At 35.9% G+C, this 81,892-nt stretch carries 81 protein-coding genes, 1 pseudogene and 1 riboswitch (1 of these 83 only partly in view); of the genes and pseudogenes, 19 read left to right on the forward strand and 63 right to left on the reverse strand.

Features of this window, described 5'->3' with window-relative positions:
- From NST76_RS21900 to NST76_RS21915, 4 genes are all read right to left on the reverse strand, one after another.
- A protein-coding gene (locus NST76_RS21900) for an ankyrin repeat domain-containing protein (RefSeq protein WP_101966862.1) crosses the window boundary here: on the reverse strand, positions 1–206 show its beginning. Its footprint begins 874 nt before the window's first position; 206 of the gene's 1,080 nt are visible here — the first part of the coding sequence; it begins with the start codon at positions 204–206; the stop codon falls past the left edge of the window.
- Between the two features lie 241 nt (positions 207–447).
- Positions 448–1,929 (reverse strand): malate:quinone oxidoreductase, encoded by a 1,482-nt coding sequence (locus NST76_RS21905; RefSeq protein WP_036127138.1) that lies wholly within the window; start codon positions 1,927–1,929, stop codon positions 448–450.
- Positions 1,930–2,312: 383 nt separating this feature from the next.
- Positions 2,313–2,456, reverse strand: a complete 144-nt coding sequence (locus NST76_RS21910; protein WP_271911930.1) for a hypothetical protein — start codon at positions 2,454–2,456, stop codon at positions 2,313–2,315.
- A gap of 790 nt (positions 2,457–3,246) precedes the next feature.
- Positions 3,247–3,396, reverse strand: a complete 150-nt coding sequence (locus tag NST76_RS21915; RefSeq protein ID WP_230593948.1) for a hypothetical protein — start codon at positions 3,394–3,396, stop codon at positions 3,247–3,249.
- 157 nt (positions 3,397–3,553) lie between these two features.
- On the opposite strand from NST76_RS21915, the gene NST76_RS21920 reads away from it, so the two are divergent.
- Positions 3,554–4,045, forward strand: coding sequence for a hypothetical protein (locus NST76_RS21920; RefSeq protein ID WP_036127141.1), 492 nt, complete (start codon positions 3,554–3,556; stop codon positions 4,043–4,045).
- A gap of 66 nt (positions 4,046–4,111) precedes the next feature.
- On the opposite strand, the gene NST76_RS21925 is transcribed toward NST76_RS21920, so the two are convergent.
- A complete protein-coding gene (locus NST76_RS21925; protein ID WP_036127166.1) occupies positions 4,112–4,387 on the reverse strand; it encodes a hypothetical protein in 276 nt (91 codons plus the stop codon).
- 197 nt (positions 4,388–4,584) lie between these two features.
- A complete protein-coding gene (locus tag NST76_RS21930; protein ID WP_058844097.1) occupies positions 4,585–4,797 on the reverse strand; it encodes a hypothetical protein in 213 nt (70 codons plus the stop codon).
- Between the two features lie 240 nt (positions 4,798–5,037).
- Here NST76_RS21930 and NST76_RS21935 point away from each other — a divergent pair, with 240 nt between their 5' ends.
- From NST76_RS21935 to gnd, 4 genes are read left to right on the forward strand one after another with little or no spacing between them, the layout of a single operon-like run.
- Entirely contained in the window at positions 5,038–5,769 is a 732-nt protein-coding gene (locus NST76_RS21935; RefSeq protein ID WP_036127145.1) for a GntR family transcriptional regulator, read from the forward strand.
- Entirely contained in the window at positions 5,762–7,303 is a 1,542-nt protein-coding gene (gene gntK / locus NST76_RS21940; protein ID WP_036127147.1) for a gluconokinase, read from the forward strand. The genes NST76_RS21935 and gntK overlap by 8 nt, the downstream gene beginning before the upstream one ends.
- Before the next feature lie 15 nt (positions 7,304–7,318).
- Positions 7,319–8,665: a GntP family permease gene (locus NST76_RS21945; protein ID WP_036127149.1), complete on the forward strand. Its 1,347-nt coding sequence runs from the start codon at positions 7,319–7,321 to the stop codon at positions 8,663–8,665.
- Positions 8,666–8,690: 25 nt separating this feature from the next.
- A complete protein-coding gene (gene gnd / locus NST76_RS21950) occupies positions 8,691–10,091 on the forward strand; it encodes a decarboxylating NADP(+)-dependent phosphogluconate dehydrogenase (protein ID WP_342544449.1) in 1,401 nt (466 codons plus the stop codon).
- A 58-nt stretch (positions 10,092–10,149) separates the two neighbouring features.
- On the opposite strand, the gene NST76_RS21955 is transcribed toward gnd, so the two are convergent.
- Entirely contained in the window at positions 10,150–11,694 is a 1,545-nt protein-coding gene (locus NST76_RS21955) for a histidine kinase N-terminal 7TM domain-containing protein (RefSeq protein ID WP_330493800.1), read from the reverse strand.
- Between the two features lie 106 nt (positions 11,695–11,800).
- On the opposite strand from NST76_RS21955, the gene NST76_RS21960 reads away from it, so the two are divergent.
- Positions 11,801–12,133: a BRCT domain-containing protein gene (locus NST76_RS21960; protein WP_058844094.1), complete on the forward strand. Its 333-nt coding sequence runs from the start codon at positions 11,801–11,803 to the stop codon at positions 12,131–12,133.
- Between the two features lie 78 nt (positions 12,134–12,211).
- Here the strand turns inward: NST76_RS21960 and NST76_RS21965 are convergent, their stop codons facing one another.
- Together NST76_RS21965 and NST76_RS21970 are read right to left on the reverse strand one after the other, a co-directional pair.
- A complete protein-coding gene (locus NST76_RS21965) occupies positions 12,212–12,865 on the reverse strand; it encodes a peptidylprolyl isomerase (protein ID WP_089933336.1) in 654 nt (217 codons plus the stop codon).
- A 226-nt stretch (positions 12,866–13,091) separates the two neighbouring features.
- Positions 13,092–14,966: a leucine-rich repeat domain-containing protein gene (locus tag NST76_RS21970; protein WP_058844093.1), complete on the reverse strand. Its 1,875-nt coding sequence runs from the start codon at positions 14,964–14,966 to the stop codon at positions 13,092–13,094.
- 281 nt (positions 14,967–15,247) lie between these two features.
- Between NST76_RS21970 and NST76_RS21975 the strand changes: the two genes are divergently transcribed.
- From NST76_RS21975 to NST76_RS21990, 4 genes are all read left to right on the forward strand, one after another.
- Positions 15,248–16,213 carry a tRNA-dihydrouridine synthase gene (locus NST76_RS21975; RefSeq protein ID WP_058844092.1) on the forward strand — a complete coding sequence of 322 codons (966 nt, stop codon included), beginning with the start codon at positions 15,248–15,250 and terminating at the stop codon, positions 16,211–16,213.
- Positions 16,214–16,393: 180 nt separating this feature from the next.
- Positions 16,394–16,756: a DUF2085 domain-containing protein gene (locus NST76_RS21980; protein ID WP_058844091.1), complete on the forward strand. Its 363-nt coding sequence runs from the start codon at positions 16,394–16,396 to the stop codon at positions 16,754–16,756.
- Between the two features lie 21 nt (positions 16,757–16,777).
- Positions 16,778–17,059, forward strand: a complete 282-nt coding sequence (locus tag NST76_RS21985) for a DUF983 domain-containing protein (RefSeq protein ID WP_058844090.1) — start codon at positions 16,778–16,780, stop codon at positions 17,057–17,059.
- A gap of 294 nt (positions 17,060–17,353) precedes the next feature.
- Positions 17,354–17,677 (forward strand): zinc-ribbon domain-containing protein, encoded by a 324-nt coding sequence (locus tag NST76_RS21990; protein WP_058844089.1) that lies wholly within the window; start codon positions 17,354–17,356, stop codon positions 17,675–17,677.
- A 175-nt stretch (positions 17,678–17,852) separates the two neighbouring features.
- Here the strand turns inward: NST76_RS21990 and NST76_RS21995 are convergent, their stop codons facing one another.
- From NST76_RS21995 to NST76_RS22010, 4 genes are all read right to left on the reverse strand, one after another.
- Positions 17,853–18,059: a TM2 domain-containing protein gene (locus tag NST76_RS21995; RefSeq protein ID WP_058844088.1), complete on the reverse strand. Its 207-nt coding sequence runs from the start codon at positions 18,057–18,059 to the stop codon at positions 17,853–17,855.
- A gap of 278 nt (positions 18,060–18,337) precedes the next feature.
- A complete protein-coding gene (locus NST76_RS22000; protein WP_058844087.1) occupies positions 18,338–22,141 on the reverse strand; it encodes a chitobiase/beta-hexosaminidase C-terminal domain-containing protein in 3,804 nt (1,267 codons plus the stop codon).
- 76 nt (positions 22,142–22,217) lie between these two features.
- On the reverse strand, positions 22,218–24,050 hold the full coding sequence (locus NST76_RS22005; protein ID WP_342544450.1) for an S-layer homology domain-containing protein: 1,833 nt from the start codon (positions 24,048–24,050) through the stop codon (positions 22,218–22,220).
- A 573-nt stretch (positions 24,051–24,623) separates the two neighbouring features.
- Complete coding sequence (locus tag NST76_RS22010; protein ID WP_342544453.1) at positions 24,624–25,439, reverse strand: MBL fold metallo-hydrolase; 816 nt, start codon at positions 25,437–25,439, stop codon at positions 24,624–24,626.
- Positions 25,440–25,790: 351 nt separating this feature from the next.
- Between NST76_RS22010 and NST76_RS22015 the strand changes: the two genes are divergently transcribed.
- Positions 25,791–26,981 (forward strand): MFS transporter, encoded by a 1,191-nt coding sequence (locus NST76_RS22015; RefSeq protein WP_036119412.1) that lies wholly within the window; start codon positions 25,791–25,793, stop codon positions 26,979–26,981.
- 156 nt (positions 26,982–27,137) lie between these two features.
- Here the strand turns inward: NST76_RS22015 and NST76_RS22020 are convergent, their stop codons facing one another.
- The 6 genes from NST76_RS22020 to NST76_RS22045 form a co-directional block, all read right to left on the reverse strand.
- Positions 27,138–27,677: a VUT family protein gene (locus NST76_RS22020; protein ID WP_101966857.1), complete on the reverse strand. Its 540-nt coding sequence runs from the start codon at positions 27,675–27,677 to the stop codon at positions 27,138–27,140.
- Between the two features lie 41 nt (positions 27,678–27,718).
- Positions 27,719–28,447: a 7-carboxy-7-deazaguanine synthase QueE gene (gene queE, locus NST76_RS22025; protein ID WP_342535197.1), complete on the reverse strand. Its 729-nt coding sequence runs from the start codon at positions 28,445–28,447 to the stop codon at positions 27,719–27,721.
- On the reverse strand, positions 28,440–28,913 hold the full coding sequence (gene queD / locus NST76_RS22030) for a 6-carboxytetrahydropterin synthase QueD (protein WP_342535198.1): 474 nt from the start codon (positions 28,911–28,913) through the stop codon (positions 28,440–28,442). The genes queE and queD overlap by 8 nt, the downstream gene beginning before the upstream one ends.
- Before the next feature lie 3 nt (positions 28,914–28,916).
- Entirely contained in the window at positions 28,917–29,576 is a 660-nt protein-coding gene (queC, locus tag NST76_RS22035; protein WP_342544455.1) for a 7-cyano-7-deazaguanine synthase QueC, read from the reverse strand.
- 119 nt (positions 29,577–29,695) lie between these two features.
- A complete protein-coding gene (gene queF, locus NST76_RS22040) occupies positions 29,696–30,196 on the reverse strand; it encodes a preQ(1) synthase (RefSeq protein WP_004233404.1) in 501 nt (166 codons plus the stop codon).
- A 127-nt stretch (positions 30,197–30,323) separates the two neighbouring features.
- Positions 30,324–30,370: riboswitch (PreQ1 riboswitch) on the reverse strand.
- A gap of 208 nt (positions 30,371–30,578) precedes the next feature.
- Complete coding sequence (locus tag NST76_RS22045; protein WP_342544456.1) at positions 30,579–31,490, reverse strand: restriction endonuclease; 912 nt, start codon at positions 31,488–31,490, stop codon at positions 30,579–30,581.
- A 90-nt stretch (positions 31,491–31,580) separates the two neighbouring features.
- Here NST76_RS22045 and NST76_RS22050 point away from each other — a divergent pair, with 90 nt between their 5' ends.
- Positions 31,581–31,808 (forward strand): hypothetical protein, encoded by a 228-nt coding sequence (locus tag NST76_RS22050; protein WP_205446271.1) that lies wholly within the window; start codon positions 31,581–31,583, stop codon positions 31,806–31,808.
- A gap of 134 nt (positions 31,809–31,942) precedes the next feature.
- Here NST76_RS22050 and NST76_RS22055 read toward each other — a convergent pair whose 3' ends face one another.
- The 10 genes from NST76_RS22055 to NST76_RS22100 all read right to left on the reverse strand — a co-directional run bounded on the left by NST76_RS22055 (position 31,943) and on the right by NST76_RS22100 (position 41,327).
- Entirely contained in the window at positions 31,943–32,548 is a 606-nt protein-coding gene (locus NST76_RS22055; protein ID WP_342544457.1) for a hypothetical protein, read from the reverse strand.
- 104 nt (positions 32,549–32,652) lie between these two features.
- Complete coding sequence (locus NST76_RS22060; protein ID WP_205446273.1) at positions 32,653–32,922, reverse strand: Mor transcription activator family protein; 270 nt, start codon at positions 32,920–32,922, stop codon at positions 32,653–32,655.
- A 134-nt stretch (positions 32,923–33,056) separates the two neighbouring features.
- Positions 33,057–34,697, reverse strand: coding sequence for a recombinase family protein (locus tag NST76_RS22065; protein WP_342544459.1), 1,641 nt, complete (start codon positions 34,695–34,697; stop codon positions 33,057–33,059).
- Positions 34,698–35,062: 365 nt separating this feature from the next.
- Positions 35,063–35,908 carry a tyrosine-type recombinase/integrase gene (locus NST76_RS22070; protein WP_342544462.1) on the reverse strand — a complete coding sequence of 282 codons (846 nt, stop codon included), beginning with the start codon at positions 35,906–35,908 and terminating at the stop codon, positions 35,063–35,065.
- 43 nt (positions 35,909–35,951) lie between these two features.
- Positions 35,952–37,781, reverse strand: a complete 1,830-nt coding sequence (locus tag NST76_RS22075; RefSeq protein WP_342544463.1) for a DUF927 domain-containing protein — start codon at positions 37,779–37,781, stop codon at positions 35,952–35,954.
- Between the two features lie 76 nt (positions 37,782–37,857).
- Entirely contained in the window at positions 37,858–38,379 is a 522-nt protein-coding gene (locus tag NST76_RS22080; protein ID WP_342544466.1) for a hypothetical protein, read from the reverse strand.
- A 1,255-nt stretch (positions 38,380–39,634) separates the two neighbouring features.
- The gene (locus NST76_RS22085; protein WP_342544467.1) at positions 39,635–39,907 is read right to left on the reverse strand and encodes a hypothetical protein; all 273 of its coding nucleotides are present in this window, start codon (positions 39,905–39,907) and stop codon (positions 39,635–39,637) included.
- A complete protein-coding gene (locus NST76_RS22090; RefSeq protein ID WP_342544468.1) occupies positions 39,904–40,206 on the reverse strand; it encodes a hypothetical protein in 303 nt (100 codons plus the stop codon). The genes NST76_RS22085 and NST76_RS22090 overlap by 4 nt, the downstream gene beginning before the upstream one ends.
- A gap of 82 nt (positions 40,207–40,288) precedes the next feature.
- Complete coding sequence (locus tag NST76_RS22095) at positions 40,289–40,744, reverse strand: JAB domain-containing protein (RefSeq protein ID WP_342544469.1); 456 nt, start codon at positions 40,742–40,744, stop codon at positions 40,289–40,291.
- A gap of 61 nt (positions 40,745–40,805) precedes the next feature.
- Positions 40,806–41,327: a DUF1643 domain-containing protein gene (locus NST76_RS22100; protein WP_342544470.1), complete on the reverse strand. Its 522-nt coding sequence runs from the start codon at positions 41,325–41,327 to the stop codon at positions 40,806–40,808.
- Between the two features lie 421 nt (positions 41,328–41,748).
- Here NST76_RS22100 and NST76_RS22105 point away from each other — a divergent pair, with 421 nt between their 5' ends.
- Positions 41,749–42,525, forward strand: coding sequence for an MspI family type II restriction endonuclease (locus NST76_RS22105; protein WP_342544471.1), 777 nt, complete (start codon positions 41,749–41,751; stop codon positions 42,523–42,525).
- Between the two features lie 47 nt (positions 42,526–42,572).
- Here the strand turns inward: NST76_RS22105 and NST76_RS22110 are convergent, their stop codons facing one another.
- Entirely contained in the window at positions 42,573–43,964 is a 1,392-nt protein-coding gene (locus NST76_RS22110) for a DNA cytosine methyltransferase (protein ID WP_342544472.1), read from the reverse strand.
- 231 nt (positions 43,965–44,195) lie between these two features.
- On the opposite strand from NST76_RS22110, the gene mauJ reads away from it, so the two are divergent.
- Positions 44,196–44,966 carry a methylamine utilization protein MauJ gene (gene mauJ, locus NST76_RS22115; protein ID WP_342544474.1) on the forward strand — a complete coding sequence of 257 codons (771 nt, stop codon included), beginning with the start codon at positions 44,196–44,198 and terminating at the stop codon, positions 44,964–44,966.
- A 103-nt stretch (positions 44,967–45,069) separates the two neighbouring features.
- Here mauJ and rlmH read toward each other — a convergent pair whose 3' ends face one another.
- The 9 genes from rlmH to NST76_RS22160 form a co-directional block, all read right to left on the reverse strand.
- Complete coding sequence (rlmH, locus tag NST76_RS22120) at positions 45,070–45,549, reverse strand: 23S rRNA (pseudouridine(1915)-N(3))-methyltransferase RlmH (RefSeq protein ID WP_036119387.1); 480 nt, start codon at positions 45,547–45,549, stop codon at positions 45,070–45,072.
- 90 nt (positions 45,550–45,639) lie between these two features.
- Positions 45,640–45,804: a CxxH/CxxC protein gene (locus NST76_RS22125; protein WP_082673719.1), complete on the reverse strand. Its 165-nt coding sequence runs from the start codon at positions 45,802–45,804 to the stop codon at positions 45,640–45,642.
- A 244-nt stretch (positions 45,805–46,048) separates the two neighbouring features.
- Complete coding sequence (locus tag NST76_RS22130; protein WP_036119381.1) at positions 46,049–47,347, reverse strand: trypsin-like peptidase domain-containing protein; 1,299 nt, start codon at positions 47,345–47,347, stop codon at positions 46,049–46,051.
- Between the two features lie 166 nt (positions 47,348–47,513).
- Complete coding sequence (locus NST76_RS22135) at positions 47,514–48,302, reverse strand: MBL fold metallo-hydrolase (RefSeq protein WP_036119378.1); 789 nt, start codon at positions 48,300–48,302, stop codon at positions 47,514–47,516.
- Positions 48,302–49,123 (reverse strand): two-component system regulatory protein YycI, encoded by an 822-nt coding sequence (gene yycI / locus NST76_RS22140; protein ID WP_036119375.1) that lies wholly within the window; start codon positions 49,121–49,123, stop codon positions 48,302–48,304. The genes NST76_RS22135 and yycI overlap by 1 nt, the downstream gene beginning before the upstream one ends.
- On the reverse strand, positions 49,110–50,435 hold the full coding sequence (gene yycH, locus NST76_RS22145; RefSeq protein ID WP_342535218.1) for a two-component system activity regulator YycH: 1,326 nt from the start codon (positions 50,433–50,435) through the stop codon (positions 49,110–49,112). The genes yycI and yycH overlap by 14 nt, the downstream gene beginning before the upstream one ends.
- Positions 50,432–52,297, reverse strand: coding sequence for a cell wall metabolism sensor histidine kinase WalK (walK, locus tag NST76_RS22150; protein WP_058844079.1), 1,866 nt, complete (start codon positions 52,295–52,297; stop codon positions 50,432–50,434). Before walK ends, yycH begins: the two co-directional genes overlap by 4 nt.
- A 5-nt stretch (positions 52,298–52,302) precedes the next feature.
- Entirely contained in the window at positions 52,303–53,016 is a 714-nt protein-coding gene (gene yycF, locus NST76_RS22155; RefSeq protein ID WP_036077923.1) for a response regulator YycF, read from the reverse strand.
- Between the two features lie 214 nt (positions 53,017–53,230).
- Positions 53,231–54,694: a M23 family metallopeptidase gene (locus NST76_RS22160; RefSeq protein ID WP_058844077.1), complete on the reverse strand. Its 1,464-nt coding sequence runs from the start codon at positions 54,692–54,694 to the stop codon at positions 53,231–53,233.
- Positions 54,695–55,097: 403 nt separating this feature from the next.
- On the opposite strand from NST76_RS22160, the gene NST76_RS22165 reads away from it, so the two are divergent.
- Entirely contained in the window at positions 55,098–55,961 is an 864-nt protein-coding gene (locus NST76_RS22165; RefSeq protein ID WP_051891596.1) for a YitT family protein, read from the forward strand.
- Between the two features lie 49 nt (positions 55,962–56,010).
- Here the strand turns inward: NST76_RS22165 and NST76_RS22170 are convergent, their stop codons facing one another.
- From NST76_RS22170 to rpsR (NST76_RS22195), 6 genes and pseudogenes are all read right to left on the reverse strand, one after another.
- On the reverse strand, positions 56,011–57,300 hold the full coding sequence (locus tag NST76_RS22170) for an adenylosuccinate synthase (RefSeq protein WP_036119360.1): 1,290 nt from the start codon (positions 57,298–57,300) through the stop codon (positions 56,011–56,013).
- 236 nt (positions 57,301–57,536) lie between these two features.
- On the reverse strand, positions 57,537–58,898 hold the full coding sequence (gene dnaB / locus NST76_RS22175; RefSeq protein ID WP_036119357.1) for a replicative DNA helicase: 1,362 nt from the start codon (positions 58,896–58,898) through the stop codon (positions 57,537–57,539).
- Positions 58,899–58,911: 13 nt separating this feature from the next.
- A complete protein-coding gene (gene rplI, locus NST76_RS22180; protein WP_036119355.1) occupies positions 58,912–59,358 on the reverse strand; it encodes a 50S ribosomal protein L9 in 447 nt (148 codons plus the stop codon).
- Positions 59,358–61,328, reverse strand: a complete 1,971-nt coding sequence (locus NST76_RS22185; protein WP_036119352.1) for a DHH family phosphoesterase — start codon at positions 61,326–61,328, stop codon at positions 59,358–59,360. The genes rplI and NST76_RS22185 overlap by 1 nt, the downstream gene beginning before the upstream one ends.
- A 13-nt stretch (positions 61,329–61,341) precedes the next feature.
- Complete coding sequence (locus tag NST76_RS22190; RefSeq protein WP_342544475.1) at positions 61,342–62,283, reverse strand: YybS family protein; 942 nt, start codon at positions 62,281–62,283, stop codon at positions 61,342–61,344.
- A gap of 317 nt (positions 62,284–62,600) precedes the next feature.
- Positions 62,601–62,807: pseudogene (rpsR, locus tag NST76_RS22195) on the reverse strand (30S ribosomal protein S18).
- Positions 62,808–63,175: 368 nt separating this feature from the next.
- Between rpsR (NST76_RS22195) and NST76_RS22200 the strand changes: the two are divergent.
- Positions 63,176–63,874: a hypothetical protein gene (locus NST76_RS22200; RefSeq protein WP_342544476.1), complete on the forward strand. Its 699-nt coding sequence runs from the start codon at positions 63,176–63,178 to the stop codon at positions 63,872–63,874.
- A gap of 9 nt (positions 63,875–63,883) precedes the next feature.
- Complete coding sequence (locus tag NST76_RS22205) at positions 63,884–64,081, forward strand: hypothetical protein (protein WP_036119346.1); 198 nt, start codon at positions 63,884–63,886, stop codon at positions 64,079–64,081.
- 610 nt (positions 64,082–64,691) lie between these two features.
- On the opposite strand, the gene rpsR (NST76_RS22210) is transcribed toward NST76_RS22205, so the two are convergent.
- Genes rpsR (NST76_RS22210) through rpsF form a run of 3 tightly spaced genes read right to left on the reverse strand, consistent with a single transcriptional unit; the run spans position 64,692 to position 65,871 of the window.
- Positions 64,692–64,928, reverse strand: a complete 237-nt coding sequence (rpsR, locus tag NST76_RS22210; protein ID WP_004233359.1) for a 30S ribosomal protein S18 — start codon at positions 64,926–64,928, stop codon at positions 64,692–64,694.
- Between the two features lie 39 nt (positions 64,929–64,967).
- A complete protein-coding gene (ssb, locus tag NST76_RS22215; protein WP_058844074.1) occupies positions 64,968–65,540 on the reverse strand; it encodes a single-stranded DNA-binding protein in 573 nt (190 codons plus the stop codon).
- A gap of 43 nt (positions 65,541–65,583) precedes the next feature.
- Positions 65,584–65,871: a 30S ribosomal protein S6 gene (gene rpsF / locus NST76_RS22220; protein WP_036119511.1), complete on the reverse strand. Its 288-nt coding sequence runs from the start codon at positions 65,869–65,871 to the stop codon at positions 65,584–65,586.
- A gap of 166 nt (positions 65,872–66,037) precedes the next feature.
- On the opposite strand from rpsF, the gene NST76_RS22225 reads away from it, so the two are divergent.
- Positions 66,038–66,613 carry a DUF3267 domain-containing protein gene (locus tag NST76_RS22225; protein ID WP_271911976.1) on the forward strand — a complete coding sequence of 192 codons (576 nt, stop codon included), beginning with the start codon at positions 66,038–66,040 and terminating at the stop codon, positions 66,611–66,613.
- A gap of 55 nt (positions 66,614–66,668) precedes the next feature.
- Here NST76_RS22225 and NST76_RS22230 read toward each other — a convergent pair whose 3' ends face one another.
- From NST76_RS22230 to NST76_RS22245, 4 genes are all read right to left on the reverse strand, one after another.
- Complete coding sequence (locus NST76_RS22230; protein ID WP_036119516.1) at positions 66,669–67,709, reverse strand: acyl-CoA dehydrogenase; 1,041 nt, start codon at positions 67,707–67,709, stop codon at positions 66,669–66,671.
- Between the two features lie 84 nt (positions 67,710–67,793).
- Complete coding sequence (ychF, locus tag NST76_RS22235) at positions 67,794–68,894, reverse strand: redox-regulated ATPase YchF (RefSeq protein WP_036119519.1); 1,101 nt, start codon at positions 68,892–68,894, stop codon at positions 67,794–67,796.
- A gap of 99 nt (positions 68,895–68,993) precedes the next feature.
- Positions 68,994–69,194: a DUF951 domain-containing protein gene (locus NST76_RS22240; protein WP_036119522.1), complete on the reverse strand. Its 201-nt coding sequence runs from the start codon at positions 69,192–69,194 to the stop codon at positions 68,994–68,996.
- Complete coding sequence (locus NST76_RS22245; RefSeq protein WP_036119525.1) at positions 69,194–70,066, reverse strand: mechanosensitive ion channel family protein; 873 nt, start codon at positions 70,064–70,066, stop codon at positions 69,194–69,196. Before NST76_RS22245 ends, NST76_RS22240 begins: the two co-directional genes overlap by 1 nt.
- A 91-nt stretch (positions 70,067–70,157) precedes the next feature.
- Here NST76_RS22245 and yyaC point away from each other — a divergent pair, with 91 nt between their 5' ends.
- Positions 70,158–70,790 (forward strand): spore protease YyaC, encoded by a 633-nt coding sequence (gene yyaC, locus NST76_RS22250; protein ID WP_338652191.1) that lies wholly within the window; start codon positions 70,158–70,160, stop codon positions 70,788–70,790.
- Here the strand turns inward: yyaC and NST76_RS22255 are convergent.
- From NST76_RS22255 to rpmH, 11 genes are all read right to left on the reverse strand, one after another.
- Positions 70,707–71,423, reverse strand: coding sequence for a DUF554 domain-containing protein (locus tag NST76_RS22255; RefSeq protein WP_036119532.1), 717 nt, complete (start codon positions 71,421–71,423; stop codon positions 70,707–70,709). The genes yyaC and NST76_RS22255 overlap by 84 nt on opposite strands.
- A 77-nt stretch (positions 71,424–71,500) precedes the next feature.
- On the reverse strand, positions 71,501–72,349 hold the full coding sequence (locus NST76_RS22260; protein WP_036119535.1) for a ParB/RepB/Spo0J family partition protein: 849 nt from the start codon (positions 72,347–72,349) through the stop codon (positions 71,501–71,503).
- Positions 72,342–73,103, reverse strand: a complete 762-nt coding sequence (locus NST76_RS22265; RefSeq protein WP_036119537.1) for an AAA family ATPase — start codon at positions 73,101–73,103, stop codon at positions 72,342–72,344. Before NST76_RS22265 ends, NST76_RS22260 begins: the two co-directional genes overlap by 8 nt.
- 220 nt (positions 73,104–73,323) lie before the next feature.
- Positions 73,324–74,226 (reverse strand): nucleoid occlusion protein, encoded by a 903-nt coding sequence (gene noc, locus NST76_RS22270; protein ID WP_036119540.1) that lies wholly within the window; start codon positions 74,224–74,226, stop codon positions 73,324–73,326.
- A 179-nt stretch (positions 74,227–74,405) separates the two neighbouring features.
- Positions 74,406–75,122: a 16S rRNA (guanine(527)-N(7))-methyltransferase RsmG gene (rsmG, locus tag NST76_RS22275; protein ID WP_036119543.1), complete on the reverse strand. Its 717-nt coding sequence runs from the start codon at positions 75,120–75,122 to the stop codon at positions 74,406–74,408.
- Between the two features lie 111 nt (positions 75,123–75,233).
- Positions 75,234–77,126: a tRNA uridine-5-carboxymethylaminomethyl(34) synthesis enzyme MnmG gene (gene mnmG, locus NST76_RS22280; RefSeq protein WP_036119546.1), complete on the reverse strand. Its 1,893-nt coding sequence runs from the start codon at positions 77,124–77,126 to the stop codon at positions 75,234–75,236.
- Positions 77,127–77,153: 27 nt separating this feature from the next.
- The gene (gene mnmE / locus NST76_RS22285) at positions 77,154–78,539 is read right to left on the reverse strand and encodes a tRNA uridine-5-carboxymethylaminomethyl(34) synthesis GTPase MnmE (RefSeq protein ID WP_036119549.1); all 1,386 of its coding nucleotides are present in this window, start codon (positions 78,537–78,539) and stop codon (positions 77,154–77,156) included.
- Between the two features lie 250 nt (positions 78,540–78,789).
- The gene (gene jag / locus NST76_RS22290; RefSeq protein ID WP_342544479.1) at positions 78,790–79,593 is read right to left on the reverse strand and encodes an RNA-binding cell elongation regulator Jag/EloR; all 804 of its coding nucleotides are present in this window, start codon (positions 79,591–79,593) and stop codon (positions 78,790–78,792) included.
- A complete protein-coding gene (gene yidC / locus NST76_RS22295; RefSeq protein ID WP_025115704.1) occupies positions 79,590–80,360 on the reverse strand; it encodes a membrane protein insertase YidC in 771 nt (256 codons plus the stop codon). Before yidC ends, jag begins: the two co-directional genes overlap by 4 nt.
- Positions 80,361–80,728: 368 nt before the next feature.
- The gene (rnpA, locus tag NST76_RS22300) at positions 80,729–81,073 is read right to left on the reverse strand and encodes a ribonuclease P protein component (RefSeq protein WP_036119559.1); all 345 of its coding nucleotides are present in this window, start codon (positions 81,071–81,073) and stop codon (positions 80,729–80,731) included.
- 100 nt (positions 81,074–81,173) lie between these two features.
- Positions 81,174–81,308 carry a 50S ribosomal protein L34 gene (gene rpmH / locus NST76_RS22305; protein WP_004233310.1) on the reverse strand — a complete coding sequence of 45 codons (135 nt, stop codon included), beginning with the start codon at positions 81,306–81,308 and terminating at the stop codon, positions 81,174–81,176.
- Positions 81,309–81,892: the final 584 nt, after the last annotated feature.

Here is an 81,892-nt window from a genome sequence, read left to right on the forward strand (position 1 = left end):
ACTAATAGTTTTACTACATCAAATTGCTGTGCAATTAATGCTAAATCCAATGGGCTTAATGATGTATGCTTACTTAAATGGATTTCCTCTTCAATATTCCAGCCTTTATCCTTGGCTTCTTGCAACGCAGTTAAATCTCCAGCATAGATATGCATTGCAAGCTCCGGGATTTCCCTAAATGTTCCAATGTCTTGTAGCTTAATCATCTTTAGATTGGCCTCCTTCATACATTTATAAAGAGTATAGAAAACAACTACTTACAAAACAACAGGAAATAGGACTACAGTTTAATCAATAACAACTGATATTTATATTCATTTTCAAGGTTCATTTATTAAAAAAGCAACTAGGTTAGACATTTCCCAGGAAAAGATATTTGCAAAATAAAAGGAGCCCTCAATCCTGAATAGATTGAGGGCCTGTCTTAAACGCTTATATGAATTGCCTTTATTTTAAACAAAGAGCTTTATCTGTTGTTGCATTAATTTCTTTTAGAAGCTCTGGGTTTTCTGCTAATGATAAACCATAAGATGGAATCATTTCTTTAATTTTTGTTTCCCACTCTTTAATATGTTGAGGGAAACATTTATTAAGAACTTCAAGCATAACATGCACAGCCGTAGACGCACCTGGTGAAGCTCCAAGTAAAGCTGCAATCGATCCATCAGCAGCACTTACAACTTCTGTACCAAATTGGAGTGTTCCTTTGCCGCCAGCTTCTGTATCTTTAATAACTTGTACACGTTGACCAGCTACGATAATATCCCAGTCATCGCTCTTCGCATTTGGAATGAAATCACGTAACTCTTCCATACGTTGTTCTTTTGAAAGCATAAGCTGTTGGATTAAATATTTTGTTAATCCCATCTCTTTCACGCCTGCCGCTAATAATGTTGTAATATTATGCGGTTTTACAGAAGCAAATAAATCCATATTGGAACCCGTTTTTAAAAACTTAGGTGAGAAACCTGCGAATGGTCCAAATAGTAATGATTTCTTATTATCAATATAACGTGTATCAAGATGCGGAACTGACATTGGTGGAGCACCAACTTTTGCTTTTCCGTAAACTTTTGCATGATGTTGTTCAGCCACTTCTGGATTATTACATGCTAAGAATAGACCGCTAATTGGGAACCCACCAATATGTTTCCCTTCAGGAATACCTGATTTTTGTAATAATTCTAGGCTTCCTCCACCAGCTCCAAGGAAGACAAATTTTGCTGAATGATATTCCATTTTACAGCCGTCTAAATCATGCACACGTACTTCCCATGAACCATCACTAGCTTGTTTTAAACTTTCAACACTATGGTTGTAGTTAACATCCACATCTTTGGATTTTAAGTGGTCAATTAACATACGTGTTAAAGCACCAAAGTTAACATCCGTACCCGTGTCAATTTTTGTTGCAGCAATGTCTTCACCCGCTGGACGATTCTCCATAATAAGTGGAATCCATTTTTTTAGTGTTTCAGGGTCATTAGAAAATTCCATTCCTTCAAATAAAGGATTTTTTATCATCGTTTCATGACGTTTCTTTAGAAACTCAACATTTTCTTTCCCTTGTACTAAACTCATATGTGGTAAAGGCATAATGAAGTCTTGTGGATTATTGATCAGCTTATTGTTTACAAGATACGACCAAAATTGTCTTGAAACTTGGAACTGTTCATTAACATTAATCGCTTTTTTGATATCGATTGATCCGTCTTTTTTCTCTGAAGTGTAGTTCAGCTCACATAATGCAGCATGTCCAGTTCCCGCATTGTTCAATTCGTGAGAACTTTCTTCGCCTGCTTTCTCAAGCTTTTCAAACACTGTAATTTTCCAATCTGGTGCTAATTCTTTGAGCAATGTTCCCAAAGTTGCACTCATGATTCCGGCACCAATTAAGATAACATCTGATTTAATTTGTCTGTTACTCATTTTTACCTTCCTTATATGTTAAGATTTGCAGAAAGGATGTTAGCACTCCCGCTTTAGAAGTACTGTAAGCCATGGAGCAACCTTGGAGCACACCATTTCTGTATCAATTATTACCTTATTGCAGTTTATCACAATTAGTTCAAGAATAAAATATCAACTATTTATATGAGAGTTATCAGCTTTTTTCGAGCCTTTCCATTCATAACTCAAGCAAAAAAACCACTTTTTATTCTAGTTAAAACTTGGTTTTTTTAAGCTTTATGGAATAATCGCCCCAAAAATGGTTGACATTTTCATAAAAAATAGATTCTTTTTATTATTATATCTCTATAATAACATAGCGATAGGCAGCCCGTCTTGTTTTTGAACTAGCTCCCTATTCTTCAAGATACACTGTCGATTGGGCTTTCAATATGCCAACCATCACTATGAAAACCACTCATTTGCAGTAACACATAATCGACTAATGCTTCATATAATGTCATCATCTGTTGTGCATTGTCCTCCTGCATTGCATGGACAAACATGTTTTTAAAAGCCACATCTAGAAATGCTAGCTTACTATATTTTTGAAAATAGATTGGATCTTCAAGATAGGGCATAGATTTGACAAGAAGGAACTATTTCTACATTCAAAAACTGACAGTACTCCATAAACAAATTTGCTAATTCGTTATGATAGGTAAAGTTAAAGTCTTTTCTCTCTTGCTCATAACAGTCCTTTAAATTATCCAGTGCATTCCATACTCCATATTTTTTTATTTCTATTACTGTTTTATTCATTACTTTATATTTTTTTGAGCCACTCTTCTGCTTCAAATTTTTAGTTTTTTTATTATTCTAGTATAATTAAATACTATTCTACTTGTTTTAAATTGCAACATCGACATGGTTCTCCGTCTATTAAAATCTCTTGGTAATACTTTCGAATTTGAGCTGGTGGATTCGCAAAGTATTCAATTAAAAAGCCATTCACTACTCGATTGCTTCTTTCTTTTCACTCCACATAATCTGCCAAAATAATATGTATATCGATATTAGAGCGTTTTGAGGGTTACCCTGAAACATAACTCCCACAAACTAGTGCTCCTACGACATCCCCTCGATCTTTCCAATCTTTCAAGAATGTTTCAAGTGCTAATGTCCATTTGTCCATTGATCATGGACTTCCTTTTTGCTATGTCATTTTTTATTCTACACTATTCAAACAACAGAAAATCCATAATGACGTTTTCTGTTTTAATTAATTGGTTGCATGTGGGGCAAAAATTATCCTAATGAAAAAACCGCACTCTTTTAGGTACGGTTCTCAACATGCTAGAATAAATCAGCTAAAAATGTTTGTATTGATGTAGGTAATAGCTGAAAGAATAATCCCTCATATTTAATATCGAGTACACCAGCAATAACAATGACAGCAAAAATTAAAAACAGAAAGATTTTCTTATTTTTAGAAATCCACTTCAATAGATTCCACTCCTCTAGCTTTATAGTAAACATTTTCAGTATAGATGGGTTCATAAAAAATAGTAATCCCTAGTTACTGCCTGTCACCTAAATTTCCTATACTACATACATTAAAATGATACGGTACAATTTAGAATTATGTAAGAAGGGAATGACTATGGTCAATTTTAAATCTTTTCGTGGTGTCGTCACACAAATCAGTGATTTTCCAGTAGGGCAAAACGGGGATAAGGAAGGTTGTTATAAAATGATGACCTTAGAAGATGGAGCTGGCGGGGTCGTCAACTTTGTTATTTCTCCTTCTACTTATTTTGTTCATCATGAAATCGTTACGACAGGGGAATGGGTCACAGGCTATTATGATGGGGATGCACCTGTACCAATGATTTATCCACCCCAATATCGTGCTTTAATTATTGTTAAAGATAGCAACTATCAAAATGTAAAGGTAGATTTTTTTAATCATCAATTGCTAAGTAGTGATGGCCTATTGCAATTAAACCTTTCTCCTACTACTGTTATCTCGCTTAAAAATGGGCAGCCCTTTTCTAAAAGCCCTGCCAATCGAAACCTCATTGTCTTTTATGGACCTACCACTCGGAGCATTCCTGCCCAAACCACACCATACGAAATCATTGTTTGGTGTTAACCTCATCATTGAAATAAGCAACGGCTTAAACCTCATTACGAGAATTTAAGCCGCTTTCCTCTGTGATTACCTATTCATATCATCTTTCATTTCATGTAATTGCTGTTTAATCTGCTCTAGGCTTTCTTTATTTTGCTGCACAATATCTAAATGTTCACCATATTGCTCTGCATTGAAACGTGCATTTTCGGCATGCTTTATTTGATTGAAAGCATGCTCTAACGCTATTTCCTCTGGATGTAATTTAGCATGCTTCAACAAACGATCTGCCTTTAGCACTGAGTTACTAAACAATGTACTAGGATGATCTTGCTTCCAACTTGTATCGGAATGTTTAGCCAATGTATACATCTTCCCTTCTTAAAAAATTTCATTGTTCTAGATGTAGTATTATGAATTGATTCGAAAATATGTATGGTAAATAATCTGTGCCATCCGAGATCCTCCCAACACAATATTTCCCAGGCGATATTTAAAGAACTAAGGCATCCGCTGCCTTAGTTCTTTTCCCAATGTCATGAATAGTTGTCAAATATCAATTAGTGCCATGCAGTCCGTTCACTGACAGGTTGCTTGATGCCTGTTTTCCCTTGTGTTTCAGCAAAATTATTGACCTGTGCTGAAGACGCATCAAGCTCAAATTCAGCTCCAAACTCTTCCTGATGGAGTTTTTGACGCTGTTTATTTGATTTGTTTGCACTACTCGTTCCAGTTGCTTTTGCATTGTTACGATTTGTTTTCATATTTGACATAACCATCCTCCATCGAGTATTTGAAAAGCTCTAACATCGACTAAATGTTTTATGAACTTTTCATTCTCAAGTTTGTCCATAGAGCAAGAAAACAATGTGCATTAAATTTTTTATTTAGCTAAGTATAGTGTTGAGGCTTTTTTCCATTTCTAATTGTTAGTAAGTCGCTTGCAATCTTATTTTCTTTCTGACTATAATACTTGTATACAAGTATACTCAAAAATCAAAAAGGGTGATTTTATGAGCCAATCTAAGGACTATTTATACCCACAAAAATGGCTTTCTAAAGCTTCAACAGGCGATCGTGTAGCCTATGAACTTAGAATGCGCATTATTTCAGGCTTAATTGAAAGCGGTACCATTCTTTCTGAAAACAAACTAGCAGCTGATTTTGAAGTAAGTCGTTCACCTATTCGTGAAGCCTTAAGAATACTAGCGTCTGAAAATATCATTCGATTAGAGAAAATGGGCGCTGTTGTCATTGGTTTATCAGAAAAAGAAATTGAAGAAATTTATGATGTTCGTCTGTTGATTGAAACATTCGTGTTTGAACGTCTCATAAAAATGGATACAACTAGCTTAGCAATAGAACTGAGCAAAACATTAGAAATGATGAAGGTTGCCATTAAATATAACGATGCCGACGAATTTTCTTATCAGGATGTTATGTTCCACGAGGCGATTATTCGTTCCATCGATCATTCTTATATGACGATGATTTGGAATAATTTAAAGCCAGTAATGGAAGGCCTTATTTTGTTATCTATGCGCATGCGCTTCCAAGAAAAATATGAGGATTTCACTCGTATTGTGAAAAACCATGAGCTGTATATTGATGCGATCAGAGCAAAAGATCGAGAGCTCATGATTAAATCCTTACATGAAAATTTTGATGATGTTCAAGGCAAGGTAGAAGATCTATGGCGGTCACAGCAAATGCTATCTAAAGGGGTTGAGCCACAAAATGACTAACTATATGTTAGGTGTTGATATAGGGACTACTAGCACCAAAGCCGTATTATTTAGTGAACAAGGCAAGGTTATTCAACAAGAGAATATTGGGTATCCATTATATACACCTGATATTTCAACAGCTGAGCAAAATCCAGAAGAGATTTTTCAAGCTGTGCTGCAAGCCATTACCCACATTATGAAAGTCCATTCTGACAAATCATTATTATTTGTTTCCTTTAGTAGTGCTATGCATAGTGTTATTGCTGTAGACGAGGATGATCAACCCTTAACACCTGTCATCACTTGGGCGGATAATCGTAGTGAGGCATGGGCACATAAAATTAAAGATGAATGGAATGGACATGAGGTTTATAAAAGAACGGGTACACCTATTCATCCAATGTCTCCATTAAGCAAAATTACTTGGCTTGTAAACGAGCATCCTGAAATCGCTCGAAAAACAAAGAAATACATTGGCATAAAAGAATATATTTTTAAGAAGTTTTTCGATCAATACGTTGTGGATTATTCTTTAGCTTCGTGTATGGGTATGATGAATCTCCATACATTAGATTGGGACGAAGAAGCTTTAGCCATTGCAGGTATTACGAAAGCACAATTATCGACTCTTGTACCTACAACGCAATCGTTTTCTAACTGTAATGTCCGTTTAGCTAAACAAATTGGTATTGATCCTCAAACACCGTTTATCATTGGTGCAAGTGATGGAGTACTGTCCAATTTAGGTGTTAACGCAATTAGAGAAGGTGAAATTGCTGTCACAATTGGGACAAGTGGTGCTATCCGTACCATTATCGATAAGCCCAAAACAGATGTGAAAGGTAGAATTTTCTGCTATGCCTTAACAGAAAATCATTGGGTTATCGGCGGACCCGTAAACAATGGTGGTATGGTATTACGCTGGATTCGTGATGAGTTTGCTTCTTCTGAGATCGAAACAGCCAAAAGACTAGGTATTGATCCATATGAAGTGTTAACAAAAATTGCAGAACGTGTAAGACCTGGTGCTGATGGACTGCTATTCCATCCTTATTTATCAGGTGAACGTGCACCTTTATGGAATCCAGATGTACGTGGTTCATTTTTCGGTTTAACAATGTCACATAAAAAAGAACATATGATACGAGCTGCTCTCGAAGGGGTTATCTACAATTTATATACGGTCTATTTAGCATTACTCGAGTGTATGGAAAGCCCTGTCACACGTATCCAAGCAACAGGTGGTTTTTCACGCTCTGAGATTTGGAGACAAATGATGGCTGATATTTTTGAATCGGAAGTAGTAGTACCTGAAAGCTATGAAAGTTCCTGTCTCGGTGCATGTATTTTAGGCTTATATGCGATTGGAAAAATCGATTCCTTTGATGTTGTCGCTGATATGGTTGGTGACACTTATAAACATACCCCAATCGAAGAGGCAGCCAAAGAATATAGACAATTGCTCCCCATTTTCATTCGTTTATCTAGAGTGTTAGCAGATGATTATGCGTCAATTGCTCATTATCAAAGGAGCTTAATTAAGCCCGACTAAAGAGGAGGAGAATACATGCCATTAGTTATTGTAGGTATTGGTATTATTGCGCTATTAATTTTAATCATGGGCTTTAAATTAAATACATTTATCTCATTAATCATTGTTTCATTTGGTGTGGCATTGGCTCTCGACATGCCTTTAGATGTCATCGTGAAAACGATTGAAGCAGGATTAGGTGGTACGCTAGGTCACTTAGCATTAATATTTGGACTTGGAGCTATGCTTGGCAAGTTAATTGCGGATTCAGGCGGTGCCCAGCGCATTGCCATGACCCTTGTAAACAAATTCGGTGAAAAGAACATCCAATGGGCCGTTGTAGCCGCATCCTTTATTATCGGTATCGCTCTTTTCTTTGAAGTAGGGCTTGTGCTATTAATCCCTATTGTCTTCGCCATTTCAAGACAATTAAAAGTTTCTATTTTATATTTAGGAATTCCTATGACAGCAGCCTTATCCGTCACACATGGATTTTTGCCACCACATCCAGGACCAACCGTCATCGCTGGTGAATTCGGGGCAAATATTGGTGAGGTCTTGCTTTATGGCTTTATCATCGCCATTCCAACCGTTATTTTGGCAGGGCCATTATTTACAAAATTGGCGAAAAGATTAGTGCCTGAATCATTCAACAAAACTGGGAATATTGCTTCTTTAGGTGAACAAAAAACATTTGAATTAGAGGATACCCCTAGCTTTGGCATAAGTGTCTTCACTGCACTATTACCTGTGATTTTAATGTCCCTTGCCACTATTATTACACTGCTACAAAAAACAATGGGCTTTGAAGATAATGGCCTCTTAGCAGGTATCCGCTTCATCGGTGAAGCTGGTACGTCCATGCTAATCTCCTTATTAGTAGCTGTTTATACAATGGGAATAGCCAGAAAAATTCCGATTAAGCAGGTAATGGAATCCTGTACAACAGCCATTTCACATATCGGTATGATGCTTTTAATCATTGGGGGCGGTGGCGCCTTTAAACAGGTATTAATCGATGGGGGTGTTGGGGATTACGTTGCCGAGCTATTCCATGGAACTACCTTATCACCGATTTTACTGGCGTGGATAATTGCCGCTATTTTACGTATTTCATTAGGATCTGCTACAGTGGCTGCTTTAACAACAGCAGGGCTAGTCATTCCAATGCTAGGTCAAAGTGACGTGAATCTCGCTTTGGTTGTGCTGGCAACAGGTGCAGGAAGCTTAATTGCTTCACATGTCAATGATGCTGGTTTCTGGATGTTTAAAGAATATTTTGGGTTAAGCATGAAGGAAACGTTTGCTACATGGACGTTGCTAGAAACAATTGTATCTGTAGCTGGTTTAGGATTTATTTTATTACTTAGTTTATTCGTTTAAGAAATGTAAAAAAGGAGCGAGCACAATGTTAAATACAATAGGCGTTATTGGTTTAGGTGTTATGGGCAGTAATATTGCTTTAAACATGGCTAATAAGGGCGAGCAAGTGGCCGTTTATAATTACACACGAGATTTAACCGACAAACTGCTACAAAAGGTCGAAGGACAAGCGCTTACTCCTTACTATGATATTGAAGAGTTCGTACAATCTTTAGAAAAACCAAGAAAGATATTTTTGATGGTGACAGCTGGGAAGGCTATTGATTCCGTTATTCAATCGGTAGTGCCATTCCTTGAAAAAGGCGATGTTATTATGGACGGTGGTAACTCTCACTATCAAGATACAGAGCGTCGATATGATGAATTAAAAGCACAAGAAATCGGTTATTTAGGAATTGGGATTTCAGGCGGTGAAGTGGGTGCATTGACAGGGCCATCTATCATGCCTGGTGGTGATCAGGAGGTCTATGACAAAGTAGCACCTATACTTACAAAAATCGCAGCACAAGTGGATGGTACACCATGCTGTACGTATATAGGTCCTAAAGGTGCAGGCCACTTTGTTAAAATGGTGCATAACGGGATCGAGTATGCAGATATGCAGCTAATTGCTGAGGCCTATACGTTTTTAAGAAAAAATGTAGGATTATCTGTTGAGGAAATTGCTGATACTTTTGAAACATGGAATCAAGGCGAATTAAAAAGCTATTTGATTGAAATTACAGCTGAAATTTTAAGAAAAAAGGATGAAGTAACAGGTTTACCACTAATCGATATGATTCTTGATAAAGCAGGTCAAAAAGGTACTGGAAAATGGACTAGTATGCAATCCATTGATAACGGTATCCCTACATCGATTATTACAGAAGCCTTATTCGCTCGCTATATTTCATCATTAAAAGAGGAGCGGGTTCGAGCTGAAGCTATACTGTCAGGGCCGAACTACAATCCACAAAATCAAGATAAAGATGTGTGGATAGAAAACGTACGTCAAGCCTTATATATGGGTAAAATCTGTGCATATGCACAAGGCTTCACACAATATAAAATGACATCTGAGCTTTACAACTGGAACTTGCCATTAAAGGATATTGCCTTAATTTTCCGCAGTGGCTGTATTATTCGTGCAGAATTTTTAAATGTGATTAGTGAAGCCTACCAACAGCAACCTACACTTGATAATTTACTAATTGACTCTTACTTTGCAGAAAAGACAAAGGACTATCAAAACGGCTTAAGAAAAATAGTTTGTGAAGGCATTCAAGCAGGTAATGCGTTCCCATGTCTAAGTGCTTCTCTCACATATTACGATAGTTATCGAACAGGCTCATCTAATGCGAACATGTTACAAGCACAACGTGATTATTTTGGCGCCCATACGTATGAACGTACTGATGCAGAAGGTGTTTTCCATACAAATTGGTAATTAAAAAGCTAAAATATACATCATTCCTTCCATGAATGATCGTATATTTTAGCCTTTTTTATTCTAAATAAACATGTACTCGATTACGCCCTGCTTGCTTTGCTCCATACAGTGCCTTATCCGCTTTATTTAAAAGCTGATACAATGTCTCTTCTTCATTTGTTCCTTCAGCTACTCCACAGCTAATGGTAGCATAAATAGCCCCCTCAATAGTCATAAGAGGTTGTGTTTCTACACAGTGACAGAGCTGCTTAGCTAATGCTTCCCCCTTAGACAATGAATAGCCCTTGAGTGCAAGAACAAATTCCTCACCACCATATCTTGCAAAAAGCTCGCCTTTTTTCAATTGACTCTGACAAACCTGTACAACATGAACAAGTAGCTGATCGCCGACAGCATGACCATACGTATCATTGACACTTTTAAAATAATCAATGTCCATTAATACTACTGTAAATGCTGTTGATGATGCTCTTATCTCGCTGAAGGCTTGATTACATTGTTGAAAAAATGCTCGACGATTATAGATTTGTGTCAGTTCATCATAATAAGCCTGTTGTTCTAACATCCGTTGTAGCTTCTTTAACTCTGTAATATCGGTAAAAATGAGTAAATGCCCATTACCATGATTAACATGCCGTAGCGCTGATATGCGTACCTGGTAAGTATGACTCATAAGATCAAGCTCTATTTCTTGCGTATTCATCGTCGTCTCTAATGTAAATGGCATCGTTTGCCCAGTTACTTCAAGCCATAGCTTCCTAAAATCCACACCAAACATAGACCGAGTTAGTTGAGGGAACACCTTGCTACATGCTTGATTAAACTCTATTAATCGAAACGACTCATCTAACACAATGACCCCATCATTAATACTTTGGAATATAGCATCTTTGGCAACAGGCATTACACTAAATAAACGGGAGGAATTAATAGACCATAAATACAACAGAGAAGAAATCCATAAGACCATTGGAACAGGATCAACCCCTTGAGGTGTTAGACCCAATAAGTATATAAAAGCAGTGATCATAGGAATTAACTGACCACACATTAAGGCAATCAGTTGTTGGCGATAAGTTTTACTTGTTTCTTTCCAATACTTTACTATTAGTAAAAAGGATACAAACATACAGCCAAACGTAAATATACCATGAATGATGTACCATATACCGATTTCCTGATAAACATAAGGAGCCCCTAACACGGGATCAACTTCAAATATCTTATAATGAAAATGGTGCATATCATTTGTAGCAACCATTATTAAACTAATAAAAGGGATAGCTAGAAGGGCCATTATCTTTTTCCTTGACAAATGAAAGCCCAAATATTGCATGATAAACAATAAACCGAGCGGTGTTGAAAAAGCCATACCTACATATTGAATGGCTGTCCAAAACTTTATTGCGTCCAGTGTTGTAGCTATTAAACCAAAAGCAGAGGCAAAACAATATACCGTAATTAACGCCGTATACCCTATAAACAATTGTGCAATTTTTGCGTAATTGTAGCGTTGTAGAAATACGTATAAACATAAATACAAATTTAGAAAACCCGATGTACAGCTAAGAGTAATAAAAGCAGTCAATTGCGAATTCATGTGTATGTACCTCTTTAAATTTTTTATTTTTAATGTAGCATACATGCAAAATTTTGTGGATTTATTTATTATCTAAAATGAAAAGAGAATGTTAAGGAGTACCCATATGACGAATAAGAACAACCTAGAAATCATTTTCCACCCTGATTCAGCCGAAAGCCTAACACACCCCTTTTATAAAAAACAAATCGTTTTTACAGGGGCTCTTTCTACAATGACCCGTTCAGAGGCTGCCAAACAAGTAAAAGCCTGTGGAGGGTCCTTGCAGGGAGCTGTTACACAGCAAACGGATTTCGTCATTCTTGGAGATAAACGTCGTGGCATCAGTAGCAAACAGCATAAGGCTGAACAGCTAGTTACTCAAGGGCACGACATCCAAATACTGATAGAGGACGATTTTTTATGGCTTATTTCAATACCAAAGGAAATTGACAAGTAAAAAGAGTATGTAAGATTTCACCTCTTACATACTCTTTTATGTCTATATTATTGTTTTTATCAATAAATTCTAGATTAACTATTTATTGACCTTAGGCGCTGGATAATCAAAGCCTTTTGTATCCACTTCTACCTTTTTCATTTGCTGATCTTCTAGCGGCTTATCTGTGGCATCTCGCTCAACCGCAACAATGGCATCGACTGTTTCCATACCCTCGATCACTTTCCCAAAAGCAGCATAATCCCCATCAAGATGTGATGCTTCCTTTACCATAATGAAAAATTGTGAACCTGCAGAATTAGGATCTTGCGAACGAGCCATCGAAATAACACCACGTTCATGCTTCATATTATTGTCAAATCCATTTGATGAAAACTCACCATCAATTGAATAATCAGGTCCACCAGTACCATTCCCTAAAGGATCTCCACCTTGAATCATAAAATCAGGAATTACACGTTGGAAAATAAGACCATCATAAAATCCTTCTTTCACTAAGGAAATAAAATTAGCGACTGTATTCGGGGCGACAGTAGGTTCTAATTCAATGACAATTTTTTCATCATTGCTCATCGTAATCGTCACAATTGGATTTTCCTTCACTTCCGCCGCATAATCCACTGTGTCTCCTTCAGATTTTGCTTTGTCTTTAGCGGTACCACAGCCTGTTAAAACAAAAGTGATTGCTAGTAATGATAACACTAAATAAACACCTTTATTACGTGCGAACATATTTTTCAGCTCCTCTACTTAACCATCTATTCATTATAAAACTATCCGATTGCTTAAGACAAATAAATCCAATACTCCTATCGTTTCTTCCTTATCGACCCGATATTTAGTTTGTAATACTATACTCATCTCGAGCCTTATTCTATTAAAAACAAGTACCAGCCTCCTTTATGACTGGTACCTAATTTGATTACTAAGTGAGTTCATGTTAAAAATACACCTGACTTTAATAAATGAGAATTCCTTTGTCTAAAACAGATTGATTTTGAACCTGATTTCCTAAAATATATAGCCTTTTTAGGTTAGGCATATTCACTAAAGGCTCTACATCTGAAATAGCGTTATTTTCTAAATGAAGCACCTCGATTTGTTGCCAATTTTTCATGAAATGTAACGATTGAAGTGAACTATCCTGTAATGTGAACGAACGTAAAGCTGAAAGACCAGCAAAGTAAGGCATGATCTTATCAACCTCATCTATCCAATCACTATTACCTATTTGAATCGATACATCATTCAAAGTTAAATGTTCCAGCACGTTGTTTGTTAATGGTTGTTGACTATTAAATTGAAAATTGCATTCAGAACAATTTAATGTCTTTACGTGCTGTAAATTGAATAAGTCACCTGTTTCTTCATAAAAAATGGTCTCGTTAAAATGAATTGTTTGCAAACTAGGTAGGTCATTTAAGGAACGAACGCCCGTGAAAACCCCATACTCCTTGACTGTAAGCTTTTCTAGCTGTGGGTATTTCAGAAATGCTGCACCATTCAATTGCGATTCCGATCCACTTATATAAACAGTCAAATCTTTTAAAGTGGGTGCCTCTAACTTTTGTATAAAAGAACCCTTTAGCTCCGCCTTCTTCAAATTGGGTGCTGTAATCGGCGATGTATCGCCATAATAACCAGCTAATGATAACTCAGTGAGTGATGTCAGACTGTTCACAATATCAAGCAATTCAAATTGACCTGGAGAAGATAAACGTAGCTTTGTCAAAGATGATTTATTTCTAAGCTTTTCTAAATTGGCAATGTTCATATTTTCGAGATCAAGCGATTGTAGGTTAGGCATATTTTGTAAAAAATCAAGCGTTTTTAAATTTCTTACCGATGTAAGCTTCAATTCTTGTAATTGATTCAGTGAATAGAAGGAGCTAAAATCGGTCGCTTCACTATTGTCTATCGCTAACGACTCTAAATCAGTTAATGTAGACAACCACTTCAAATCATTGGAAAATTTTAAAGACAATGATTTTAGTGACAATTTATTAAGAAGCTCAAAATCCTTAACTTCTTCAGTCACATAAGATATTTCAAGTGATTGGAGATTCGGAAACTCTAATAATAAAGCAAGTTCCTCATTACTTCGAATTTGGATAGAGAGCTCTACAATATTAGACTTATCGCTAAAATATTCCGCAATTTTACTAAATGATTCATTAAAGCTACCTGTATAGCTTTTTAAGTTTTTCAGATGTCGAAAGCTTACCTTTTCACTTTGTGCTATTTCATAATCATTCATGAGCTTCAATACAGTTAGTCCAGTAAAGGCTTCAAAGTCCTTTTGTTCGATTTCTTGCGTATTTAATAACTTATCCATCATGATATAGGTAGAAATTTCAGCTTCCTTATTTGTAAATGGATCGTCTAGACTGTAATCAAAATGCCATTGATCATCAGAATAGTAGGGGGCCAAATATCGAATACTTGCAATCTCTTCTTTAGTTGGCATTGCTCCACCCTTATCAAAAATGTCCCTTAAAAAGAATAGAAGCACTTCACTTTCAGGCATTGTTCGAACAGCTATTTCTTCACGGTTTCCATGCTCTGTTTGATTACTACTAAAAAGAAAATACCCAAGAATGGCACACAAGAAGACAAACGGTACAATAAGAAGTGCCTTTAAATTCGTTTTGGGACGTGTAGCTGTATTAGGAGCAGCTGTACCATAATAATGATTAATCGTTTGATCTACATAATAGACTTTATTTTCTTTCAGCATTATTTCAGTTTCACAAAAAGGACATTTAAATGATTGCCCTTCTTTATATTCAATTTTCCCATTACAATTCGGACAATTTAGTTGAATTAATTCCACTGGCAGTCCCTCCCCAGCTCTATTTTTCATTAAGCTTAGTTGTCTGAAAAATAAATGTCAATATTTCTATGAAATACTAATTATATCTTTTACCATGTTCAAGACCCTAAACGGCAGCGAGGATCTATCAAGGTTTTTCCCCTTTTCCTTCTCATCAAATTTCCCACTTTCAAATAAGATACCGTTTCTTGTATCAAGCTAAGCCCCTAGCTATGTAGAAGGACAGTAAATATGGTATCTTTTTGCAAAGGTATTATTTTCGAAAGTGAGGATTTTCATCAATGCATCAACATAATTTTTGGCTTGATTTACCACGGCCATTTTTCATTTTAGCACCAATGGAGGATGTGACAGATGTTGTATTTCGTCATGTCATTAGTGAAGCGGGGAGGCCTGATGTATTTTTTACAGAATTCACCAATACAACAAGCTATTGTCAACCTGGCGGCTTCGAAAATGTACGTAACCGCTTAGCCTTCACTGAAGATGAGCAGCCAATTGTGGCCCATATTTGGGGAGACACCCCTGAGCATTTTCGTCAAATGAGCATCGGTATGAAAGAGCTAGGCTTTAAAGGTATCGATATTAATATGGGGTGCCCGGCCGATAATGTGGCTGAGAGAGGTAAAGGAGCCGGCTTAATTCTTCACCCTGAACTAGCCTCAGAAATAATTCAAGCAGCAAAAGCAGGTGGCTTACCTGTTAGTGTAAAAACAAGACTTGGCTTTACAGATGTAGCAGAGTGGCGTGCGTGGCTCAGTCATATTTTTAAACAGGATATAGCTAATCTTTCTATCCATCTTCGGACACGAGAAGAGATGAGCAAGGTCGCAGCACACTGGGAACTAATTGCAGACATCAAAAAGCTACGCGATGAAATTGCTCCTAAAACGTTGCTGACAATCAATGGAGATATCCCTGACCGTTTAACAGGTCTAAAACTAGTGGAGCAATACGGCATCGATGGAGTCATGATTGGCCGAGGCGTATTTTCAAACCCATTTGCTTTTGAAAAAGAGCCGTCAGAGCATAACGCCAAAGAATACCTTAACTTACTATACTTGCACCTCAACCTTCATGATCACTACTCTAAGGAATTCGAAATGCGTTCATTTAAAGCATTGCAACGTTTCTTTAAAATATATGTGCGCGGCTTTAAAGGCGCTAGTCAATTACGAGTTCAATTACTAAATGCAAATTCCACCGATGAAGTACGTGATCTTCTAGCAGCCTACACTGCTGAGTAAATCTTCAGATAAGATACGACATACGCTAAAGGAGACTGGCTATAAGCCAATCTCCTTTTTACTTTACTTGTAATACATATTAAACCTTAAAAGGGAGTGAAAACTAAATTATAAGGTATATTCCATAATTTCTATTTATGTTATATACTAAACGCTATAATAATAAAGGGGTTTACAAATTTGGTAAATAATATTAATTTCATACTGCGGGTATTTTTCTTTTGCCATCAAAGACCGGACCGTTCTTTCCATTATAAGGGGCGGAAACTCCCTCTATGTGCAAGATGTACTGGTATGGCAGTAGGTTACCTCTTATCCATCATATTAGTCATACTCTTAGGCATATTTGATTTATGGATAATAGCCTTATTAATTTTACCAATGGCTATTGATGGTACAGGTCAATTATTTGGTAAATGGACAAGTAATAATAATAGACGGTTCCTTACTGGATTAATTGGTGGAATCGGCATTATTTATATTTTCTACACTATTGGTTACCAATTTTTTTTATTTGGTCAATATGTTGGAAGAAGACTATAACAAAATATCGGAGGTACAATTATGTATTGTAGAAACTGTGGTGAACATATTTCCGAATACGCAGAAATTTGTGTCCACTGTGGTGTCCGCGTAAAAAATGCAAGTGGAGAAGACACACCAAACTGGGCTGTTAATATAATTACACTTTGCTGTGTGCCACTTGTTGGGTTAATTATGTACTTTGTTTGGAAAAACGAAAAACCAGTTGCGGCTAAATCAGCCTTAATGTTCTTCTTTATTAACATAGGAATTACCATATTATTCTATATTATAATGTTCATTATTGGATTATCGAGTTATTAAATCAGGTATACATATGACAAAATTCTGTCTCTTATTAGGCTTTAATCAAGCAATGTGTATTAGCAGTAATATTATACTTAAAGGAAAAATTAGTATAAGCTACAGATTCTAATAACGTTGCAATTAGAGGAGTTGTAAGTTTTTCCTAGTTGTTTAAGCCAATGATAATGGGAAATATGTCAAAAGAGCTTATCTACTTTAATTATTACGCCTATTAATGTCATTAAACGAAGAAAAAACAGCAAGGCAAGTTGATTAATAAATAAGAAATTTTAGTATGTAAGGGGTTCTAATATGTTTTGTCCTAATTGTGGTTCTAGCGTTGACGAAAATGCCGAAATATGTCTACATTGTGGTGTCAACGTATTAAAATTTAACAACCAAGTAAATGTAGCAAAAAATGATAACCCAAATATTTGGGTTAATGTCCTCAGCTTATGCTGCTTCCCTCTACTTGGCATTATCCTCTATTTTATATGGAAAGACACACAACCAAAAGCAGCAAAGTCTGCTTTAATCTTTGCATTATGTGGGCTAGCTCTTTCAGTTATTATGATGATTATTGCATTTGTAATAGGCGTTGTAGCAGAAATGATGAATGATAGCTATTATTATTAAATAATTCTGCCACAGTGGTCTGGTATGGTAATCTGCTTATTCCACCATAAACAATAAAGAAGGGTAGACATTTATATGTCTCCCTTCTTTTTATCGTATGGCTATAAATAAAAGCAACAAGCTTAAAAGTATGTATGTATGAGCCAGCCGTTTTTTATTTCAATCATTTTAACTATTAAGATTTTATAAGATGACCATCTTTATCAGTAAATTTACCAACGATAATCATAATCAAATCGATTAATGTCCAAATACCCAATCCACCTAATGTGAAAAACATTAAAATACCTGTACCAATTTTACCAACATAAAAACGATGAGCCCCTAGACTTCCTAAAAAGAAACAAAGTAATACTGTTGCTACAAAATTTCTGTCTGACATATAAGCACCTCCAATCAATTCATAAATACTATATTAAACCCTATTAAATGATTATATTACAAATAAAGTATTTTTCAACATTTTTTCCTTTTAATTATAAAAATAAGGATATTTATTTGTTGATATACATATCAAAATTTTCTAAAACGTATGGACTAGCTTTACAATAAAAAAATAGGCATATTCATATAATCTGAATATGCCTAACTATTAAAAATGTATTACTTGCTTCAGAAGATGATGATGCCAATAAAATTTGTGTTTAGCATCCTTAGTTTTTATTTAAACTTAATTTTCTCTTCCGAAGCTCCTTTAGTATATGTTATGTTCGCTCCTACAGGTAAATTTCGAATTTCTTTTACATTTTCCCCTTCAATAATAATTTCACCCATTTTCGTTCCTTTAAAGTCAATAATCGCATTTCCTTTTTTGGGACTAATCGTTACCGTTTTGTCCGCAAATCCTTCACCATGGAATTCAGCATATTGACTAAATACCGCAATCCCATTTTTAATATTTGTATTTTTCCCTAACGTTAACGAAACACTTGGGCGATTCACTATTAATTTACCTGTTTTGTAGTTATTAAAGCTATATACATTTTCAGGTAATATTGGTGTTGGTATTTCTTCTTTCCCTGCCTTCAAATCAATTTGAACTAATACTGGGTCATGATCCGATGCTCGACCTTGTGCCTCTGTAAAGTTCGCATTAATATGAATCAAGTCAATTTCGGTAACATCAGCAAGATTATTCGAAACTAAAATATGATCCAACACTTGATTATTCCCTTGGAAGAAGTACGTAAAACGGTCTTTTTCTGGGGCTTTATCTACCATATTCGTTAAAACATCACCTTTTAACGTTTCAAGTGCTGGTGTGAATTCAAAGTCATTCATGTCCCCTGCTACAATGATATTTAAATTCGGATTCATTGCAAGACCTTTATCGATAAAGTCATTGATGGCTTGAGCTAGCTGAAGACGTTTCGTTACTGATTCTAACACTGGCGGCTGTGTTGGCCCCCAAAGTGAACCATCCCCACCTTTAGAATTTAAGTGAGCTCCAATAATGACTACACGCTCTTCCTGGAATTCAAATTCTGCTGCAATTGGTTTACGTGTATCTACAAATTTTGATGGATCAACAAAGCCAGGATTTAAGGCAAGACCTCCATCTGCTGTCCACGTATTCGCTTGGTCACCTACTCCCTTTATACCTGTCACTAATGAAACACGCGTCGGGTTATATAAGTAACCTACACGAATATTACCACCAGGTGCACCACCTACTGTATTGTTAATTGGCATGACATCAATCCAATCATAGGCAGGACCACCCGCAGCTTTAATTGCATGAATTAATCGCATGTAGCTTTCCGATGCATCAGCATTTCCTGAATCAATTTGCCCATCATTATCTTGTACTTCGACTAATGTAATGATATCTGGTGACTTCATGTTTTTCACAAATGTCGCTGCAATTCTGTCCACTTTTTCATTAGATGTATTGGCAGGATTATTCGAAAAGTTTTCGATATTATAAGAAGCGACATTTAACTTGTCCACAACTGGTTCAAGATGTGTGACTTCTTGCTGAAGGTTTGCTTTTATCACATCAGGAAAGACTTTATTCGTGTTCAGTCGATAGCCATCTGTAAAATTTTCTACAAATCCGATAAGCGCTTCATTAAAACGGTCACCTGAATCATAATTTTTCCCTGAAACCCCTTCAAGCATAATTTTTTCAGGGTTATAATCGTCGGCAGCAATATTTAAACCACCATTCACATTAAATGTATTATTTGTTGTACTCGGTACAACAATTGGTGAATCATTATTATAAATCGGTCCAATTACTCTCGCATCCGGGAATGATACCCGCATATACTCGATGGATTCCCAAAAGTCGATGCCATCTTCTTGTGGGTCAAAAATGGCAAAGCCATCATTATCGATAATTTTATTAGGTGGGAAAAGGTCCTCCCCTATCACAAGAGCTTCTGGAATTACTGCCGTACCCGTTTTTGTCATAGTTGTTGCTGAAATTTGCGTATCTGTCAATCGAGAGTTTCCACCTGCTTCTATTACATTTCCTGCTACTTTAATAACTTCCCCTACTTTTACATTATGTGCCGACTTATTTACCTTGATTGCTGTTGATTTTACGCCATCGAACGTCGGCCCATTTTCTTGCATAATAAAGCTAGTTGAATTGATAACGAATGTAACAATTCCCTCTACATCATTTACTGTTAAATCGACATATGGTGATTTATGGCTTGCCCCTTGAATATCGCTAATTTTTGCATTTTTAGTATCAATAATTTCATAAACAAATGTAGCAATCGCACTGTTCGTTAAACCTTCTTTCACCGCAATCGCTTTAATCGTCATTGGTTTATTAACAAGAATTTCTCCTGTATACTTTGTACTGGCTGTAGTTGGTGTTGAGCCATCCACTGTGTAATAAATGGTTGCACCTTCTGTCATTGTAGAAAGTGAGACTTTCGTGCCCGCTGTTACGCCCCCAACGTGAGATGCTTTGATATCCTGAACCTTTGTTACATCTTCAATAATGCGTATCGGAAGCAGTTGGTGGTTTGTATATTGACCAATAATTCCTGTAATTTCCCCATACGTTTTTCCACTCACTAAACCTGAGTCACGTGTTTTATCGTAAATAGCAAATGTACCTACATCATCTGTTCCGGTAAAGTTTTGACCTGAACCAGTAATGGCAACATTTTTAATCGTTACTAATTTCGATTCATTATCCTCTGCAACCTCAATACTTTTAATAATGTGTGGCTCTGGTATTGTAGAAGGAACGGGCTTGCCAACAAGCGAAATATTCGTTAATTGCTTTAGTCCGCTATATTCAGCTACTTGACCTTGCACCGTCACCCGATCACCGATATTAGCAGTAAGACTATCTACAGGATAAATGGCTATCGCCGCACCATCTTCATCTTGAATGTGCGCTGTAGCAGTTTCTAATTTTGCTGTTACAATACCTGATACGATGACAGTTTGTCCGATTTCTTTATGACGAGCTTCCGTAATTGAAATAGTGGATGGCGCATCTTTAACTGTAAAATTTAAGGATGTAATTACGCTATCGTTTAAGCCAGTTGCTGTAGCAAATGCTTTGATCGTCATTGCTTCATTGACAACAATGCCAGCTGCCGCATCATAAACCATACTAGCTGTAGACGGTTCAGAACCATCTATCGTGTAATAGATTGTTGCATTTGGCGTATCTGTAGACAATGTTACTTTTGTTCCTGCATAGACTTCGCCTGTTGCTGGAACAGCTTTAATATTCGCTACTTGTGTTGGCTCATAATTTAATACTAATTGGAAGCTTTTCGAGCTTAACGTTTTTAATTGATAAGTTCCGTTAAAAATTGAAGCAATCCCTGTCACGGTAATCACATCATTGTTATTGAACCCATCTGCTTCAAATTGAGAGAACTGATAGCCTGTACGGTTATCATGGCGAATTAACAGCTCGTTATATGCTGCATCGACTGCTTTAAATTCAAATGTACCAGACGTACCAGATGGCTTTAAATCTTTAATCTTCATATTTTCAAGTGTAATTAATTCACCTTGCATACTGTCATCAATCGGTAGATTCACTGTTTGTGGCGCTGGTGCTGTCCCAGTTGAAATTCGTTCAATTATCGGTGAATTAAATTGAACCTCTCCGCTATATAAACTCGTTTTCCCTGTGATTTTGACAATATCTCCAACAGCTAAGCTCCCTGCTTCTGGAGAACTGGAGAAAACATATACTCCTGCTGAATCATCCTGTACATAGAAGGCCTTACTTCCCCAGCTACCAGGTGTTGTCGTAACCGTCCCTTGAATTTGGACTGTGCGGTCCGTTCCAACCGCTGCACGAGCTTCAGCAATTGTTAATTCAGAAGTTGGATCCAATTGACTGACCGATTCCCCCACTCCAATAGCTTCTGTCGTTTCCGCCTTTGCAATTGTTAAGTAAGGCAAAATCATAGAAATTACAAGTAAAAATGATAAAGCTATCTTGGAAACGACATTACATTCATATTTCTTCATTCGTTTAGCTCCTTATGATTTTTTATCTATACAATCAACTTTTTCCCTATCTTACAAAGGAATTTACTAGAAGTTATTATTCAATTATTGTGTTCCCTTCAACGGTTAACCCATCTAAACTGATATTCACATTTGGTGCAGCAATGATTAAATCCCCTGCAATAGTACCAGTACTACCAGATGGCATTAAAGAGTACCTCCCTGAAGCTGTAGGTGCTGTTAGCGTTACATTCCCATTCAAGGTTTGACCATTCAAATCAATCATTACTAAATCTGTTAGCGTTACATCTGCAGTCATTGGAGCTGTTAACCTAATCAAGTCTCCTGCTTTAGCTTTATTTAATGCTTGTTTTAATTCCTCCGCATTCTTTACATTAAATTCACTCACTTTTTCTGGTGGAATAACCGGATCGGGTGCCACATTTCCTCCACCTGTATTTGGAACCCCTGTACTTGGCGAAGAACCTCCAATAATGGCTTTAATTTGGGAAGCAACCGAGGCATAGTTTGTTATAATTTTTGTTACCGTTGAACCTGCTGGAATCGACAAGTCATTTATTAGTAAACCTGAACCGATTGTAATTCGAGCATCAGCGTTTAGAACCGTTAAATATTTCACTAAACCAATAGCATTCAATTCTAACTCCACTGCCGTAGGAAGCAACAATCGTTCAAACTTTACATTCCCAGTCATATTCAGTTTTGCCGTAGATTCAATTGTTACCTTCGTTGCTGATCCATCAATATTTATAGCAGCAATGGGAGCTGCTATGATAATTTCAGGAATCACCGTGTCCGTCACAATCGAAATATTTTGACGCTTGACTTGTACTTTTTCTGTGTGCGAATTTTTGATTTTCAATACAAGTGTACTTTGACCATCTATTGCATCAGCTATAATTAAATCGCCAGTAATTGTAGTACCATCAAATTCCATTTTCCTCTTAACATTTGAGGTAATGGTTACATTTCCTGTAACTGATACATTTTTAACAGTCACACCATCTGCGTTAATTGTTATCGAATCGAGCGTTGCATTTGTATTGAATACAACGCCCATCTCTGCTGAACCTGCCTTATTTAAAACAACGTTATTTACTTTTGTTATAATCCCATTTTCAATAGTTGCTGTAATTTTTGCTCCTGTTAGTGCGGTTTTATTTTTAGTTGTAAAAATTGACTTTACTGAATCACCAAATAAATAAGTTTTACCATTAATAGCAATTTCATTCGCTGTATATTTTTCAACTTTAAACGTTACACTTTGAGAAGGTTGAGTAGTCGGATTACTAACAGCTTCTGAACGAGTAATAAATGCAGCCAGTTGTCCTCGTGTTACATTGGAAGAACCATCAAATAATGTAGCTGTCTTACCAGCCGTTACGTTGTTTTCATATAAAGCAGCAATCGCTTCTTTATAATCTGCACGCACATCAGTGAACGGTAATGAATTCGTATTTGAAGCTTTTAAATTAAAAGCGTTCGCTAAAATTTTTGCTACATGGTTACGTTGAATAAATTCATCCTGACGGAATGTTCCATCCTCATAACCATTAATAATCCCCTTTTCCTTTAATGCAGCAATTGCACCAAAATATACATGATTAGTAGGAATATCTTTAAAGTTTGGATTGCTAACATTCGATGTATCCAGTCCTAATACACCCGCAATAATTTTAGCAGCTTGTCCACGTGTTACGTTTTGCTCAGATTTAAATGTCCCATCTTGGAACCCATTAATAATGCCACGATCATTTAAATTTTTAATCTCGTCATAAAATGGATGCGTTCGTTGTACATCCTTGAAACTACTAGCTTCAGATGCAATCGGTGCTACTACTACCGCTGAAGCCGTTAATGCCATTGCTGTTATTGCTTTTAAATACTTCGATTTTCCCCATTTACGCATACTTAGAGTAATACCTCCCCATTCCTATTTAATAAGGATGATTTTGAATCCAATCAATACAATTAATTGTAATTATTAAACATTGCCAAAATATTGTTTAACATAGTAATTTTAACAGAAAAATAATAAATATATTGTTATTTAATATTAATATTCTAAATTTTTTGTAAAATGTTTATATTAAACTTTTACAATATTATTTAGAATAGTAGTTTTATAATAAAACCTCATTTTCTGTAATTACATTTTCACATGAACTAAAGCGCAATTGTGCCCCTCACCTCTATTAGACATTGAAAGGCCCGACACAAAAGTAAAACCTCTACAACTTTTGTACGAGAGGGCTGAAATATACGAGGAGTTGGCACATTTGCCTGAACGTAGATAATACTCAGAAAAAAAGACAATGCGTATCCATCTCGCACTGACCTAAAAATAAGAGACAAATAAAAACACCTTTCGTTGAAAAACGGGTATTAAATACAAAACATTCAACGTGGAGGTGTTTTTTCTATGGGTACTAAACCAATCTCCTTTTTGTTTTACTTGTAATACATCTCAAAAGATTATTGACTACAGATTCTCTTCTGAACATTCTTTATTGACCATCTTTTTATTGTCAATATGAATGCTTTTCATTCCTTCAAAAAACGAATACTCTTCCCTTAAACATTTCTCTAACGCTTCGTTATCCTGCGGAAGCTGTGCTAAGTAATGTTTAGAAAAATGAATCCTTTTTTGGATTTCTTGTTGGTTCTGTGTTGTCGTTCCGTGTCCTGGTATATGGGTTGTTATTTGATGATGCAGTAAAATATCTTCAGCTTTACGAATAGTATTGACATAGTCTTTATAACTGCTAAAAATGAAAGGAAACTCAATATCTGACAAGTAATCTCCCGAAAGAAATAGCCCATACGGCTCTATCACTGTAAATAAACCATCATCCGTATGACCAGGTACTTGATAAAATGTCATAGTTATCGAATCTAACTCTAATGTTTGCCCATCCTCTGAAACGACAATATCTACTGTTGGATATACAGGGGAATAGCTCCTCTGTATATAATAACTTTGATCAAGTTGTTTGATTTTTTGAATGCTTTTTGCTTTGTTCGGGTTTTTATCAAATTGTTTAGATGCAATTACCTTTGCTCCTGGAAAGGCTCCTGAACCAATAATATGGTCAAAATCGCTATGAGTGTAAATAATATATAGTTGCTTATCACCTTTCATGTTGTTTATGTAAGCCTGAATTTCCTCAATTTCGCTAGGTAACCAATTAGGATCTGTTATAATTATCGCTTCATTCGTTTGAATGATAGCCAAAGTAGTCATATACAATGCACTTTGAAAAACAGTAATATTATCTTTTTGGAATTGAATCATCATGAACCTTCCTTTTCCCCTTTTAAAAGGGAGCATCTTTAAGTGAGTATTTTAGATTTTGAACAGGAATTTCTTATTTATAGAGTTCGAGCAAAATCAGTAAATTCCTTCTTTAAGGAAAAATGGAAGGTACTAGGAATTATTCTTTATGTACATATTTAATACAAAAGCATCTTTATTGATATCCTTTAGGATTAGCAACAGAATGTGATTTCTCTGTAGTTTTGTCGATTTTGGGAATCCATTCATTCCGATTTAATCTAGAAAGATTTTTTCTCGCTAAAATATTTTATGATATGATGTTTAGGTTGTTTATCTACTACACATTTATATTCATCTTAGAAAGAGGTATCTATGCACAACTCACAATTATCCAAGCGACATTGGTTACTCATTTTAACACTTACGTTATTGACATTTGTACTAGGGACAAGCGAATTTGTTATAGTCGGAATCTTAACTGATATTTCCTCAAGCCTTCAAATGACTAATGCAAAAGCAGGCACACTCGTTTCTGCATTTGCCATTACATTTGCTATTGCCACACCACTAGTGATGTCAGCAACAAGTCATTTTCCAAAGCGTAAATGGATGTTGTTTTTGATCCTTTCTTTCATCGTCCTCAATGCTTTTTGCGTCATTTCAACGAGCTACATCATGCTGCTTGTACTTCGTATTATGACAGCGATTGTAACAGGCGTATTAATCTCTCTAGCCATGATTGTTGCAAGCGAAACCATGCCGATAAACAAACGCGGACTTGCTATATCATTCGTTTTTGGTGGTTTCACACTAGCAAATGTCGTTGGAGTACCAATTGGTATTGTAATCGCAGACTGGTATGGTTGGAATGCCACTTTCATGTTAACAACCTTTCTAGGTGGTTTGGCGTTTTTGGCATCCTTTTTTGTCTTACCTAATCAACTCAGCCAAGTACGTAGTTCGATACGGGATCAGTTTTCTTTAATGATCAAGCCGCGTATTTTAATGGCCTTTTTCATTCCTGCTCTAGGATTTGGGGCAACTTACGCTGTCTTTACGTACCTTGTTCCTATTTTGAAGGGAATGGGAGCACCAAATAATTCTATTAGTCTAATCTTATTTGGTTATGGGTTTATTTCGATTTTCAGCAATATCCTCGCCAGTAAAATTGCCAGTCATAATGCTATCGGTCGCCTTCGCTTTGTTTTTCTTGTGCAGGCTATTGTTCTGACAAGTTTATTTTGGACTACAAATCATTTTATTTTAGGGCTGGTCAATATTGGCTTAATGTCATTAATGGCTATCCTCTTAACAACATCTACTCAGCTTTATTTAATAGACCTCGCTGAAATTTACCAACCCAGTGCGAAAGGATTGGCTGCTTCACTTATGCCTGTAGCAAGTAACGTAGGTATCGCTTTTGGTTCTGCATTAGGTGGAATTGTTTATCATCAGGGAAATTTAATGAATGTTACATGGGTCGGTGGGATTGTTGCCGTCTGTGCAAGTTTGCTAACTTTTCTTAGTCACCATTTAGATCAAAAACTAGAGAAATCAGCATAAAAATGATAGAAACAATTGAAAATGCAATAAGACCTTTAAAATTAAACTAGGCAGATTCGCATTATAAAGCGAATCTGCCTGTTTTACTTATAGCTCTGTCTCGTCAAAATGAACGGCATCTCTTGTGGAATATGCCTAATCAATGTTTTCAACGAGTTATCCTGTAGTTAGATGTTTTTCTTTCATTGTACCAACTTGATTTAAAATCATTGCGCCAAACATTTGAATAATTGTCTTCACAACAATTTGTCCGAAAATGGCGGCTGGTACGGCTTCCCAAGGTAATATATTAGCTCCAAGTGGACTCAAGCCGATTACTACGAAAATTGCAGAATCCAAAAATCCTCCAACAAGCCCACTGTAGAACACACGCCAAGCCATTGGTAATTTTAATCGAGTATAGATTTCTGTATCAGCTGTTTCAGCGACAACAAATGATAGTGCTGACGCTACCACAATCAAAAGTGTATCCCCCAGTAGGAATGACACTACTGCTGATAAAATTAAAGCTGTAATAATAAATAAATACGTCTTTGCTCTACCATATTTATTTTGTACAAGGTCCCGAAAAATAAAGGTTGCCCCAATTAAAAACGTCCCCATTGGAACAATAAACATACCAAAGTGCAATGGTGCAAATGCTGCCGTTACTACATTAGCGATGACAATAGATAATAAATAAAACAATATTCTCATACTACTACTCCTCAATTTAAAAACATTTTTGTAATGGCACACTATACGCCTCTTTTATTTCCCCAAACAAGGGCATGTAACTGTGGTAGTACTTTAACATCTCTTAATTCTTCATCCTTCATCACTCTATCAATCAATGCATGATATTTATCCAATAAATGCATAATTAATTGTGAATTGTCAGTTGTCATGAGATCATCATTACCGACTTGAAGATAAAAAGGAATCATTGGATATCGATGGTGAATTTGTTTAGCATAATCGTAATCCTCTTGATTAAAAACGACTATTTTGAGAGATATATGGTGATTACTGTTTTGATTTTTAAGCTTTTCGAAGATATATGAGAGCACCGAATAGTCTGTGGTCATTCCAGAACTAGGTGGCTTTGGAGAAATGGTCAGTTCATCAATCTCATGCATCCATTTTTGCCACCTACTTCCCTGTGTTTCCACCCCAATTTTTATGTTGTTTTCTTTTAAAATGGCAATGAGCTCAGCTAAATGTGGATTGAGTGCAGGATTGCCGCCTGAAATCGTGACAAATGAGAAGCCATTGCCTCCAAGACGTTTCAACTCAGTCCAAATCTCTTCCGCTGTCATTTGGACAATCAGATGCTTTCCACTGCCATCCCAAGTAAACGATGAATCACACCAAGAACAGGAATAATCACAACCTGCAGTTCTCACAAACATTGTCTTCTGGCCAACTACCATCCCTTCACCTTGAATCGTCGGTCCAAAAATCTCGATAACAGGTACCTTACTCACCTTCCATCCACTCCCGTCTCGCTTCTGCATAGCTTGTCGGAGTTTCATATAACCTAATAAACTCTACACATGCACCGTTATAGCTTGGTTCATCAAGCAAGGCCTCTGCCAACTTTTCATAAATCCAAACTACCATGTTTTCTGCTGTCGTATTCATGGGTGGAAGCGTTTCATTTAAATAACGATGATCCAAATGAATTTCTATTTTTTGTTTCCATATTTTTTTTATATCGCCAAAATCAATCATCAAACCGCGTTCATCTGTGTAGCCACTCAATCCCAATACTACACGATAGGTATGACCATGTAGGTTTTTACATTTCCCTTCATAATGATGTAAATGATGAGCAGCATCAAAGGTAAATTCTTTGCTTACAAGAACACGCTTTGCATGATAGTTCAATTGATTTCTTTGAATATCGACATCTATTTTTTGGAGCCTCTCGACGATTCTAAAATCTGACATACCTTAAGACTCCTTCCTATAACGCAAATACTCATCAAGCCCTTTGTTTCGCAGTTTACATGCTGGGCATTTACCGCAACCATCAGCTATGACACCGTTATAGCAAGTCAACGTTCGTTCTCGAACAAAGTTCAATGCCCCAAAACGATCAGCAAGCTCCCAAGTGTGCGCCTTATCCAGCCACATTAACGGTGTATCAATTACAAAGGAATCATCCATCGATAAATTTAACGTTACATTCAAGGATTTAATAAAAACGTCTCGGCAATCTGGATATCCGCTAAAATCTGTTTCACAAACACCCGTCACGATATGCTTAGCTCCTACTTGACTCGCTAAAACACCAGCAAATGAAAGAAAGAGAAGATTACGACCAGGCACAAAAGTCGATGGCAGCTCACCATTATCTCCGTCTTCTACTGTAATATCTTGTCGTGTCAAAGCATTCGGAGCAAGTTGGTTTAGGAGTGACATATCAAGAATATGATGCTTGATTCCAAGTTCACTCGCTATCTCTTTTGCACATTCAATTTCAAGACGATGCCTTTGACCATAATCAAAAGTGACTGCCTCAACCTCTTTAAAACGTTCCCTTGCCCAAAACAAACAAGTTGTACTGTCCTGACCTCCACTAAATACAACAATTGCTTTTTCCTGCTTCATCTATAAAACTCCCTTATATCGAAAAAACAGCACTCTAAGAAAAAGTGCTGCTTTCTTCTTAGTTTTTTTAAGAGGGTAGCTAAAAACCTCTTTCTTGATGGAACTATTTAAATCTCCATTTATCGATTATCAATTTTTTCTGGATTAAGATCGTGGTTCATTAAACGATAATTGGCGATTTCCTCGTATTTCGTTCCTGGCTTCCCATAGTTACACCATGGATCGATCGAAATACCCCCACGTGGCGTAAACTTCCCCCAAACCTCAATATATCGTGGATCAAGCAATGCAATTAAGTCATTCATAATGATATTAACGCAATCTTCATGGAAATCACCGTGATTTCTAAAACTGAATAAATACAACTTTAGTGATTTACTTTCAACAATTTTTTTATCTGGGATATACGAGATGTACATCGTGGCAAAATCAGGCTGATTTGTAAGCGGGCATAAACTAGTGAACTCTGGACAATTAAATTTAACGAAATAATCTCGATTGGCATGTAGATTATCCACTGCCTCTAATACCTCTGGTGCATAATCATAGGAATACTTTGTACCTTGATTACCTAACAGGGTTAAATCCTTTAATCCTTCTTCATGACTTCGGCCAGACATAAAAAAACCTCCTTGTAAAATGTTTCCCAACACTTTTCAAGAGAGGCATCACCAAGCATTCTATTTAAAACATACGTAAACACATAAAAAAAAGCCACGTCCAATATGGACATGGCATTATTGTCATGTTTCCATAGTTTTTTATAGAGGGTATCAGCTATGAACCTCTCCCGTTCTAGTCCGGGCATTCTTTTCTTCAATATCGTACAAAAAATAATACAGAACGTCAAATGGATTTTTTTAAATTTTACCATATGCAATGTGGTTTGAAAGCATTACTAAAGAATTGATTCAAAGGATTTAGAATCGGATTTTTATATTTTCTTTAGAACCGTCGCACTTACTTATGGTACGGTTCTCCGTGATGTGGATAAGTGAGGTCTTATTCCTCAAAGAAATCCAAATCAACTTTTTTTGTAACAAAAACTTCCTCGTTACTCACTCCTACATTATATTTAAACATCAGGTCCGTTAATTGCTCTCCATCAATAAGGATCACTCTTTTATCAATAGAGTTAGCATATTGAATGGAACCTTTAGAAAATTTTGCAGTAGTAATAAAAATACCTTTTGAGGCTTGCTTTCCTACAAGGCTACCCACAAAAGTTTGAATATCTGGACGAGATACTGTAGCATCCTTTTTCCATCTTTTAGCTTGAAGATAAATCATATCTAACCCTAAAACATCTTCTTTTATAATACCATCTATACCTTCATCATTCGTTTTTCCAATAGCTCTTCCAGCGTCTTTAACAGACCCTCCATATCCCATAGCTACCATTAAATCTACAATTAATCTTTCAAAAAAGCTTGGTGAGCAACTAAGTATTTTTTCTAACAATAAATCTTGAAGCTCATTTTTCAGAATAGTATAGTTTTCTCCGATTAGTTCCAATGGTGTCTTATCTTCTATATTTTCAGGTATTGTATCTGGGCTATTATCTGAACCCTTATTAATAAACTCATTAAAACTCGGATATCTAGTTAAGAATTTTCTATCTATTCTAGTTATACTGGAATCATTAAGAACTTTTAATCCCTCATCTGTAATTTGAAAAACTGCTCGTTTTACACCTTTTATTAATCCTGCTTTTTTCAAATAAGTTCTTGCCCAACCTAATCGATTAACTAATAATGTTTGCTTACCACTAGGCAGTATTTCAGCAACATCTTCCTCAGTCAATTTAAAATGGGTGGCTAATATAATATATAAATCTTGTAAATTATACTCTTTTCTATCTTCTAATTGTTTTAAAAACGGATACATAAAATCCTGATAGCCTGGAACCGCCATAAAAATACCTCCCATACTTAACTATTCTAAGTATAACAAAATATGTTAATATTTTTATAGAAGGAATAATAATTAGGGGGGTAAGTCTCTATGACAATAAGTGAATTAGGTAGTGAACTTAAAAGGATGTACCATTCAGCACCCGAAAACGAAAAAGTTACATTCATTCATCTTTTTGGAATAAAATACGGTTCCACTTTACTTAAGAATAAATATAGTGCTGGAGAAATTATAAAAGCTTCTGGGTTAAATGATTCATATAAAACGGAAGTACAAAAGGGGATTAAATTGTCTAAGTATGTCTCATATACTGAGTAATTAAATTGCTACTAAAATAGAAAGGGAGTGGAAGGCTCATCTATAGACAAGTCTTCTGCTCCTTATTTTAATTCTCCATTTATTTATCTTTAGGAGTTGAAGGAGCAAGTGTAGTTCGCTCCCTTCATTTTTAATTATAGTATCTCTAACCCTGTAATATAGAACTCACCATCAATTAATTCTATTGTATATTTGCTATTTTGTTGCACATCTTTAATTCCCTTTTCAGGATTGTCTATTGTGTAATGCTCCTCTAAACTTACTTCGTACCTATGCTCTACAACTTGCTCCATCGAAATAATGGAGTAATCAATCAATTGAATATCTATACCCTGTTTATTTATAGACTCCATATAACTAACTTGCTCTTGATAGAATGGAGAAGATGAATGTATATAGTTTATAAGCTGTAACACCTGCTCTGTTGTATAAACCTCTAGGTAGGCGGAAATTAAATAACTTATCTGCTCTCTTGCTGATTCTGTTGTGTTAAATGCACCTAAAACAGGTACTGTATCTAAATCAGCTTGAACACTTTGTGTGTCATCTAATTTACTTTCATTATCATTAACATCATCATTATGGCGTTTCATTTCCTCGACAGGCTCTCCGTAAAAAGTAATATTATCATCTTCCTCAACAAGATGAGTACCGTAGGTTGCATCTGTTTCTGATTCCTTTTCATTTCCACAAGCAACAAGCATTAAAGTTAACATAACTAAAGTGACAATTTTCTTCATAAAAAGCTCTCCTATTTATTAGATATATACACTGTCCAGCATTAAAATTACAATACCCAACTATAAACGTAATGGTAATAAATTACTTAAAAGTTATGCTATCCTTATTTACAAATTGTCTTATTTTTTATTATCTTCCTAACCCAACTATAAGAATAATCATATTTTCTTGCTAATTCTTTAGCATTTGTGCCATCGTATTCCTTTACTATTTGTTCATATAAATACTGTTCAGATAATAATCTTTTCGGAAAGGTTACATATTGACCAGCAAAATAGCTATGTACCAACAAGGTATTTTGATGCCCAATCAATTCTATAAACTCCTTATATGCCCCATTAAAACATGAACTATCCAACCTACTCGTATCCATTGTTATCTCCTTTCTCTTTTTTGTTGTTATAAATATGACATTTTTAAATGTGACAAGCACTTTGACTATCTAATGGCTTTTCACAATAAAAATCCACTTTGTTTTTACCTATAGTTCCATTAAAACGAATAACTCTAAATCGCCACTAAAACAGAAAAAGGAGTAGAAGAAATGTCCTCGGACATTTCTCCCACTCCTAGTTGTAACTCTTCCAATACTTCATCATTTAGCTTGATTTGGATGCTTTCAATTTCCCGACTTTCATCAATAGTGATTTGATGAATCAATAAATGCAATAATCTTTTTCTTTGCTCCCTTGTCAATGCTTGTGTAAAAGCTTGATGGAAATTCCTCATGATCGCATGGATTTTTTCATAGGTGACTTCACTCGATACTGTCGATTGCAGTTGTGCTTGAAGTGGCTCCATTTGTGCTTTCAGATTGGTCATGGTTTCTTCTATACTTCGTGAATTTCGTTGGAACACCTCTTTGGAAATCACTTCATCTGTAAAAGCATCTAACAATTTGACTGACTTTTTCTTATAGCGCTCTAACTCCTGTAGGTATTGCTCATATTCTCGCTGTAAAGGGGCAACTAACGATTGTTGCTTTGTATTAATGTTATCCACTAATTTTTTCGTCAAATGCTCGCTTTTCATTAATGCTTCCAGTTTATTCAACACATAATCATCCGCATATTCAGTACGTACTGCATTGGAACGACAAGCAACTGTTCCTTTATTCTTCCATGCACCACAAACATAATACTCTAGGACACGTTTCTCACCAGATTTTGTTCGATTTGTTGTACGTCCTATCACCATTCCTGCACCACACTGTGGACAGCGCATAATACCTGTGAGGGGAAACACACCCTCATGAATTCGATTGGGTTTACAGGAACGCTCTTTGTAAACCTTTTGCGCTATTTTCCATGTTTCCTCGGAAATAATGGATGGATGCTCACCTTTCACAATGATTGGATTCGGATTGATATTGTTACGACGCTTTTCATTCCAATCTCTTCGAACATTATAGCGAATATAGCCAGCATATACGGGATTTGTTACGATAGTTTTAATTGCATTCAATGAAAAGGTCTTATTCTTTTTTGTTCGATATCCATCCTGATTTATTTTATTGGCGATAGCCTTATAACCATGACCTGTTGTATACATTTTAAAAATTAAGCTTATAATCTTTGCCTCTTGCTCATTAATTTGTAAACCTGTCTGTTTTCGCTTTTTGTTCTCACTATCTTTTTCTACCACATCGTAGCCCATTACCTGACCACCATTCCATTGTCCATCCTTGGCACGAGCAATCATTCCCATTTTGACATTTTCGGCTATGTTGTTACGTTCATACTCAGCAATAGCAGCCATCATTTGAAAATGCAATTTTCCTGTAGGTGTTTCTGTTTCATACTTCTCTGTATAAGAACGAAATGCTATGTTTTTGCTATTGAGTTGTTCGACAATGTTCATCAAGTCTAAACTTTTACGAGCGAGACGATTCATCTTCCAAACAAGCACTATATCAAATTTCTTCTGTTCTGCATCAGCTAGTAATCTCTTAATAGCTGGTCGTCCTGTAATGTTTTTCCCACTAATCCCCCGATCTACATATTCATCATAGACACCATAGCCCTCCTTCTCACAAAACTCTTTGAGCACACGTATTTGTTCATCAATACTATATCCTTCCTCAGCCTGCTCTGTCGTTGAAACACGAGCATAAATTGCTACTTTTTTAGGACTCACTTGTTGGCTCATCTTCTTTTTCATCTCCTTGATTAGTCATATAGTTTTGGCACATTTCTGCAATAATGAGTAGTACTTCATTAGTTGATTCCATCATCATGCACTCCTTGTGAACAATTTTCTGAAGTAGTTTTTTCGGTAATTCTCATTGATAATATATATTTATAATCATTTTTCAATCCGAACTAAAAATTCCCAGTTTCCCAAAAATATTTTCAAGAGTGTACTTCCAAAAAACAAGACAAACTCAACTAAAAATATCTATCTCTCACACCAAAAAAAGTGGGAAATCGGGAAAAAAGATAATTGTACAAATCAACACTCTAAGAAATGAATATCGAATGCACTCTTCAAAATAAAAGGGGATTCGGGACGTTTCAAGTCAACAGATGTATCGCATCACTCATCACCTCTTCGTCTAAGTGAATGTATGTTTTGGTTACAACACGATAATCTTTATGACCTAAAAGCTCTGCAACAGTTGGTACGTTCACGCCTTTTTTAACAAGGTTAGTAGCAAAACTATGTCTGAATGTATGGCATGTAATCCTTTGACTCCACGCTAACTTTTTCACTGTAAGAGCCATTATTTTATTCACATAAGTTGCCGAAATAGGAAATAAAAGAGTATCCAATTGCTTTTGTTTCGTATCTAAGGAACTAATATGAACCATTAAGCGTTTTTTCAGTTCTTCATGTAAAGGTAACTTGCGTACATGTTTCCCCTTACCATTACGAATAATTAGCTGATTACGCTGGAAATCTATATCCGAGATTATTAGCCCTAGGCACTCATTAATTCGTATGCCAGTGTACATCAGTGTGTAAAGTATGCTCTTTACAAGTGGATGGGTTACAGCATCTATAAAGACCGCTAACTCTTCCTCTGAAAGAACCTCAACTCTTCTTTCAATGATGCTCTCTTTGGCTACAGATTCAAAAGGGTTTGTAGAGACATGTTTTTCTTGTACTAGGTATGCAAAAAAACTTCGTAGTGCGTATATTTTCACATTTATTGTAGCTCCTGTATTTCGTTTTACTTCTTTTAAGTGTTGAAGATACTTACAACTAACGGTATTGTCTACCTTTTGAAAAGTACTAATACCGAATTCATGCTTTAAAAAGGCTATAAACTGCTTACATGTATTCAAATAACTTCGTATAGTTTCGTTACTTTTTCTTTGATGCAAAAGATACAATTGATATTGTTGTATTAATTCCATTACATTCTTTTCTCCTAAACACCTTATTTTGTAAAACATCACATCATTCATCTTCAAGCATTTCCTCAATCTCTTTTTGAGTATCTCTTTTTCTATCCAATAAAGAGCCTAATTTGCTATTTTTACTGATAGGTTTAGGCTTAGGTGAAGGTATAGCCTGATCATTACTTAAAGAACTTAATAATTCTTTATCTAGTCTCAACACCGCACAAATTTGTGTTTCATCATTTATCTTGCGTTTTCGAGTATGCTTATTTTTTTCAGCATCAAGGTATCCACTAGTTTTTAGTTGTTTCATAACCGTATCAAAACTAGAGAATCCCTGCGCCTTAAGTTCGGTTTCTAAAGTTGATTTAAGAATTCCTACTTCAAGGTACGTATCTTTGGTTTTAATTGTTCCATAGTATTCAAGACCTTGGTGGCTCTGCCCATCCCGTTCAAACCTCACTTGATGGCGAACTACAAATTGCTTAATGACATCTATTGCTTTTGCATCTAATGTTCGAGTACCAGCCGTTTCTGAATCATTTTCGAGTACAAATTGAAATAATGCTTCTAAATTTACATCCAATTGATATTGTTTAAAACATTCATTAAATAATTCTGCTGTCAACAGAATAATGGCATACTTTTCTGCTAGTCTTCCTGAGAACTCATCTTTCACTATGAAATTCTCTTCAAACTCCTTTTTCCATTTTGTATACTTTTGTAGAATGTCTTCTTTTTGTTGAGCATGTGCTAAGAGAAATTGCACAAAAAATACACCTGAATGCCCATAATGTTCACTAACGCCTACTTTTAATGCTTGTGCATGGTCTGCTGATTCTGTCCATGTTTTATTTACAAATTCAGGTAAGCGAACAGTAATACCATTATTTTTTGCTGACTTTTCGGTTAACTTATGTTCAGCAGTAGAAATAATCGTAGTATTCCAAGTTGCTTGTTCCTTCATTTCCGATTCTTTTGTTAAACGTGATTTGTCCTGTCCTTCAGCTAACTGATAAATAATAGTGGTAAAATCACCCTGCGTTTTTGAGCTAGCTTCATCCAGTGTAATTGGAACACCAAAGTTATCTGCAACTAGCTTTAGTTGTGCATTCCCCGTACTATTCCAATTTCTAATCAATCCATTATGGTCTGGTTTCCCAAATGAAGAGACCGCAATACGTGTAGCAGTGGTTTTCCCTGTAGACGACTCCCCAGCAATATGCACCATTAAGACTTCCATTGGAGACCACATAGCTAATAAAGCATTCACAGGTGCTGAAAAACCAAGTATCATTGCAAATTCCAATGGTGTTTTTCCTTGTACCTCTGCCTTCATTAAATCTATCCATCCCCCTAATGTTCCAAAAGGTTTTATATCTAAAAACCCATTGTATTGAGAAGTCTGTTTACTTGCTGTAATGAAGTGGTAATGCTTAAAAGCAAGATTACCTGCTTCATCTTTTTCCCAACCAATAGTGTTATGAGAATAAGCAATAGGTGCACGCATATCTTCTTCTAGCTTAGATAAAAAACTAATAATAAGACCTACTTTTTTGATAGGGACATCTACGCCAAATTCCGTTAACGCTTGAAGTTTTTTATCTGCAAACATACTTCTAGGAATAGTAATCTTACGATATTGCTGCAGATAATGGTAAATTAATTCCAGTTCCACTTGATTGGTTCCCTTATCAACAATAATTCGATTTAACCAAATCAGACGGCAAACATATTCGCTGAATACTTCTCCATCTTCACCCTTTTTGAGGACATACAGACAGTTATTCTTCACAATAAAATTACGAATAGTTAATTCTTCTCTAAATTGTTTTAAAATTGAATTCTCCTTATTAATCAAAGTTGCCTTCAGATTTGTAGATACCATTTTAATTAACTCCTTATAAGTAAGCTTCTGTGTTAGATGAGCTAAAACTGCTGAAACAGTCTTAGCTCCCTTATGTTTATTGAGTTATTACAACATATGTTTCACCTTGATAAGTTCTTTGTTCTGCGACCCCAATACTCATAGACGAACGGTTCTCAAAATTCAATTTCCATAATTGTGTTAATTGATTTACACATTCTGAACTGTATATGATGGATTGGTTATGCCCTTTTAATACATGAGTAAAGTTGTCTTCACTATCACAAAACATAAGAATGAATGTTTTTAATTCTTTATCAATAGCAAATCTAATAGATCTTGGATTCCCTAACATCGTGAGAACATTTTTAGATAACGTCACTCGTTTACCACTCTCACTATTCACAATATTTAATGCTCTTGAATTACTCTCTAATGGAATAAACTTCGCATTTTCCAGGAAATCGCCACATTCTATTTCATAATCAAATTCATCTTCATAATCAAACTCATCTTCAAACATCTCGTTACTTTGATTGTCTGGTAATTCTTTTTCTAAATCCTCACTCAAAGTCTGTTTCTTTTCTTTTAGTTTTCTAGGCAAAGGTTTTTTATTCATGTTTAAATCCACTCCATTCATTGACTTGAATTTCCTAGCATTGTATCCAACTGACTATATCCTTGGGATACAACTTAAAATGGTCGACACTATCACAAAATGCTAAAATTATCTTTATTTAGACAAACGCTACACCTCTCATTCAGAAAAGCTAGTAAACACAGATATTTATTTGAGAGAAAGATGCATGAAATAAGTTAAGCTAGTATAGCCAACAAACTCACAACTATCTTGTCTGTGTTAGTAGATTATATGTTTTTCATAAATTTCTTATACGTAAATAGTAAAATCAGTTGAAAAAACATAGAAAACCTCGATAAAATATACATGAATTACACCTAGGAAATTATTTAAATATATCATTTTTACAGATTTTTAGATTTGTAAATCCTCGTTAAGGGCGGATTCTCGTACCTTTAAACACTTCAATCATTTTTCTTAAGGAAAATCGAAGTTTCCCGATAAAAGGATGTTTTTCGGCAAGTCTTTCGTATGTTTAACGCTTTTTTTTCAAAAAATCGTAAAAAAAATGAATAACAATATTTTGTGTCTATTTTGTGAACTTTAAAATAAAAAAGTAATGCTCATCATGAACATTACTTTTTTTCTCACATATGAATAATCAAAAAATCTCTACTGCTTTATAAATACCTCCACAACAATAACTGAAAAAATACCTACACATGTACCAAACACAAAATAATACAAATTACTTCCCCTCTCTCTGTTTATTACTTAGCATCACTAAAATGGAAATACCAAAAAATACGCCTTTTTTAAATAATTCGATTGTATATGAATTCTTATTTTTACCATCAGTCATCCGCTCTCCTCCATTCAATCAAATTCTAATTCATAAAAATAGGGGCTAGTGCACAACACACCTAGCCTCTTCTCTACAACACCCCTAACAATTTTCACTTGCATCAAAATGAGCATTATATTTACTTATGAACAATGGGTTATTCATCCTCTATAAAGTTAAAATTAGGAATTGATTTGTCATTGCCCAACCATACTTCACACGGTGTTTCATCCCATAATTCTAACAACATCATGGTGTAGTAGTTCCCATCAATATCCGTATAGTTGGCACTATGTCAAAGAATCGGTGCTTCTACAAAGGCAATTATATGGTCAAGCATCTACACGCCAATGATTAAACCTGCTTCAACATTGAAATATCTATTTCCATGTTGATGGTTTAAAATAGCTTCCTCATGCGTTTTAGATTTTCTATTTCACTAATAATTATTTATACTCTAGTACCGTACATTGCATAATCATAAAAATCTCTCATCAATTGACGGTCGAGGTGATTCGGGATGCTATCGATAATAGAAACGATACGTTGACTTTGAAATACATACTCTTTCTCTATGATTTCGTTTACTATTTTCTCCATTAGAATTTCATAAAATACATCATTGCTAATTGTTTTTCCAAGTTCATTATCTACTCCCACCTCCCTGTAATAGATTTTGTTATCTATACTAACTTCCACATATCTCTTATCAAATACGCTCATAGCTCTATTCCTTCTAAAAAGTTTGTCATCAGCTTATCATTGACCAACCACACTTCATACGGTGTTTCATCTCCTGTTTCTACTAGCATCAATGTGTAATAGTTCCCTTCAACATCTGTATAGTTAGCACTATCACAAAAAATCGGTGCTTCTACAAAGGCTATCATGTAAGGTGGGACAAGTTCCGCATCAATTTCCTCATGTGTAAAACTCATTGTTTCATAGCCTACTTCTTGAAGTGAAATTTCCTTACCTAGTTTTCGCTCCAATACTTCTGTCAATCGTTGGATTGCTTCCATTTTCAATAACCTCCTTAGTTTATGAACATAAAAAGCCCTAACATCCATTTCAGATGTTAGAGCCTATTTATCGTTTAAAGCTTTATTCCTTTTCAAAATAACCACTCTCCTTCATTGAAACATAGCTATCATCACCCAACACAATATGGTCAAGCATCTCCACTCCAACGATTAAGCTTGCTTCTACCAAACGATTTGTGACCTCAATATCTTCTTGGCTTGGTGTTGGGTCACCTGATGGATGAGGATGACAGCAAATGATGGAAGCTGCATTGCTTAAAATAGCTGTTTTCAGCACCTCTCTTGGATGTACAATCGAAGCATTTAGACTGCCAATGTGAACCACGCTAATGTTAGTTGGCTGATTTTTAACATCTAAACACATGACTACAAAATACTCTCGATCTACTTCGCCTAAAAATTCCTTGAACAGCTCGTAACAGTCCCGTGGGCTACGAATGCGCCCATTTTTGTACAATATATTTGCTTCCTTCACTAATTTGACAGACACAATGTCTACTCGTTTTGATGGTTGCATATTATTCCTCCTAAAATGTATTCAAGGAAATAATATATGTTCATATTTTTAGTTGAAACATTTAATCAACTTGATCTACAGGTGACACTTCATAAGGGACTAACTTCCAGCCGTTTTTCACTGCTGGATAAAGTGGATGAAAACCCTTTCTTCCTTTAGGACATTCGATTTGAAGAATCGTTGCTTTCTTATCAAGCAAAATAGCCACAATCATATACAATCGTTTTAGTGCTTCTTTGTTTGTTTCAATACCTGTACCAACTGCAATTATGACATCATCTACTTTTGTAACTTCTTCATGAACAAATTTTAAGTTTTTAGTGGCTGATTCATTTGTATCCTTGTTTTCAAGAGATGGATACAAATTCATAATGATAACTGAGCCATAATCTAATTTTGCAAGGTTATTCATGACGTACATTGTTGTTTGGTCTTGAATAACTACATCTGTCTGTCCTGCATTTTTCATCAAGATAAGTGCTTTTCTCTTATTCTTGTCCCACTCTTTCCTCACAACGTACTTATTTTTCATTTCATCATCATATGTGACTTCTGTTCTTAGAATATTTTTTGTTATTTTCAATGATCTGTTCTCCTTTTAATATACAGAGCTAAACCAGCGGATTAAATTGTACTAGTTTGTCTCAATTTAAATAATTAGCAGAAATTTTTATATGGTACAGGTTTACTAATTTTCTAGATACTATTTTATTCGCTTTGGTGATTGCATAATAACACCTCCTAGAATTTATTCAAAATAATAATATATATCTATACTCTCTATTGCTACACACTAGATGCTGCTTATCACCACTAAGAATAGAAGGTGTTAATTTTAAAATAAGTGATAATCATAAAATTATTAAAATTATTACATAAATATGCAAAAATATATTTGATAATAGGTCTAATTATTCTAAAAATGCTTTTACATTCCATTTTTTTGTAGTTATATTTTCTATGAGATATAATGTACTATATATATTTTTTAGGAGGTATTAATATTGTCTGAACTATTAGAAGAATTATATAGAAAATATGATATAGAATATCTAAGTGGAGGTGCAAAAACTGATAAGCTTGGAGATGTCTATGAAGAGTTCATTTGTCGAGTTTTCTATGATAAACCGACTGTACAAAAATTTTTATCTAATAATGGAATTGAGAGAAATATCATTCAATCTCTATTCTTAAAATTTAACATCGAATTAAATGAACTAGAAGATATTAGCACAACAAATATAGTTCCGAAAAGACCATCTGGAGGCAATTCAAAAACAGATGTAATTTTAAAACTATCTTTAAGTAATGGTAATATTCGCAAAATACCATTAAGCATTAAACAAACATCTGTAGCTAAAGTAGCTTTTGCTGAGTATGATGTACATACTATCTGTTCTGAGGTTGGTATAACAGATACACGTCTTATTGAATTAATGTTAAAGCATCAAAGCGATGCAAGTGCTAAATATTTTACTTCCGATGAAAAAGAAGAGTTAACAAACTTACTTTCCACTTATGCTGAGAGACTTATTCGTTGGATTGTTACAATGACACCTGAAGAAAGCTTAATAGGGGATGCTTATCCTATAGGGGTTATTAAATTCACTGTTAGCTCAAATGCGGAGCTATTAAATTATAGTATTTATAATATTGATGAATATATACAATATATTAGATACAAGCCAAATGGTAAGCAAAAAACTAGTGGCTTTGGAACTGGACTGTCTTGGACATACGCAACTGGTTCTAAAGGTAGAAAGATACAATTTAAAGGTTAAATTATAATCAAAAGAAGCCTATGTATTTAGGCTTCTTTTAACTCTAATTAAAATCTAAAAGACAATTGCTTCACATTTGGAATTGTTTCTTTTTCTGCCAAAATTTCAGCCTTTGGTCTTTCAATCATACTATTCAAAGTATTTACTATCTCGATTCCTAAAACATAGCCCAATATTGGAGGAATTGCATCTCCAATTTGCTCATATCTATCTTGTTCAGGATCACTGTGAAACTTTACATATGGACCTCTAAATTGGTACCAGTCAGGGAAGCTCTGTAACCTTGCTGCTTCTCTGGGTGTAATAGATCTATTTAACACAGGATGAACCATTTCGTCTAAACAGTGCGAAGTTACTGTAAAAGAAGGTGCATCTAATCTCAATCTTCTATTTCTTGCAGCATATAATTTGTTTGGAAAAACTTCATTTCTTAAATCTTCTTGTCCATTCGAAATTAAACGCTCTGCTGCCTTTTTCATCCCTTCACCAGGTAAAATATTTTCTAGACGCTTTAAAACTTTAGGTGTATGCCCTGGACCTATATGCGAATTGACTATATATTCACTATCATTAAGATGTTCAGGATACTCGAATATATCTCCAGAAATAAAACGTAAGTAATTCCTTCTTTTATCAGTAATATTTGAGTTCAAAACAGTTGTAATATCGTGTATAAACTCTTCTTGTCCTTCTTTAGTTTCAATTTGAGGTAAATCCATAATAGCATCTTCAACTGTAACAAAAGGGTATTCCCTTTCAGGACCATGAGTTTTTACAGGATAATTAAATAGCCCTTGATATCTACTATTAATTCCTACTAAAAATACACGTTCTCTATCTTGAGGAACACCGTATTCAATAGCTTTTAATAAAACTGTGTTGGGATCTCTGCTAGCCAAATTGAAAGAAACCCCATCTTCATTTCTACTCTCTAATTCATCACAAATTAGATTATACATTTCTCCTTTGATCCCATTTAAAGGTTTAGATAGTAATCCTTTAACATTCTCAAATAACAGCATCTTGGCATTTACATGTTTTGCAATTCTTTCTAAGTTAAGGAATAGGTTGTTTCTCTCATCATCTTCTTTTCTATCACCTGCTAAAGAAAAACTTTCACATGGTGCTCCACCTGTCACTAAATCTACACTTGTAACTCCAAATCTTTCTACCAAGATTTTATCAATTAATTCATTAGTAACTTTTGTTATATCACCATGAATAATTAATGTTTTATCACTTATATTAAATATTTCCTCTTGAGATTGACTATTTTTTAAATATGAATCTAAATTCATTACTTCTGCATCATGACTAGCCTTGTATGTTTCTACAGTCCAGTCGCTCATTTCTATAGCAATTAGTGGCTTAATCCCCACTGCTTTAAGCCCAGTACATAAACCTCCTGGACCTGAAAATAAATCGATAGATGTAAACACGTTCATCCTCCTTATACATATTTTATTCTAACTTATTTTAATCTCTTTCTAAATAGATTTGCTAAAAAACTAATTTACTTATGCTATGCTCCTCTTCACCATGGATTCTTATAATTTTATATCAATCCTCTATAGAACAATGAAATTAAAAATAACCAATATTGTAATTTTATGAGATAATTAATAAACTACTGTTCATACTATATTAAAAAGAGGATGAAAAAAATGAGGATGAGGAAAATATGGGAAGTAGATTTTAATATTATCGGTCCTTTAACACTGGAACGAGAAGTGCAATTTAAGCAAGAAAAAGGGTTCGATCATCAACAACAATTCTATAGCGATATAAATTTAAAGCCTACTAGTTCTGGATTTAAGGCAACAATTACTGCATATGCTGATAGTTTAGAAACAGCTGAGACAGTTGCATACGTCTACTTTGGAAGAATGAGGGATGTACTTTCTTTAAATAATGATATTCCTATCCAACTAAATACAAATGAAGGTTGGTTCAATAATAGGAAAAATTTCACAAGTAGGCGTAGATTAACAAAGTCGGACGTTATCATTGCTTTCAAAATGGCTAGACATTTTGAAATTGAGCATCCAAAACTATTAAGATCTATAGGGTGGTATTCAAAAGGTAAATTATCCCATAATACATTTGATCAATTTACAGCCTTTTGGAATGTTATCGAAATTATTTCTAAAGAATATCATACAACTACAAGTAGAACATCTAGGGGAATTAAAAATCAAATTTACCAATGTTTTATTGATAATTTTGGTGAAATTCGGAGTTGGGATTTACCAGAGGACTGGATAGACGACATGTATGATAAACGAAACGTTATATACCATGGAGGTCAAGATATTACTTTAGATACTATTAAAGATACCTCGAAATTGATACCATTATTAGAAAAAACTTCAAAAGAATTAATTGATAAAATTATCAGTGCAAACTATCACGAAAATGATTTCGAGTATTTAGTTTTCTAGTTTTTTAATTTTAAAAGTTTAGAATGATTAGATTATTTGCTTCCATAAACAAACGCCAGTCTATACTAGGACTGGCGCTTTTCTATTATTCAAAAAACCGCACTTACTTATGATACGGTTCACCCTTCATAATCCTAAAACTCCGATAAACCTGCTCGACTAGTACGAGCTTCATGAGCTGGTGAGGGAGCGTCATTTTACCGAAAGATTGTTGTTCATCTGAACGTTTTAGCACGTCATCATGTAGGCCGAGGGAGCCGCCGATGACGAAGGTGATTTTGCTTTTGCCGTAGGTCATGAGAGATTCGATATCGGCTGCCATTTGTTCGGAGGTTTTCATTTTGCCGTTGATGGCTAGGGCGATGACGTAGGCATCTGGGCTTATTTTGGCTAGTATGCGTTCGCCTTCCTTTTTCTTGACGATGTCCATTTCGGCTTCACTTAGTTGTTCAGGTGCCTTTTCGTCTGGTACTTCAATCAAATCCATTTTTGCATAGCCGCCAAGTCGCTTTACGTACTCATCGATGCCCATTTTTAAGTACTTTTCTTTTAGTTTGCCGACTGATACAATCGTTATATTCACACGTTATCCACCTTTACAATTCATTTACAAACAAATTATCCACAAAAGTTATCAACATATCCACAAGTCACTTCTATATATTGTGTAAAGTTATTTACTTGATACAATATATTCTGCTGGCTGTTCACAGTAGCTACACTTTGTGGATAACTTTTTATCCTCTTTGATTTTATCCATAATTGGGAACACTTTTTGCTCTGCTACAAACATGTCTAAAGCGTGTTCTATATGGCTTTCACAGCTGTATTTTTCCATTTTTTTACGTCTCCTTATTTTCCGAAATTTCCACAAACTTATTCACAAATCAGTCTATGTTATCCACAACCTATTGTAACAAAGGAATGGCATGTATGGAAGAAGTGCCTTCTTCTCACGTTTACTTGTACAGAAATAGTATTCACAATTTTCTAGTTATCCACAATATTTCATAAAAGCCTTTCTTCATCCTCGCAAAAAAAACGATGGAGAATTGTTAGATCTCCATCGCTCTTCATATTCTTTACAATGTATTACCGTTTGTTAATGTTAGTGATAGCTCGACTAATTTACCTTGACGGTAAACTTTTAATGTTAGTTTATCACCAATTTTTTTCTCATTATATAAATGCTTGCGTAAATCAATAGTTGTTTCGATCTTTTGACCATCCATTTCCACAATAACATCATATTGTTGAACACCTGCTTTTGATGCAGCTGAGTTATTCATGACATCTGTTACAACAACACCTGTTGTCACCTCTGCAGGTAATTTTAATGTTTGTTGCTGATAGAATGATGGGACATCTGTTAGATCTGCTAGTGACACTCCCATTGTTGGACGTTTCATTTCACCATTTTTCTCTAATTCCTCGATAATTGGAATAGCTGAATTAATGGGAATAGAGAATCCTAAACCTTCCACGGAGGATTGAGCGATTTTCATGGAGTTAATCCCTACTAATTCTCCAGCTAAGTTGACAAGGGCTCCACCACTATTTCCTGGGTTAATCGCAGCATCTGTTTGTAATACTTCTTGTTGCCAATCTTCCGTACCATCACCATTTAAGTCTACTGGTACAGAACGGTCTTTCCCAGAAACTACACCTGTTGTAACTGAGCCGTAGAAATCTAAGCCAAGGGGATTCCCAATTGCAATAACTGTTTCGCCTTGTTTTAATACATCAGAATTACCGAATGTCGCAACTGTTTTTACATTTTTAGCGCTAATAGAAATAACAGCAAGGTCTGTCCAAACATCATGACCTACTAATTGAGCTGGTTCTTTCGTTCCGTCTGGCATTGTGACCTCTAACTGTTTTGCACCTTCAATCACATGGTTGTTTGTGACGATAAAGGCTTTATCTCCTTCAATTTTATAAACAACACCTGAACCGCTTCCTGCTTCTTTTGTCGTTGTTGATGGTGGACTCCAAAAACCTCCACTCGTTATTTCTTGAATATTCGTAATACCCACAACGGCTGCTGAAGCTTTATCTACTGCGGATGTCACATCGGTTGTTATCTCTGTCGCAACTTGGTTAATCGTTGTGTTATTTTTTCCTGTACCACTTGATGTTGTCCCAGGCATTTGATTGACTAGTCCAGGTAACATAAGCCATACAAGTAAAGCACCTATAATCACACCGATAAGACCACTAAAGAAATAGCCTCCCTTTCCTCCGCCACCGCCTTTCTTTTTATGCCGCTTGGCTTGCATTTCTTGCTCCTCACGCTCTAATCTTTCTTGAAGAGGTGATTTCGGTACTTCATCATTTTTTAAGAAATCACTGTTTTTATCATCATCTTGGAAATAACTCAAGTTCCTCATCCTTTCCTTTAGTGCTATTTGTTAATTGTTACCCTAATCTTACAATTCAAACATTAAAATCAGATGAAAAACAAATAAAATGGGCATAAAAATAGCTGCCCAAAGCATTTTTTTAAATGCCTTGAACAGCTCCAAGTTTTGCCTAAATAGCTTATGATTAAACCGTGACTAATTTTGTTGGTTCTTCTGCATCTGTATCAAAGAGATGAACATGCTCACCGACAAGGATGCCACAAGATTGCAAAGTTTGAGAGACACTCATGCGTGCCAACTCTTTCATATTATTATCTTTACTTAAATGCGAAAGATAAATATTGGTCGTCTTATCAAATACAACTTCACTCATTGCGATAGCTGCATCCTCATTAGACACATGTCCTACATCACTTAATATACGACGTTTAATGGACCAAGGATAACGTCCCATTTGAAGCATGTTGACATCATGATTACTTTCAAAAACAAAGGAATCTGCTCCACGGATAATCCCTTTCATACGATCACTGACATAGCCGGTATCTGTAATAATGACCAGCTTGCGATCATTCTCATGGAAAGTGTAGAACATTGGATCTGCTGCATCATGTGAAACGGCAAAGGACTCAACAGCTAAAGAACCAAAATACTTCACTGTATCCATTTCAAATTCAAAACGCTGTTCTACAGGAATATCACCAACTAGCCCATCCATTGCCTGCCATGTTTTGGCGTTTGCATAAATTGGTACACTATATTTTCGTGCCAGTACACCAATTCCCTTAATATGATCACTATGCTCATGTGTAACAAAAATGCCACTAAGCTGCTTCATATTACGGTCGATTTTTGTAAAGAGCTGCTCCATCTTTTTCCCACTAAGTCCCGCATCGACAATAAAAGCATGGTCGTCATTCTCTACATAAATCGAATTTCCTGTACTGCCACTTGCTAAAACACTAAATCGCATTATTCAACTCCCCAGTCTTCTTCTCCGCTCTCCTGCTTGTCCTCCTGGATTTCAATGACTTTACCTTCTACTGCATTGACAAAGTACTCCTCTTTTCCTCCATCAGGTAATTTCACTTGAACCTCCCACGTTGGCACCAGTACCTGTGTACGCGTTAATTTAACGAGCGTGGAGTAACCTAACTTCATTTGTGTAATGCGCGAGTCTGGTTTGAGCGGTCCTTTTGCATACAATGTTTGAATAATTTGAAGTGGTGGAATAACCGTTTCCTGCTGCTCCATTTCTTCAATATTATCAATCATTGTTTGTTCATACATTATTACTTCGTCATTTGTATTCCATTTTATTTTTAATGAACCATTATAATAGAACATTCGATTATTCGTCTTTTGGAAAAAAACAGCGACGCGTTCTTCTCGATCTATTTTCCATAAAGCATACGATGCTCCTTCATTGACATTGGCTAGAACAAAATCTGTAAAGCTTGCATCATCATTCACATTACGTAATTTAACAGGCTTCATGAAAATAGCACGAGCCTTTGTATTGTCATCCGTAGGGGTGACCTGTTGATTAGTATCTTTAAATTCAGCCTTTGTGAATTTATGTACTTGGGCTGTAATATAAGAGGCCGATTCAATATTATTTGGTAATGAGCCATACGTAATATTATCATCTTTTAAACGAGCTTCGATCGTTTTTTCACCAGGTACTTCAATATCTTTTGCTTCATTATAGCGATTTACATAAAGTGTATATAAGAAGATGTTGAGAATTAAAAAAACGAATATAAAAATAGATTTTGTTCTATTCCAATCCATTTTTAACACCTCCTAAAACTTCAGGCGTCAGTTTAATCCATGTACCATTACGAATAACAAACCAACAAGGTTCAAATGTAAAGATATTCAGTTCTTGATTTTGCGTTAAATAATAGCCCAATACAAGTTCCTCAATATCTGATAAGGCAATGTTATTAGCATTTTTTAATCTCTCAGCAATCTCTGTACCAGAAGGTAGTTCTTTAATTTCCTTCTCTGCTTCAATATCCATATCTAATGAAAAGTATGGACGCTTATAATGGAAAATCCGGCTATCTCCCCAAATTGTCGTCATTCGAGTAATGACATGATTGCTATAGACAGGTAAACCTTGTAAGTATAATTGATAATCCATTTGATTTTTATTGATGCTCGTTGAAGCATAACGAAAATCTGCTGTAAATCCTCCATGTTCATTGATAAATTCAAAGCTATCTTTAAGAAGCTTCGATGGCTCAATTCGTATACTGCTTTCTGCCGCTGGATAAACATAGTTTAATGATTTGAGATTTGTGTCTAATGTCATTAAGGACATACCATCTGTATATTTTTCAGAGGATGCACTTTCAACATTACGCTGGACAATATTTGGTTCTGGGAATAACACATTTTTAAATAATTCTGGTGTGATTTCTTCAATATAGTACGTAAATTTTACAGATTCCATTTTATTACTAGCTACATAAAGAGATGTCTGGCCTTCGCGCTCAACTTCTTTAAAAGCTTCATATTTTTTCGCAGGCTCTATGACTTCTTTGATAAACTGATTTACGTTTGGCACACTGACATGTGAACGGAATAATGATTGGTTATTGCTGCTAATATAATAAAGCATTAGATCCTTGCTATTATAATTACTCCAATCGATAATCATACGATTGAACGTTGTTTCGGGTAATTCCTTGTCCGTAAACTGAAAAATCGTGTTAAAGGCTGAAAACGGAATTTCACCAGTAAAGAAGATGGTCATCCGATTATCTGCACTAATAATTTGATTCACATAGTTTGGAGATAGATTATTGTTAACAGGTACTAGGTCAAGAATATTCCAGCCTTTAAAAGCCTTCATCATATCCTTCATTGCAGCATTAGATACTGTACCTGTAAATTCTTCATCGGAACGGAAAATAGCCTTGTACGGACGAATAATATCCTCCATATCCTTTTGTGGCTTAATGAGAATTTCCTCTCCTGTTGTTTTTTCAATAAATTTATAATCAGGTGTGTAGGTCCAAATCAAAAAAGTTAAGACCACACTTAACATGACAAGTAGAAATAATACAACAGATTTAACTGGCTCTATATATTTCATTCCCACTCACCTGCCTCACCAAATTCATCTGCATCATATGGTAATGTGAAGAAAATCGTTGTACCGTGTCCTTCCTCACTTTCAGCCCAAATCTTCCCACCGTGAGCTTCAATCATTTCCCGCGCAATAGCTAATCCTAAACCTGTTCCTCCCATAGAACGAGCACGTGCACGATCCACACGATAGAAACGATCGAAAATACGCCCTACATTTTCTTTAGGAATACCCATGCCATCATCAGAAATCATGACCTTCAGCATGTCCTCTTGTCCAGTAAAGCCAAAGCGAATATTACCGCCATCTGGTGAATATTTAATGGCATTCGAAATGATATTATCGATGACTTGTGTCACCTTATCCGTATCAATTTCTACATAGAAGGATGTTTCAGGGAATAATCGTTCAAACTGGACTTTATCCGATTTAGACATTTCAAATCGGTCGATAATACGGTTAAAGAATGAATTGAATAACACAATATCTTTATTCAACTCATAATCCGAACTATCCATTCTTGATAATTGTAATAAATCATTCACTAGACGAATCATTCGCTCTGTTTCGGTTTGTGTCACATTTAAAAATGTCGGAGCAATATTTTCATCTTTCCATGCCCCATCTGCTAGTGCCTCTAAATAACTATTCATCGTTGTTAACGGCGTTCTTAACTCATGTGATACATTCGATACAAATTCTCGACGATCCATTTCAATCTTTTCCTGCTCTGTTATATCGTGTAGTACAGTAATTAGACCGTTAATAAAACCAGTCTCTTTTTGAATAACAGAGAAATTAGCACGAAGTATATAAGGTGCATCGGCTGTACTAAAGTTTAAATTGATCGCATCATTCATATGAATTAAGTCTTCAAAGCCATATTCCTGATCAATTCCCAATACAGAGGCGATAGGACGCCCTAATGTAATATCTCTTGAAATATGCAGTAATTCTAGTGCAGGGTCATTAATCAGAATTATACGTCCTTTGCGATCGGTCGCGATAACGCCATCTGTCATATTAGTCAGAACCGAATCTAGCTTTCGACGTTCGGCTTCTGTTGTCGATTGTGCTTCTTGTAAACGATTGGTTAAATGATTAAAGGTAATGGCTAGCTGTCCTATTTCATCCGTACCGTATACTCGTACTTTCCGAGAATAGTTCCCCTTTGCCATCGCCTGAGCCTGCTTTCGCATATCAGCAATTGGCTGTGTAATCGTTCGTGCAACAAGAATACCTAAGAAGATGGTAATAACTAAGGACATAGCCGTACCACCAAGGAAAATTCGGTTAATGTCATTCATTTGTTCAAAAACGGATTCAATATTAGCTTCAATATAGAGAACACCGATAATTTCATCGTCTGGTCCTGCACCAGCTCTAATCGGATTCGCTAATACCCACACTCGATTTCTCGTTTTATTGTCTAGTTTAATGATGTCAAAGAGTGTTTCAGCAGATATGGCTCGACGCACTAGATCCGTATTAGAACGTTGTCCGATTAAATTTTGATTTTCAAGCTCCGATGTGGCAAGAATTCTTTGTCTATCATCAATAACACGAATTTCTAAAATATCTCCATTCGAAACATCCTTTAAACCAGTAGAAAACTCCATCACAATGGATTTTAGACTTTCTTCTAATTTAGGCATGCTTTCATCGCGTTCCTTTAATATTTCTTCACGAATACTATATTGCATCAAGTCGACACGCTGAAAAATGGAATCTTGGAAGTTGCTCTTCAAATTTCGTTCTAATTCACGAGCGAAATAGATACCGATAATTTGTAAGGCAAGCAATATTAATAAAATATAAATCAGCACTAGTTTGACATGAATGGATTTAAAGAAGCTCACTTTCTGCATTCCTATTACTCCTGTTCAGGATTTCGTAAATAATAACCTACACCACGTCGTGTGACGATCCAAGCGGGATGACTAGGATTATCCTCAATTTTTTCCCGTAAACGACGAATTGTTACGTCAACTGTTCGTACATCACCAAAGTAATCATAGCCCCATACTGTTTGTAGTAGGTGCTCTCGTGTCATGACCTGACCAATATGTTTTCCTAAATAATGAAGTAATTCAAATTCACGATGTGTCAGTTCAATTGCTTCATCACGCTTCATTACTAAATAAGCATCTGGTTGGATAACAAGAGATCCCACAACAATCTCATTAGACTCTTCCTCAGCCTCTTCTGCTGCAGGAGCAACAACTTGTAGACGGCGCATATTAGCCTTCACACGTGCAATCAGCTCTCTTGTACTAAATGGCTTTGTGACATAATCATCTGCGCCCATCTCTAATCCTAATACTTTATCAATCTCAGAGCCCTTAGCAGTTAGCATAATAATAGGGAAATCGTATTTTTTACGTACTTCTCTACACACTTCCATTCCATCGCGCTTTGGTAGCATGATATCTAAAAGCATTAAATCTGGTTGCTCTTCCTCTACTTTTTTTAATGCCTCATCACCATCATAAGCACAAATAACTTTATAGCCTTCTTTTATCAAATTAAATTGCAAAATATCTGCGATTGGTTTTTCATCGTCAACAACTAAAATGGTTTTGTTCATTCATTCTCTCCCTTTCGCTTTTTATCTATTCTTAAACAATGTGTATTTGTAAATTCACTACTCTTAACTCTATCATGCTTTCGAGTTCTATGCATTAATCGATATTCAATCCATCTTATACTGTGACAGAAAATGATATATTCCAACAATTATTTCTCGGGAAATAATTGAAAAAAGACAGCCCACCATTTGGACTGCCTTCTATTCCACATGTTTATCGACCTACATAAGATAACGGATTCTCTAATGAACCGTTCTTTTCAACTTCAAAGTGTAAATGTGTACCTGTCGAATTTCCAGTAGAACCCATTATTCCAATTACAGAACCCTTTTCCACTACTTGGCCCACTTCAACATTAATTGAAGATAGGTGCCCATAAAGTGTCGTATAGCCATTATTGTGATTGATAACAATGCGATTACCATAGCTGCCTGAAGTACCAGCTGCAACAACTACGCCATTATCAGCAGCTAAAATATTGTAGTTACTTGGACGAGCGATATCTATACCTCGATGGAAGGCTCCCCAACGTTCACCCATGCCACTTGAAATATAGCCTCCTACTGCTGGCCATGCAAATTCACCAGTTCCTCGTGAAGAAATTACCTTTGTACCAACTACTTCAATTTGATCTACTGGTTGTTGAATAACCTTTTCTGCTAATGCAACTTTTGAAGTTTGTGCTCCATTTTCAGACGTTAATGCATAGGTTGTTTCTTTTTTTCCATTAGCGCCTTCTTGTTTAATTACTTTTTCGCCTTTATACATTGTAGGGTCTTCTTTGACCACTTTTTTAAATGGAATTTCATCTGCAACTTTCTTTTCCTTTTTCACTTCAAGTGTTACAAACGGTTTTGCCACTGTAACATTTAGTGCTTGTCCAATTTGTAAAACTGTATCCACTGTAATGTCAGGATTCAATGCTAATAGTTCGCTTGTTGTTAAATTGTGTTTTTTAGCAACCGACCCTAACACATCACCTGATTGAATGTTATATGTCTCTTGCTCAAGATAGCCTGTCATTAAATATTTTACCGCTTGCTCAGGCGATACAATTTCAGTCGGTGTAACTTTTTGCGACAATCCCGAAACTCCCTGTTTAAACGAAATATCTAATAGACGAGATTCACCATTTTGTAATTCAGGTAAATTGTTAATAGCTTGCTGGGTTTCAGCAAGTTTATCTAATTCTTGCTGAGAAACATATTGTAGCTTTAACAATTGGACAGTCTTTTCATAAGCCTCTGTATTCTCTAATGATACAACCGGTTTATGATCAACTAATAATGTAAAAGCATCGGATTTTGCTACTAAAGATTGCTCAAGTTTGGATAACGTTTCCGCATCTTTTGTTTCATTCGCAAATACTTGCTCCGGGATTATTTTAACAGCTGAACTAGCATCAATCGATAATCCTTTGAATTGCTGACTCGCTACTTTTTCCTTTGAGGCAATAATTTCTTGAATAGCTTTCTCATCAGATACTGCACCAATATATTCATTTCCCACATAAACGTGGAAAATTTTATTTAAGTTTTCTTTATTATATTCCTTAGCAAAACCCATATTAATCGTTAGGCTGGTCATTAAAACTGCAACGATTGAAGCCTTTTTAAAAGAAGAAAAATTGTAGGTGAATCTATTGTTTTCTTCTTTTCTTTTCCAAAACGAATTCATCAATAAAGCCCCTTCCAACTTTACCCTATAGTAGGATGATTTACCCACAAGGATTTTTTGCACCCTTATAATTTACCATAAAGAAAATGGCGTTTGAATGATTTCACCCTTTTGTAATGTAAATGTATTATTTATCTACTAATTGTTACATAGAATAAATTTTATATAGTTAGTAATTACTGTATTTTTATTCATATATTAGGTTATAAAAAACACCTGCCTATAGAAGGATAAAATAAACTATATTGAGCCATTGGTATATTAATCTCTAAATTTTTTCAAGTGAATTTCGACTTAATACTTTTTACTTTTTTAATATTCCGATAAACTATAAAAGAAAATACATTATTTGATTGGAGCGATTAAATTGAGTGATTCACAAACCTCTGAGATCTCAACAAAAATGTTGAGAATGCAGAAAAATAATATGCGTAAAATTTTTCTTAGGATTATTATGGTTCCGCTAGGTGCAATAATAATGGCATTGGGCTTGGAGCTATTTTTAGTACCTAACCACATCATGGATGGAGGCATCGTAGGCGTTTCCATTATCACATCTCATTTATTAAATTTACCCCTTGGTATTTTCATCTTCATTTTAAACTTACCTTTTATTTTTTTAGGCTATAAACAAATTGGGAAAACCTTTGCTATTTCTACAGGGCTCGGTATTACTGTACTCTCGTTAGCAACACTTGCCTTACATAACATACATCCATTTACGGAAGACACACTATTGGCTACAGTTTTTGGTGGAATGATTTTAGGCGTTGGTGTCGGTATTGTCATTCGTTATGGTGGTTCATTGGATGGAACTGAAATATTAGCCATCTTATTTAATAGCAAGACACCGTTTTCAGTCGGGGAAATCATTATGATCTTCAACGTCATTATTTTTGCAGTGGCAGGTTTTGTTTTTAATTGGGAGCAGGCCATGTACTCCATCATTGCATACTATATTGCCTATAAAATGATTGATATTGTTATTCAAGGATTAGAAGAATCAAAATCGGTTTATATCATAAGTGATGAAATTGATGAAATTGGACAAACGATTATGGATCGACTTGGTCGTGGTGTTACCTTCCTTCATGGGGAGGGGGCTTATACGGGAAACGATAAGAAAGTTATCTTTACCGTTATTACTCGTTTAGAAGAAGCGAAGTTAAAATCAATTGTTGCAGAAATTGATGACAATGCATTTTTAGCCATCGGTAATATCGCCGAGGTAAAAGGCGGTCGCTTTAAGAAAAGGGATATTCACTAAAAATGGGCGTACCTCATATGGCACGCCCATTTCAATTTATTTTACTTTATTAGGCTTCCCAAACATCCACTAAAACATTTGTTTGCTCACGAGCAGGTCCCACTGAGAAAGTAGCAATTTGAATGCCAGTTAACTCACTGATGCGCTCTACATAGCGTCGTGCGTTTTCAGGTAGCTCTTCTAAAGTGCGGCAGCTCGTTACATCCTCTGACCAGCCTGGAAGCTCTTCATAGATCGGCTCACATTGTTCAATAATATGAAGATTTGCTGGATACTCCGTAATTGTTTCACCTTTATAGTTATATGCTGTACAGATTTTTACTGTTTCTAAACCAGATAAAACGTCAATAGAGTTAAGTGCAAGATGTGTAATTCCACTTACACGACGTGAATGACGAACAACGACTGTATCGAACCAACCTACACGACGTGGACGACCTGTTGTTGTACCGTATTCGCGACCAACCTCACGAATTTGTTGACCCACTTCATCAAATAATTCTGTTGGGAAAGGACCATCTCCTACACGAGATGTATAGGCCTTCGATACGCCAATAACACTTGTCACACGTGATGGACCAACACCTGCTCCAATCGCTACACCACCTGCAACTGGATTTGAAGACGTTACATATGGATACGTACCTTGATCGACATCAAGTAAAATTCCTTGTGCACCTTCAAACAACACTTTGCCGCCTTCATCAAGGACATCATTTAAGATTTTAGATGTATCTGCGACATATTTTGCGATTTCTTGTCCATAGCCATAGTATTCCTCGAAAATTTCTTCGAATGTTACGCCTTCAACTTCATAGAATTTCTCAAATAATTTATTTTTAATGGCTAAATTATGACGTAGTTTTTCTTCAAAGATTTCCTTATCAAGTAAATCAGCCATACGGATTCCAATACGCGCTACTTTATCTTGATAGCAAGGTCCAATCCCTTTACAAGTTGTGCCGATTTTATTATCGCCACGACTTTCTTCATCTGCAATATCTTGCTTAATATGATAAGGCAAAATAACATGTGCACGATTAGAAATACGTAGATTATCTGTATTAATGCCGCGCTCCTGTAAACCTTTAAGCTCTGTTACTAATGACTTTGGATTGACAACTAATCCATTACCAATTACTGAAGTTTTTTCTTTATAGAAGATCCCTGATGGAATTAAATGTAGTTTGTATGTTTCACCATCAATTTTAATGGTATGTCCTGCATTATCTCCACCTGCAAAGCGAGCGATTGCATCGGCTTTTTGCGAAAGGAAATCTGTAATTTTACCTTTCCCTTCGTCTCCCCACTGTGTTCCTACAACTACTACTGATGTCATAATCAGCACCTCCGTTAGATACCTTTGTATCTCAATTTTCAAGCCTCAATCATTGTAACAATGATAGAAACGCCCCGTCAATAAAAAACAGTGAAAAAACACGAACATAAAATCAAAAAATCTGATTCAACGTTCGTGTTTAATAACAGAATGATATGAATATTATCGAACATTCAGATTAATTTAATCTATGGGTAATATTGCATTACTTAAGAGGCAACTTATCTGAATAACGACTAATCACGTGGCGGTGGTGGTGGCATTTGAGACCAATCCACATTAATGAACTTATTGAATTCCTTTTTAAAGGCCAGTGTAACGGTTCCTGTTGGACCATTACGCTGTTTTGCAATAATAATTTCGATCATATTTTTACTCTCAGATTCTTTATCGTAATAGTCATCACGATATAAAAAGGCAACAATATCAGCATCTTGCTCAATACTTCCCGATTCACGTAAGTCACTCATCATTGGTCGTTTATCCTGTCGCTGCTCAACCCCACGAGATAGCTGTGATAGTGCAATAACAGGAACCTTTAATTCACGGGCTAGTCCCTTTAAGGAACGTGAAATCTCCGATACTTCTTGCTGACGGTTTTCTCCCGGTTTGCCACTACCTTGAATTAACTGTAAATAATCGATTAAGATCATTCCGAGTCCATTTTCCTGTGCTAAACGTCGACATTTCGCACGAATTTCATTGATTCGTACACCTGGTGTATCATCAATAAAAATTCCCGAATTCGATAAACTACCCATTGCCATAGTTAGTTTACCCCAATCATCCGTAGTTAAAGCACCTGTACGTAAAACTTGTGCATCAATATTGCCTTCTGCGCAAAGCATACGCATGACAAGTTGCTCTGCACCCATCTCTAAAGAAAATATTGCCACATTCTCACGCGCTTGTACGGCGACACTTTGCGCCACATTCAACGCAAAGGCCGTTTTCCCTACAGAAGGACGTGCTGCTACAATAATTAAATCATTGCGCTGGAAGCCCGCCGTAATATTGTCTAAATCACGGAAGCCTGTCGGTATACCCGTTACATCTCCCTTTTGTGATTGAAGTTTCTCAATATTATCGAATGTTTCCACTAGCACATCTTTAACATGCTTAAAGTCACCAGCATTCTTTCGATTGGCAACCTCCATCATTTTCTTCTCTGCTTCGCCTAATAATGCCTCTACCTCGTCCTCACGTGTGTAGCCGTCCTCAACGATTTTCGTAGCTACACGAATCAATCGACGTAATAGCGCCTTTTCCTCAACGATTTTGGCGTAATGTGCGACATTAGCAGCTGTAGGGACAGCATTGGCGAGCTCTAGTAAATAAGATAGCCCGCCAACATCTTCAATCTCTTTTTTAGCTGATAACTCTTCTGTAACTGTTACAACATCTATCGCTTTTCCTTGATCACTCAAGCGTAGCATCGTTTCGAAAATTTTCTTATGGGCATTTAAATAAAAATCATCCACCAATAAAATTTCTGATGCTGTTATTAACGCCTGTGGTTCAAGAAATATTGCACCGATAACCGATTGCTCCGCCTCCCGGTTATGCGGTGGAACGCGGTCCATCATCGGTTCACTCATGGATCGTCGCTCCTTATTCTTCCGTTACATGTACTTTTAACGTTGCTGATACTTCATGGTGCAATTTTACAGGAACATTTGTAAAGCCAAGAGCACGAATGCCATCAGGTAAAGTCATTTTACGTTTATCAATTTTAATGCCATGTACTTTTTGTAATGCATCAGCAATTTGCTTTGTTGATACTGAGCCGAATAAGCGGCCACCTTCACCTGATTTTGCTTTTACCTCAACTGTTAACGCTTCTAATTTCTCTTTTAATGCTTGTGCTTCAGCTAATTCAGCTGCTGCATTTTTAGCTTCTAATTTTTTTTGTCCATCTAATTGACTCAGTGCTTGAGCATTTGCTTCAGCAGCATAGCCATTTTTAATCAGGAAATTTTGTGCATAGCCATCAGCTACATTTTTAATTTCACCTTTTTTCCCTTTTCCTTTAACGTCTTTTAAAAATACTACTTTCATTAGTCAGAACTCCCTTCAAAGACCTCATTTATGGCCTCTTCTAAATGTTTTTTCACACCATCAATGGATTTAGCCTCTATTTGACAGGCAGCATTCGTTAAATGTCCACCGCCGCCAAGCCTTTCCATGATGAGCTGTACATTGACCTCCCCTAGAGATCGTGCACTTATACCAATTTTTCCATCTGCTCGATGTGCAATGACAAAGGATGCACTAACATCCTTCATGGTTAGTAAAATATCTGCTGTTTGTGCAATTAAAACAGAGTCATACACTTTCGATTCCTCTCCTACAGCAATAGCTACTCCAGGTTTTACAAATTGCACGGTTTGCACAATTTTGGAGCGCTCAATATAGGTGTCCACATCTTCTTTTAAAAGACGCTGCACCAATATTGTATCAGCACCATTCGTTCGTAAATAAGAAGCCGCTTCAAATGTACGTGCTCCTGTTCGAAGTGTAAAGCTTTTGGTATCGACAATAATGCCTGCAAGTAACGCTGTAGCCTCTAGCATATTGATCTTTGCACGCTTCGGCTGATATTCTAGTAACTCTGTCACTAACTCAGCCGTCGATGACGCATATGGTTCCATATAAACAAGTGTAGGATTTTCTATAAAGTCCTCACTTCGACGATGGTGGTCGATTACGACAACCTTTTCAGCTAGTTTCAATAAGTGTTCATCGATGACTAAATTCGGTTTATGAGTGTCCACGATCACGAGCAATGATTTTTCTGTCATTTTCCCAGCGGCTTCCTCAGGTGTTAGGAAATTTTCATAGAAATCGGATTTACTCTCAATTTCATTCATGAGTCGTGTCACACTACCATTTAATTCATCAAAGTTTATAATGACATAGCCTTTTACATCATTCATCTGAGCCATTTTTCGTACACCGACAGATGCACCTATGGAATCCATATCAGGATTTTTATGTCCCATAACAAACACTTGGTCACTGTCTTGAATTAAATCACGCAATGCGTGTGAAATGACGCGAGCTCTAACTCGTGTACGCTTTTCAACTGGATTCGTTTTCCCACCGTAAAATTTAAGCTTTCCAGTAGGTTGTTTGATCGCCACTTGGTCACCGCCACGTCCTAATACAAGATCTAGACTCGATTGTGCCAATTCACCAAGCTCTACTAGTGATGATGATCCAGCCCCTACACCAATACTTAATGTTAATGATAAATTTTTCTGAGCTGTTTTTTCTCGAATAGTATCTAAAATAGCAAATTTTTTCTTTTCAAGCTCTGTTAAAATAGATTCGTTTAGTACCGCTAAAAAACGATCTGATGATATTCGTTTGACAAATACACCATGCTCAGCAGCCCATTCATTGACAATTGACGTAACCATCGTATTTGTTAAACTTCGTGGTTGGTCGTCCATAGCTTGTGTGATTTCATCATAATTGTCGACAAATAAGATAGCAATAACTGTACGATCTGCATAGTATTGCTTTTCAATGGCAATCTGTTCTGTTATATCAAAGAAGTATAGTAGTCGTTCCTCTTTTTTATAATACACACGATATTTCCGATCACTTAGTGTAATCGTAGCCTCGTTTGTTTCCTCGGTCTTCATTAATACATAAATGTCGTCAGATATATCGACAATACCTTCTCCCACTAATGATTCCATGTTTAAGATACCTTGCATATATGGATTCGACCATTCGATTTCATATTGCTCGTTAACGAGCAATATCCCGATAGGCATTTCAAGCAATGCCTCTTCGCCTACTTTTTTCATTCGGAAGGAAATGGATTCAATATGCTTTTCTGTTTCTTCAAAAGCAATTTTTTCTACCTTCCATGTGTAGGCCATTAATAAAATAAAACCTACCCCATAACCGATACCTATCCCGATATTCCAAATACATAGAAGCACGAACGTCACAATTCCAAATATGGAAAGAACAAAAAGCGGATAGCGAATTGGTCGTTTTCTAAAAGTCCCCATTACAATCAGCCCCTTATTCTTTAGTTTTCCCCTTTACAAGTGCACGTACGTCAAAACCTAAATCAACAATACCAAGTAAAATCATGAAGGATGATAACGGAATAGCTAACAAGGTAGCTACCCATTTTACTCCCGTTGGCATGCCCTTTTTAGAAATGAAATAATGGATAAAAGATATCCCTTGTAGAATGAGTAAAATCCATAAAATATAAGAAACATTTAATACAATTATATCTAACGTGGAACCAGCTTCTGGACGCATAAACAGATTAATGCATAAAACAATCATGTAATACCATAAAATAGAGCGTGGTAATCTCATATTTTGGAACGGAGCAAACTTTGGTACATCTACTCCTAGTCGTTTTAAAGCTGGTAAATTTAACGTGATGATAATAAATGCAGCAAAAAATGCTGATATTGTTATCGTTGCAGGCATCGTCAGCTCGATTGTTTTAAGCATCGCCTCAAGCTGTTCTGGTTGTAAAGCTACTTGCCCCGTTACATTTTTTGCAAATTCATTAGATTGTTCATAATTTTTACGAACCATTTCTAAACTCATGCTAATGAAGTCAATTCCTGCAAGTTTTACATAGGCAAGATAAACCATTGCCATGGAGATTAGATTAGCAATCCCTGTTGACATAAATAAATAGAGCTTACTTTTCTTCAGATAAATTGCATTACCAATAATGACACCTAATAGCCCTAAAATAAAGGCAAACGGTAGCATGGTTATTCCACTCGTGATAGTGGTTAGGATACAGCCTACTATTGCGACGAGTATTGATGAGGAACGCTTGTAATTTGCACTATACCAAGCAATCGGTAGAGGAGCGAATAATAAAGCTACTATAAAGATGAATGGTACATATGCAGAAATCAGCATTAATATTGTAAAAAGTGCAACCATCATTGAGCCTTGTACAAGCGCTTTTGTTTGATTATTCGGCATTGAAAACCTTCCTTTTTTTCAGTCAAACTTACTACCCTTTATTGTACCATTTTTTCATAGTATTGAACAAAAATCACTTAGATCACTATATGCATTGCCATTAATTTTATCATTCTTGTTTAGTATTATTGCGCTTGCTTATAAAATACTTTGGTACATTACTGGTGCAAATTCAACGGTCCATGAAGAGAAAACGTATATTAGGCTTGAAAAAATGACTTTTACCTATAACAAAAAACCAGCATATACTGATTCGAATATCGTAATATGCTGGTTTTTAAGTTGATGTAAGGTCCGTTACCTTAACGTCATCAATCTTATTTATCTTCTGCTACGAATCCATGATACGAGATACTTTGATAGCTGAAGTTAATCTTAGCGCTAGTGCCAGTTACGCGACGTGGTAAAATTTTACCTCACTCAGAGATGGATTTTTTTTATAAATCCACATCTTTATAGTCGATGTGCGTAATATTGTTTGAAGTGCAGTAGCAAACTTTGCGGCCTCCGTGACGTGGTGCCATAGTATGTCTCCTTCTTACCATACAGTATGTAATCCTTGTGTATTCAATTGATAACACTATCAAACAAAAAAACATGTATAATCTGAGTTTTATTATTCTAGACCAATCCCTCCTTTCTTCTTTGTATTTTAAACACAAAAAGCCCTTGAGGGATAGAATCATGTTAGATACAGAATTAGGCAGAGCTATCCTGTATTTGATGCAATCTCAAGGGCTGTTAAGTGTTAATTGCACGAGTTATCAACTCAAAAAAATAATGTCTACTTTTTTGTTGCAGATAAATATATTAATTACCAAAAAGAAGGAAATTTAGATTTGGTGTAGAATTAATAATTTGTAACAAAACACTAAAAATGGGAGGTTTTATTATGTCGATGGCAAAAAAAATGTATTTGCCAGTATTAATGATCTTTACTATTTTTTGTTTAGGTTTGTCTCCAGCTAAAGATGTTTCTGTGCAAGCTGAGGATGCTCCGAGTATTGTTGTAGTTACCGGCAAACTTGCTAAGGAACTGCTTAATACAACGCTCCGTGCAGTCGAGAAGGGGAAAGTTGGGAATGTAGCTCCTGTGTCTGCATTTGATTTGGAAGGTTCGAGTGTGTACACTGTTGGTGGTGGAGTTACGGCGGTTACAGTTCCTTTGCATGGGGATTATAGCCTTCCTAGTAATATAACGGTATTCTTAGATGAGGATCATAATGTATTGCAGACAAATGAAATGCTGGTTACCCAGAATGAGCTAGGAAACTTCCAGGTTTCGACGTATTTGAATGGAACACTTGTTAAATCTCAGGATACTGGGATTGCTTATATGACGGATGAAGAATTACTTGCAGAAGAGCCATCTATGATTCAACCGATGGGTATAGGAGCAGTGGCAAGTTGTCTTGGAGCAGTACTTGGTGTCGGTGGTACGGTGGCTTATATTATTGCGGTTGCGTGTGGCGGTTCGTGTGCAGCACCGACACCAGTAACTGCTCCAATCTGTGCTGCATGTATTGGAGCATATGCTGTTATTGGTGCAGGGGGTATTGCTGGAGCGGTAGCTTGTTTCAACTACCTGTGAGGTGATTAGATGAATAAGGTTTTGGCAATCTCGATTTTAGGAATGGGTTTAACTGGTGCCGTTTTAATCATCTCGGTCGCCTTGTTGTTCAAATCTCCAATAGGAATTGTGTTACAGATGGTTACGGCTGCTTCAACATTAGCTTTCGTTATTTTCGCTGTCTCGGCTTTAGTATTTCGTCGGCGATTAGATGCAAAAAGAGAGTAATATATTTATTAAATGAATAAAGCCGTGGTATTAAGGAGTAGTCAACTTTGACTACTCTTTTTTACTGAGGATGATTTTAAACAAGAGGTAAAAAAATACAGTTTTATTTTGTCTAAGCGTTCGAAAATAAATTCCGACTTGTTCCTTCTAATTTCAGTTTATAAAACTGCTTGGTAAATATGTCCTCCAGCTATATCTTTTCATAGAAAAATATATTTAGAAAGTAGATTCGAGATACATATTCAGATTAACTCACACTTTTATTGTTTTAACTATAAAAGGAACTAGTTGTTGCTAAGTACCGATTTAATGTTGCAGGAGAAACTTTTTACTAGCTTGACGATTATCAATAAACTCAATGAAGTTTGGTATATCTGCTGGCTTTATTTCAAACTCTCCTATTTAGCCATAAATAAAAAACCTTTAAATCTTCTAAATAACTTTTTACAGTATTTGATGATAATCCTTTTTGTTCTAAAATATTTATAAAATCTAAGACCTCTACAATAATCCGCAGCTATTGCTATAGTATTTTTACATATATTTAAAATGAAGTACATAAAAAAAGTACAACAAAGGTTCAATAACCAATGTTGTACTTTTTTTAATATTATTTGTCTTCTGCTACGAATGGAAGTAATCCCATGATACGAGATACTTTAATAGCTGAAGTTAATTTACGTTGGTACTTTGCACTTGTGCCAGTTACGCGACGTGGTAAAATTTTACCGCGCTCAGAGATGAATTTTTTTAATAAATCTACATCTTTGTAGTCGATGTGCGTAATATTGTTTGAAGTGAAGTAGCAAACTTTACGGCGTTTGCGGCCTCCGCGACGTGGTGCCATAGTATGTCTCCTCCTTATCTTATTATAATTTTAGAAGCATTAGAATGGAAGATCATCCTCAGATACTTCTATTGGCCCTTTGCTATTCGCAAATGGGTCCTCATCTACACGTGTATAATTCGGCTGATTCATAGGTGGTTGATTTTGCTGATAAGCATCGCCGCCATAGGAACCCTGTCCTGGCATTGCGCCGCCACCAAACTGTTGTTGTGGTTGACCACCGCCATATGACGGTTGGTTATTACCGTAAGTTTGTCCACCACCGTATTGAGGAGCAGGTGCACCGCTACCATTACGGGGTTCTAAAAACTGTACGCTATCTGCCACGACATCTGTTGTGTATACTCGCTTACCGTCTTGTCCTTCATAACTGCCTGTTTGAATACGGCCTTCTACCCCAATTAAACTTCCTTTTCGCATGAAGTTCGCTAGGTTTTCAGCCTGTTTTCGCCATGCAACACAGCTAATGAAATCAGCTTCGCGTTCACCTTGTTGATTTGAGAATGCACGGTTTACAGCAACTGTAAATCTTGTAGACGCAATTCCATTTGGTGTATAACGTAGCTCAGGATCTTTTGTTAGTCTTCCGACTAATACGACACGGTTTATCATCAGAATGCAACCTCCTTTTCAGCGTTTTGTTAAAAATTAATTATTAAGCTTCTTGGCGAACTGCAATGTGGCGAATGATGTCTTCGCTGATGTTAGCAAGACGTGTATATTCGTTGATTGCATCTGAAGAAGCGTTTACTTTTACGATTTGGTAGTAACCTTCGCGGAAGTCTTTAATTTCATAAGCTAAGCGGCGTTTGCCCCACTCTTTTGATTCGATGACTTCTGCACCGTTAGAAGTTAAGATTTCGTTGAAACGTTCAACTAAAGCTTTCTTCGCTTCGTCTTCAATGTTCGGACGTACGATGTACATTAATTCGTATTTTCTCATCTGTTTACACCTCCTTATGGACTTAGGCTCTCCTATTGAAGGGAGCAAGGAGCAAGTAATTAATTATTACTCACATCAATGAATTGTAACATATAGATACATTTCTTTCAAGTCACAAACTAATAATTCATTATATAATGACAGTATATTTGAAAGGAGCGCCTTCATGCTAACTAATAATAAAGAGCCTATTGTTATCGAATTAGATTTAAAGAAATTAATGATCGACAATTTTGTGATCACTAGTGGTCTTGTCATATTATTTACAGCTATTCAATATATTTGCTTTAAAGATTTTCATTTTTCTGTTTGGAACATGGTTAGTGGCACAGCACTGTTCGTGGCGTTGTATATTATTTTTATTATCCTACATGAGGTTTTTCATTTAATTGGCTTTATGTTTTTTGGCAAAGTGCCCTTTAAGGCTTTAAAATACGGCATCAATTTAGAGCTTGGCATTGCCTATGCGACGACTGAACAGCCTCTTTTCAATCATGCTATGAAAAAGGCTCTATTACTGCCATTCTGGACAACCGGCATCCTTCCAACCATTGTTGGGTTTTATCTCAATAGTACGGTTTTGATCCTGATTGGAGCTTTTTTAATAGCAGGAGCAGTAGGTGATTTTGCCATGTATAAAGAATTACGAAAATATCCAAGAGATGCTTTGATACGGGATGATCCCAAATTGCCGAAACTTTATGTCTATCTACCACTGGAAAAGGATAGCTCACTAAAGTAACACTTCATCATTCAAAGAATCTGTAGCGTAGAAATGACTAGCTACAGATTCTAATTTAAGGCGTTAAAAATCCGTGCTGGGCCGCTGTGTATAAATTTCTCCAAATACGATTAATAGTGGATGTTTCTGTAATAGCATCCATACCAAGACTGCGTATTAAATTATTCGCTATCTCTAGGCAAGCTGCAGCAATATCCTTACTCATTTGTGTAAATTGTGATAAGTCCTCTTCGGATAATTGATCACCACGTTGATGTAATTCCCAATATTTAGATAATGTTGTATAGAATTGTTCCTCGTATTGCTTGTAACGTTTCTGCTGTTGCATTAATAAAAACTGAAGGGATCCAATATGCTCAGCCCAGCTTCTATCATGATTTCGTTGCTTCATTAAAACGGTTGCTTCTTCTAAAAAATTCTCTGTTATCCCAAGACAAACACTTAAAAAGGAAGCTTCCGCAAAAGTGGTAAATGGAAAGCTATGTACTGAATCGCCATAATTATTTCTGATTGTACCTAATTGAAAAGTAGCTTCCTGTGGTACCCAAACATTGTTCACACGGATTGTATGACTTGCTGTTGCCTTCAAGCCCATGGCACACCAATCGTTCAAAATTTCAACATCTTGCGGGTTCACTGAGCAGCTAATAATTTTTTCTGTTTTGACACCATTTTCTTCAATATAGCAGTTCATTGTAAATGTTGACGCATAGTTAGAGCCACTACAATACTTCCACTGCCCCGTTATGTAGTAGCCTCCATCTGTTTTTACTGCTATTCCCGTTGGATAACCACTGCCTGCTATGACTGCTTCTTTAGGCATATAGATTTTCTCACAAATATCCTGGTTGAATGTTGGGATAAATGCATTTCCACCTGTACCAATAGTAATTAGCCAGCCGACATTACCATCGAGTGCAGACATTTGCTGAAATACTTTTACACCCTCTACTAAATCTAAATCCTTACCACCTAATTCTTTTGACGTGAACAATTTAAATAATTGTTGCTCATAAATAAAATCTAAGACGTCCTGTGGTAGCATCCCCAGTTGCTCAAACTCTAAACCACGTTCCTTAATTTGCAAAGCATTCATGCGTTAGTCGCCTCCATACGTTAAAAATTCTGATAATGATACAATCGAAAAAGGGCAACCATTTTCGATTGCCCTTGTCAGTTTTTATACATTAAAGCGGAACAGCATAATATCGCCATCTTGTACTTCATATTCTTTACCTTCAAGACGTACTTTACCAGCTTCCTTCGCTGCTGCTTGAGAACCTGCCTCTAATAGATCAGCATAAGCAACTGTTTCTGCCCGAATAAAGCCACGTTCAAAATCCGTATGGATGATACCTGCACATTGTGGCGCCTTCATCCCTTTACGGAACGTCCATGCACGTACCTCTTGTACGCCTGCAGTGAAGTAAGTAGCTAATCCTAATAAATCATAAGAAGTACGGATTAACTGATCTAAGCCTGATTCTTTAATTCCAAGTTCTTCTAAGAACATAGTTTTTTCTTCATCATCAAGCTCAGAAATTTCTTCTTCGATTTTTGCACAAATTGTAATAACTTGAGCACCTTCTGCTGAAGCATACTCACGTACTTTTTTCACATACTCATTATTGTCAGCATCTGCTACTTCATCTTCTGAAACGTTTGCTACATATAGCATTGGTTTAATTGTTAGTAAATGAAGACCTTTAATTATCTTTAGTTCATCATCAGAAAGCTCAGCCGCACGTGCCGGTTTACCGTTTTCTAATTGCTCTTTAATTTTTAGAAGAACTGGCTCTTCCACCATAGCCTCTTTATCTTTTTGTTTTGCCATTTTGCTAACACGTTGTAAACGTTTATCTACAGATTCTAAGTCAGCAAGTGCAAGCTCCAGATTAATAACCTCTATATCATCAATTGGGTCTACTGCACCAGATACGTGCGTAATGTTTTCGTCTACAAAACAACGTACAACCTGACAAATTGCATCTACTTCACGAATATGAGCAAGGAATTTATTCCCTAATCCTTCACCTTTGGAAGCACCTTTTACAATTCCTGCGATATCTGTGAACTCAAATGCAGTTGGTACAGTTTTTTTCGGTACAACTAATTCTGTTAATTTATCTAAACGTGCATCAGGTACTTCAACGATACCAACGTTTGGATCAATCGTTGCGAATGGATAGTTTGCAGCCAATGCGCCCGCTTTTGTAATTGCGTTAAATAATGTTGATTTTCCAACGTTAGGTAAACCAACGATTCCAGCTGTTAATGCCATGAATGGACACAACCTTTCTATACTCAGTTCAAATTTTTTCTCTCATATAACCTTATCTATTATATTGATTCACTCATAAAAAGTCTAATATGCCTGATGTTACGCCTCATTAGCAGAAATTAAAACCTTTTTCATTTTTTTCTCAAAGTCACGGCGTGGAATCATTACACTATGCTGACATCCTTCGCATTTGATACGTACGTCTGCCCCCATACGAATGATTTTCCATTTATTAGTACCACATGGATGTTGTTTTTTCATTTCAACAATATCATTTAAACCAAATTTTTTCGCTTCCATTATTCACTTCTCCCTTCTTCTTTCCCATAGAACATCATTTTTGGATAGGCCATTGGTATATTATTTTCTTCAAAAAGTTTGGTAACATCACGGCGAATACTACGTGCTACTCCATATTGCTGCTGCGGTAATGTTTCAGCAGCTATTCGTATCGTTACCTCTGTCCCTTTAACATTTTGCACACCTAAAAATACTGGCGTCGCTATTAGCTCTTTATGCATTTTTGGTAATGTTTCTAAATACTTATTAATTATTGCCTCTGCTTTTTCAAAATCAGCCTCAGTAGCCATTTGTAAATCTATAAAAATTTTGGAGTTGTTAACAGAATAATTGACGACCTCACCAATTGCACCATTTGGAATGATGAATTGCTCACCTGTAGCACCATTAATTTTCGTTGTACGTAAACCAATTTCTACAACCGTACCTTCTGCTGCGTTAATTTTTATATAATCCCCTACACCAAACTGATCTTCAAAGATAATAAAGAATCCAGTAATAACATCCTTCACTAAACTTTGAGCGCCAAAACCAATTGCTAAACCAACAATCCCTGCACCAGCCAATAAACCTGCTACCTTTATTTCTAAGGAAGAAAGAATCCCAATAATTGCAGAGAAATAAACAACATAGGAAATCACACTTTGTAATAATCTTGCAATTGTTCGTTGGCGTCGCTCTGAGTGGTTTAATGGGGAACGCATTCGTATTAAAAACACTTTTTTAATAAATTTTTTACCTAATCTTACTGCAATCCATGATGCTAATAAAATGAGCAATATCTCTAAAGATGCATTAATAACCGATTCCCAAAGGTCCTCAGATGTGAGCTTATCCCAGTATCTCTCCATTAATTTTTTATTCTCTTCCATAATTACCACCTCTTGAATAACTTGCTAAAAATTTGCGTATACTGCATAAAAATTGAGCACTTCTAAAAATAAAAAGAAAGTGAGTTTTTTTATGAATACTATACCAAATTTGTTACTACCTTATTCCCTTCATCACGAGAGTAAAAATGCCGTTTGGCAATTAAGTACATTATTTTTAGAACATATACCGTTTCATCATGAACGACTAATTTTTTGTTGTATTGGCAGTGACCGTTGTACGGGCGATACACTTGGGCCATTAACAGGTAGCTTTTTAAAAAAATCTGTCAGCTTTCCCTATGAAATTGTAGGTTCTTTAGAAGATCCTTTACATGCTCTAAATCTTGATTCTACAATGCAACAGCTACACAATCATACTACAAAACCTTTCATTATTGCGATTGATGCCTGTCTAGGCAGTGAACAAAATGTTGGTCATATTTCAGTGCAAAGCGGACCCATCTTCCCTGGCAAGGCTGTAAAAAAAGAATTACCCCCAATCGGAGACATTTCCGTTAAAGGAATCGTCAATATTGGAGGCTTTATGGAAATGCTTGTTTTACAAAATACAAGACTTCATATTTCTTATGCTATGGCTGAAAAGCTTTCAAGAGCTTTATTATTGGCTGCCCATCGCTATTCATTGAAAAGTGTAGAAGATAGCCACCATAATACCAACAATGACGATACCTGGCAGCAAGTTAGCAGCTTTGATCTTAGCTAGGCCCGCAATATTTAACCCTATTGCCATAATCATTACACCGCCTACAGCTGTCATTTCTGTAATGTACATTTGTAGTGCAGCATCAGGTATAAAGGAACTAATAACGCCTGCAAAAAGTGCGATTAATCCCTGATAAACAAAAACAGGTACAGCGGATAGCAATACACCAATGCCTAAAGTGGATGCTAGAATAATGGATGTAAACCCATCTATTAATCCTTTTGTAATTAATACATTATGATCATTACGAAGACCACTATCGAGTGCACCGATTACAGCCATTGACCCAACAACAAAAATTAAGGAGGCAGTGACAAAGCCCTCTGCTATGCTAATTTGATTTTGGTCATTTCGTTTTGTACGAAATAAACTCTCTACCCATTTCCCTAGACGATTCATTTGTCTATCTAAATCTAACCACTCACCTATTACAGTACCTACTACTAAACTTACTACTAATATAATAAAATTATCACTTTCAAAGCCCATTTTTATCCCTAATAATGTGACTGCTAAGCCAATAATAGATAGTACAGTAGATTTCATAGATTCAGGAATATTTTTAAAAATGCGCCCTACTAATGCACCTGCTACTATTAGCACAGCATTAATCAATGCCCCTAGTAATACCACACTTAAGCCTTCCTTCTCTCTAAAAAATAGAGAGCGCCTGTTTGCTTGGCGCTCTGATTAAGTTATAGAAATGTATTTTATTCTTCCTGTAAATTTAGTATTTCTAAAATACGTTCTAAATCATCTTCAGAATAAAATTCAATTTCAATTTTCCCCTTATTATTTGTTTTTTTGATTTGAACATTTGTTCCAAAGTAGTCTCGTAATTGGGATTCCTTGGCTGATACAAATATATCTTTCTTCTTTGGTGGAATTGTTTCACGTGAAACTTCTTCATTTAAGTTTTGTACTAGCATTTCAACTTGACGTACATTCAACCCTAAATTAATGACCTTATTAGCCACTTCTGAGATTCTTCTTTTATTTTTCAGGCCAAGTAATGCTCGTCCCTGCCCCATCGATAAGGTACCATCATTCATAAATTTACGTACATCTTCTGGTAAAGCAAGCAACCGAACATGATTAGCGATATGTGGTCTACTTTTCCCTAACCGTTTCGATAATTCTTCTTGAGTTAAATGTAAGTTTTCCATTAGACTCTGATAGGCTTCCGCTTCTTCAATAACGGTTAAATCCTCACGTTGAAGATTTTCTAAAATAGCTAACTCCATCATTTGTGCATCTGATAGCTCTTTTATGATGACAGGAATAACCTCTAATTCAGCTAACAGACAGGCTCTATAACGACGTTCCCCTGCAACAATTTCAAATTTGCGCCCTTTTTTGCGCACAGCAATTGGCTGCAAAATACCATGTTCTTTAATCGAATCTGCTAACTCTTGTAAACTTTCTTCATCAAAAATTTTACGAGGTTGAAAGGGGTTCGCCACAATTAAATCTAATTGAATTTCTTCCACTTGACCACTTTGCTCTAAAGACTCTCCTGGAAATAGTGCACCAATACCCTTTCCTAAACCTTTAGCCATTTTTAATCACTTCCCTCGCCATCTCCAAATAAACTTCTGCACCTCTCGATTTTGCGTCATAAGTGATGATTGGTTGACCATGACTTGGTGCCTCACTTAATCGCACATTACGAGGAATGATCGTCTTGTATACTTTATCTTGGAAATATTTTTTTACTTCATCAATAACTTGCAAGCCTAAGTTTGTACGTGCATCTAGCATTGTTAATAGAACGCCATCAATATAGAGCTGCTGATTTAAATGCTTTTGAACAAGGCGAACAGTTGAGAGCAATTGACTTAGCCCTTCCAACGCATAATATTCGCATTGTACAGGGATAATGAGCGCATCTGAAGCTGTTAAAGCATTAATAGTTAAAAGCCCTAAAGATGGAGGACAGTCAATAATTATATAATCGAAATCTTCTTTCACATTTTGCAGTGCATGTTTTAAACGCACTTCTCTTGAAATAGTCGAAACCAATTCAATTTCTGCACCTGCAAGTGAGATGGTTGCTGGCACGATTGATAAATTCTCTACGTTTGTTTTTTGAATGACATTTTCAACATCTTCATCATCAATAAGCACATCATAAATACAAGCTTGTATTTCTCCTTTATTAATACCAAGTCCACTTGTTGTATTCCCCTGAGGATCGGTATCAATTAATAGCACTTTCTTACCTAAATATGCTAGGCAAGCGCTCAAATTGACCGAAGTTGTTGTTTTACCTACGCCACCCTTTTGATTGGCGATTGCTATAATTCTACCCATTTAAAAGCACCTGCTTTCATCTATCAAACTTAACTTTGACAAATCATTTGTAAAATCACTATTTAATACGCTATCTAACTTTCATTCTATCAAAAAAATTGAAGAGAGTTGTATAAAATATTAAGAATATATACAAAAAAGGAGATATCTCATTTATTTTTCTGAGATATCTCCTCTGTTCAGTATTGGACATAACAATATATTACTTTTTTAAAATAATTTATTGCACCTTTTTCTTTTTAGGTATCTTCACTGTAATTTGATAGTATTCCTCTGTATCTTCTTCTTCTGTTTTTACTGTAATACCACTTTTCGTTACCATTGTTAGTGATTGTTTAATGGTATTTAAAGCAATGCGCACATCTTTACTTATAGCCTTACGTTTTGGTTTTGCTTTCTTTGGTACTGTTTCTTCTGGCTCGTCTGTGACTGGGTTTAATATGGCTTGAATTTGCTCCTCTAACTGACGTACATTCCATTCATTATCAATCGATAGCTGTAAAATTTCTAATTGTAATGGTTGATCCTTAATAGCAATTAATGCACGTGCGTGTCGTTCAGATATTTTACGCTTCAAAATGGCTTGCTGCACTTCATCCGGCAGCCTTAATAAACGCAATTTATTGGCTACAGTGGATTGTCCTTTTCCAAGTCTTTGGGCCAGAGCTTCTTGTGTTAGCTCATGAAGCTCTAATAATTTTTGATAGGCTACCGCTTCTTCAATTGCGGTTAACTCCTCACGCTGTAAGTTCTCTATTAGCGCAATAGAAGCTGTTTCCTTATCAGTTAAATTACGTACAATAGCAGGGACCTCTGTCCATTGTAGCTTTTTCATCGCTCGGTAACGGCGCTCACCGGCAATGATTTCATATTGATTTTCTGATGTTTTACGTACAACAATTGGCTGAATCACACCATGTGTATGAATGGTTCTTGATAATTCTTCAATTTTTTCATCATCAAAAATAGTACGTGGCTGAAAACGGTTAGGTACAATTTGATCAATAGGCAACTTTATGACTTCTTCCGCTGCATGAACCGCCTCTGCTTGTTCTACTTCATTTTTCACAATAGGCTCCGTTTTACTCCCGCCTCCAAAAAAACGTGAAAAAGGACTTTTCATCCAAGTGGCACCACCTTTAAGTAACTATCTTGCTAAGTGTCATTCTATTATTATTTATTATATTTCATCAAATGTATATAGTTCATAGATGTCTTTTGCGTGAACCATCCATAACTAGTATGTATGCTCAAAATAGAAAAAATATTTTCTACTTTGAGAAGTTTCACATGAAACACTAATTATTGAATTGGTGTTTTATTTGGTACACCTGGCTTACGCGGGTATTTTTTCGGTGTTCCTTTTATTTTATCAAATATATATAAAGTGCGGTCACTTTCTTCAACAGGTAGCTTGAAAGAAAATTCTTCTCTCAGTTTAACACCTAATGTTATTAAAGCTTTTTTAGCATCCTTTAATTCCTCTGCTCCTGCTGCAGCCTTTAAAGCAACAAAATAACCATCTTGTTTTGCTAAAGGTACGCATAGCTCAGATAACACTGATAAACGAGCTACAGCGCGTGCTGTTACCACATCAAATTGTTCACGATATTTTGTATTTTGACCAAACTCTTCTGCTCGTGCATGTACAAAATGCATATTCTCTAATTGTAGCTCATCACTTAAATGATTTAAAAATGTAATTCGTTTATTTAAGGAGTCGACAATTGTGACATGTAAATGCGGGAAACAGATTTTAATAGGGATACTAGGGAAACCAGCACCTGCTCCAACATCACAAACAGTAATTACTTTTGAAAAATCAAAATAAAATGAGGCACTGATCGAATCGAAGAAATGCTTTAAATAAACGCCTTCTAAATCTGTAATAGCGGTTAAATTCATTTTTTCATTCCACTCGACAAGTAATTCAAAATATTTTTTAAATTGAGCGATCTGCTTATCCGAAAGTTCGATGCCTTTCTCTTTCAGAGCCTCAATAAATTGTTGTTCGTTCATGTAAAGTCTCCTTTATCGATCTTACTATACTACTCCACTCAGCAGTATAACCTTAAAAATAGGAAGCGGGCACAATGGTATGCCCGCCCCTTATTCACTTTACGCTGTTGATTAGCTGCTTACTTTCGCAATTTTACCTTGTTCAATATAAACAAGCAGAATGGAAATATCAGCTGGGTTAACACCCGAAATACGAGAAGCTTGTGCAATAGAAAGTGGTATAACTTGTTTTAACTTTTGACGTGCTTCTGTTGCTAAACCTGAAATCGCATCGTAATCAATATTCTCAGGAATTTTTTTGTTTTCCATTTTGTGTAGCTTCTCTACCTGTTGCAATGCTTTTTCGATATAACCTTCATATTTAAGCTGAATTTCAATTTGTTCTTTTACTTCATCCGTAAACTCTATTTCTGCAGGAATTAAAGATGCAATTAACTCATAATGCATTTCAGTACGTTTTAATAAATCTGCGCCACGAATACCATCCTTTAACTCACTACCGCCAACAGAACGAATAACAGATTGGGTTGCTTCATTTGGCTTAATAATGATTTCACGAAGACGTGCAATTTCAGTTTCAATCAGTTCCTTTTTCTCAATGAACTTTGTATATCTTTCTTGTGGAATCATGCCCATTTTGTAAGCCAGCTCTATTAAACGTAAATCGGCATTATCGTGACGTAACAATAGACGATACTCTGCACGAGATGTTAATAAACGATATGGCTCATTTGTCCCTTTTGTCACCAAGTCATCGATCAAAACGCCAATATAGGCATCAGAGCGACTTAAAATTAACTCCTCTTTACCAAGTACATTAGCAGCAGCATTCATTCCCGCCATTAAGCCTTGTGCGGCTGCTTCTTCATAACCAGATGTACCGTTAATTTGACCAGCTGTATATAAGCCTTTAATGCGTTTTGTTTCTAATGTCGGCCATAATTGGGTTGGCACAATTGAATCGTATTCAATGGCATAACCAGCGCGCATCATTTCCGCATTTTCTAAGCCAGGAATAGATTTTAGTAAACGTGTTTGGACATGTTCTGGTAAGCTCGTTGACAAACCTTGAACATACACTTCACGCGTATTACGGCCTTCTGGCTCTAAGAAAATTTGGTGTCGAGGCTTATCATTAAAACGCACAACTTTATCCTCAATAGACGGGCAATAACGTGGCCCTGTCCCTTTAATCATTCCTGAATACATCGGTGAAAGATGTAAATTTGCTTCAATAATTTCATGCGTTTCAGGGCTTGTATAGGTTAACCAGCAAGGTAGCTGGTCCATAATGAACTCAGTTGTTTCAAAACTAAATGCACGTGGAACGTCATCCCCTGGTTGAATCTCTGTTTTGTCATAATCAATTGTACGATTATTTACACGTGGTGGAGTACCTGTTTTGAAACGAACTAGGTCAAAGCCAAGCTCTTTTAAATTATCGGCTAAGCGAATCGAAGGTTGTTGGTTATTAGGACCGCTTGAATATTTCATATCACCAATAATGATTTCACCGCGTAAGAAAGTACCTGTTGTCACAACGACTGTTTTAGCACGATAAACGGCACCAATTTGTGTAATGACTCCTTTAACTTCCCCATCTTCAATAATCAGCTCTTCAACCATTCCTTGATGGATTGTTAAGTTTTCAGTTTCCTCCAACACACGTTTCATCTCTTGTTGGTACAAAACTTTATCCGCTTGTGCGCGCAATGCACGTACTGCTGGACCTTTCCCTGTATTTAACATTCTCATTTGTATATGTGTTTTATCGATAACTTTCCCCATGACGCCACCTAAAGCGTCAATTTCACGTACGACGATTCCTTTGGCAGGGCCACCAATAGATGGATTACATGGCATAAATGCAATCATATCTAAATTGATTGTTAGCATTAATGTGCTAGCGCCCATTTTAGCCGCAGCGTGTGCAGCTTCTGAACCTGCATGACCTGCGCCAATTACAATAACATCAAACGTGCCTGCCTCATATTTTGTTGGCATGCTCGTATCTTCCTTTCTCTTATCAATTTATTTTCCTAAGCAGAACTGTGAAAATAGCTGATTAATTAGGCTTTCTTGTACAGTGTCACCAATGATTTCACCAAGTATTTCCCATGTTCTTGTTACATCGATTTGTACCATATCAACTGGTACACCTTCCTGTGCAGCTGCTATTGCATCTTCAACCGTTGCCTGTGCTTGGTGCAGAAGTGCAATATGTCTTGCATTTGAAACATATGTTAAATCGCCCGCTTCGATTTGTCCTTCAAAGAATAAAGCAGCAATGGCTTCTTCTAGCTCTGTAATGCCTTCTTCCTGTAACAAGGAAGTCGTTACAATACGATGCTCATCAGCTAATTCTTCGACACGTGCTAAATCAATTTTTTGCGGTAAATCTGTTTTATTGACAATAACGATGTAATCCATCGCTTCAATTGTTTTGAATAGACGCTCATCCTCAGCAGTTAATTCATCTGCGTAGTTTAATACAAACAAAATTAAATCTGCTCCACGAAGAGCTTCTCGAGAACGTTCTACTCCAATTCGTTCAACAATATCTTCTGTCTCCCGAATACCTGCCGTATCCACTAAACGAAGTGGAACACCGCGTACATTGACATACTCTTCTATAATATCACGAGTAGTCCCTGCAATATCTGTCACTATGGCCTTATTTTCTTGTACTAAGCTATTTAAAAGAGAAGACTTCCCTACATTTGGACGACCTAAAATAACAGTTGATAAGCCCTCGCGTAAAATTTTTCCTTGAGAAGATGTTTGCAGAAGTTTACTAATTTCATTTCTTACCCATGTACATTTTTCTACTAATACAGGTACTGTCATTTCTTCTACATCATCATACTCCGGATAATCTATATTAACCTCTACTTGTGCCAATGTCTCTAGTAAAGCTTGGCGTAAATCACCAATAAGTCTCGATAATTTTCCATCCATTTGACCCAAAGCAACATTCATCGCACGATCTGTTTTAGCTCTTATCAGATCCATAACCGCTTCAGCCTGAGATAAATCAATACGTCCATTTAAAAACGCTCGTTTTGTGAATTCGCCAGGCTCAGCTAATCTTGCTCCATTCGTTAACGCAAGTTGCAATACACGATTCACTGAAACTAGTCCACCGTGACAATTTATTTCAACTACATCCTCACGTGTAAATGTTTTTGGTCCACGCATCAGTGATAGCATTACTTCCTCTACTACCTCACTTGTTTTAGGATCAACTAAATGACCATAATGAATGGTGTGCGAATCTTTCGTTGTTAAACTTTTCCCACCAGGTGATTTGAATATTTTATCTGCAATTGTCACTGCCTCGTCCCCACTTAAACGAACGATAGCTATGGCACCTTCACCCATAGGTGTGGATATCGCAGCAATTGTATCGAACTCCATTTAATGACCTCCTCAACGTTATCCACATGTGGATAATCGAAACCGACCAATACTTACTAACACCTTAGACTAACATATTTTCAACAAAATCTAAAGTAAGGATCATTTCCAAATGTGGATAATATCAATTTTTTAGGTTATCTTATTTTCGACAAAAATCACTATTCTTTGCCTCACTAAAAAAGGTCATTTTATCACGAAGATAAAATGACCTTTCAATATATAGTGTCTGTATGTTTACAGCAGCAGACTAATTATTATTTACTGGTTCAATCACTAAATAACGATTAGGCTCTGTGCCTTCTGAATACGTTTCAAGATCTAGACGATTTGCTAATTGATTATGAATTATTTTTCGCTCGTAAGACGGCATTGGTTCAAATGCCACACGTTGATTTAAGCGTAATGCTTTATCCGCCATTCGATCTGCAAGTAATTCTAAAGCTTCTTGTCGACGTTCGCGATAGTTTTCTACATCCAATTTCACCATTAAAAACTGCTTAGCGCTTTTATTTAATACGAGTTGCGTCAATTGCTGTAAGGAATTTAGTGTTTGACCACGTTTTCCTATAAGCAGTGCAGCTTTCTCACTTTTTAGTTGAAATAATACATATTTCCCCTCGCGAGTCGTAGCAATATCAAGATCATCAATAGCCAACTGTTCAGCAATACTTTGTAAATAAGCTTTTGCCTCTTCAATTGGGTTTGCCGTGTCTTCTTCCTCATTTTGCTCTTTTACGATTTGTTGAACTTCTTCGATTTCACTTGGTTGTTCAGAAACTTGTGAACTTATTGTTTCAACATCATCTACTACTAATGGTTTGTCTAATTTAGTCGCATTTTGCGGTTCGGCTTTGTCACTTTCAATTGTCGGAACCTGAACTTCCTTTACTGTTACACGTACCTCTGCAGAACGTGCACCAAAACCTAAAAATCCTTTTTTACCTTCTTGTAAAACTTCAACATCTACTTGTTCACGGGTTTTGCCAAGTTTCTGTAACGCCAATGAGATCGCTTCTTGTGTTGTTGCGCCTATTTGCGTAAGTTGTTTCACTTTTTAGCCCCTCCATTTTGAGCAGGTTGTGTTTTATCTTTATTCCAAGGTTTATAAATATACAGGTTTTGGAAAATCGAAATAATATTCCCGATTACCCAATATAGTGATAATGCAGCTGGTAAGGCCATACCAAAACCAATGATCATGAATGGCATAATATACATCATGATTTTCATTTGAGGATTATCCATTGCTGGTCCTGTACGTAATACGATAAATTGCATTAAACCTGCCGTAATTGCTAATGCAGGTGCAGGATCTGCTAACGGGAAGATAAAGAAATTTCCTAAATCAAATGTAGATGTAGCATTCATACGACTAATTGCATGATAGAAACCAATTAAAATTGGCATTTGAATGATTACTGGTAAACACCCTGCTAGTGGGTTTACTCCAGATTCACTCATTAGCTTCATCATTTCTTGCTGATATTGTTGTTGTGTCTGAGCATCCTTAGAAGCATACTTCTTCTGCAGTTCCTTCAATTTTGGTTGAATTTCTTGCATCTTTTTAGAGCTCTTTGTTTGTTTAATCATCAAAGGTAAAATTGCTAAACGAATAATAATCGTTACGGCAATGATCCCCCATGCATACGTACCGAGCAAATCAGCAAAGTATTTTATCGCTGATACCAACGGCCAAACAATGAATTCATTCCAGAAGCCTGTGCTGTCTTTTGAAATTGGTTCATTGAATTCTGTACAACCAGAAAGTAGTAAGGCTACTGATACTAGTGACAAAATTACCCAATGTTGTTTTTTCAACCTTCTTCCCCCTACAATTACTATTCACTTTTTCTTCATTCTATATGCATTTCTTCATTCACTGGCAGTTTCCTACCTCAAGATCTGCCAGCTACTTTATCATGATTTAGCCAGCGTTTGGGACGTCCTCAATAAAGATAAAGTTATCAGTTATTTTATCACGCCTATAACGTTCACTCTACTAAATATTCTAACTACATATACTTATTCCTAAGTTATGTTGCGAATTTTACATATTTTTTTATGAAATCGCACGCTACAAATACCCCTACGCGTATATTCCTCTATTTATAATTGTATGCAAAACCGCTCTATTTCTACTCCATTACTAACAGTACAGGCGTATTTTCACCACTTGCTTGCATACATTACACTTTCTTCATTACCTTTGCGATTTGTAGTACATGCTGCAAACTTTGTTTCACTTCATGAAAATCCATAGTGGCCGCCGGATGTCTGGCGATAATAACATAATCCATATTCGGCTTTAAATCATCCTTTAATTCTTGAATACTTTGTCGAATATAGCGTTTTATTTTGTTGCGTGTTACCGCATTTCCAAGCTTTTTACTAACCGATAAACCTACACGAAATTCTGTTTGCCCTTCTTTTGCTAAAAAATAAACAACAAACTGACGATTAGCGAAAGATTTACCTTTTTTAAACACCTTTTGAAAATCATCATTTTTTTTCACTCTTTGGCGTTTTTTCATTTCTTTCACCTGCTATTAGATAATATCTTTTGATCCTCATTTCTAGGTTTACCAAAAATAAAGAAAAAAAAGACCACTGATGTGGCTCAGTGGACTTATTTTATGCTGATAAAACTTTTCTTCCTTTACGACGACGAGCAGCAAGAACTTTGCGACCGTTTTTCGTGCTCATACGTGCGCGGAAACCGTGAACTTTGCTGTGCTTACGTTTCTTTGGTTGGTAAGTACGTTTCATTTATATAGACACCTCCTGATATGAGTTGAATTTTTCAACATACAGACTCGAATATTATATAAAGTTTCTAGTTATTTTGTCAATGTATTTCATAAATTTCTTTTAACCAGCTAATCTATGTATCAAAATCAATCTATTGCATCTTTACTAATTCAAAGATTATTTATTGCATGAACATAAAATATTTATCCACAGAGTACTTGTTTTTTTTACACAGAGTTGTGTATAGTATTTTTTGCATTATTTTTTATCCACAACGATTATCTACAGCTTTTTCACATAAGCAGTGCTTGTGGACAACTCTAAAGTGCATAACTACAAGCTATGTGGATAAGTTTCATAAACTATTGAAATAGCTTTGTTTTTCTGATACGATTACTGTGCTTCACTTTGTTGAAAACTGAAATGAACATTTTAATTATCCACAACTGTTAATATGCTGTGGATAATTTTTATCACAGCCTTTGGTTAACTTTTATCCACAGCTTGTGATTATGTGGACGAGTTGTAATATGAACGTATTTACCATTTCTATAAATGCGATTTTTTTTTATGTATTGAACACTGTAAAGGAGATTAGCAGC

The sequence above is a fragment of the Lysinibacillus sp. FSL W7-1291 genome, from assembly GCF_038593415.1.
Taxonomy (GTDB): domain Bacteria; phylum Bacillota; class Bacilli; order Bacillales_A; family Planococcaceae; genus Lysinibacillus; species Lysinibacillus fusiformis_D.

Coding starts and splice junctions, on each gene's coding strand:
- NST76_RS21905 (WP_036127138.1), bottom strand. CDS start 1,929: ATGAGTAACAGACAAATTAAATCAGATGTTATCTTAATTGGTGCCGGA.
- NST76_RS21910 (WP_271911930.1), bottom strand. CDS start 2,456: ATGTTTGTCCATGCAATGCAGGAGGACAATGCACAACAGATGATGACA.
- NST76_RS21920 (WP_036127141.1), top strand. CDS start 3,554: ATGGTCAATTTTAAATCTTTTCGTGGTGTCGTCACACAAATCAGTGAT.
- NST76_RS21930 (WP_058844097.1), bottom strand. CDS start 4,797: ATGTCAAATATGAAAACAAATCGTAACAATGCAAAAGCAACTGGAACG.
- NST76_RS21935 (WP_036127145.1), top strand. CDS start 5,038: ATGAGCCAATCTAAGGACTATTTATACCCACAAAAATGGCTTTCTAAA.
- gntK (WP_036127147.1), top strand. CDS start 5,762: ATGACTAACTATATGTTAGGTGTTGATATAGGGACTACTAGCACCAAA.
- NST76_RS21945 (WP_036127149.1), top strand. CDS start 7,319: ATGCCATTAGTTATTGTAGGTATTGGTATTATTGCGCTATTAATTTTA.
- gnd (WP_342544449.1), top strand. CDS start 8,691: ATGTTAAATACAATAGGCGTTATTGGTTTAGGTGTTATGGGCAGTAAT.
- NST76_RS21955 (WP_330493800.1), bottom strand. CDS start 11,694: ATGAATTCGCAATTGACTGCTTTTATTACTCTTAGCTGTACATCGGGT.
- NST76_RS21960 (WP_058844094.1), top strand. CDS start 11,801: ATGACGAATAAGAACAACCTAGAAATCATTTTCCACCCTGATTCAGCC.
- NST76_RS21965 (WP_089933336.1), bottom strand. CDS start 12,865: ATGTTCGCACGTAATAAAGGTGTTTATTTAGTGTTATCATTACTAGCA.
- NST76_RS21975 (WP_058844092.1), top strand. CDS start 15,248: ATGCATCAACATAATTTTTGGCTTGATTTACCACGGCCATTTTTCATT.
- NST76_RS21985 (WP_058844090.1), top strand. CDS start 16,778: ATGTATTGTAGAAACTGTGGTGAACATATTTCCGAATACGCAGAAATT.
- NST76_RS21990 (WP_058844089.1), top strand. CDS start 17,354: ATGTTTTGTCCTAATTGTGGTTCTAGCGTTGACGAAAATGCCGAAATA.
- NST76_RS21995 (WP_058844088.1), bottom strand. CDS start 18,059: ATGTCAGACAGAAATTTTGTAGCAACAGTATTACTTTGTTTCTTTTTA.
- NST76_RS22000 (WP_058844087.1), bottom strand. CDS start 22,141: ATGAAGAAATATGAATGTAATGTCGTTTCCAAGATAGCTTTATCATTT.
- NST76_RS22005 (WP_342544450.1), bottom strand. CDS start 24,050: ATGCGTAAATGGGGAAAATCGAAGTATTTAAAAGCAATAACAGCAATG.
- NST76_RS22010 (WP_342544453.1), bottom strand. CDS start 25,439: ATGATGATTCAATTCCAAAAAGATAATATTACTGTTTTTCAAAGTGCA.
- NST76_RS22015 (WP_036119412.1), top strand. CDS start 25,791: ATGCACAACTCACAATTATCCAAGCGACATTGGTTACTCATTTTAACA.
- NST76_RS22020 (WP_101966857.1), bottom strand. CDS start 27,677: ATGAGAATATTGTTTTATTTATTATCTATTGTCATCGCTAATGTAGTA.
- queD (WP_342535198.1), bottom strand. CDS start 28,913: ATGTCAGATTTTAGAATCGTCGAGAGGCTCCAAAAAATAGATGTCGAT.
- queC (WP_342544455.1), bottom strand. CDS start 29,576: ATGAAGCAGGAAAAAGCAATTGTTGTATTTAGTGGAGGTCAGGACAGT.
- queF (WP_004233404.1), bottom strand. CDS start 30,196: ATGTCTGGCCGAAGTCATGAAGAAGGATTAAAGGATTTAACCCTGTTA.
- NST76_RS22045 (WP_342544456.1), bottom strand. CDS start 31,490: ATGGCGGTTCCAGGCTATCAGGATTTTATGTATCCGTTTTTAAAACAA.
- NST76_RS22050 (WP_205446271.1), top strand. CDS start 31,581: ATGACAATAAGTGAATTAGGTAGTGAACTTAAAAGGATGTACCATTCA.
- NST76_RS22055 (WP_342544457.1), bottom strand. CDS start 32,548: ATGAAGAAAATTGTCACTTTAGTTATGTTAACTTTAATGCTTGTTGCT.
- NST76_RS22060 (WP_205446273.1), bottom strand. CDS start 32,922: ATGGATACGAGTAGGTTGGATAGTTCATGTTTTAATGGGGCATATAAG.
- NST76_RS22065 (WP_342544459.1), bottom strand. CDS start 34,697: ATGAGCCAACAAGTGAGTCCTAAAAAAGTAGCAATTTATGCTCGTGTT.
- NST76_RS22070 (WP_342544462.1), bottom strand. CDS start 35,908: ATGGAATTAATACAACAATATCAATTGTATCTTTTGCATCAAAGAAAA.
- NST76_RS22075 (WP_342544463.1), bottom strand. CDS start 37,781: ATGGTATCTACAAATCTGAAGGCAACTTTGATTAATAAGGAGAATTCA.
- NST76_RS22080 (WP_342544466.1), bottom strand. CDS start 38,379: ATGAATAAAAAACCTTTGCCTAGAAAACTAAAAGAAAAGAAACAGACT.
- NST76_RS22085 (WP_342544467.1), bottom strand. CDS start 39,907: ATGAGCGTATTTGATAAGAGATATGTGGAAGTTAGTATAGATAACAAA.
- NST76_RS22090 (WP_342544468.1), bottom strand. CDS start 40,206: ATGGAAGCAATCCAACGATTGACAGAAGTATTGGAGCGAAAACTAGGT.
- NST76_RS22095 (WP_342544469.1), bottom strand. CDS start 40,744: ATGCAACCATCAAAACGAGTAGACATTGTGTCTGTCAAATTAGTGAAG.
- mauJ (WP_342544474.1), top strand. CDS start 44,196: ATGAGGAAAATATGGGAAGTAGATTTTAATATTATCGGTCCTTTAACA.
- NST76_RS22125 (WP_082673719.1), bottom strand. CDS start 45,804: ATGGAAAAATACAGCTGTGAAAGCCATATAGAACACGCTTTAGACATG.
- NST76_RS22135 (WP_036119378.1), bottom strand. CDS start 48,302: ATGCGATTTAGTGTTTTAGCAAGTGGCAGTACAGGAAATTCGATTTAT.
- yycI (WP_036119375.1), bottom strand. CDS start 49,123: ATGGATTGGAATAGAACAAAATCTATTTTTATATTCGTTTTTTTAATT.
- yycH (WP_342535218.1), bottom strand. CDS start 50,435: ATGAAATATATAGAGCCAGTTAAATCTGTTGTATTATTTCTACTTGTC.
- walK (WP_058844079.1), bottom strand. CDS start 52,297: ATGCAGAAAGTGAGCTTCTTTAAATCCATTCATGTCAAACTAGTGCTG.
- yycF (WP_036077923.1), bottom strand. CDS start 53,016: ATGAACAAAACCATTTTAGTTGTTGACGATGAAAAACCAATCGCAGAT.
- NST76_RS22160 (WP_058844077.1), bottom strand. CDS start 54,694: ATGAATTCGTTTTGGAAAAGAAAAGAAGAAAACAATAGATTCACCTAC.
- NST76_RS22165 (WP_051891596.1), top strand. CDS start 55,098: ATGTTGAGAATGCAGAAAAATAATATGCGTAAAATTTTTCTTAGGATT.
- NST76_RS22170 (WP_036119360.1), bottom strand. CDS start 57,300: ATGACATCAGTAGTAGTTGTAGGAACACAGTGGGGAGACGAAGGGAAA.
- dnaB (WP_036119357.1), bottom strand. CDS start 58,898: ATGAGTGAACCGATGATGGACCGCGTTCCACCGCATAACCGGGAGGCG.
- rplI (WP_036119355.1), bottom strand. CDS start 59,358: ATGAAAGTAGTATTTTTAAAAGACGTTAAAGGAAAAGGGAAAAAAGGT.
- NST76_RS22185 (WP_036119352.1), bottom strand. CDS start 61,328: ATGGGGACTTTTAGAAAACGACCAATTCGCTATCCGCTTTTTGTTCTT.
- NST76_RS22190 (WP_342544475.1), bottom strand. CDS start 62,283: ATGCCGAATAATCAAACAAAAGCGCTTGTACAAGGCTCAATGATGGTT.
- NST76_RS22200 (WP_342544476.1), top strand. CDS start 63,176: ATGTCGATGGCAAAAAAAATGTATTTGCCAGTATTAATGATCTTTACT.
- NST76_RS22205 (WP_036119346.1), top strand. CDS start 63,884: ATGAATAAGGTTTTGGCAATCTCGATTTTAGGAATGGGTTTAACTGGT.
- rpsR (WP_004233359.1), bottom strand. CDS start 64,928: ATGGCACCACGTCGCGGAGGCCGCAAACGCCGTAAAGTTTGCTACTTC.
- ssb (WP_058844074.1), bottom strand. CDS start 65,540: ATGATAAACCGTGTCGTATTAGTCGGAAGACTAACAAAAGATCCTGAG.
- rpsF (WP_036119511.1), bottom strand. CDS start 65,871: ATGAGAAAATACGAATTAATGTACATCGTACGTCCGAACATTGAAGAC.
- NST76_RS22225 (WP_271911976.1), top strand. CDS start 66,038: ATGCTAACTAATAATAAAGAGCCTATTGTTATCGAATTAGATTTAAAG.
- NST76_RS22230 (WP_036119516.1), bottom strand. CDS start 67,709: ATGAATGCTTTGCAAATTAAGGAACGTGGTTTAGAGTTTGAGCAACTG.
- ychF (WP_036119519.1), bottom strand. CDS start 68,894: ATGGCATTAACAGCTGGAATCGTTGGTTTACCTAACGTTGGAAAATCA.
- NST76_RS22240 (WP_036119522.1), bottom strand. CDS start 69,194: ATGGAAGCGAAAAAATTTGGTTTAAATGATATTGTTGAAATGAAAAAA.
- NST76_RS22245 (WP_036119525.1), bottom strand. CDS start 70,066: ATGGAAGAGAATAAAAAATTAATGGAGAGATACTGGGATAAGCTCACA.
- yyaC (WP_338652191.1), top strand. CDS start 70,158: ATGAATACTATACCAAATTTGTTACTACCTTATTCCCTTCATCACGAG.
- NST76_RS22260 (WP_036119535.1), bottom strand. CDS start 72,349: ATGGCTAAAGGTTTAGGAAAGGGTATTGGTGCACTATTTCCAGGAGAG.
- NST76_RS22265 (WP_036119537.1), bottom strand. CDS start 73,103: ATGGGTAGAATTATAGCAATCGCCAATCAAAAGGGTGGCGTAGGTAAA.
- noc (WP_036119540.1), bottom strand. CDS start 74,226: ATGAAAAGTCCTTTTTCACGTTTTTTTGGAGGCGGGAGTAAAACGGAG.
- rsmG (WP_036119543.1), bottom strand. CDS start 75,122: ATGAACGAACAACAATTTATTGAGGCTCTGAAAGAGAAAGGCATCGAA.
- mnmG (WP_036119546.1), bottom strand. CDS start 77,126: ATGCCAACAAAATATGAGGCAGGCACGTTTGATGTTATTGTAATTGGC.
- mnmE (WP_036119549.1), bottom strand. CDS start 78,539: ATGGAGTTCGATACAATTGCTGCGATATCCACACCTATGGGTGAAGGT.
- rnpA (WP_036119559.1), bottom strand. CDS start 81,073: ATGAAAAAACGCCAAAGAGTGAAAAAAAATGATGATTTTCAAAAGGTG.
- rpmH (WP_004233310.1), bottom strand. CDS start 81,308: ATGAAACGTACTTACCAACCAAAGAAACGTAAGCACAGCAAAGTTCAC.